The sequence below is a fragment of the Streptomyces sp. NPDC001922 genome, from assembly GCF_042891165.1.
In the GTDB taxonomy this organism is placed as follows: Bacteria; Actinomycetota; Actinomycetes; order Streptomycetales; family Streptomycetaceae; genus Streptomyces.
On sequence record NZ_JBIASV010000001.1, the window covers coordinates 189313 to 303633 of the forward strand.

The window sequence follows — 114321 nt, forward strand, 5'->3', positions numbered from 1 at the left end:
GGGGGCGGCCCCGCCCCCCCCCCACTAATTTCCTCCCCCCCCCGCCCCCCCCCCCCCCCCCGCCCCCCCCCCCCCCCCCCCCCCGCGCGCCCCCCCCCCCCCCGGGGGGGCCCCCGGGGCCCCCCACCGGTCTGTGCCCATGTCCGCGGATCGGCCTCCGCGGGGTGGCTCCTCGGGTCAGCGCAGGTGGCCGGTGTCGTTCAGCAGCCTCAACGACGCGTTGCCGTCCGCGTAGTAGGCGACCGCCGAGAGGGAGGCAGCCGACAGTTCCATCCGGAACAGGGACTCCGGCGGGGCCCCCAGGGCCAGCCGGACCAGGGTCTTCACCGGGGTGACATGGGTGACCAGCAGCACCGTGCGGCCCGCGTGGCGGGCCAGGATCTTGTCGCGGGCCAGTGCCGTCCGGCGGGCCACCTGGGCGAAGCTCTCGCCGCCCGGCGGGGCCGCCTTCGCCGACCCCAGCCAGGCGTCGAGTTCCTCGGGGTAGCGCTCGCGCACCTCGGCGAAGCTCAGCCCCTCCCAGGCGCCGAAGTCGGTCTCCCGCAGCCCTTCGTCGATCCGGACGTCCAGCCCGAGGCGGGCGGCGACCGTCTCGGCCGTCTCCCGGCAGCGGCGCAGCGGTGAACTGACGACGGCCTGGATCGTGCCGCGCGCGGCGAGCGCCGCGGCGACCTGTTCGGCCTGGCGGCGGCCCGCGGGCGAGAGCTCGGGGTCGGAGCCGCCGCTGCCGGAGAAGCGCTTCTCCGGGGTGAGCGCGGTCTCGCCGTGCCGGAGCAGGACGAAGGTGGTGGGGGTGCCGAGGTCGGCCGCGGCGGCGTAGCCGAGCGGGGCGGGCGCGGGCTCGGCGAGCGGCTCGTCCTTCTCCGGCACGGCCGCGGCGGCCGTCGCGGTCCGCTCCCCCGCGGCGGAGCGGGACGGGCTGTCCAGGGCGGCCGTCGACCGGGACGGCTGCCACTGCTCACCCCGCTTGCCCGCGTCCATCGCCTCGTTGGCGAGCCGGTCCGCGTGCTTGTTCTGCTCGCGCGGAATCCACTCGTACGTGACCCGGCCGGACGGCAACACGGTCTTCGCCTCGGCCGCCAGCGGACGCATGTCCGGGTGCTTGATCTTCCAGCGGCCCGACATCTGCTCGACCACGAGCTTGGAGTCCATCCGGACGCGGACGGCGGCCTCCGGGTCCAGGGCGTGGGCGGCCCGCAGACCCGCGATCAGGCCGCGGTACTCGGCGACGTTGTTCGTCGCGGTGCCGATGTACTCCGCGGCCTCGGCCAGCGGCTCGCCCGTCTCGGCGTCGAGGACGACCGCGCCGTAGCCCGCGGGCCCCGGATTGCCCCGGGACCCGCCGTCCGCCTCGACGATGAAGCGTCGACTCACGGGGCCTACAGCCCCGACTCGCCGGTACGGACCAGGATGCGGCGGCAGTTCTCGCACCGCACGACCTCGTCCGGGGCCGCGGCCCGCACCTCGTTGAGCTCGGTGATGTTGAGCTCCAGCCGGCAGCCCTCGCAGCGCCGCTGGTAGAGCCGGGCCGCGCCGACGCCGCCCTGCTGCCCTCGCAGCTTCTCGTAGAGCTTCATCAGGTCGGCCGGAACGGAGGCGGCCACGACCTCGCGCTCCTTGGTGATGGTCGCCACCTCGTCGTCGAGCTCCTGGAGGGCGGCGTCCCGGCGGCCGACCGCGTCGGCGACCTTGGCCTGCACGGACTCCACCCGCTCGGTGAGCTCACCGGCCCGCTCCTGCGCGGACTCGCGGCGCTCCATGACCTCCAGGACGACGTCCTCCAGGTCGCCCTGGCGCTTGGCGAGGGAGGCGATCTCGTGCTGGAGGCTCTCCAGGTCCTTCGGGGAGGACACCGCTCCGGAGTCCAGCCGCTGCTGGTCGCGGGCGGCGCGCTGGCGCACCTGGTCCACGTCCTGCTCGGCCTTGGTCTGCTCGCGGGCGGTGTCGCTCTCCTCGGTCCGGGCGGCGACCAGCAGGTCGCGCAGCTGCGCGAGGTCGGCGTTCTGGGTCTCGATCTCCGCATGCTCCGGCAGGCTGCGGCGCTTGTGCGCGAGCTGCGACAGGCGGACGTCGAGGGACTGGACGTCGAGCAGTCGGATCTGATCGGCGGGCGCGGCGTTCAGCGTGGGGCTCCTGAGGTGTGGGTGGGGACATCCGTACGGGCGCCCGTGGGGCCCGGCGGTGCGGTGTCGGTGGCGTTCCCCGCGCCGGGGGCGGGGGAACGGCGGGCCGCCGCGTGGGCGGTCCAGGGGTCGGTGACCGTGCGGGAGACGTGCGTGCGCAGGTTCCAGCCGTGCCGGTCGGAGATCTCGTCGAGCTGGGCGGCGGCCTGCTGGGCCCAGGGCCACTCGGTGGCCCAGTGCGCGGCGTCCAGCAGCGCCAGCGGGCTGCGCTCCTGGGCCTCGGACGCCGGGTGGTGGCGCAGGTCGGCGGTGAGGTAGACGTCCACGCCCGCCTGCCGCACGTCGTCGAAGAGGCTGTCGCCGGAACCGCCGCAGACGGCGACGGTCCGCACCGTGCGGGCCGGGTCGCCGGCGACCCGGATGCCCTGGGCGGTGGCCGGGAGCCGCTCGGCGACGCGGGCGGCGAAGGCCTCCAGGGTCAGCGGCTCGTCGAGCTCGCAGACCCGGCCCAGGCCCCGGCGGCCGGCCGGGTCCGTGGCGTCCGGGACGAGCGGTCCGGTGATCCGCAGGTCGAGGGCGCCGGCCAGGGCGTCCGAGACGCCCGGGTCCGCGCGGTCGGCGTTGGTGTGTGCCACGTGCAGCGCCACGTCGTTCTTGATGAGCGTGTGGACGACGCGGCCCTTGAAGGTGGACGCGGCGACCGTCGTCGTGCCCCGCAGATAGAGCGGGTGGTGGGTGACGAGCAGGTCGGCGCCGAGCTCGACGGCCTCGTCGGCGACCCGCTGCACGGGGTCGACGGCGAAGAGCACCCGCGAGACCCCGGCGTCGGGGGATCCGCAGACGGTGCCGACGGCGTCCCACTGCTCCGCCCGCTCGGGGGGCCAGAGAGTGTCGAGCGCGGCGATGACTTCAGACAGTGCGGGCACGGGTCAGAGGTTACCTCTCACCGGTGTCCTCGGGTGCTGCCGCTGCCCCACCGGGGACCCCGCCCGGACCGTGCCGGGGACCGGCCGGGACCGCTCCGGTCCGGCACCGGGCCCGGCCGGCCGCTCCGGCGGCCGGCCGCCCCGCCGCGGGCCCGCCACCCGGCGGAAGCGCCGGAGCCCGGCACGGAGCGGCACACGGGGTCGCGGACGGCGCTACGGCGGAGGAGCGGGCGAGCGGCAGCGGGGACATTCGCGCGGTGTCACCAGGGCCGCACCCGCCCGCCACCGGGAGCACAAACCGGCCCGAAAACTCAGCGGAATCGGGCAAGCGACACCCTTATGTGTGAAGCGGGGGAAGGCGCACTGTTCGCCCGCAGCGGCCGAAACTAGTTTCGGGCGCCGGAGGTGACCCCTGATGACGGTCTGTGCCCCAGCGCCGGAGACCACCGCGGACAGCGGCACCGTGCGACCGACGCCGCTGACGATCTCCGCGGAGGGCTCGTACGGGGCGCGGCTGGCGGGGGGAGCGGAGACCGGGAACTGGTTCCCCGAGCGCTGGACGCTCGGCGGACCGGAGCCGTACGTCGTCCCGCTGCCCGGCAACCAGCCCGAGGAGCCGGACAGCGAGCTGCTGCCGCTCGCCGACGGCCGGGTGCTGATCCGCCGCCGCGTCGCGGACCGGTACGCGTTCTCGCTGCTCTACCCCACCGGCCCCGGCACCGGTGAACTGTCGCTCGGCGGGGTCGTCTGCGAGCGGCTCACCCTGCTGCCGCCGGTGCCCGGCGGAACGGCCGCCTACGCACTCGCACACGGCGAGCGCTCGACCGCGCTGTGGCGGGTGTACGACGGGCGCCCCCGCGACGCGAGCAGCGGCCCCGTCCGGCCGGAACACGTCGTCGAACTGCGCGGCCGTTGCTCGGGCGGCGCCTGGCTGGACCGCACCGGCCGGCTGCTCGCACTCGATCAGCAGCCGCCCGACGGCCGGGTGAAGACGGTCGCCGTGGATCTGGGCCGGGGCGGCGCGATCAGCCCGCTGCTCCAGATCACCGAGGAGAGCAACGACCGTCTGCTGCTGGCCGATCCGGACAGCGGGCTGCTGCTCGTGCGGTCCGACGCGCCGGGCCACGAACGGCTCGGCTGGGGCGTGCTCGGCAGCAGCCGCCCGGTGCGCTTCCCCGAGGCGCTGCGGCTGCCGGACGCGGCGGTGACCCCGTTCGCCGTCCAGCCGGGCCAGATGCTGATGCCGGAGCACTGCGCGGTGGCGCTGCGGATCGACGGCGCCGGCGGCAGCCGGGTCGGGGTGTGGCGGCCGTCCGGCCGGGAGCTGCGGCAGCTCACGCCCCCGGAGGGCTGGCTGGCGGGCGCGGGCCTGTGGACGCCGGACGGCGAGCTGCGGCTGCCGTACGCCACGGCCGAGGTGCCCTGCGGGCTGGCCCGGATGACCGCGGGAACGCGGGCGGCGGGGCCGGGGCCGGACCGGGCACCGGGCGAGAGCCGGGCCGAGGGTACGGCCCGGACACCGCAGGCGGGCCACGGGCCGGCACAGGGACCTGCGTGCGGGCCGGTGCAGGGGCCGGTGACGGCGGAGGCGGCACCCACGGAGGGGGCGGCTCCGGCAGCGGCAGCGGCAGCGGCAGCGATCACCGTGGCGGAGGCCGTTGCCGCCGTGCAGGCCGTGGAGACCGTGGCATCCGTTGCCGCCGTGGAGGCCGTCGCCGCGGCGGAGGCGGTGGTTGCCGCTGCGGAGTCCGCGCCGGCGTCCGGAGCGGAGCCGGAGCCGCCGTCCCAGGCCGGATCCGTACCGCTGCCGCTTCCCGTCCCGGAGCCGCGACACGCCGAAGGGGAAATCCGTGATCCGCGGGTGTCCCACCCGGCCGGACCGGGGAATTCCGCGGAACCGGAGGGGGGTTTCGCGGCCGGAACCGGGAGCATGCCGGAGCCGGAGGCGGTTCCGGCAGCGGACCACTCGCCCCCGGAACCGGAGCTGCCGGTCGCGATCGGTGCGAGCATCGCCGGGCTGGACACACGCCCCTGGACCGAGGGGAGTCACCAGGTTGTGGAGGCGTGGGGAACGGGCAGTCCACCGGGGATGACCGACCCCCGGCAGGGTAAGGATTCAGCCAGTCACCCTCCGTCCCGTCCGGTGCCTCTCCAGCAGGCTCCCATGGCTCGAACCAGGTAGCTGCACGATCATCAGCCTGGTTAGAATTCTCCGGGGGCTACGTAGCTGAACGGACCGGGCACCGACGGTTACTCACCGATGTTGTGCGGTTGGCCGATTGACGACTGTCGTCGGCCATTTCGGGACGGCGTACTGCACGCTGCTGCGGCCCTCGCGCACAGCACGAAGCGATTCGACGGGGTGACGTCACCAATGTCCGAAGCACGAACCAACACGAGCGAGGCGCGCCCTCAGGGAGCTGCCGCCGAGGGCGCTTCCAGCCGTGGGAAGCACCGGGGCCCGGCGGCGACCGAGGACGCACAGACGCCGGTCCACGGCCGCCACCGGCGGCCCGCACAGGAGCAGAATTCCTGAGGCTGTCGTAACCGGGATTGCCGGGCAGTCCGGGCGCCGTCCGTCGGCCCGGGGCTGCCTTTCGGCTTTTCCGGACCCGGAACGGACCTGTCGGACCCCGTGCGGCCGGCCGCACGCCCCGGCGGGGGACACCGTGCGCCGGGGCGCGGCCGGCCGTCCGGGAGCCGCCACGGGTGCGCCGGTCCGCAGCGCCGCCCGCCCCGCGCCCTGGGGCTACCCCCGCTTGAGGCCGAGGACCTCCGCCGCGGCGAAGGTCTCGCCCGGCGGGCGCTCCGCGAAGTACGGCGTCAGCAGGTCGTCGAGCTCCGCATGGCTGAAGGTCTCCTTCGCGGAGTCGAACTGCGCGGCCACGCGAGGCCGTTCGACGACCGCGACTATTCCGCCGTGCACCACGAACACCTGCCCGTTGACCCGCGCGGCGGCCGGCGAGGCGAGATAGCCGACGAGCGGGGCGACGTGTTCCGGGGCGAGCACGTCCAGCGCGCCGTCCTCCGGAACTCCGAAGCCGGCGAAGACGTCCTCGGTCATCCGGGTGCGGGCGCGCGGGCAGATGGCGTTGGCGGTGACCCCGTACTTGGCGAGCGCGGCGGCCGTGGACGTGGTCAGCCCGACGATTCCGCCCTTGGCGGCGGCGTAGTTGGGCTGGCCGGCCGAGCCGGCGAGGAACGCCTCCGAGGAGGTGTTGACGATCCGGCCGTGCACCGGGCCGCCCGTCGCCTTGGACCGTTCCCGCCAGTGCTCGGCGGCGAAGCGCGTGGTGTTGAAGTGGCCCTTCAGATGGACCCGGATCACCGCGTCCCACTCGTCCTCGGTCATCGAGAAGACCATCCGGTCGCGGAGGATGCCCGCGTTGTTGACCAGGATGTCGAGCGAGCCGTAGAGGCCGACGGCGAGGTCGACCATGGCCCGCGCCTGCTCGAACACCGACACGTCGCCGAGGTGGGCCACGGCCTGGCCGCCCGCGGCCCGGATCTCCGCGGCGACCTCCTCGGCGGGGGTGGCCGACGCCGCGCCCGAACCGTCCCGCCCCGGCTGCCCGTAGTCGTTGACGACGACGCGGGCACCGAGCCTGGCCAGTTCGAGGGCTTCCGCGCGGCCGAGGCCGCGACCGGCACCCGTGACGATCGCGGCCTTTCCGTCGAGGGGCAGTCCCTGCGATGGCATACGTGTCCTCTCAGAAGTCGTCGGGCGGTGTTCCGGAGCGCTCGGACGGCCGTGCGGCGCGCGGCTCGGACGGATGCGCGGGCGCTCTCGTGCGGTGGCACTCGGACGGTCGTCCGGAAACGCGCGGAGGCGCACGGCCCGGGCCCCGGGGTCCGGCCCGGCGGGGCCGTCCGCAGACCGGACCCGCTCGATCCGGCCCGTCGTCAGATCTCGATGCAGGTGCGCAGGGCCTCACCCGTACGCATCTGGTCCAGTGCGTCGTTGATGTCGGCGAGCCGGACCCGGTGGGTGATGAGCCCCTGGAGGTCGATGCGGCCGGCCCGCCAGAGGGCGATGGCCCGCTCGTAGGACCGGAGCACGTCCCCGCCGCCGTACATCGACGGCAGGATCCGCTTCTCGTCGAAGAACAGCTCGAACATGTTGACCTGGAGGTGGTCGTCCATGGCCCCGGCGCCGACGACGCAGAGGGTGCCGCCGCGGCGGGTGGTCTCGTACGCCGTCCGGGCGGTGGCGGACTTCCCGACGACCTCGAAGACGTAGTCGAAGCCCTCGTCCCCGGTGATCCGGGCCTTGGCGTCGGCCAGTTCCTCGGGGGCGACGGCCTCGGTGGCGCCGAAGCGCAGGGCCGCCTCGCGCCGCGGGACGACGGGGTCGACCGCGACGATCTGCGCCGCGCCGGCCGCCCGTGCGCCCTGGATGGTGCTGATGCCCACCCCGCCGCAGCCGATGACGGCGACGGACGAACCGGCCTCCACGCGGGCGGTGTTGAGCGCGGCTCCGAGGCCGGTGGTGACGCCGCAGCCGATGAGCGCCGCGATGTCGTACGGCACGTCGTCCGGGATGGGGACCGCGCACCCGGCGCCGACCACGACCTCCTCGGCGAAGGTGCCCGTTCCGGCGAAGCCGAAGACGTCCTCGGGGCTGCCGCCGGCCCGCTTGAAGTTCGGGGTCCCGGCGTTGAGGAACCCGGTGAGACAGAGGTGCCCCTGGCCGCGCCGGCACGAGGGACAACTGCCGCAGGAGGGCAGCCAGCAGACGAGGACCCGGTCGCCCTGGCTCAGCCCGGTCACGCCGTCGCCGACGTCGATGACCTCGCCCGCGCCCTCGTGACCGGGGACGAAGGGGGCGGGCTGCGGCAGCACGCCGTTCATCGCGGAGACGTCCGAGTGGCACAGCCCGGTGGCCCGGATCCGGAGTCTCACCTTCCCGGGGCCGAAGCCGACCGCCTCGATCCCGTCGACGACTTCGAGCTTGTCCTGCCCGATCTCCTGCTGGACGGCTGCGCGCACGGTGGGCTCCCTTCACGGGCGGCGGAGGCGACGGCAAGGCCGCCTCCACCCGGTGCCGGACGAGTGATGGCCGGAGCGGATGAGCGTGGAACGGCGTGCGGGGTGGCGGGACTCCGTCAGGAGTGCTCCACCACGGTGTCCGCGAGGACCGGCGCGTCGTCCCGCTCGACGGCGGTCACCGTGGCCTGGATACGGCCCGTCTCCTGCCACATCCGGATGCGCAGGGTCTCCCCCGGGAACACGACGCCGGCGAAGCGCGTGGCGTAGGCGCGGACCCGGCTGACGTCGCCGCCGAGCGCGGTGTCCACCACGGCCTTGAGGGTCATGCCGTACGAGCAGAGGCCGTGCAGGATCGGCCGGTCGTAGCCGGCGAGCTTCGCGAACTCGGGGTCGGCGTGCAACGGGTTCCAGTCGCCGGAAAGCCGGTAGAGCAGCGCCTGGTCCTCGCGGATCGGGCGCTCGACGGTCCGGTCCGGCTCCCGGCCGGGGAGTTCGAGACGGCCGGAGGGGCCCCGTTCACCGCCGAAGCCGCCTTCGCCCCGGACGAAGATCTGGGTGTCGCTGGTCCACAGCGTTCCGTCGTCGTCGGCCGCGGCGGACCGCAGCACGATGACCGCCGCCTTCCCCTTGTCGTACACCGCGGCGATCCGGGAGGTCTGAACGGCCGTGCCGCGCACGGGGATCGGCCGGTGCAGTTCGATGCGCTGGCCACCGTGCAGGACGGAGGCGAGGTCGACGTCGATCCCGGGCGAGGACAGTCCCCCGGCGGCCGCCAGGGCCCCGCCCGCGACGGTGGCGAAGCTGGGCAGGACGTGCAGCCTGCTCTCCAGCGTGTAGCGGAGTTCGTCCGGGGCGGTGGCGGGGATCCCCGCGCCCACACCGAGGTGGTAGAGCTGGATGTCCTTGTGGTCCCAGGCGAGATCCGTCCGGCGGGGCTCGGCCGAGAGGGCCTGTCCGACGTCGATGGGCATCGGGTCTGCTCCTTCGCCACAGGTGGGTGTGGGGGACCCCGGCACGGCCGTCCGCACCGTCGGTCGCACCGGGGTCGTCCGAAGTCGGCCCGAACAGCGCGTCCGGCCCGGAGCAGGCCTAGAACGCGTTCTAGCCGATGGGCCCCATGTATAACGCAGCACCCGACACTTGGGAAGACCGCTGACACCGGGCCGGAAACGCTCGCACACACGACGGATGTCCGGGTGACACACGGGATCAACCCCGAGCGAAAGTCCGCACCACTCGGCCGCCCTGACACCGGCACCACAGAACGCCGTTCGGCACCGGAACCGGAGAGTCCGAAGACTCAGGCCGCCAACACGCCACCGGGGGAGAGCCGCCGATGTACGGGAGGGGGACGGGGCCGGAGGGGTGGGGGGTTCCGGAAGCTGCCGTGTATTTGTGGCCCGCCAGGGCCGTAAATATACGTTCCGGAACCCCCCACCCCGCAGGCCCCGGCCCCCGGCACCACACCGCACCCAGCGCCCCGAACCCGCACCCGGGCACGGCACCCGGCACCCCGAACGGCACCCCGTGCACAGAGCCGCACCCGGGACGGCACCGGCACCCGGCACCCGGCACCCGGCACCCGGCACCCGGCACCCGGCACCCGGCACCCGGCACCCACAACAGCCTCCCCCCGCCCCCCTCAGGTCCGCAGATAAGACGCCCCATTGACATCGAGAACCGTCCCCGAAGCCCACTGCGCCTGCGGCGAGGCGAGCCACAGCACCGCGTCCGCGACCTCGCCGGGCCGGGCGACCCGCCCGAACGGGCTCTGCACGCGGATCTCCTCGCCCTCCGGCCCGGTGAGCCGGTGGGCGACCCGCTCGGTCTCCACGAAGCCGGGCGCGACCGAGGCCACCGCGATGCCGTACGGGGCCAGGGCCACGGCCAGGGACTGGCCGAGCGCGTGCACCGCGGCCTTCGTCGCCCCGTACGCCGGATGATCGGGCTCGCCCCGGAACGCGCCGCGCGAGCCGATGTTGACGATCCGCCCGCCCGTCCGCTGGGCGATCATCCGCTGGGCGGCGAGATGGCTGGCGTTCGCCGTGCCCACCACGTTGACGGCCGTGTGCCGCTGCCACGCGGCGGACCACTCGGCGTAGAGCGTGGCGGCCGGCGGGTGCGGGGCCATGATGGCCGCGTTGTTCACCAGCACGTCGATGCCGCCCAGCGCCCGGGCCGCCGCGTCGACCAGTGCCTCGGTCTCCTCCGGGTCCGACAAGTCGCCGCCGACCAGGGCGTGTCCCGAGCCCGGCAGACCGGCGAGGGTCGCCTCGGCCTCCTCGCGGCTGGTCCCGTAGTGGACGGCGACCTGGTCCCCGTTGGCGGCGAACGCGTGGGCCACCGCGCGGCCGACGCCCCGGGCCGCCCCGGTGACCAGGACGCGCCGCCCGCGGCCCGGGAAGTCGGGGATCACCGGGGCGGGCTCCGGCTCGGGCACCGCCAGGTCCGGCTCCGGGAGGGGCGGGCCGGACACGGGCCGCGGGACGGCTTCCGACGCCGTTCCCGTCGGGGCCTGCGGTGCCGCCTCCGGTGCGCTTCCCGGCACGGATGGGGTCATGGTGCTTCCCTCCTGCGATCCTGCGATCCTGCGATCAGTTCGGGCCGGTTCAGCGTAGGAGCCCGGCGGCCCGCCCCGGGCTCGCGCAACGCCTACCCACCCGGCTCCCACCGCAGGCGATCGGGCAGCATGGGCGGTCACAGCCGTACGACCAGGAGGACCTCCATGAGCTCGGGCCCCAAGCCGGAGATACTCGCCGCGTTCGAGGCGGCCAAGGGCTTCATGCCGGTGGACGAGGGCCTGGCCCTGTACGAGGCGGCCACCGAGGCCGCCGTCCGCGGTCTCCCGCTGCTGGAGGTCGGCACCTACTGCGGCCGCTCGACCCTGCTGCTGGCCGACGCCGCGCGCGAGGGCGGCACGGTCGCCGTCACCGTCGACCACCACCGCGGCTCCGAGGAGCAGCAGCCCGGCTGGGAGTACCACGACACGGACGTGGTGGACCCGGAGGTCGGCCGGATGGACACCCTGCCCACGTTCCGGCGCACCCTGTTCCACGCCGGGCTGGAGGACCACGTCATCGCGGTGGTCGGCCGGTCCCCGCAGGTCGCAGCGCTCTGGGGGATGCCGCTCGGGCTGGTCTTCATCGACGGCGGCCACACCGACGAGCACGCCACGGCCGACTACGAGGGGTGGGCCCCGCACGTCGCCCCGGACGGCCTGCTGGTCATCCACGACGTGTTCGCGGACCCGGCCGACGGCGGTCAGGCGCCGTACCGGATCTACCGGCGGGCCCTGGAGTCCGGGGGCTTCAGCGAGGTCTCCCGGGCGGGTTCCCTGCATGTCCTGCGGCGCACCGGGACGGGTGTCTGAACGGTCCGCCGGGGGAGGCAGGCGTCCGAGCGGTCCACGGACGGAGACAGGCGGGCCGCCCCCAGCAGCCCCCTCTCACACAAAGCGGACCAAACGCAGAATTCCCGCCATAGCGAGCCACTCCAGACGAACCGAGCACCGCAAGGACCCGGCACCGCCCCGACCGAGGGCAGGTTCCACGCGGGCGGGAGGGGCGTCCGGAAGATGCCCTAGCATCACGGGAGTGTCCAACGGCAGCCCTCCCCCGCCCCCGCGCAGCCCCGGCGGCACCGCGCTCATCGTTCTGTCCGTATTCGTCCCGACCTGCTTCGCCGGCTGGCTGGGCTGGCAGGCGATCGGCGGGCCGGGCGACGGCCGGGCGAAGGAGGCCGTGTCCCGGCCGTCCGCGGCGGCCCGGGCCGACGGCCGCACACCGCAGGGCGGCGAGGAGAAGCCGTCGCGGCAGGCACCCTCGGCCGACGCCTCCCGGCCCGGCCCCGGCAAGAGCCACGGCGGGAAGGACACCGGCAGCGGTGACGGCGCGGGGCAGCGAGGCGACTCCCCCGCCCCCGACGGTCCCCTGGCGGGCAAGGTCGTGGTGATCGACCCCGGCCACAACCTCCACAACCGCGATCACACCGGCGAGATCGCCAAGTCGGTGGACATCGGCACGCACCGCAAGGAGTGCGACACCACCGGCGCCGCCACCAACTCCGGTTACAGCGAGGCGGCGTTCACGCTCGATGTCTCGCGGCGCATCCGGACCCTGCTCGCGGACCGCGGCGCGACGGTGAAGATGACCCAGGACAACGACCGGCCGTACGGCCCCTGCGTCGACGAGCGCGCACGGATCGGCAACAAGGCGGGGGCCGACGCCGTCATCTCGGTCCACGCCGACGGATCGGTGACCGGCAACCGCGGCTTCCATGTCATCCTCCCGGCGTCCGTCCGGGGCGGTGACGCCGACACCTCAAACATCGTCGAGCCCTCCCGCGACCTCGGCGAGCGGATCGCCGGCATGTTCGTCCGCGCGACCGGCAGCCGCCCGTCCAACTACATCGGCGGGGGTACGGGCCTGGACGTCCGGTCCGACCTCGGCGGGCTCAACCTGTCAACGGTGCCGAAGGTGTTCATCGAGTGCGGCAACATGCGCGACCCCGACGACGCGGCCGATCTGACGAGTTCGAAATGGCGGCAGAACGCGGCCCGGGGCATCGCAAACGGTATCGAGGATTTCCTGAAGAAGTAGGAATCATCGACTCAACAGGGAATTGGCGGGGAAGAGGGGAAATCACCGACGTGTGTGACGTGGCGGACACCCCGCGCAACTCCCCGCTACATTCATCCGTACGATGGGGCCCACCCCCGCGCCGCACGCCCACGCGTACCGGCGACAGCGACACCGACGAGACCGAATAAGGATTAACACGTGAACATCCGCTCCCTCACTCGAGGCGACGGCGTGGTGATCGGAGCAGCGGTGTTGCTGTTCATCGCCTCGTTCCTCGACTTCTACTCCTGCGACACCGAGTTCTGCAGCACGAACGCGTGGGACTCGGATCTGTTCCCGGTACTCCCCTCGCTCTACCTGGCCGGCATCATCGCCGCCGGCCTGATCGTCGGCGCCCGTTTCCTGCCCGCCGGGCGCAAGATCGCCGGCCTGGGGCTGGACCAGTGGGGCCTGGCGCTCGCGGTGTTCGCCGCCTGGACCGGGCTGTGGACGCTCATGGGCGGGCTGCCCGCGGACAACGGCGTCGGCCAGATCCTCGGAGTGATCGCCGCTGTCGCCCTCGCCGCGGGTGCCGTGCTCAACACCCGCATCCCGGCGCTCCAGGCCGCGCTGATGGGCGCGCCCCGGCCGCAGGCGCCCTCTCCGTACGGTGCGGCGCCGGCGCAGGGCTACGGCTACCCGGGCCAGCAGACCGCCCCGTCCCCGTACGGTGCGCAGGCCGGCCAGCCCACCGCACAGCAGTCCTACGGCGGTCAGCAGCAGGCGGCGCAGCCCGGCCCGGCGGCCGGTGCGCAGGGCGGCCAGGCCGCGGCCGGCGGCGAGTTCGCCCCGTTCTGGTTCGCGGTGCCGGTCACCCGCCCGCTCTACGCCGAGGACGGCTCGCCGACGCCGATCGCCGAACTGGCGCCCGGCACCTGGTACCTGGCGGTCGACCAGCGGGGAGCGGCGCTCATCGCGCAGACGCAGGACGGCCGGCGCGGCGTCCTGCAGGACACGACCGGCATCCAGCGCGGCTGAACCGGCCACGGCCCGACGCCCGCACGGCCCCTCGCCCCTTCCGGGCGGGGGGCCGTCGGCGTGTCCGGCCCCGGCGCCGGCCTCCGCCCCGCCACCCCGAAGCCTCGCCGCCCCCGAAGCCTCGCGGTCCCGCACCGGCCCGCGGCACGATGGGCGGTCCCCGTGCGGCCGCGGCCGGTTGGCGAGGGGCCGTTGCCTGTGCGTCGGGGCCCCCGTAGAGTCGGCACGTCGGCGACAATCTGACGTGACGTCAGTTCTCGCACCTCACAGGGGGCACACGGGGAGGGGTACGGCATGCGACTCGGCCTCGCGCTCGGCTACTGGGGACGCGGACCCGACCCCGGCCACGTCGAACTCGCCGTCCAGGCCGAGCGGCTCGGCTACGACTCGGTGTGGACCGCGGAGGCCTGGGGATCCGACGCCTTCACCGCTCTGACCTGGATCGCCGCCCACACCTCGCGCATCCGGCTGGGCACCGCCGTCGCGCAGATGTCCGCCCGCACCCCCACCGCCACCGCGATGCACGCGCTGACCCTGGACCATCTCTCGGGCGGGCGGATGATGCTGGGGCTGGGCCTGTCCGGCCCGCAGGTGGTCGAGGGCTGGTACGGGCGGCCGTTCCCGACGAGCCCGCTGACCGCGACCCGCGAGTACGTGGACGTCATACGCCAAGTGCTGCGCCGCGAGGGCCCGGTGGAGCTGGACGGCCGCTTCCACTCCCACCCCTACGGCGGCGCCGGCGCCACCGGCCTCGGCAAGCCGCTGAAGCCGATCACGCATCCGCTCCGCCCCGACCTGCCGGTGCTCCTCGGCGCCGAGGGCCCGAAGAACATCGCCCAGACCGCCCGGATCGCCGACGGCTGGCTGCCGCTGTACTGGTCGCCGCTGCGCACCGAGGTCTACGAGGCGTCGCTCGCGGACGCGCCCGAGGGCTTCATGGTGGCGCCGATGGTCCGCGCCCAGGTCTGCGACGACGTGGCCGAAGGGCTGCTGCCCGTCAAGGCGATGCTCGGCTTCTACATCGGCGGGATGGGGCACGCGGCCCGCAACTTCCACGCCGACCTGATGGCGCGGATGGGCTTCGAGGAGGAGGCGCGCCGCATCCAGCGGCTCTTCCTCGAAGGCCGCAGAGCGGAGGCGGTGGAGGCGGTGCCGGACGCGTTCGCGGACGAGATATCGCTGGTCGGGCCGCCGGAGCGGATCGCCGAGCGGCTCGAACTCTGGCGCAAGGGGCGGGTGACGGACCTGCTGGTCACCGCGCCCGACCCGATGACGCTCCAGGTGCTGGCCGAGCTGAACACCTGACCGTCGCCGCGGCGAGCCGGCACGGGCCGCCGGGCCGCGCGCCGGGCGGGCGGTGACCGACCGCGGGTGCCGGACGGGGTCCATGGTCTGCACCCCGGACCGGCGAAAGGTGCGGGGCCGGCCACGGCGGCACGGGGCACCCCGGCCCCGACGGACCACGCCCGTCAACTCGCGCCGCGGGTTTCCCCCGAAAGGAAGCGGCAACACGAGTTCCATGTCCAGACGCCACAGCTCAGGAAGCAACACCGCTGCCACGATCCTGGCCGCCATCGCGGACATCGCCGCCGTGATCCTCGGCCTGTGGATCGTCATGTACTGGCTCGACGCGAACCGGGCCAACGACCTGGTCGACTTCGTCCAGGGTGCCGCCCGCTGGCTCGCCGGCTGGTCCCACGACCTGTTCACCGTGGACCCCGACTGGCTGCGCGTGCTGCTGAACTACGGTCTTCCGGCCGTGGTGTACCTCTTCATCGGGCACGCGGTCGCCGGCCGGCTGCGCCGCGCCTGAACAGCCCGCCCGGAGCCGGACTCCGGCGCCGGCCCCGCCGGCTCGTCACCCGTCTCCCCCGGCGCGTTCCGTCCCCGGCCGGTCCGCTCCTCGTCCCCCGTGACCGGCCGAGCCCGTCAACCGTTGCCGACCGGCTCCGCCGTCACCCGCGTCGCCGCAAGGGGTCCTGGCCCGGTGCCCGCCCGGGTCGCGCGGGCACCGGGCCAGGACCCCTGAGCCGTGCTCAGCAGCAGTCCGGTTCGAGGCCGGACGGCAGCCGTTCGCCGCCGAAGACCGCCGTCGTCGCCTCGTCCCCGCCGAGCGCGGCGACGGCGAGCAGCAGCGACCCCGCGGTCCAGGAGGTGAGCTCCTCCGGCCACACCGCGTCGTCCTCGAAGACGTAGCCCGTCCAGTACATCCCGTTGTCGGACCGCAGGTGCTGGATCCACTGGAGGATCTGCACCGCGCGGTCCGACTCGCCCATCGCCCAGAGCGCGAGGGCGAGTTCGGAGCTCTCGCCGCCGGTGACCCAGGGCCGGTCGGAGACGCAGCGCACCCCGAGGCCGGGGACGACGAAGCGGTCCCACTCGGCCTCGATGCGCTCCTTGGCCTGCGGCCCGGTGACGGCGCCGCCGAGCACCGGGTAGTACCAGTCCATGGAGAACCGGTTCTTGTCGAGGAACCGCTCCGGGTGCCGGCGGATGGCGTGGCCGAGCCAGCCCGCCGCGAGCTCCCAGTCGGGCTGCGCGTCCCCGCGCTGCTCGGCGATGGCCAGGGCGCAGCGCAGCGCCTGGTGGATGGAGGCGGAGCCGGTCAGCAGGGCGTCCGCCACGGGCGTCCCGTCGTCCTCCCGCTTCCAGCCGATCTGTCCGCCGGGCTGCTGCAGCGCGAGGACGAACTCGACGGCGGCGTAGACGGTGGGCCACATCCGGTCGAGGAAGGTGTCGTCGCCGGTGGAGAGGTAGTGGTGCCAGACGCCGACGGCCACGTAGGCGACGAAGTTGGTCTCGCGCCCGCGGTCGGCGGGGTCGTCGGCGGCCACGCCGTCGGTGCGGTCGGGGTACGCCGCGTACCAGGAGCCGTCGGCGTTCTGGTGGTCGGCGAGCCAGCGGTAGGCGTCCGCGGCGCGGTCGTGTTCGCCGGCGGCGTCCAGCGCCATGGCGGCCTCGACGTGGTCCCACGGGTCGAGGTGGTGCCCGCGGAACCAGGGGATGGCGCCGTCGGCGCGCTGGACGGCGAGGATGCCCGCCACGGTCTGTGCGGCCTGTCCTGCGGTCAGCACTCCCGGCAGGACGAGGCGTTCGGTGCGGCCGGGGCTCGTCACGCCTGCGCCTCCGGTCCGTCGCCGAGGACGCCCTCGGGGGTGTGCGGCTTGGTCGCGTACGCCACGAAGCTCTTGCCGATCAGCGGGTTCAGGGCGCGCTCGGCGACCCGGGTGGCCAGCGGCTTCTTCATGATGTCCCAGACCAGCAGCTGGTGGTACGCCTTGACCGGCAGGGCCTTGTCGTTGTCCACGCCGAAGGCGCACTTGAGCCACCAGTAGGGCGAGTGCAGGCCGTGCGCGTGGTGGGTGCCGTACGGGCGGAGTCCGGCCTCGCGCATCTTCCGCAGCAGTTCGTCGGCGCGGTAGATGCGGATGTGCCCGCCCTCGACCTCGTGGTACGCGTCGGAGAGGGCCCAGCAGATCTTCTCCGGGCCGTAGCGCGGCACGGTCACGGCGATCCGGCCGCCCGGCTTGAGGACCCGGACCATTTCGGCGAGCACGCCCTTGTCATCGGGTATGTGCTCCATGACCTCGGAGATGATCACGACGTCGAAGCTGTCGTCGGGGAAGGGCAGCGCGAGCGCGTCGCCCTCCATCGCGGTGGCCTCCGCGCCCGCGGGGGCCTCCCCGGCCTCCTTCATGGCGGCGAACCAGGTGGCGACCTCGCGGATCTCCTCGGCGTTGCGGTCGAGGGCGACGACCTTCGCGCCCCGCCGGTAGCACTCGAAGGCGTGCCGCCCGGCACCGCAGCCCAGATCGAGCACGCGGTCGCCTGCGGCGAGCGGGAAGCGGGTGAAGTCGACGGTCAGCACAGGCGTCTGCTTTCGTCCGGCGGGTCGTTGCTGGGTGGGGACGTCGGGCCCCGGGGGTCGGGCTCAGACGGCGGGTGCGGTCCGGGCCTGTCGCGCGATGGCTTCGCGGTAGCGTTCGGCGGTGCCGCGCGCGGCCTGCTCCCAGGTGAAGCGGCTCAGGACGCGCTCGCGGCCCGCGGCGCCGAGTCTGCGCCGCAGCTCGTCGTCGTCCAGGACGCGGCCGAGGGCGACGGCCAGGGCTCCGGCGTCACCGGGCGGCACGGCCAGGCAGGTCTCGCCGTCGGGTCCGGCGACCTCGGGAATGGCGCCGCCGGTGGTGGCGACGAGCGCGGTGCCGGTGGCCATGGCCTCGGCGGCGGGCAGCGAGAAGCCTTCGTAGAGCGAGGGCACGCAGGCGACCTGGGCGCCGCGGACCAGATCCGCCAGCTCCTCGTCGGTGATGCCCTTGACGAACTCCACGGCGCCGGTGAGGCCGTACCGCTCGATGGCGGCGGCGACCGGTCCGTCCTCGGCGCGCTTGCCGACGACGACCAGATGGGCCCGGGGGTTCTCGGTACGGAGCTTGGCCAGCGCCTCGATCAGGTGGATCAGCCCCTTGAGGGGGACGTCGGCGCTGGAGGTGGTGACGATCCGGCCGGGTATCTCGGGCACGGCCGGGTCGGGCGAGAAGAGGGCGGTGTCCGCGCCGACATGCACCACGTGGATGCGGTCCTCGCGCACGCCGAGGTGGTCCACGATCTCCTGCCGCGAGGAGCCGGAGACGGTGAGGACGGACGGCAGGCGGCGGGCGACGCGCTTCTGCATCCGGGTGAAGCCGTACCAGCGGCGGACCGACAGCCGGCCCTTCCAGCCGGTGGCGGCGTCGAGGTCGAGCCGCCGGTCGACGGTGATCGGGTGGTGGATCGTGGTGACCAGCGGGGCGCCCAGCCGGCCGGCGTCGAGCAGTCCGTAGCCGAGGGTCTGGTTGTCGTGGATGACGTCGAAGGAGCCGCGGCGGGCCGCGAGGTGGCGGCGGGCGCGCAGGCTGAAGGTGAGCGGCTCCGGGAAGCCGCCGGTCCACATGGTCGCCACCTCGAGGGCGTCGATCCAGTCCCGGTACTCGCCGCGCCCGGGGGTGCGGAACGGGTCGGGCTGCCGGTAGAGGTCCAGGCTGGGCAGCTCGGTGAGGGTGACGCCATCGTCGACGACCGGGTACGGCTGGGCACCGATCACCTCGACGGTGTGCCCCAGCCGGGCCAGCTCGCGGGAGAGGTGGCGGACGTACACGCCCTGCCCCCCGCAGAACGGGTTCCCCTTGTACGTCAGCAGCGCGATCCGCAACGGGCGGTCGCCGTCGGCCGCGGACACCCCGCCAAGGGGGCGACGCGCGGCTGCCTGCACGGCCTCAGCGGTCACTCTCGGCCCCCTTCTGACTGCAGTTCTGCCGGAGCGTAACCGCTCGCGCTAATCTAGAACAAGTTACAGACTTGATCGTTCAAGGAGCATCGAATCTACCGGCAGGTAGCGGACCCGGAAGGGCTCGATCAGGTGATTCGCGCCACGGCGCGACCCCTGCCATGCTGTCCGGATCCTGCCGACGGGCCCCCGAGCCCCAGGCCAGAGGGGTCCCGGGCGGACCCGGGCCCTCCGCAGCCTTCGACGGAATCCACGGATGCCACGGAAACGGAATGGGACACATGACCACCGAACCCAAGCCGTCCTCCCCGCCCCTGACGGAGCGTCAGGAAGCTCGCCGCCGTCGGATTCTGCACGCGAGCGCCCAGCTGGCCGGCCGCGGCGGCTTCGAGGCCGTGCAGATGCGTGAGGTCGCGGAGCTCTCCAGCGTCGCCCTGGGCACGCTCTACCGCTACTTCCCCTCCAAGATCCATCTGCTGGTCGCGACCATGCAGGACCAGCTCCAGCAGCTCCAGGAGACGCTGCGGAAGCGTCCGCCGACCGAGGACGAGCCGGCGGCCCGGGTCGCCCAGACCCTGATGCGGGCGTTCCGCGCCATGCAGCGGGAACCGCACCTCGCGGAGGCCATGGTGCGGGCCCTGACCTTCGCCGACCGCTCGGTCAGCGCCGAGGTCGACACCGTCTCCCGGCTGACCACCGCGATCATTCTCGACGCCATGGGGCTGGAGGAAGCGCCCACCCCCGAGCAGTTGTCGGTGGTCCGCGTCATCGAGCACACCTGGCACTCGGCGCTGATCACCTGGCTGTCGGGGCGGGCCTCGATCGCCCAGGTCAAGGTGGACATCGAGACGGTGTGCGGGCTGATCGGTCCGGTGGGGCGGTAGTTCCGGGGCGGGGTGGTCGGGATCGGCCGGGGGGCGGGGCGGCGGGTCGCCGGGGCCGCGGTCGGCCGGGGTTCGCGCCGGTGCGGGGGTGTGGCGGTGCGGGGGTGTGGCTCGGCGGTGCCCGGGGGTGACGGTCTGGGTGTTCGGTGACCCGGGTGTCTGGTGACCCGGGTGTCCGGTGGTCCGGGTGCGGCGGCTCGGGTGCGAGGTGGCTTGCGGTCGTGGGGAGCCGTCGGTCCTCTTTCTGTCGGGCGTCGGGAGCAGCGGCGGCCCGGCCCGGAACCCGGCTCGCCCGGAGCGCAGCAGCTCACCCGTGGGGGCGTGCACTGCTCCGTCGCGCGCCGGGCGCACAGGGAAGCAGACGTGCGCCCCTGCGCCCCCTCATGGCCGGTTCTCGCCTCCAGGACGGGGCATCCGGATGTATGAAATTGCGACGACAGCGCGGGGAGCGCTGCGTCGACTAGGTGAAGGGGGAGATGTGATCCGTGTACTCCTGGTGCACGACACGAGCCTTCTGCGGTCCGCGCTCGTGGCTCTGCTGCGGAAGGAAGGCGATCTCGATGTCGCGTCCGCCCCGTGGGAGACCGCGCCGGGGATGGCGCGGTCTCTGCAGCCTCACGTCTGCATCGTGGATGTCGACTGCCCGGGTTCGCGCACCCTGAGCGCCGCCGCGGAGCTCGCCCGGCGCATGACCGGGACGGGCGCCGCCCTCCTGGTGCTGGCGACCGTGGCGAGACCCGGGCTGCTCCGGCGGGCCTTCGAGGCGCGCGCCCTGGGCTACGTCAACAAGGACGCCGGGCCGCAGCGATTACTGGAGGGCATACGGAAGGTCGCGGCGGGCGAGCGCTTCGTGGACGAGTCGCTCGCCTTCGGCTTTCTGCAGGCCGCCGAAATGCCGCTGACGCCGCGCGAGTTGAGTGTGCTGTCGCTGGCGGCGGAGGGCGCGACGGTCGCCGAGATAGCGCGCGGACTGCACCTGTCCAACGGCACGGTGCGCAACTACATGTCCGCCATCACGCGCAAGACCGGGGCGCGGAATCGGGTCGACGCGATACGGATATCCCGGGGGGAGGGGTGGGTGTAGCGGGGTGAGGCGCGGCTGGTTCGGCTGTGCGGTGCGGGGGCGCGATCTTGGGGGCGCACGCCCGCGTATGAGGCCGGGGCGGGTCGGGCTGGGGCGGGTTCACCCGGGTCGGGTTGAGCCCGGTCGGGGTCGGGGCCGGTCGGGGCCGGTCGACGGGGACTTCTCTCAGAGCTGCCGACGCATCTGAGGGGTTGCCGTTCGGGGGTTCCGGTGCCGTGCGGATGCCGGTGCGGGTGCCGGTGCGGGTGCCGGTGCCCGTGCGGGTGCCGGTGCCGTCCCGGTGCGGGTTCGGAGCGCTGGGTGCGGTGTGGTGCCGGGGGCCGGGGCCTGCGGGGGGGGGGGTTCCGGAACGTATATTTACGGCCCTGGCGGGCCACAAATACACGGCAGCTTCCGGAACCCCCCACCCCTCCGGCCCCGTCCCCCTCCCGTCCATCGGCGGCTCTCCCCCGGTGGCGCGTTGGCGGTCCGAGCGCTGTGCGCGATTCGGGAGTGGCGGCCCCTCCGGCCGTCCCGTCAGCGGATTTCCCCCGGTGGCGTGTTGGCGGTCCGAGCGCTGTGCGCGATTCGGGAGTGGCGGCCCCACCGGCCATCTCGTCAGCGGATTTCCCTCGGGAGGCGGGTTGGCGGTCCGAGCGCTGTGCGCGGTTCGGGAGTGGCGGCCCCACCGGCCATCTCGTCAGCGGATTTCCCCCGGTGGCGCGTTGGCGGTCCGAGCGCTGTGCGCGAGTTCGGGTGGCGCCTGTCCCCTCCCGTTCGCCTCTTTCTCGGGAGCGGGTTGGTGCGCTCTCCGTGGTTCACCGTGCCGGGGTGTCGGTGTGCCAGTGGCCCGTCAGGTCGCGGTAGAGGTCCGAGCGTTCCAGTAGTTCGTGGTGGGGGGCGCAGGTGGCTCGGGTGCCGTCGAGGATCAGGACCCGGTCCGCGCGGTGGGCCGAGCTGATGCGGTGGGCGATCACGATCAGGGTGCCGGGGCGGTCGGCGAAGGCCTGTTCGGCGCGGGCCTCGGCGGCCGGGTCCAGGTGGCAGGTCGCCTCGTCCAGCAGGACCAGGGGGGCCGGGGAGAGGTGGGCCCGGGCCAGGGCCACCAGTTGGCGTTCTCCCTGGGAGAGGGCGGCGGGGTCGACGAGGGCGTCCGGGCCGCCGAGCCGGTGCCAGAGGCCGTCCAGGCCGACGGCGTGGGCCGACGCTTCGAGTGCGTGGGGATCCGCGCCGTCCGGGCAGAGGTAGAGGAGGTTGTCCCGGAGGGTGCCGGTGAAGACGTAGGCCTGTTGCGGGATCAGGACCCGGAGGCGGGCCAGTTGGTGGTGACGCAGCGGTTTTCCCTGGATGTGGATGTCGCCCGCGTCGGGCTCCAGCAGGCCGGCGATCAGGGTGGTGAGGGTGGACTTGCCGATACCGCTGGGGCCGACGACCGCCAGGTGTTCGCCCGGCTCGATCACCAGGTCGAGGTCGCGGAGGACGGGCTGTGCCCCCGGGCCGTACGCGAAGGTGACGGAGCGGAGTTCGACCCGTGGGGGTGCGGGGTCGACGGCGGCCGGTGGCGCGGTGGGGGGTGCGGGGCGGGGCTTGGTGGCGGTGAGGTGGTCCAGGATGACCAGGAGGCGGGTGCCCGAAGCGCCCAGGGCGGTCATCAGGGTGTGCAGGGCGGGCAGCAGTGCCTGGGTCAGGTAGGTGAGGGCGCCGAGCAGCGCGCCCGCGGTGAGGCCCTTGTCGAGCAGCCAGGGGGTGGCGGCCAGCAGGAGGACCACGGGGAGCTGGCCGGCGACGGCGAGGGCCAGGGAGCGGGCGGCGGCCCAGCGGGCCAGGGCGTGGGCCGCCCGGGTCTGGGCCGCGATGAGGTGCTCCGCCTCGGCGGCCGTACGGTCCTGGGCGCCGCAGGCCACGATGTCCCGCAGGCCGGTCGACACCGCTCCGAAGCGTTCGGCCAGGGCCTCGTCGGCGCGCAGGAACTCGCGCTGGCGGGCGGCCATCGGGTGCAGGGTGGCGGCGAACAGCAGCAGTCCGAGGGCCAGCGGGGGCAGGACGACCAGCAGGAGCTGCGGGGCGAGCGAGGCGAGGCCGAGCAGGGCTCCGGCGGCGGTGAAGACGAAGGAGCGGGCGACCAGGACGAGTCCGGCGAAGCTGTCCCGCGCCGTCTCGGTCTGCTGGGTGAGGCGGGACACGGCGCCGCTTCCGGCGCGGGCCGCGGGTGCCGCGACGGCCTCGGCGAGGGAGTCGGAGACGATCCGCCGCACCAGCCCGTCGCGCAGGGGCTCGACGAGTCCGGCCAGGCCGCGGAAGACGCCCCGGGTGGCCAGGCCTCCGGCGAGGACGGCCGCCGCGGCGAGCGCGAGCCAGGCGAGGCCGGCTCCGGTGCGCCCGGCCAGGAAGCCGTCGTCCAGGGCCTTGGCGGCGCCGTAGCCGCCGAGGAAGGTGTGGGCGGACTCCAGGACCGACCAGCCGGCCAGCCGCAGGAGGACCTGCTTCCGCCGGCCGAGGAAGCGGCGGGCGCGGGGAGCGAGGCGGCGCAGCGGGCGCTCCCGGCGGTGGCGGGTCACCGGGGCTCCCCCGGTCCGGTGGCGAACACCGCGCGGTAGTCCGGGTGTTCCCATAGCACGGCGTGCGGACCGACCGCTCGTACCCGGCCGTCCTCCAGCCAGGCCACCAGGTCCGCACGGGCCGCCGAGGAGGCGCGGTGGGCGATCAAGAGGCGCGTGCCGGAGCGCACGTCCCGGGTGAGCGCCCCGCTCACCTCCCGTTCGGTGACGCTGTCGAGGCTGGAGGTGGCGTCGTCGAGGACCAGCAGCCGGCCGGCGTGCGCGAACGCCCGGGCCAGGCCGAGGCGTTGCAGTTCGCCCCCGGAGAGCGGCGCGTCGGCGAGGGCGGTGCGGTAGCCGTCCGGGAGGCGCCGGACGAAGGTGTCGGCGCTGGCGGCGCGGGCCGCGGCGACGACGTCCGGCTCGGGCGGCTCGTACGGGCCGAAGGCGATGGCCTCGCCCACCGTGCCGCCGAACAGCTCGGGCCGTTCGAAGGCGTAGCCGACCTCCCGGCGCAGCGCTCCCGGCTGGGCCTCGGTCAGCGGCACGCCGTCCAGCAGCACCTGGCCGCTGTCCGGGTCGGCCAGCCGGCCGGCGAGCGCGGCCAGGACGGACTTGCCCGCGCCGGAGCGGCCCACCACGGCCAGCGTCGTGCCGCCCGGGACGACCAGGTCGACGCCGCTCAGGACCGGTGTGCCGCCGCGGCTCGCGGTGACGGCCCGCAGTTCGAGGCGGCCGGGCCCGTCCGGGGGCAGGGGGCGGGTGCCGGCGGGCACCGGGGGCACCGCGAGGAGTTCGGTGGTGCGCCGGGCGGCGGCGCGGCTGCGGACCAGGGAGCTCAGCTGTCCGACGACGGCCCCGGCGCCGGCGGCGATCGCGGCGTAGCGGGAGGCGGCGAGCAGTTCGCCGACGGTCACGGCCCCGGCGGCGAGCCGGATCCCGCCCGCGGCGAGGACCGCGGTCTGGAGCAGCGGCACCAGGATGCCGCCCTGGACGACGGCCCGCCCGTACACCTGCCACATGCGCCGCCCCTGGACGCCGAGTTCGGGCAGCGGGGCGAGGACGCGGGCGCGTTCCCGGGCCTCGGTGCCGGCGGCGGCGACGGTGCGGGCGCCGCTCAGGGCCTCGACCAGGCGGGCGGCGATGTCGCCCTGGACGCGCTGGTAGCGCTCCACGCTGTCCGACGTGCCGCGGGTGAAGGCCCGCAGCATGAGGGCGAGGAGCGGGACGCCGGCGAGGAACACGGCGGCCAGCCAGAGGTCGAGGAAGGCCAGGGCGACCAGGCCGCCGACCGGGGTGAGCAGCGAGGCGAGGCCGGTGGCGGCGGTCGCGGGTGCGGTGGCGGCCTCGGTGGCGTTCCCGGTCAGCCGGGTCACCAGGTCGCCGGGGGTGAAGCGGGCCGCCCGGTACGGCCCGACGGACAGCAGGTGGGTCAGGCCGAGCCCGCGCAGCCAGGCGGCGCAGCGGGCGTTGGTGGTGCCGGTGAGCAGGGCGACCAGGGCGTCCGCCAGCACTTCCGCCGCGATGAGCGCGGCGCACAGCGCGAGCCACGCGCCGTGGCCCCGGCCGCCGTCGAGCACCAGGTCGAGGGTGTGTCCGAGGGCCGCGGGCAGGGCGATGGTGGCGGCGGCCGACACGGTGCTGAGGAGCGCGAGGGCCGCGGTGCGGCCGGCGGTGAGCCGGGCGGCGGTGAGCAGGAGTCCCGTGGATCCGGCCCGGTGTCCGTCGGCCGCGCGGTCGCCGGGCGGGGTTCCGGGGTGCGGTCCGGACGGGGCTTCGGGTGCGGTCGGCGGGGCGGCGGGGGACGTCGGTGCCATACGCGGTGGGTCCTCGGTCGTGTGGCCCGGGCCGGCGCCGGGCGGGTCCACGTCCCGAGCGGGTGCCGGGTGCCCGGCCCGTGGGAACAGCCGGGCGGTGACGCGCGGTTGTCCTGGCGCGTACCGCGCGGGACGATGAACGGTGCAGTCCTCATCTCTCCGTCCGCGCCGCCCGTACACCACTCTTCGTACCCGTACGGCTCGGCTGCTGCGGAGAGGCCCCGGACGGGAATCCCGCCCGGGGCCGATGCAACGATCTCTCCGCCACGCGGGGCACAGCCCGCCTCGCGTTGCGGACGAGGTCAGTTACAGGTGGTGACGCTCAGGCTGCTGTCACCGCAGAGGAGCAGGCTCGCGCGGCTGCCGTGCAGGGCGGCCTCGGCGGACTCGTCCTTCGGGGTCTCCAGGGACTGCAGGTCGAGAAGCGACATGGTCGTGTTCCTTTCATCATGGGGACGGTGTGCTTGCCACGGCTTCCCGGAGGGAAGCCGGCTCTGGGGCCGCGGGTGCGGCGGGTGTCGGCGCCGGGAGGAAGGGCAGCTGCACGGGCTTGTCGTGCAGCGCGCCGCCCAGCGCGAGGAGGCATCCGGCGGTGCCGGTGCTGAGGTCCATGGAGAGCCGCATCATCTGCTCGCCGGGGAAGGCGAGCCGGCCCCGGTAGGGGACGGCGCCCCAGGAGAGGGCGTCGATCTGGCGGCGCACGTCGGCGGCGTGGGTGCCGGGGCCGCCGGTCGTCGTCCGGCTCAGGTGGAGCACCATGCCGGCGGTTCCGCGGAACAGGCCGGGCTGGGCGTAGAACATCGCCTGGGCGGCCCGGACGATCTCGCGGCGCGCCCCCTCGAACTGCTCGTCGGGGCGGTGGGCGAGGTAGTCGTCGAGCACCATGCCGATGCCGACGCTGCCCGCGCCGAGGTAGGGCATCGTGCGCCAGCCCTCGTCGACCTGGAGGGCCCCGCCGGCGCCGCGCACGCAGCGGGCGAGGTCGCGGCGGAGGGCGCCGGCGGCGAGGTCCAGCAGCGCCGGGTCGCCGGTGCGCTCGTACAGCCGCAGGTGGAGCAGGGCCTGTCCGGTGGCGCCGTGCAGCAGTCCGGCGCGCGGCGGCCGGCCGGACGGTGTGCCGTCCGCGGCCCGTTCGGCTGCCTTCGCGACGAGCCGGGAGCAGTGCAGGGCCCGGTCGTGCAGGGTGCTGTCGCCCGTGGCGGTGCCCAGGGCGTCCAGGGCGAGGCCGATGCCGGCGAGTCCGCTGTGCAGGTCGGGGGCGATCCCGTCCCAGTTCTGGGAGCAGACGGTGTCGAGCAGGGCGAGGGCGCGCTCGGTGTAGCCGAGCCGGTCCAGGACCCAGGCGATGCCGGACAGTCCGTCGTAGAAGCCGAAGGGGGTCCCGGACGCCGGGTCCTTGGTGGCCTGGAGGAGCCACTCCTCGGCTTCCGGGCACTCCGGTGCGCCGGTCTCGGCGAGGGCGTGCAGCACGCCCGCGGTGCCGTAGGCGAAGCAGGCGCCGCCGCCGGGGGCCGCGAACTGGGCGATGTCGCCGGGGAAGAAACGGTCCTTCCGCTCCGGTGTTGCGGCGGCGAGGATCGCCTGCACCAGGGAGTCCCGGCTGCGCGGCCAGTCGCCTGGGTCCACCGGCAGATATCCGCCGCCCTGCCGGGTGCCCGACGGTGCCCGGCGGGAGGCCGGACGCGGATCGACGGGGACGTAGCCGCGGGTGATCTCGGCGACCGCCTCGTCGAGGAACTCCCGGGGCACCGGGAAGTGCTGGGCGGCGATCTCCGCAAGGTGCGCGGCCTTGTCCCGGTCGATGGCGAACAGGCTGGTCAGCGGCAGGAACAGGGCGATGCGAAGGCAGGCGAGCGCATAGCGGTCGACGTCGAAGCCCCTGCGGTCCGCCGGGGCGACGAAGCCCGGGTTGGCGACGACCTGGCGGCGGCCCTCGTCGATGTGCGCCGCGGCCTCGAAGTCCAGCAGCACGACGGAGGATTCGTCCTCGGCGACCATGATGTTGAACAGGTGCAGGTCGTTGAAGGCCACGCCGCGGGCGTGGATCGCCTCGACGGCCTCCTCGACGAGGCGGTGGATCCGCAGCGCCCAGTCGGTGTAGGCGGCGAGACGTTCCTGCCCGGGGTTCTCCTCGATCAGCGGGTGCCGCCGCGCGAAGAAGGTGTTGAGCGGCTTGCCCGCTATGTGCTCCAGGACGAGGAACCGGTGGTCGCCGAGGGTGAACCAGCCCCGCACCTCGGGGGTGCAGCCGAGTCCCGAGAGCCGCTCCAGCGCGGTCCTCTCGCGCTCCAGGCGGGTCACGGCGTCGGCACCGTCCGCGGCCAGACCGGCGTACGGCCGGGCCTCCTTGAGGACGACCTGCTCCCCGGTGCGGCTGTCGCGTCCGACGTAGACACCGCCGCCGTTCGAGAAGTGCAGGGCACGCTCGATGGTGTACGGGATGTCGGTGGTCGTGACCGCGGACCGGGCCGCCAGGTGCGGCTTCAGGAAGTCGGGCAGGGTCACCCAGTCCGGGACGTGGAAGGCCGGGTCCCGGCGGTCGGGCACCAGCCGGCCCTCGCCGTCCTCGACGGCGGGGCACAACTCGCCGTCGGGGCCGAAGCAGTGGCGTTCGGTGAAGCTGCCGTACCGGACGTGCACCGGCCCGGCGCCCCACCGCAGATCGCTGAGGATGTACGGGCCGGGCTCGCCGGCCAGCAGCGCGTCGAGCTCCTCGGCGACGGTGCGGCAGTGCTCCTCGTCGACCGGGTAGACGGTGATGAACTTGCCGCTGCTGCCGCGGTCCGCGTACTTGGCGTTGCGGTTGCGCAGCAGATAGCGGCTGGGCATGAACTTGAAGGCGATGCCCCGGGAGAAGCAGTGGTCGCGGACCCGGTCGAGAATGCTCTCGGCGTTGTCCAGGCAGGCGGAGATGTGAATCTTCCAGCCCTGGCCGGGCAGACGGGTGTCGAGGGGACGGAACGCGAGCCAGTCGCCGGAGCGGTGGCGCTGCCAGCCCTCGGGGGCCTCGCGCCGCGCCGCTGCGTAGAGGGCCTCTCCGTGCGACGTGCCGGCGGCGCCCGCCGCGTCGGCCGCGGTCGCGTGCAGCCGGTGCGGAGCGTCGTAGAACTGGCGGTCGGCGTCGCAGAAGACGGCGTAGCCCTTGCTCATCCCACTCCCTCTCGGCTGTCGGGGCCGGTTTCGACGGGATGAGATTTCCACGGGGCCGGGGGCCGGAGACAGTCACGGGTGTCATGAAGCAACCGTGAAGAATGCACGCTCCGTTACCGACTGGTAGCTCTGTGCTGCGACCCGGGGCGCAGGTCATCGGCGTCCCGGGCAGCCGCCCGGTGGAGCCGGGTGGGGGCGGTGGAGGCCGCGGGAGCGGTGAGAGACCCGGGAGTGGTGGGGGCTGCGGAACGGCAGCAACGGCCGGGGGACATGGGGGAATCGGACGGTCGGTCGGACGGGCACAGGGGCGGGGCGGACACGGACGGGCGGTGCGTCCTCCTCCCGGGCATGAGGACGGGCCCGGGAGGAGGACGGCCCGGGCCCGAGTTTCCCTCGCGGCGAGGCTCAAACATCGGATGGCGGATGCGGGGTGGCGAGAGTCTTCGACGGATCGCGGGTGGCGGGTGTCCGACGGACCGTCACGAGCGGGGCGCAGGAATCCTCAGGGCCGGGGATCCGGTTGCGACCCCGAGCCCTCGGCCGGGAAGCCGCGCCGGGCGCGCACCGCTCACTCCTCTGGCGGGAACACCGCCTCCCCCGTGCCGTCGAGGCTGATCAGGATGGCTTCGACCGGGCAGCCCTCGGCCGCCTCCAGCAGCGCCTCGGACGCCTCCGTGCGGGACTCGGCCGGGTGGGACTGGCGGGCGGAGTCCAGCCGGAAGCCGCCGGGTGCGGTGCCCGCGCAGAAGCCCGAGCCGATGCAGACGCTGCGGTCGACCTCGATGTGCCAGCGGTCGCCCATCAGTCGCCCTCCCAGCCGGCGGGGAGATGGATCATCTTGTGCTCCAGGTACTCGGCGAAGCCCTCGGGCCCGAACTCGCGCCCCAGCCCGCTGTTCTTGTAACCGCCGAACGGGCCGAGCATGTCCAGGCTGAAGGTGTTCACGGAGTAGGTGCCGGTGCGCACCTGCCGGGCGATGTCGATGCCGTGGGCGACGTCCGCGGTCCAGACACTGCCCGACAGCCCGTACTCCGAGTCGTTGGCGATCCGGACCGCCTCCGCCTCGTCCTCGTACGGGAGCAGGCAGATCACCGGGCCGAAGATCTCCTCGCGGGCGATCCGCATGGAGTTGGAGACGCCGCCGAAGAGCGTCGGCTCGACGTACCAGCCGCGGTCGGGGGCGGCCGGCCGGCCGCCGCCGGCGAGCACCTTGGCGCCCTCCTCCTGCCCGAGCCGGATGTAGTCCAGGGACCGCTGCTGCTGGCGGCGGGTGACCAGCGGGCCGACCTGGGTGGCCGGGTCGAGCGGGTCGCCGACGGCCAGGGCGCCGGCCGCGGCGGCGAAGCGTTCGGCGATCTCGTCGTAGTGGCTGCGCGGGGCGAGGATCCGGGTCTGGGCGACGCACGCCTGGCCGTTGTTCATCCAGGCGTTGGGGACGATGCCGGCGACGGCGGTGTCGAGGTCGGCGTCGGGGAGGATGACGGCCGCCGACTTGCCGCCGAGTTCCAGCGTGACCCGGGTCAGGTTGCGGGACGCGACCTCCATGACGCGCTTGCCGGCCGCCACGGAGCCGGTGAACGAGACCTTGTCGACGCCGGGGTGGCCGACCAGGTACTCGCTGACCTCGCGGTCGGCCGGGAGGATGCTGAGCACCCCCTCGGGCACCCCGGCCTCGGCGGCGATCCCGGCGAGCAGCCAGGCGTCGAGCGGGGTCTCGGGCGACGGCTTGAGGATCACCGAACAGCCGGTGAGCAGCGCGGGGGCGAGCTTCGCGGCGGCGACGAACTGCGGGACGTTCCACGGCACGACGGCCGCGACCACCCCGACCGGCTCCCGCCGGACGAGGATCGGCCCGAGCGCCCCCTGGCGGCGTTCCTCCTGCGCGGCGTCCCGGGCCACGGTGATCGCCGCGTCCCACACCATCATCGCGCCGAGGGCCTGGGCGAGGACGCTCCAGGCGTAGGGGGAGCCGTTCTGCGCGCTGATGGTCCGGGCGATCTCCTCGTGCCGGACGGCGATCGCGTCCTTGATCCGGGTGACCACCTCGATCCGTTCGGCGAGGGGGGTACGGGCCCAGGGCCCGTGGTCGAAGGCCTCGCGGGCGGCGGCGACGGCGCGGTCCACATCGGCGCGCGAGGCGTGCGGCACGCGCCCGATGACCTGCTCGGTGTGCGGCGAGACCACCTCGATCACGTCCGGGCCGAGCGGGTCCACCCACGCGCCTCCGATGAACAGCTGTCCGTGCTCGATGAGGTCGGTCATCGCCTCTGCCTCCCCGCCGTCCGGCCGGTCCCCCACTGCCCGGGACCGCTCGAGATCTTCTGACGCAGCATCAGAACTGATACCAGTTCTCGTTGAACTAAGCCAGCCATCGGCACGAGTGGACCCCCGCCGGCACCTTCCGCCGACGAGGGCCCCTCATGCCGCTGCGGATCCCTCCGGCCGCCTCGCCCCACCGGGCCGGCCGCGGCGGCGAACAACGGAGCAGCCGTCGTCCGGCCGCCGCGGCTCGGCGCCCGGAGCGGTGGGACGCGGCGGAAGGCCCGGACTCACCTCTCAGATGTCGTCGCCGGGCCGCTTGTTCACCTCGATGTCCTTCGGAATCGCCGGCAGCAGTCGCTGCTTCGACGTGACCTCGGGGATCGCCCGAGGGCTGGTGAAGGCCTGCCGGGGGGTCTTGTGGAAGGTGACGGCCGGGCCGCTCCGGCGCAGGTTGCCCCCCTTCGGGGCGAGGCCCTTGAGCGCCGGGAGCCGGTAGGACGTCGCCCCGCGCAGCGCCTGGTCCAGGAAGGAAGCAGTGAGCTGCGCGGCCTGGGCGCGGGCCGCAGCCGGCTCGGCCACCTTCGAGGCCGGGCACTCCCCGACATCCCCCTCCTCCGTGTCCGTCGGGGGGAGGTTGGTGTTGAGCATCCGGTGACCCGTACCCGCGAGGAGTACGTCCGCGGCGACCTTCGTCGAGCCCGACCTGGCCAGTTCCTTCATGTCCCTGAGGCCGGCGCTCGGGTCGACGTCCTCGTCGCACCCGCCGCGGACATTGAGGACGGGGACCTTGTGCTTCACCTTCCCGGCCTCCATCGCGGGCTCGAGGGCGACCACACCGAAGAGACCGGCGCGCCGGGCGGCCTTCTGCGACAGGACGTAGCCACCGCCCCGGCTGTGCCCGACCAGTCCCACGCGGGAGGTGTCGATCCGGCCCTTCACCCCCGGGATGTTCAGGCCGTGGTCGATGCCCTTGTTGAGATCGGAGAGCAGCCGCAGATGCGTGGTGAGCAGATCCGTGTAGCCCTTTTGCGTATCGGGCTCGCCGACCCACCAGTGCTCCGGGGAGACGACGTCGATGGACACGGCGGCGAAACCCTTGCGGGTCAGCGCCTCCACGACGTGCGACAGGCCGACGTCATGGCGCAGGTAGTCGGGACCGAGGTTGGGGTTGTGGGGGTCGCCGGGCTTGTGGCAGACCAAGGGCCATTGGTCCTTGACCGGCTTGCGGGGGTAGTAGGGCGGCCGGTCGGAGAACGCACAGTTGTGATGGTTGCCGTGCATGACGACGACAACCGGGTGCGGCCCCTTTCCCTTGGGCATGCCGAGAACGCCGTGCACCTGCGTCGGGTTCCCGGGCTTTCGGGTGATGTCGAGGAGGCCGGGGGCGAGCTCATAGCTGGTCAGACCGGCTCGACCGCTGGACTTGGCTTCGGTCGCGGTGTTCCCCGAAGCCTGGGAGGTGCCGTACACGATGGTCAGGGCAAGGGCGGCGGTCGAGGCGAGACCCACGGGCCAGAGTTTTCGTGTGTTCACGGTCGGGAGGATGCGGAATTGGGATGATGGGTTCCCCTTTCGGCGGGCGTGCGGCAACGTCGCACGACGACCGCCCCCTCGCCGGCCGGCGACGGTCCGGGAGAGTTCCCGCACCACAGTTCTGACGATGCATCAGTTCTCTTATAGTGGGCCACGCATGTGCCGCCTCCCGGCCTGCCCCGGCCCCCGGCGTCCACAGCGGAGGGGACGCCCTCCGGTTCCGGGCCGGGACAGGAACCGGCCCCCGGACCGGGAGCGAGGGGCGGGCCGTCCCGGCGCGCACGCCCCGGAGGGAGGGCTCCATGACGGAACCGGCCACCCCGGTGACCGACCACGGCGGCGGGGTGTGGAGCATCCCCGTCCCGATCCCGGACAACCCGCTGGGCCACACCCTGGTGCACCTCCTGGACACCGGCCGCGGACCGGTCCTGATCGACACCGGCTGGGACGACCCGGCCTCCTGGGACACCCTCGTCGCCGGTCTCGCGGCGTGCGGGACGTCGGTCACCGAGCTGCACGGTGTCCTCGTCACCCATCACCACCCCGACCACCACGGGCTCTCCGGGCGGGTGCGCGAGGCGTCGGGGGCCTGGATCGCGATGCACCCCGCGGACACCCGGGTCGTGCGCCGGGTCCGCGCCGCCCGGCCCGCGCTCTGGCTCGACCGTCTGATCGGGAAGCTCGAAGCCGCCGGGGCGCCGGAGGACCATCTCGGCCCGCTGCGCGCGGCCCGGGAGTCCGGCCGGGACCCGGCGCTGCCCGGCCTGCGGGCCGCCCTGCCCGACCGCGCCATCGTCCCCGGCGCACTGCTCGACCTGCCGGGCCGGCGGCTGCGGGCCGTCTGGACACCCGGGCACACCCCCGGCCATGTCTGCCTGCACCTGGAGGAGGACCATCCGGCCGCCGGGCGGACCGGCCACGGCCGGCTGTTCTCCGGCGACCATCTGCTGCCGACCATCAGTCCGCACATCGGCCTCTACGAGGACCCCGACGCCGTCACGGTCACCGACCCGCTCGGCGACTACCTCGACTCCCTGGAGCGGGTCGGCGCTCTCGCCCCGGCCGAGGTGCTGCCCGCCCACCAGTACGCCTTCCCGGACGCGGCGGCCCGGGTGCGGCAGCTCCTGGCGCACCACGAGGCGCGGCTGGCCGGGCTGCGGGATCTCCTCCGGGCCCGCGCGCTCACCCCGTGGCAGCTGGCCGAGGCCATGGAGTGGAACCGGCCCTGGGAGCAGATCGCCCCCGGGTCACGGAACATCGCCGTCTCGGAGGCGGAGGCCCATCTGCGGCGCCTGGTGACACTGGGGCGGGCGGAGCCGGTCCCGGGCAGCGAACCGGTGGCGTACCGGGCGGTGTGAGGGGAGTTCCCGGGCGGCGGATGGCTGAGCCGCGCGCGGGCGGGGGCGGCACGAGGCCGGGCGGTGCGGGCCGTGTGCCGCGGAGAGGTTGCGGGGGCCGGCGGGGTGCTCGGGCGGGTTCCGGGGCACCCGTGGCGGCCCGGGACCTCGGGCGCCCATGGGCCCCCTTGCTACGGGCCGGTAGAGTGTGCCAGTCGATACCGCATCCCTCAGGGGAAAGCCGGTGCAATTCCGGCACTGACCCGCAACCGTGAGGCGCCGCGACGGCGTCGAGTCGGAGTGCCCTGGCGGATGTGACCGGCTCCTGTCTCCGGACGGGCCGTCCCACGGCCGTGCCCGGGGACCGGCACCGTCGAGGAATACGGAGCCGGAGCCCGGTGCCCCGCCGCGTGCGCACGCTCCCGTCCGCACGGCCGCGCGGTGCGCAGCGGATCCGGCCGCGTCCGCTCACCGAAAGGCACCGCCCGATGCTGCATCACCCCGGGGAGATATCCCCGCGCCCCCGGCCGGGCGGTCCGTCCCGGCACAGCAGACTGCGTCGCGCCGCCGCGCTGACCGCCGTCTCCGCCACCTTGTGCGTGACCGCCGCTCCGGCCGCGTTCGCCGCCGGCTCACCGAAGCCCGCGGCCCCGGCGAAGCTCCCGGCCGGGCTGTACGGCACCAAGGACCCGAAGTTCGACGGCGTCTGGCGGCAGTCGGTGGCCCTGATCGCCCAGGACACGGTGAAGGTCACGCCGGCACCCGAGGCCGTGGACTGGCTCGCCGGCCAGCAGTGCGCTTCGGGCGGCTTCGCGGAGTTCCGCGCGGACGCGGACAAGGTGTGCGACAAGAAGACTCCGGTGGACAGCAACGCGACCGGACTCGCGGTGCAGGCGCTGGCCGCGCTCGGCGGGCACGGCGACGCCGTGAAGAAGGCCGTGAACTGGCTGAAGTCCCTGCAGAACAAGGACGGCGGCTGGGGCTACTACCCCGGTGACCCGAGCGACGCCAACTCCACCTCGCTGGTGATCGGCGCGCTCATCGCGGCGGGGGAGAACACGCAGGACGTGAAGCCCCGGAAGGGGAAGACGTCGGCGTACGAGGCGCTGGACGGCTTCCGGCTGGGCTGCGACGCCGAGAAGGGTGAGCGCGGAGCGTTCGCCTACCAGCCGGACAAGAAGGGCAAGCTCGCCCCCAACGCGGACGCGACCGCGGCCGGGGCGCTCGCCCTGGTCGGCCGGGGACTGCACCCGGGCCGGCCCATCAAGAGCGCCGCCCAGGACGCCGAGCCGCTCGACTGCGGATCCGCTGACGCGAAGGACGAGCCGGACACGGAGGCGAAGGCCGCCGCCTCCGCCGCGTACCTCGCCGCGACCATGAAGAAGACCGACGGACACCTGACGGCCGTCGCCCCGGGTGCCGACAAGCCCGCCCCGGACTACGCCAACACGGCGGACGCGGTCATCGCCCTGGCGGCGGGCGGCTACCTGGACGCCGCCCGCTCCCCGCTCACCTGGCTGGAGCAGCACGCCCGGACCTGGTCCAAGGGGAACCCGGCGGGCCTGGGCTCGCTGATCATCGCCGCCCACGCGACCGGTGCCGACCCGCGGGACTTCGGCGGGCAGGACCTGGTGCGGCAGCTGAACGCCACCGGGCCGAAGCCGGCGGCGCAGGCCCCGGAAGAGGGCGGCGACGCGCATGACACCGAGCAGGAGGGCGGTTCGGATGGCATGTCGACGGCCTGGACGGTCGGCGCGTTCCTGGTCGCGGGCATCGGGATCGGCTTCCTGATCAGCGGCCGGAAGAAGAAGGCCTAGACGATGGCGATGGGCGTGCGCGGTCCGGCGGACCGGGGCGAGGGCGGGACGGTGCCGGAGATCGAGGGCGAACACGGATCCGGGCTCGGGTCCGGGCTCGCGTCCGGACTCGGCTGTGAGCACCGGCCGGGATTCCGGTCTCTGTTCCGGACGGGGTTCCGGTCGTCGTTCCGGACGCGGTCCGGCCGTCCGGCCCCGGCCCGCGGCGTGACGGCTGTCGCGACCGTCGCGGCCGGGGCGGTGCTCGCCGTGCTCGGCGCCGCGCCCGCCCACGCCCAGGGCTACCGCTACTGGTCGTTCTGGGACCGGAAGGGCGAGAGCTGGGTGTACGCCACCCAGGGCCCGGCCACCGAACGCCCCACGGACGGCGAGGTGCGCGGCTTCCGCTTCGCCGTCAGCGCGGATTCCGGGGACGCCGAACAGCCCCGCGATTCCGCCCGTTTCAAAACCATCTGCGCCGATACCTCCGCCAAGGCGGGCAGCAAGCGCGTCGCGGTCGTGCTGGACTTCGGCACGGCCGCGGACGCGCCCGACGGCGAGCGCCCGCCGACGTCCCGTACGGAGTGCGCGAGCGTCCCGGAGGACGCGACGTCCGCGGAGGTGCTGGCGGCGGTGGCGAAGCCGCTCCGCTACGACTCCGGCGCGCTGCTCTGCGCCATTTCCGGCTATCCGAAGAAGGGCTGCGGCGACCAGGTCGCCGACGGCGGGGGCGGGGACGGCAAGGGCGACGGCCCGGCCGGGAAGTCCGCGTTCGCTGACTCCCCGTCCTCGTCGGAGGCGGACGGCGGTGACGACGGCCCGTCCGTCGGGCTGATCGCCGGTCTCGCCGCCGTACTGGCTCTCGGTGCCGCCGCCGGGTGGCAGGCCCGTCGTCGCCGCGGATGAGCAGCGAGCACGGCCGGGCGCCCGCGCGGGCCCCGGAGACGGACACCCGGACCGCCCCACCGGCAGAGCGGTCCCGGACCGGGTGGCGGGCCCGGACGACGCGGCTTCCCCGGGGCACGCGGGCGCCGGAGGCGACGCGCAGCAACGCCCTGCACGCCGGGGCGTGGTGGCTGTGGGCCCTCGGGCTCGCCACCGCCGCGTCCCGGACCACCAACCCACTGCTGCTCGGTCTGATCGTGGCCGTCGCGGGCTATGTCGTCGCCGTGCGCCGCACCGACGCGCCCTGGGCCCGCAGTTACCGCGCCTTCCTGCTGCTCGGCCTGTCGGTGGTGGTGATCCGGCTGGTCTTCTCGGTGATCCTCGGCTCACCGATCCCGGGCAGCACCACCCTGGTCACCCTGCCCGAAGTCCCGCTGCCCGACTGGGCTCAGGGGGTCCGGATCGGGGGCCGGGTCACGCTGGAGGCCCTGGTCTTCGCGTTCTACGACGGGGTGAAGCTGGCCGCGCTCCTCGCCTGCCTCGGCGCGGCGAACGCCCTCGCCAACCCCGCCCGGCTGCTCAAATCCCTCCCCGGAGCGCTGTACGAGGTGGGCGTCGCGGTGGTGGTCGCCATGACGTTCGCCCCCAACCTCGTCGCGGACGTGGTGCGGCTGCGGGCCGCCCGCCGGCTGCGTGGCCGCCCCGACAAGGGGATCAAGGCGGTGCTGCAGATCGGGCTTCCGGTGCTGGAGGGCGCACTGGAGCGCTCGGTGGCGCTGGCGGCCACCATGGACGCCCGCGGCTACGGGCGCACGGCACAGGTCCCGCCCGCCGTCCGGCACACCACGACCGCCCTCACGCTGGGCGGGCTGCTCGGTGTCTGCGCCGGTACGTACGGCCTGCTGGCCGCCGAGGGGGCCGGGTTCGGCCTGCCGTTGCTGCTGATGGGGGTCGCCTTGGCGCTCGCCGGGCTGCGGCTGGGCGGCCGCCGGTCGGTGCGCAGCCGCTACCGCCCGGATGTCTGGGGGGTGCGGGCGTGGCTGGTCTCCGGTTCCGGCGCCGCGGTCGCCGCCCTGATGATCGGTTGCGCGGCGCAGGATCCGGCGGCCCTGCACCCGTCGGTCGTGCCGCTGGCCGCGCCGTCGCTGCCGCTGTGGCCCGCGGCGGCCGTCCTGCTCGGCCTGCTCCCGGCGTTCGTGGCACCGGCGCCGCCGCTCCCCGGGTCGTCCGGCCGGCCGGGAGTCCGTCCGTCCGCAGCCGCTTCCGGCGGCACACCGGGCGTCTCCCCCGAGCGTCCGCGGCGCACTTCCAGCCTCTCCCGCCCCTCCCGTCCCTCCAGCTCTCCCGAGGAGGAGAAGCCGTGATCCGGTTCGAGCAGGTGTCCGTCGCCTACGACGGGGCGCCCGGATTCGCCCTCCGCGAGGTGGACTTCACCGTGCCGGAGGGCGAGCTCTGCCTGCTCGTCGGGCCCTCCGGTGTCGGTAAGTCGACACTGCTGGGTGCGGTGAGCGGGCTCGTGCCGCACTTCACCGGGGGAACGCTGCACGGCAGGGTCACCGTCGCCGGACGGGACACCCGGACGCACCGGCCGCGCGAACTCGCCGATGTCGTCGGCACCGTGGGCCAGGATCCGGTGGCGCACTTCGTCACCGACACCGTCGAGGACGAGCTCGCCTACGGCATGGAGTCCCTCGGGCTCGCCCCCGAGGTGATGCGCCGCCGCGTCGAGGAGACCCTCGACCTGCTGGGCCTGGCCGACCTGCGCGACCGGCCCCTGGCGAGCCTGTCCGGCGGCCAGCAGCAGCGGGTGGCCATCGGTTCGGTGCTCACCCCGCATCCGCGCGTCCTGATCCTGGACGAGCCGACGTCCGCACTGGACCCGGGCGCCGCGGAGGAGGTGCTCGCCGTCCTGCAGCGGCTCGTGCACGACCTCGGCACCACCGTCCTCATGGCCGAACACCGGCTGGAGCGCGTCATCCAGTACGCGGACCAGGTCGTCCTGCTGCCCGGACCCGGTGAGCCGGTCGTCACCGGCGCGCCCGCGGACGTCATGGCCGTCTCCCCCGTCCACCCGCCGGTCGTCTCCCTCGGCCGGCTCGCGGGCTGGTCCCCGCTGCCGCTCTCGGTCCGGGACGCGCGCCGCGCCGCCCGGCCGCTGCGGGAGCGGCTGGCCCCGCTCACCCCGGACACCCTCACCGGCCCGGAGCCCGCGGAGCCGGTCGTCGGCACCGCGGGACTGTCGGTGCGGCGCGGGCGGACGGAAGCCCTGCGGCAGGTCTCGCTGTCCGTCCGGCCGGGCGAGACCGTCGCGTTGATGGGCCGCAACGGCGCGGGCAAGTCGACGCTGCTGGGCACGCTGGTCGGACTGCACGAGCCGGACGGCGGCTCGGCGACGGTCGGCGGCCTGACCCCGCACCGGACGAGCCCACAGGAGCTGATCCGCCGGGTCGGGCTCGTCCCGCAGGAGCCGCGCGACCTCCTCTACGCCGACACCGTCGCGGCGGAGTGCGCGGCGGCCGACGAGGACGCGGGGGCCGCGCACGGCACCTGCCGCGCCCTGGTCGCCGGCCTTCTGCCGGGCGTCCCCGACGACACCCACCCGCGCGACCTGTCGGAGGGCCAGCGGCTGGCCCTCGCGCTGTCCATCGTGCTGACGGCCCGCCCGCGGCTGGTGCTGCTGGACGAGCCGACCCGCGGACTCGACTACGCGGCCAAGGCGCGGCTGGTGGAGATCCTGCGGGGGCTGGCCGCGGACGGGCACGCGATCGTCATGGCCACGCACGACGTGGAGCTGGCGGCCGAACTCGCCCACCGGGTGGTGATCCTGGCGGACGGCGAGGTGGTCGCGGACGGCCCGACCCCGGAGGTCGTGGTCTCCTCCCCGGCCTTCGCACCGCAGGTCGCGAAGATCCTCACGCCGCAGCGCTGGCTCACGGTGTCCCAGGTGCGGGAGGCGCTGGGGGCGGGGGTCGGCCGGTGAACCCGCCTCGCTCCGCAGCCGACCGCTCCGCTGCCGTCCGACCGCCCCGGGCCGTCCGGCTCGGGGCCCGCTCGGTGGCCGCCCTCGTCCTGGTCTCGACGATCGGGGTGGCCGCGTTCGGCTGGCCGCTGCTCGCCGACCCCTCGTCCAGCCTCGCCCACTCCACCGACGCACCCTGGCTGTTCGCCGCCCTGCTCCCCCTCCTCGTGGCGGTGGTCGTGGCGACCATCGCCGACTCCGGCCTGGGGGCGAAAGCCGTCGCGATGCTCGGCGTCCTGGCGGCGGCGGGGGCGGCGCTGCGCCCGCTCGGCGCGGGCACGGCCGGCCTGGAACCCATGTTCTTCCTGATGGTGCTGGCCGGGCGGGTGCTCGGGCCGGGCTTCGGGTTCGTGCTCGGCTCGGTGACCATGTTCGCGTCGGCGCTGCTCACCGGTGGTGTGGGCCCGTGGATGCCCTTCCAGATGCTCGCGATGGGCTGGGTGTCGATGGGCGCCGGGCTGCTCCCGGGGCCGGACCGGCTGCGCGGCCGGGCCGAACGGCTCCTGCTCGCGGCGTACGGGGCGGTCTCCTCCGTGCTCTACGGCACGGTGATGAACCTCCAGGGCTGGCCGTACCTCGGCGGTCTGGCCACCGGCGTCTCCTTCGACCCCGGTGACCCGGTGCACGAGAACCTCGTCCGCTTCCTCGCCTACTGCATGGCGACCTCGCTGGGCTGGGACCTGCCGCGCGCCGTGCTGACGACCGTCCTGATCCTGACCATCGGCGGCACGGTCCTCAGGGCGCTGCGCCGGGCCAGCCGCCGGGCGGCGTTCGAGGCACCGGTGACGTTCGGCCGGGAGCCTGCCGCACCACCCGCCGGCCCGGCGGCGGAGCGGACCTGACGACGCAGTACTGAAGAGTGAAGATGCAGTACTGGAGAGTGCGGTGGACGCATGACTTCGACGTCGAACCGGTCACGTTGTACAACGAGATAGGCGACGACGGGTACGAGGTCCGCAAGGTCCAGGAGTACCGGGACGGACGCCTGCTGAAGGCGGACGCCTCGCATGAATGCGCTGACATCGGACTCGGCGAGATCCCGGTCGGCCCGATCGAGGACGTGCGAGCGCAGCCCGAGTTCTCCGCGGACGTCATCGACCGGGCCGCTTTCGAAGAGGCGTGGAGGCGAGCCCGGTACGGCAACGGGCGCTGAACCGGTCCCGGCTGCTACGGGCCGGGGCCGGCCCGGGCGTGCGGGCGAGTGGGCCTACAGCCGCTGGATGATCGTCCCCGTCGCCAGCGCACCCCCCGCACACATCGTGATCAGCGCGAATTCCCCGTCCCGCCGTTCCAGTTCGTGCAGAGCGGTCGTGATCAACCGGGCGCCGGTCGCGCCGACGGGGTGGCCGAGTGCGATGGCGCCGCCGTTCACATTGACCTTCTCCAGGTCCTGTTCGAAGACCTGCGCCCAGGAGAGCACCACGGACGCGAAGGCCTCGTTGATCTCGACCAGGTCGATGTCCCGGAGCGACATCCCGGCCTTGCCGAGGACCGCGCGGGTCGCGTCGATGGGCCCGTCGAGGTGGAAGTGCGGGTCGGTGCCGACGAGCGCCTGGGCGACGATCCGCGCCCGGGCCTTGAGCTTCAGCGCCCGCGCCATGCGTTTGGAGGCCCACATCACGGCCGCCGCGCCGTCGGAGATCTGGGAGGAGTTGCCCGCGGTGTGCACGGCCGTCGGCATGACGGGCTTCAGTCCGGCCAGGGCGTCCATGCTGGTGTCGCGGAGCCCTTCGTCCCGGTCGACGAGCCGCCACATGCCCTGCCCGGCCGCCTGCTCCTCCTCGGTGGTCGGGACCTGCACGGCGTACGTCTCCCGCTTGAAGCGTTCCTCGGCCCAGGCCCGCGCCGCCCGCTCCTGCGACAGCAGGCCGAGGGAGTCGACGCGCTCCCGGGTGAGGCCGCGGTTGCGGGCGATCCGCTCCGCCGCCTCGAACTGGTTGGGCAGGTCCACATTCCACTCGTCCGGGAACGGCTTGCCCGGCCCGTGCTTCGATCCGCTGCCGAGCGGCACCCGGGACATGGCCTCGACGCCGCAGCCGATGCCGACGTCGATGACCCCGGTGGCGATCATGTTGGCGACCATGTGGTTGGCCTGTTGCGAGGAGCCGCACTGGCAGTCCACGGTGGTCGCCGCCGTCTCGTACGGCAGGCCGCAGGCGAGCCAGGCGTTGCGCGCCGGGTTCATGGACTGCTCACCGGCGTGGGTGACCGTGCCGCCGACGATCTGTTCGACGCAGTCGGGCTGGATTCCGGTCCGGGCGAGCAGTTCGCGGTAGGTCTCCCCCAGCAGGTAGGCGGGGTGCAGATTGGCGAGCGCGCCGCCGCGCTTGCCGATGGGAGTGCGTACGGCTTCGACGATGACGGGTTCAGCGGCCATGACTCGTCCTCTCCTCGTCCGCGGGGCGTCCCGGCGCCCGCGGCAGAACTAGTACGCGTTCTAGTTCTCTTCGAAGTCTGCTGACTATTACCTTCGGTACGCAAGGGGCGTGCATGCGCCTCATCCACAACCGATACCGCCTCGAGCCTTGCCACTTGAAGAACCCGTTACTACCTTGCCGAGAGATTCTGATGGACCGTCAGATGGAGTCGCCGATGTCCTGCCCAGCGCTGCCCGAAGGGTTCGACTTCACCGATCCCGACGTCTACCAGCAGCGGGTCCCGCTCCCGGAACTCGCCGAGCTGCGCCGGACCGCCCCGGTGTGGTGGAACCCCCAGCCGCACAACGTCGCGGGCTTCCAGGACGACGGCTACTGGGTGGTGACCCGGCACACGGACGTCAAGGCGGTCTCGACCGACCCCGAGACCTTCTCCTCGAACACCAACACCGCCATCATCCGGTTCAACGAGTCCATCAGCCGCGACCAGATCGACGTCCAGAAGCTGATCATGCTCAACATGGACCCGCCGGAGCACACCCGCCTGCGGCAGATCGTCCAGCGCGGCTTCACCCCCCGGGCGATCCGCGCCCTGCGGGAGGCCCTGACCTCCCGCGCGAGCAGGATCGTCTCCGGCGCGGCGGGGAAGCCGTCGGGCAACTTCGTCACCGACATCGCCTCCGAACTGCCGCTCCAGGCCATCGCCGAACTCATCGGCGTCCCGCAGGAGGACCGTCTCAAGCTCTTCGACTGGTCCAACAAGATGGCCGCCTACGACGACCCGGAACTGGCCGTCACCGAGGAGGTCGGCGTCGAGTCGGCGATGGAGCTGATCTCGTACTCCATGAACATGGCCGCCGCCCGCAAACAGTGCCCGGCCCACGACATCGTGACGAAACTGGTGGCCGCCTCGGACGAGGGCAGCCTGACCTCCGACGAATTCGGCTTCTTCGTCCTGGTCCTCACCGTGGCCGGCAACGAGACCACCCGGAACGCCATCACCCACGGCATGCACGCGTTCCTCACCCACCCCGAAGAGTGGGAACGCTTCAAGGCCGAACGCCCCGCAACGACGGCCGACGAAATCGTCCGCTGGGCCACCCCGATCGTCTCCTTCCAGCGCACCGCCACCCGGGACACGGAACTGGGCGGGGCGCACATCAAGGAGGGCGACCGGGTCGGCATGTTCTACTCCTCGGCCAACAACGACCCGGAGGCCTTCGACCGCCCGGAGACGTTCGACATCACCCGCGACCCGAACCCCCACCTCGGCTTCGGCGGCGGAGGCCCCCACTTCTGCCTGGGCGCGAGCCTCGCCCGCATGGAAATCGACCTCATCTTCAACGCCATCGCCGACACGGTCCCGGACATCCGACTGGAGGGGGAACCGCGGCGGCTGCGGTCGGCTTGGATCAATGGGGTGAAGGAGATGCGGGTGAGCTATGGGTGAGGGGATGCGGCCGGCCTGCCGCCCGAGACGAATGCAGGCACGGGCAGGGGCGCGAGCACGGACACAGACACGGGCTCAGGCACAGACATAGGAACAGGCAGGACGCTGATCGCACAGACACGTCGCCCTTTCCCTGCCGCCCGGCCCAAGGAGTCAGGCAGACGTCAGTCGAGGGAAAGGGAAACCTGCCGCCTCTGGACGTTGATGGACGCGACCTTCACCGCAACACCGTCCCCAACCTCCAGAGCGTGCCCCTCTCCGCCCACTTCGGAGAGCGGCAGAAGGCCCGTGACACCCGACTCCAACTCCACGAAGACGCCGATGGGCGCCAGCTTGACCACGCTGCCGGAAAGGCTGCACCCCAGCATCGTGCGCGCGAAGTCAAGGAAAGGATCCGGATCCAGATCCTTCAACGACGCCGCAACGCGCCCACGCTCGGCATCAACATCCAGCACGACAACCGTGACTTCCTGCCCCGGCTGCACCACCTGGGAAGGGTGGTCGAAGTGCACCCAAGACAGATTCGGCGAGCTCACCAGCGCCTGAACGCCTCCAAGGTTCACAAATGCACCAAAATCCGTCACGGAACCAACTAGACCCTTACACACCTGCCCCGAATCCAGCTCACTGACAGCAAGAGGACGAACTCCATCACCAAACCGCTCAGGCATGAGAGCCTCCGAATTTTTTCCACACTGAACCCAACAAGGAGAAATCAGCTAGTCGCGCCACGCATACCCCTGATAATAGTTGACCCAGTTCACCTCTTGAATCTGCTCATTAAAACGAGGGATCTCCTCCCTAGGGATTAGCCATTGGAATTCCCCCGGCCTGTTATCATGAGTACGCATATACTTCTCCTTCGGGAACTCGTCCAGAAAGCCCGGCTTCATGACATACTCATGATATCCGTTTTCGTGAGTCCCCTGAATAGCATACCTCTGCGGCACCTCTTCAGTGTGACCCAAGTAGGCCGTCCCTGCCCCTCCTTCGATAGTATCTGGATGGTTTGCAGGGTCCAAACCGCTCGACTCAGAAGCTCTATTCCCCTTACCCGGCGCCCTGTAAAGCTTCTCTACACATCCGTCAGGCGCCAGCCCCAGTGGGTCGACCCACGAATGAGGATTGTGAACATACGACACTGCGTTCGGCGCTGGCGCCAGCCCCAGGGGATCCAGAGATAGGTATCGCCCCACCTCCGGGTCGTAATGGCGAAAGCAGTTGTAATGATGCCCCGTTTCGGGATCGAAGTACTGTCCCGGAAAGCGCAACGGCGTATAGGCCGTGCTGCTACTCGCCCAAGTCGTAGTCCCCCACAGCGTCCTACGGGTGCGCCAAGCGATCTCGCCCGTCTCGTCGATGAGTTCGCTGGGTGTCCCGACGAGGTCGGTGACGATGGCGAAGAAGCGGCGGTCGATTTCGTGCTGCGGCGCGTCCGCCGCGGTGATGCGTTCCGTCTGGGCGACGGGGTGGAGGCCGTTGTGGTCCCAGGTGAGGGTGACCGGGTTCGGGAGGTCACGCGCCCGCGTCGTCTGCTCCGTGAGGGTCGTGCCGTCCCACGTGAAGTCGACCCGCTCCGCGACACCGCCCTCCGCGTCCAGCCGCTGCTTGGCGATGCGTCGGCCGAGCGGGTCGTACAGGTAGGTCCAGCACGTGCCGTCCGGGGTGACCACGCCCGTCAGGCGGTCCTCGGCGTCCCAGGTGTAGCGCCAGGTGTCCGGCTTACGGGAGAGACGGGTCTTCTGGCGCAGAGTCGTGCGGCCCAGTGCGTCGTGCTCGTAGCGGACGTTGCCCGCGCGGGTGATGCGGGTGCCGGTGTAGGTGCGGGTGCCCTGGGCCTCCGACTCGGCGTGGTCGGCCGGCCAGTGGGCTTCGGTCTGGTTGCCCGAGTCGTCGTAGGCGTACCGCTCGCTCCAGCCCCGAGCCTGGACCGCCGTGACGCGGCCGGCCGGGTCGAGGTCGAAGCGCTGCGGGCCCGTCAGCTGGTCCTCGATGCCGACGAGGTTGCTGTCGGGGCGGTAGGTGTAGGCGCGGGACTGGAGCATGCCCGTCGAAGGGGCGGTCACCGTCTGGACGGCGAGGCGCCCGGCGGGGTCCCAGGCCTGGGTGAGGGTGAGGTCCTGGCCGAAGCGACGGGCGGTTTCGCGGCCCGCCGCGTCGTGTTCCATCGCGAAGGTCTGGCCGGAGGTGGTCAGTGCGGTGCAGTTGCCTGCCGCGTCGTACGTCCAGGTGCTGACCGCGCCGGTCGGGGTCACGCGCTGCGTGCGCCGCCCGAGAGCGTCGTAGGCGGAGGACAGGGCGCGGCCGTTGCAGACCTCCGCGGTGATGCGGCCCTGCACGTCCCGCTGGTAGGTGACCGTCGCGTCCGCGCCCGCGGCCTCCAGCAGCCTGCCTGCCGCGTCGTACGCGTAGGTCGTCACCTGGCCGTCGGCGTCCTTGCGGACGACCCGGCCCAGTACGTCGTGCTCGTACCGGATGACCTGGCCCAACGCATCGGTGCGGGAGACGAGCCGCCCCGCCGCGTCGTACTCGTAGCTGATCGTGCGGCCGTCGAAGTCGGTCTCCGAGGTGAGCCGGCCCGCCGGGTCGTAGTGGTAGCTCCAGCGCAGACCGGCCGGGTTGCGGACACCGACCAGCCGCACTTCGGTGTCGTACTCGAACGCGTAGCGCACACCGTCCGGCCCCGTCTGGGCCGCGAGTTGGTCGAAGTAGGTGTGCTCGAAGGTGGTGACCCCGCCGATCGCGTCGACGTGCCGGGTTCCGTTGCCCTCGCCGTCGTACTCCCAGGACTGCTCGGCGCCGAGAGGGTCGGTACGGGCGGCGAGCTTGCCCTCCGTGGTCCACGCCGTCCGGCTGACGTTGCCCACCGCGTCGGTGAACGCGACGGGTCGGCCGAAGGAGTCGCGTTCGTACCTGCTCACCGCGCTGAGCGGATCGGTGAAGGCCAGCGGGAGGCCCGCGCTGTCGGAGGCGACGGTGGTGGTGTGGCCGAGCGGGTCCGTCGCCGACGTCAGGTGCCCCGCGCCGTTCCAGCCGTACCGCGTCGTGGCTCCGGCCGGGTCCGTGACCGCCGTGCGGTTGCCGCGGGCGTCGAACTCCTGCCGCCAGCTGCTGCCGTCGGGGGCGGTCAGGACGACGGGCAGACCCAGCTCGTTGTATGCGGCTTCGGTCTCGCTGCCGTCCGGCCGGACGACGGACACCACGCGTCCGTCGGCGTCGTAGCCGTAGCGCGTCGTGTGCCCGAGTGGGTCGGTGATGGCGGTCAGCCGGTGCTCGGTGTCCCATTCCTGGGTCGTCACATGGCCGAGCGGGTCGGTGTGGCGGACGAGGCGGTGGGCCTCGTTGTGTTCGTACCGGTTGGCGTGTCCGAGGGAGTTGGTGACGGTGGTGGTACGGGTCTCGTCGTCGTAGGCGAGCGTGCCGTTGAGGAACCCGCCGCTGCCCTCGGTGCGGACGACCCGGCCGCGCTCGTCGTAGGTGTAGGCGTACGAGGTGTCGTTGCGGTCGGTCCAGGAGGTGATCCGGCCCGCGTCGTCGTAGGTGAAGCGGAGCGGGAGCCCGGAGGAGTTGATGACGTCGGTGAGGTGGCCGTTGTCGTCGTAGCCGTAGGAGATCACCGGGGTGCCGGCGGCCTCCGGGTTCCTGGGGTCGAGAAGGCGCAGGCCGGTGATGCGGGGCAGGGTGGGGTGGTGGTCCAGGGCGACGCGGTAGCCGCCGCTGTGGGAGACCTCCTCCGGCCTGCCGTCCTGGGAGTACTGGACGGTGATGCGCTGCCCGTTGCGGTCCACGATGTGCTGGAGCGGCAGGTCGACGGCCTCGCCGTCGTCCGTGGCGTACGGGGTGTGGAAGACGTACGCGAGCCCGGTGTCGGGGTCGGTGACGCGCAGGGCGCCGTCCACCTCGTCGTCCCAGGTCAGGGGGATCCGGGGGCCGGTCTCCGGGTGTACCGGCTCTTGGGCGTCGGCCGCGGGATGGGGGTAGACCAGGCGGGCGCCGTCGGGGGCCGTGTAGGTGATGCCCTCGTCGTCGGCCTGGAGGCGCTGGTCGAGGGTGGAGGACCACGAGGATCCGAACCAGCCGCCCCACCGGTAGGACGACATGTGCGTCCGCTCCAGCACGAGCGGCAGCGCGCCCGGGAGTTGGAGGTCGGTCTGCTGGAGGAGCATGTCGCCGGTGGCGACATCGATCGGATCGAGCTCGCACTTCTTGAAGCGGGCGCGGATCGAGGCGGGCAGCTTCTCCCACTCGCTCGGTCGGAGCTTGAGCCGGGACAGTCCGGTGCCGTCGAGCTTGAGTGTCTTGCTGAGCTTGGCGAGTTCGCTGGGCTTGAGGGCCTTGAGCCCCTTGCCGAGGGCCTTGCCCAGGACTCCGAGACCGGCGCCGACGATGGCGCCTTCGGCCAGGAGCTTGGTGAGTTTGGCGGGATCCTTGAACGCGCCGGGATCGTCCAGGGCGGTGATGAAGGCGGTGAACTTCATGCCCTCGCCGGCCATCTTGGACGCGGCGGCGATGGTCTTGATCTCCTTCATCGCCTTCATCGCGCGTTCCAGACCGCGGAGGGTCTCCATCACGGTGCGGACCACGGCGGCCATCGCGGTGCCGGACTCCTCGATCCGCCCGACCAGCGCGACGATCTTCAGCGCACGTTCACCGGCCGCGAGGTTGGACGCCACCTCGGACAGGCCCGCCGTCAGCACCGACAACGCCAGGCCCGCGACCTCGAACTCGATGATCTCCATGACCAGCACGCCGATCTCGGAGAGCAGTTCATGGGCCTTGTCGGCGAACTCGTCCAGCGCGTGGGCGCCCTTGCGCAGCGCGTGCGACATGCTCTGCGCCTGGGTGCGCGCCTTGCGGGCCCGGCGGTGGAACGCCTTGGCGGTCTTGCCCTCCCAGACCACGTCCTTCAGGGCCAGTTCGGCGTCCTTGCGGGCGTCGTCCAGCCCGTCGGCCAGGTGCCGCCACTTCTTCGCTATCTCCCGGATCCCGTCGGGGTCGACAGCGGGATCGCTGATGCCGAGGAACTCCAGCTTGCTCGCCAGATCGTCCCCGAAGGCGTGGTTGACCTTGTTGATGTAGTGCAGCGGATTGAGGTCGACCACGGCGCTCAGCCCTTGCCGTCGCGGGCAGCCGCGGCTATGAGCCCGTCGAGGAGGTCGAAGGCGTGCGACACATCACGCATCACCTTGGCCTCCGCGTGCCACTCCTCCTCCAGCGCATGTGTCAGCTTCGCCAGCTTGTGCATCCCGTCCCGGATGTCGTCCGTGGCGCTCATCAGCGAACCCAACGCGCCGAACGCCGACAGATCGTGAGAGGCCTCGCGGAAGCTGTGCAACGGCTTCGCGGTGTGATGCGTGACCCGCCGCAACGCCGATGAAGCCTTGTCGAGTGACTCCGCTTCCTTTTTCAGATCCGACACGTGTCGGCACGCCCCCGCCGCTATAGGTGTAATAGCCAAACGTTCACACTCTAGTGTCGGCGGTTTTACGGGAGGCAAAGCCGGCAGAAAGAGCGAACAAAGATCACCTTCGCACAGCCGCCACATCGGACGGTGAGCCCCGCCCCAAGTGGTTCACCAGTCAACTTCGGTGAGCAGCACCGTCGTTGGACATAAGGTCGTCATGACCGACGGCCGGAGGAAGGATCGGGGCGGCGGTGACAGGTACTCCGACCGTCAGAGCCGGGACGACGGTCCGGACGGTTCGGCAGCCGTGCCGGGTCGCGCCAAGAGGTACGTCCCAACGCCTTCACCTCGCCCGGTTTCACTGGCCAAGTCACCTCATTCCAGACACGCATGCGTCTGTCATGGATCTAGCGCTCGAAGGAAGGCAGGCGGTGGTCCCATCGTTCACGTCTGCGGGGATCCTTCCGAAGAGACGCCCCCAGAATTCATCCGACCTCGGCGAGGATGACCATGCCTTCACGAAGCCTCTTCACCCCGGGTCCCGAGAGACGGACCCTTGCCGCGTGCGGAGGGTCGACTACATCGACGCGCACTCCCTCATACCGATCGATCCAGTCCAGGGAGAGCGATTCGCTGTCAGCAGTCCCCTGGCTTTCGAGGGCGAACACCGAGCCGGCGTGCACAACGCCACCCACGCATCGCACGATACAAATGGCCCAAGCCTCGCCCGCCTTGTCGACGGAGTGGATGCAAAGCGCTCCCCTGTCGGCCACGTTTGGGCTCCCCCTTCTCAACTTGTGCAGCAGCCTTTCGGAGCCGCTGACCATCCTCAGGCGGGCTCCCGCCCTTCGCCTTCCCAGAAGGGTGCGCCCACGCGAAGTCGGATCTGCTGATCGCGATCGACCAGCCGCACTACAGCACCTTCCACGGTTTCGCCGACTCCAGGGAGCGGAATCTTTTCGCCCTCTCCGGCCCCTGATGGACTGTAGGACGCCAGGTCGATGAACCCGTTCACCTCGGGCGCGTGCTCAAGTTCCAGAAATACCCCGAAGTTGAATTGCACCTTGACCACACCTCGGGCAGTGGAGCCCAGAGGATATCTTTCCTTGGCGTGCTGCCAAGCGTCCGTGTGTGTCACGTACTCCAAATCCTTGGATAGTCGTTCCCCCCCCCACCCGACACCGGGGCCCGCCCCACGCCAGTTCGGTATCGGTATCCCTCCTTGCCACAGGCGACGGGCCGGCGCGAACTACCCGACGCGCCACTCCCACGGCCATCACTGAACGTCCCGGAACGCCTTGGGCCTGCCCCAGGAGCCCGTCATGAAGTACAGCCACCAGATGGGGTTGATGAGGTTGAGCCAGTTGCCTCGGTTGTCCAGATGCCGCTGCCAGTAGGCATCTTGGTCCCGCACGGAGCCTATGAGGTGCGGCTCGCAGTAGCCAAAGGTGGGGACGAGATCACGGACCGTGGGCGGGCGCCACGTCCGTAGGACATAGAGCATCCAAGCCCCGTGGGACGCGGACAGCCCGGAGGGGCGCACATCACGTCGGGCTCCGTTGCAGCAGATCGTCACGCCCCTCAGGTCGAGTTCTTCCCGCATGGACCGCAGTGCCTCGAAGACGTTGCCCCCGCTCGCAGCGGCCTCGACACCCCTCGGCGATTCCAGGCACAGAGACCATGGCCCGTTCCCTTCGACCGTCATCGTCCACTCGGCCTCCCGGCCGTCGAAACGGACCTGAACGGTTATCCCCTCATGCATATTGTTCGCCTCGCTCCCCGATACCTGGCCCTTGTTACTGCTGCCCGCCCCACGCAACCACTCCGCTGGGTTCAGGGCTGTTCGATCGATACTCTGTCGCCGGACCGTGCTGCGGCGCACAACTACCAGGAGGACGAGGCCAGGAACGCCCGGTGCTCAGCAAGCCGGGCAGTGGCGGCGTGGAAGCTCATGGTCTCGTCGCCGGCAGCGAGCATCACATGAAGAAGGCCCGTGTGATCGCGCGAGAGGGTCACATGGGGTTCCCGGGCCCCGGAGAATCCGCACCAGTTCTCGATGCCAAGTCGGGTCACCTGGGCGAAGCGGAACAGGAACTGGCTGGCGTTGAAGCCCTTCCGGACCCACTGCGCCGGGGGCCTGTCCGGCAGGCGGGCCAGTTCGAACCCGAGCGTCACCCCCGTGTTCCGCTCATCGATGTGCACGTAGATGAGCCGGAAGTCGCTCACTTTCAGGGTCCGCCCGAAGAGATCACTGAAGGCTCCGGATTCATCGATGAGGTCCATCCACTGTGCGCTACACATAGAAGTTCCTCTCCGTTGTCTCCGGGAGAGTCGAACCGTATCTCCGCCTGCCCAAGGGGCTTGCGTAGCAGTACGTTTCGCTGCCGGTGGTTGCATCACGGTCATACGCATACGCGCTCACCCATGCCACAAGGAGGGAGTCGCTACCGGTGAAGTCGAGATCGATGTCCTCACCTGTTACGTGCACATGGAGGCGGCGCAACGGGCGCGGCCGCAGGGCGATCGAAGCCACGGCGGGTGGGTGCCACGATCTCATCGACAGTTGGTCGACCGCCAGGAACTTCACCTGGCACTGGACTCGATCGCAGTGATGCTCCACCCATTCCTCGTCCGGCCTGTCCGCGAAGCCGGGAAGGTCGAGACGGAGTGTCACCGTCGGCCCGATCCGGCTGAGGTTCACCGACCTCACGGGAACCGATTCCAGCGGAGGAACGGAGGAGTAGAAGCGATCCAACAACTCCGGGTTTCTCACATACCCGATCCAGGACGAGGTCATGGCCGGGCCTCCGCACGGTCCACCAGCCCCAGCAAATCCCGGGAAAGGTCCTCCCGGGACCGGGCAGGGGATGTGTCCGCTGTCCAACCACTCACGGTCGCTCCCCCTCATTCATGTGACGCAGCTAGGCATGGTAGTGATCTTCGTCAGGCTCCGGGCCACCAGGCAACGCCTCGGAAAGCCCGCCTCGGAAAGCCCGCCTCGGAGCACCCGCCTCAGCGCAGCGGCCACCGCTTCCCTACGCCCGCCCTGGAGCCCCAGCAGCCTCCGGTCCCCGGCGTCCACGGACCTCGAGGAGGCTCCATGAAGCAGTGGTGACAGAATCGACGAGTGATGACGAAACATGGTGATTCCTCGGGATCCGGCGCCACCGTACCGACCGCCCCCTGGCCAGGAGCGGAATCCCTCCCCGCAGACCTGCTCGCCGCGAAGGCGCTGGTCTACGGCCCGTGCGGCTTCGTCTGCTCGTCGCCGGCCGCCGAACCGGAGGGGGCCGAGTACGCGGCACACACCTTCACCGTCGACGGGTCATCCGCCGTTTTCCGGGTCGCCAAAACAACGCCCACCAAGGTCGGGCAATTCGTCACCGTGTGGAAGCGGTCCGCGGAAGGCCCCATCCGGCCGTTCGACGTCCGGGACGGTGTCGACCTCGTCATCATCAGCAGTCGGAGCGAGGGCCGTTTCGGGCAGTTCGTTTTCCCGAGGGACGTGCTCTGTGAGCGGGACATCGTGTCGCGCGACGGTGCCGGCGGGAAGCGAGGCTTTCGGGTCTACCCGCCCTGGGTGACGACCACCAGCCGCCAGGCGGACCGCACGCAGACCTGGCAGGTGAAGCACTTCCTGGACATTCCTGAGGACGGTGGCCCGCTCGATTCCGCACGTGCCCGGGCCCTGTACCACCCGTAAACAGCCCCCTCCCGCTGTTCCAAGGCCCGCGCGTTCCTGTGCCCTGCCTCTCATGAAGCGCCGGTTTCTTCACTCGCCCTTCCTCTGAACTTGCTCAAACAACGGAACCACTTCCCCTACCACCCCCTCTCGGTCCATGAAGTCGCCTGCGTTCGCCTGAGTCGGCGACAGATCGAGGGGGATGAATGCCGTGGAAGGCCGCACACAGAGCACTGTGATGAGAAGTGGATCCCTGCCCGCCGCACCGCATGTTCCGGTGTCGGCCCACAGTGGACCGGCCCTCGGCACGTCGGTCCTCGCGAGCCCCGGGACAGCCGTCGAAGCGCGTCCGCGGTACGCCCTTGCCGCCCTATGGGTCGCCTGCGCACTGTCGGCCACGCTGACCGCCGGATGCGCGGCGAGCTCCGGGGCCGTCGGGCAGCGCTCGCGGGACGAGCCGACCCGGGTCTCCCCCTCCCCCACCACGTCCGAACGGGAACTCGCGAAGCGAGCCCGGGCGGCCGTGGGCTCAGGACGGGAAAGCGTGCGCAAGTCCGTTGCGTCCGGTCACGGATCGCTCAGAGGCGGCCTCCACACACAGATCCCGCAGTTGAAACGGAGGCACTACACACTTGCGGTTTCCTGCGCCGGGACGGGAGAGGCCACCTTCACCGTGAAGAACGACGACCGAGAGGAAATGCAGCGATTCGACTGCGACGGCTCCGCTGTCCAGCAGAGCAGCGAGAAGGCCTCCAGCCTGTTCGAGATCGACATTGCCGGGCGTCCGGGATCGTCCGGAATGGTCGCCTGGACACTGGTGCGCGATGACACTCCCGACCTGAACTCCCCCTGACGAGAGGTGCGCCCCGCCGGTCAGGCGGTTTGGCTGGTGCGTGTGTTGCCGGCGCGCGTCGACGTGACCGCCACTGTCGTGTAGCGCATCGTGAAGCTGCCGCCCATCGCGTCGATGGCCGTGCCGACCACTTCCAGCACCTGCGTCAGCTTCTCCGGCGGGAGCCGGGTGAAGGCGCCCTGCGTGGGCATCTGGTCCAGCCACGCATCTCGGGTGTAGGTCCGGTCCCAGTCGAATCGCCACTGCTCCGGTTCGCCGAACGCATCTGCTGCCCGTATGCCGTCGACCGCTTTGACGAACAGCGGCTGGTACCCGTCGGAGGCTTGTTGGGTCATCGCTTGGGCCAGGAACGGCACGTCCGGCGCTGCCTGTCGGCAGGCTGCGACGAATGCTTCCGAGACCTCGGGGGGCATGTGAAAAGCGTTCCAGAACGCCGCCAGCCGGCCGCCGGGCCTCAGGATCCTCGCGGCCTTGGCCGCTCCTGCCACGGGGTCCAGCCAGTGCCAGGCCTGACCGGCGACGACCGCGTCGAATTCCCGGCCGGCCGGGTCCCAGGCTTCGAAGGTCGCCGTATCGACCTCGGTCCCGAGACGGCGCGCCACGTCGGCCATCCGCTCGTCGGGCTCGACGCCGAGCACCCGGCAGCCGGCTGCCTGGAACTGGCGGCCCGCGATGCCGGTGCCGCAGCCGACGTCGAGGAGGTCCGGCCCAGGGCTGCCGGCAATGATCCGCTGCACCAAGGCGTCGGGATAGCGGGGGCGGGCGCGGTCGTACCGTTGGGCGTCCGTGCCGAAGGACTCGGCCGCCTGCCGGAATTGATGGGGCTCGTACGCTGGATCACCCGGTCGCGCCGGGGGCGTAGTGGGCATGCGCCCACTATGGTGGGCGCATGCCCACTCGTCAATGAGGTCCGGTCCGAAGGGTCCGGTACCGAAGACAGGGAGGATGCTCGGGATGCCGACAGGAGTGGCGCTGCGCGATGCGCGGGAGCAGCTGTTCGATGCCGCCGAGCGAGTCCTGCTCCGGGACGGGCCGAACGCCCTGACCAGCCGCGCGGTGACCACGGAGGCCGGGTGCGCCAAGGGCGTTCTGCACCGGCACTTCGCCGACTTCGACGCCTTTCTCGCCGAACTCGTACGGGACCGCATCCGCCGGATCGACCACCAGTCCGCCGCTCTGCGCGAGTCCGCCGGGACCGGCACTGTGGTGCAGAGCCTTACCGACGCGCTGACGACCGTGTTCGGGTCGGTGGCGCTGGCGATCATCGGCCTGATCACCTCACGGGACGAACTGCGCGCCCGACTGCGTCAGACCGATACGCCGCGCCAGACCGGTACGCCGCGTCAGACCGGTGCGGTCGGCGTCCCCGTCCTGACGGAAGCCACGGCCATGATCGCGACCTATCTCGCCGCCGAGCGCGATGCGGGCCGCGTCGCGGCGGATGCCGACGTCGACACGCTGGCGCTCACGCTGATCGGGAGCGGCCACCTGCTGTTCGCGGGCCGGGAGGGCACCCCGCCGGAGGCCGACGCCGTCCGCAGGGTGGTTGGTTCGGTCATCGTCGGCGCGGCGGTGGATGACGCGCGGTGAGGCGTGTGCCGTACGAGGTGGGCCGACTGCTGCCCATCGGGAAGGGATTGCTCCGGTAGGAGTATCCCGTCAGGTCGTGGTGCCCGGTCACTGCCTCTCTCTGATGTATCGGTGTCCGGTCGTATCGCGTACCGCGGCTATCGGCCCTTCCCGCACAGGGCCGCGTCCACCGCTCCCTGGAGGTGGTGCAGCCGTTCGCCCTCGGCCGCCCAGGTGGTGGTGTAGACGGTTACGGTGCCGCGGCCGGCTGTCGCCCGGCCGCCGCCCACGGAGTCGCCGGGCAGGTCGCCGCCGTGGCCCCAGTAGACGCCGCCGCAGCTGAGCGGGATCGAGGCGATGCCGTAGCCGTAGCGGCTGCCCGCCGGGTAGACGTCACGGCCGCCGACGTCGGTGGTGTCCCGGGTCATCAGGCGCACCGCCCAGCCGGGCAGGATCCGGCCGCCGAGCAGTCCGTCCCAGAAGGCGTTGAGGTCCCCGGGCGTGGAGACGAGGCCGCCCGACGCGCCGAACTCGTACCCGGGGAGCTCGGTCACGTCCACCCGGCCGCCCTCCGGGTGCGCCGGGTGGACGCCGTAGTTACGGGCGTGGGGTCCGCGCAGGGACAGCTCGCCGGGCGCGGGCCAGTAGGTGTCATCCAGGTGCAGGGGGCGCAGAACCGTGCGCTCGATGTACGTGCGGAAGCCGACTCCCGAGACCTTGTCGATCACCATGCCGAGCACCAGGTAGTTGGTGTTGGAATAGCCCCAGTCGGTGCCGGGCTCGAAGACGGGCTTCTCCTTGAGCGCGAGCCCCAGATAGTCCTCGGGCGTGCCGGGGCGGCTCCAGTCGACCAGGGCGGAGTACTCCGGCAGCCCGCTGGTCTGCTTGAGCAACTGCCGTACGGTGATGGGGCGTCCGGTGAGCTGCGGAACGTAGCGGCTCGCGCGGTCGTCGAGGCGTATCCGCCCGTCCGCCACCAGACGCATCACGGCTGCCGCGGTGAAGGCCTTGGTGTTGCTGGCCAGCCGGAACCGGCCCTGCGCGCCGACCATCGGACGGCCCGACTCCAAGTCCGCGACGCCGGCAGAGCGGGTCACCTTGCCGTCGTACGCGAGAGCGCCCGGCACCCCGTCCCGGTCGACGAGGAGATCCAACTGCCGCTGCACCGGATCACGATGGCCGGCCGCCGCCACCGGGGCGCACGCCCCGATGATCGTCGCGGCGAGCAGGACTGCGGCAGCGAGACGCTGGCGATGCATGGTTCCCCCTGGACATGACTGACTTGCGCGGGCCGATCGGCCACTTCTCCGATGATCCTGCCAGCTCCCCGGCGCCACATCGGTAGGGCAGACCCCCGAATCGGGGGTGCAGCCCACCTCAGTAGGGCGTTCACCGGCCACGAAAGTCATACCTCTTGGCCAGGGCGCCACGCAGAAGACCGTGTCGCGACGGAGGTTGCGCAGCACGGAGATCACGCGCCACTTCGCGGCACGGCCGGACGGCACCTCCGCAATCCTGTCCCACCGCCTCCCCTGAAAGAGCTGCGCCGGCCCGGCATTGCCATCCCGACAACGGGGGAAGCCATGTCGCTCCTGGTAGCGATCCCGCCCCGTGCGGCCGGTGCGACGGTGGGGATTCCCGACGCAGGGACCAGGAATCCAGAAAGGCCTATGAGCTCATGCCCGCACACCGGCCGAATCCAGTCAGCCACCGATCCGACCCCGTCAGCCACGTTCCCGTCAGCCGTAAAGGAGTGACGGCCTTCCTCATTATTTCGTTCGCCGGCACCTGGCTGTGGTTACTGTTCGCGCGGACAGCTCTCGGTCTGTCCCCGCTGAACCCCCTTCTCCAGCTCCCCGGCTTCTGCATGCCCGGCATCGCCGCGGTGGCCGTCCGTCGCTGGATCACCAAGGAGGGGTTTGCCGACGCCGGGCTCGGACTCCGTTTCAAGGCTGCTCGGCGCTACTACGCCGTCGCGCTCCTCGGTCCGCCGCTGCTCGCGGCGGCCACCCTCGCACTCGCGGCGGTGTTGGGTCTGTGGCACCCGGACCTGTCAGGCCCGGGTGGAATCCCCGGAGTCAAGGAATTGGCAACGGTGCTCGGGCTCATGGCAGTGGCTCTGGTCCTCACGCCTGTCTATGCGGGCGAGGAATTCGGCTGGACCAGCTATCTCAGGCCGCGTCTCTTCGGGGGGCGCACCGCGCCGTCCATCGTGGTGACGGGCTTGATCTGGGCGGTGTGGCACTTTCCACTCGCCTTCATCGGCTACGTCGAATTCTCGAATGTGCTGATCGGCCTGGTGGTGTGGACCCTGGTCTTCCAGCTCCAGGAGATCATCCTTATGTGGCTGTACGTGCGCAGCGGCAGCGTCTGGGTCGCGAGCCTGGCTCACGCCGGGAACAACATGGTTCTCTTCCTGGTGCTCGGTTCCGTTCTCGACGACAGGGCCGGCCTGGGCTCGATCACCCCCATGCTGCTGTCCCTCGTCCCCATGGCCGCCATCTGCCTGTGGATCGCCGGAGGCCGGAAGCTGAACGGCGAGCACAAGACCCCGGAGCCGGCCCGCACCCGGGGAGAATCGGGAAGGCGGCATGCGGAACTGGGTCCTGAGTGACCATGTCTCCGCGGAGTGCCTGAGCTCTTGGACGGAAGACTTCCTCGCCTGCCATGGCTCCGGCACAACCGCCTGCCTCTTCACGGGTCCGGACATCGCACCGTCCGACTGCCATCGCCTCGAGGCCGCGTGACTCGGCACACATTCGTTGGTAGGCGGACAGGCGCCCGGGGGCCCGGACTTAGGATCCACTGCAATCGGCGAGCGCGGGCGATGGGACGGCCCCGGGCTCCGGACCAGCCGTTCCCGGCTCAGGGGACGGCGTGATCCGGCACCTCGGGACACGGCCTCGAAGCTCGGGGAGACGCGGTCTCGAAGACCCGGGGCCATACGGTGCCCGACACCGGGCGCCGCCGATCCCGGCGGGCTCGGGGCGGCGGATGCGAGGAGGGCGGCGTGCGGTACGAGGACGGTCCGGGTGTGGACGGCGAGGTGTACATCGAAGCCGTACCGGCGCGGGTCTGGGATCTGGTGACGGACATCGGGCTGCCGGCCCGTCTGAGCCCCGAGTTGCAGCGTACGGAATGGGCGGACGGTGCGACCGGACCCGCCCTGGGGGCGCGCTTCACCGGGTACAACCGGCACCCGGGGCTCGGCGAGTGGCGCACGGTGTCCCACGTGGTGGCGCTCCAGGACCAGCGGGCGTTCGCGTGGGTGGTCGTCGACCCGGACGGCCGGTTCGGCGAGCCGTCGGCCGACCCGTCGCACCCGCTGGCCACCTGGCGGTTCGACATCGAGCCCGAGGGCGCGGGCACCCGGCTGCGGCAGTCCGCCCGGATCGGCCCCGCCCGCTCCGGGGTCAGCCTCGCGATCGACCGGATGCCGGAGCGCGAGACGGAGATCGTGGCCATGCGGCTCGACGAGCTGCGCACCAACATCGACGCCACCCTGCGGGGCATCAAGGCTCTCGCGGAGGCGAACCGCTGAGGTCCCCCTCCGCCACGATCTCCCCCGATGCCGGGCCCCGTCCGCCACGATCTCCCCCGATGCCGGCCCCCGTCCTCCCCGCATCCCGCCCGACGGCTGGCCTCGCCGGTCTCCGGCATCCGAGCCCCGGTCCCGGCGAGCCCGTCCCCGTTACGCCGTGCCCTGCCGGAGGCCCGCCGAGGCCATGCCGAGCCACGTGTGCGGGTTGCCCTCCCAGCACCAGCCGAGCTTCGGAGCCTTCTGGCTGATCCAGATCGCCGGGACCCGGCGGTCGCCGCACCGCGAACCGCCCAGCGAGAAGCACTTGTTCTTGACCAGCACCTGCGGGAAGTGCGTGATGAGCGCGATGCCCTCCTCGATGGTCAGCAGGGTGCGCCCCCGCGCGGCGATGGCGTTCATGGCGTCGTTGGGGACGACACCGCAGAACTCCTCACCGCGTTGGACGTCGAGGAGGAGATAGGCCCTCCGGTCGGGCAGTTCGGTCTCCTCGGTGGCGACGAACCGTTCGACGGAGCCGGGCTCGAAGGAGCGGTCGACGAACCCCGGCAGGCGCCCCTTGTGCAGGACGGTGCGGGGCATCGTCTCCTCGATCGGCGCCACGTCACGCGTGACGACCAGCAGGAACGGCACCCGGCCCGCGTCGGGGTCGTACGCACCGTCCCGCACGGCCTCCGCGCGGGCACGCTGCGGGGCCACGAGGGCGGCGAACTCCTCCTCGCCGAGACCGGCCATGTCCGGGTATCCGAGGTCCGTCAGGGTGCGGACCTGGCGGTCGAATTCGGTTCCGGCGTCGAAGGCTTCCTGGGTCAACTGGGTCCTCTCGTCGCGTTCAGGCCCGGTCCCGACGGGCGACGGGCCGGGTGGAGTTACTGGAAGGGCCGAGCTCAAGGGGGCCGTGGGTCCGACCCGAGACTGCGACGCCCGGCGCTCCGGACGCGACGATCCCCCGTGACGCCGCCACTGCCGACGAACGGAAGCGGACGGCACCTCGGCAGCCTTTCCGAAATTTACAACGAGAGTAAAATTACATGCGAGGCAAGCAAGGTGTCAACATAAAAGTACTACCGGGGTAAGATTTTTCCATGGGTATGGAGTCGAGCACCACGACGGAGAGCGCGAGCACGGCCGCGACGGGCCTGCGCGAGACCAAGAAGCGCGAGACGCGGCAACTGATCTCCGACCGGGCAACCGAGCTCTTCCTGGCGCAGGGCTTCGAGCGGACCACCATCGCCGAGATCGCCGACGCCGCGCGCGTCGCCAAGAAGACCGTGACGAACTACTTCCCGCGCAAGGAGGACCTCGCCCTGGACCACCAGGACGAGTTCGTCGCCGGCCTGGCCCGCGCCGTCGCCTCACGGGAACCGGGCGAATCCGCCTTCTCCGCGCTGCGCCACGCGTTCCTGTCCGCCGTCGCCACGCAGAATCCCGTCGCGGGCTTCGCCGGGCCGGAGTTCACGCGGATGATCGCCGAGAGTCCGGCGCTGTCGACCTGCCTGCGTGGCCTGCACGACCAGCGCGAGGACGCCCTGGCCATCGCCCTCGCCGAGGCCACCGACACCTCCCCCGATGACATCGCCCCACGTACCGCCGCGTCGCTGCTGGGCGGGGTGCACCGGGTGCTGTTCCGCCGCATCCAGGACCTCACCCTGGCGGGCCGCCCCGGCCAGGAGATCGCCACCGTCCTCGAAGCGGAGGCCACCGAGGCATTCGACCTGCTGGAACCGGCGCTCGCGGACTACGCCGTGGCGTGAGGGGGCGTAATGGGTGGGCGTGGGGTGCGGTTACCCCACACCATCACAGCCGCTCAGACGGACAGCAGGCCCGGACCGCTCTCACCACGGAACTCACCCCGCGCGGCGGCGGACACGAAGGCCGCGAAGGCGTCGGGAGTGAAGGTCAGGGCCGGGCCGTTCGGGTCCTTGGAGTCGCGGACGGCAACAGTGCAGGGGGCAGGGAAGATCTCCACGCACTGACCACCGGTGTCGCCGCTGTAGCTGGACTTGCGCCACTGTGCACCGCCCACCGGTGCACACTCGATGCACTCGCCACCGTCGTCGCCGCTGTAGCTGGACTTACGCCACCGCGCGCCGCTCAGTTCAAGGGTGCTCCCCATAGCGTTCCTCCATCACCCGGGCGATCAGATCCGCTGAGTCCTCAACAGACAGAGCGGCTGCCTGCAAATGATCGTAACGGAGCGAACGCCCTTTAACCTCTGCCGGATTAGCCGTCATCTCACCGGTCCCATAGCCCTCGCTGTACACGATCTCCGGGTCATCATCGAAGCGGAAGAGAGTGAACGAGCCCTTCAACCCGGCATGCGCCCCACCCTCGAAGGGCAGCACCTGGATCTGAACCCACTCCCGGTCCTTGAAGTCCAACAAGTGATCCAGTTGGTTCCGCATGGCGTCCCGACCGCCGATGACCTGGTGCAGTACCGCCTCACTCAGGACCACCCAGACCAACGGCGGACTCTCCCGCTCCAGGATTCGCTGCCGCTCCAGCCGGGCCGCGACGCGTTCGTCCAACCGGTCCTGCTGGAGCACTCCGAGGACGGCCCGGGCGTAGTCCTCCGTCTGGAGCAGTCCGTGAACTAACTGCGCCTGGAAGCTGTAAATGTGGCTGGCTTTCGCCTCCATCTCCGCGTACGGCTGGAACCAGGACGGCAGTTGGCTGCGCAGCACCAGCTTGAGCAGCCGCATCAGCGCGCCGTCCGTCCCCAGTGCGGCGTCGACCCGCTGGGTGAAGGCGCGGGTGGGCAGTTTGCGGGCGGTTTCGATCTGGCCGATCAGGGAGCCGGTGCAGTAGATGATCTCGCCGAGCTGCTGTTGGTTGAGGCCCGCCGCCTCGCGGAGGCGGCGCAACTCGGCGCCGTAGTAGTCGAGTGGGGACGCGCTCGGGTCCAGGTCACGGATGTTCACCATGGGTTCCCCCCTTACTCAACCCGCCGTTGTGGCGCGTTGCGTTCGATCCGTAGCCGAGAGTAGTCGCAGGCACTGACGATGGCGCTGTGAATGTGCCAATTGACCTCGTTCCGGCCATCGTTCATCCGGCCCGTCAGTACCGGATGGCGTTCCAGGTCGGTGCGCACTCCGCTCGGCATCTGCGGCGGATCGTCCGTACGTATCTCCAGCTCTGGGAGATGGAGGAGCTGACCTGTGCCGCCGAGCTGGCGGTGACCGAACTGATCGCCAATGTCGTCCGTCATGTGCCCGACCGGCGCTGTTCCGTGCTCGTGCTGCGTCTGCCGAAGGGGCTGCGGGTCGAGGTGGCGGACAGTTCCCCGACCGTGCCCACCATCCGTGCGGCGGAACCGTTCGAGGAGCGCGGGCGCGGGCTCGCGATAGTGGCGGCGGTCGTGGACGACTGGGGCGTGGACGTGTCCGCCGGAGGCGGGAAGACGGTCTGGTTCGAGTGCGCGGCCGTTTCCTCCGAAGGTGGCGCGGGTCCGTCAGGAAGGGACGCGAGCGACGGGTCCGCAGGCGGCACCCGGTGCCGTCGCGACGCGCCGATGTGACCTGTCCGGACCAGCGCTGACGCTTCGAGTGGCGGGGCGGTCCGCTTCATCGGATGCTGAACAGTGCGGCGATCCGGCGGGGCGGCGGAGGCCGGCTACCGGCCGGTCTCCGCCGCCCCGCGTCGCTCTGCATCGCGCCCCCACACTCATGGCCCCGCGTCGTTCCGCGTTGCCCCGCACTCGTTGCTCTGCGTTGCCCTGCGCTGCCCCGCACCCGCTACCCCGTCGCTCGTCCGCGCCCGCGGCCCGCCCTGTCCCCTCGGCCGACCCTGTCCGCTCGGCCCGCCCCGTCCGCTCGGCCCGCCCTGTCCGCACGCCGCCGTCGTTCTCCGCCAGGTCATCACCAGGTCATCCACCGGCCGCGTGTTCGGGCACCGTCTCCGGCGGAATCTCGTGCGGGTGCGCCTCCCCCTCCCCTGGCGAGTGCGCCTTCCCCGCCACGTGGGGCTTCCCCGCCACGTGGGGCTTCCCCTCCATGTGTGGCTTCCCCACCGGCCCCGCCACGTGCGGCTTCCCCTCCGGCCCGGTGTCCACCTGCGGGGACGCAGTCCCGCCCCGCGGATCCCGCGTCCGCCCCATCAGCACGTACTGGAGCGCGAAACCCAGCGTGACCACCAGGGCCCCGCCGACCGCGTCCAGCAGGTAGTGGTTGGCGGTGCCCACGATCACCAGCGTGGTGATGACCGGATAGACGAACCCCACCGGCTTCAGCCACCAGCGCGGGACGAGCACCCAGATGACGACCGCGCACCACAGCGACCAGCCGATGTGCAGGGAGGGCATCGCCGCGTACTGGTTGGAGATGGCCGTGAGCACGCCGAAGCGGGGGCTGTCGAAGTCCTGCGGGCCGTTCAGGGTGTCGATGTACCCGAGGCCCGGCATCAGCCTCGGCGGGGCGAGCGGGTACAGCCAGAAGCCGAGCAGCGCGAGGAGCGTGGTGACGCCGAGGGCGGTGCGGGTCCAGCGGTACATCGCGGGGCGGCGCACGTACAGGAGGCCGAGCAGGGTCAGCGGGACCAGGAAGTGGAGGTTGGTGTAGGCGAGGTTCATGACGGTCCGCAGCCACGGCACACCGGCGACCGCGTGATTGAACCCGCGCTCCATGTCGATGCCCAGGGCCCGCTCCCAGCCCATGATCTGGCGACCGTGCCGTTCCGCCACGGCTCGGCCCCCGGCGGCCGAGCCCCGGACGTGCGAATAGGCCCAGTAGAAGAGCCGGATCAGGAGGAGTTCGAGGAAGATGTTCGGGCGGCTGAGGGGGCGGCGCATGCGGCGCAGCAGCGGGAGCGCGCCGAAGCGGCCGGGCGCCGGTTCCCCGTACGTGGTCGGGACGGGCCGGGCCCAGTGCGGGTCGGCGCGCGACAGGAACGGCACGACGCAGGCCGCGGCGACCGCCAGCAGCAGCGGGGCGTTCTCGCCGATGAGGCGGATGCCCTTGCTGGTGGGGACGATGGCGGCACTGCTCAGGGTCATCACCATGACGACCGCGACCGGCCACACCGGCCGGTCGGCCTTCCGCCTGCCGACGCGGCCGGCCACGGCGAGCAGGATCCAGAGCTGCTGGTGCAGCCAGGCGGTGGGGGCGACGGCCACGGTGACGCAGCCGGTGAGCGCGATGGCGAGGAGCAGCTGGCCGTCCCGGGCGTACCGCGCGGCCCGGCGCAGCCCGAGGACGGCGACGACGACGGCCAGCGCGCCGTAGAGCGCCAGTTCCGCCGGTCCGCTGAGGCCGAGCCGCAGCAGGACGCCGTGCAGGGACTGGTTGTGCAGGCTGTCCGCGGGTTCGCCGAGCCCGGCGCCCGCGATGTGGTGGAGCCAGTAGGTGGCGGAGTCGCGCGGCGTGACCGTCCAGGTCAGGGCGGAGATTCCGGCGAACGTCCCTGCGGCGGCGGAGGCCGCGCGCCGCCGTCCCGTCAGCCACAGCAGCGGCGCGAACAGCAGCACGGTCGGCTGGAGGGCCGCGGCCAGGCCGATGAGGATCCCCGCCCGGCGGTCCGGCAGCCGCGGCAGGAAGCCGAGCATCACCAGCAGGACCGGGAGGATGCTGGTCTGGCCGAGGGTGAAGGTGTTGCGGACCGGGAGCGACACCACCATCAGGCTGATGGCGACGGGCGCGGCGAACAGCGCGGTGCGGCGGGCCACCGGGAGCGGCAGGGCGCGTGCGGCGACGAAGCCTAGGGCCACGACGAGCAGCAGGGTGCCGAAGGTCCAGAAAACGCCCAGCCCCTGTTCGGCCGCGCGGGTGACCGGCCGGAGGATGAGCCCGGCGAACGGTGTCCCGGCGAACGTCCCCTTCTCGTACAGCGGTCCGGGCATCCGGAGGACGCCGTGGTCGCCGGTCCAGGTCTCCAGGTCGGTGAGCCGTTGTCCGGGCGGCAGGCGCAGGACGGCGGCCGTCTGGCGCGCGGCGAGCAGGCCGGCCAGGAGCCAGAGGCCGCCGAGGATCAGGGCGCTGCGGGACCGCGGCACCTGGGCTGCCGCTGTCAGTCCGCGTCTCGGTACCGTCGCCACGCCCTGCGCTCCCGTATCAACCCGTCGTTGGGAGCAGGTCGATCGGATCGCCGAGGACCCCTGCCGCAGACGAAGGACACCAGTTCGCCATCTGAAAGCCGCCGCATCGGAAAGCCGCCGTGGGCCACTCGCTCGAACAGTAGAGGCGGGTGGCGAAGATCCGCATGTCGGCGCCGGGGGCCGTGGTCTTCGCTCGCGGCGCCGGGGGCCCCGGTTTTCGCTCGCGTCGCCGCCCGTGCCGTCGCCGCCCTCGGTCGCGCCCCCGCCGGGGCACTACGGCAGGATGGACGCATGAGCATCGTGAAGATCAATGTCCTGACCGTGCCCGACGAGCAGCGCGAGGTGCTGGAGAAGCGCTTCTCCGCGCGGGCGGGGTCGGTGGAGAGCTCGGACGGCTTCGAGTGGTTCGAGCTGCTGCGGCCGGTCGAGGGGACCGACACCTACCTGGTGTACACGCGGTGGCGTGACGAGGCCGCGTTCCAGGCGTGGATGGAGGGCCCGATGAAGGCCGCGCACCAGGGCGGCGGCGAGGGCGCGCCGAAGCAGAAGCCGGCGGCGTCCGGTTCCACGCTGTGGTCGTTCGAGGTGGTGCAGCAGGCCGCCCCGAAGCAGGGCTGACCGCACCCGCCGGGCCATCGGGGACCGCACCCGCAGGGGAACCGAGGCCCGCGGTGCGGCGGGCGGCGGGTACGTCGCCCGCCGCCCTCAGGGGGCCGACGGACGCAGGCGTGGGGGCGGTGGACACGGCTGCACCGGGTCGCACCCTGCGGAGCCACATACGACCAGTGGACGGGCGGCGGCGGGGGCCCGCAACTCGGCCCTGCCGGGTTGCGGGCTGCTGACATTCGGGGTGCCGGATGTCGCGTGACAGGACGCGGCGGGCCGGTTCCGGAGGCCCAGATCTCCTTCGGAACCGGCCCGCCGCGTCGTGCGGAGCCGAGCTGTCCCTGCGGTCGGGACGTCGTATCCGCGGTCGGACCGTGCGTGGGGCCCGTCGGCGCCCGGCCGTGGCTGCGTCCGGCCGGCCCGGCGCCTCAGACCTTCAGCAGCCGCTGCATCACATCGCGGTAGTCGCGGAGGGCGGTGCGGAGTTGCTCCGTTCCCGCTCCGTCGCCGTCGGCCGCGCCCTCCTGCCAGGCGGTGCGCAGCAGGCGCCGGCGTTCGGCCAGGCAGGCGGCGATCCGGGCCGACGCCTCCTCGAAGAGGGCGTCCGCCTCCTCGACGGACCGCCACGGCCCGTCGACGAAACCGATGACCGCGTTCTGGAGGCGGAGGGCGAGCTGGTCGCTCTCGGCCCGCGGCAGTACGGGTTTCACTCCGGGGCCGCCCACTCCGGTTCCGCGGACTCCGCGGCGGTCGCGGACGGCCTGCTCGGCGGGTGCCGCGCCGCCGGTTGCGGCGCCCGGGTGACCGGCGGGAGCCGCGTCGCTCGCCGGGCCGGGCTGGTGCGGCACGCCGGAGATACGGGCCGCGCGGGCCGCTCGCCTGGCCTCCACGGCCTCCGCTGCCCGGGGCGCGGAGCCGACCGCCCGGGGCGCGGCGGAGGCTCCGGCTCCGGCGGCTCCCCCGGCCACCACCAGCCCCTGCTCCACGGGCGCATCAACCGCACGAGCCGTCCTGCGTTCGTCGGGACGTTCCATCACGCACCGCCCTTCGTAGCGCCGGGGCCACGCCCGCTCATGGCCCACGGCAGGTGCAGGCGCCCGGTGTTCGGCTTGCTGCCCACGGCCCGGTCGCCATCCACGCTCCGGTCGCGAGCCGCGGCCCGGGCGCGAACCACACCGCGCCCCCGCGTCGTGAAGCGTCCGGACGTACGGTTCCGGCCGCGGTGGTCCCGGGGGTGGGACGTGACCAGCTGTTCGAAGAGTGCACGGGCGCCCACCAGGGCCTCGCGCAGTTCCTCGGTCTCCGTCGGCCGGCCCCCGGTCGCCGTTGCCGGGCCCGCAGGCTCCGTCGTGCGGCCCGCGGTCTCCGTCCGGCCGTCGGTCACGTGCCGGGCCGCCGCGTGGATGCGGCGGTATCCGCCGACCTGTTCGGCGTGGTGCACCGACAGGGCGTCGACCTGCTCGTCGTAGGCGTCCGCCGGGAAGCCGCGGTCCCGGATCAGCCGGCCGAGCAGTCGGTCGGCCTCGGTCACCGCCGCGGCGGGCGAGTCGACGAACTGCTCCTGGATGCCCGCCCATCGGGCCACGTACTGCTCCCGGTCCGCTTCGGCCAACGGCTGTACGCGAAGGTCGCCGTGGCGCCGCAGCCGCTCGCTGAGCTCCTTGTGCGCCGCCTTGGTGTCTCCGTCATGCCGGGCGACGGCCCGGTCGTACTCGGGACCGAACCGGCGCCGCAGGCCGCTGCCGCTGCTCTGCAGCACCGGCTTGGCGAGCAGCAGTGCCACGATGACGGCAGCCGCCACGGCCAGGATGATGATTGCGCCAGTGGACATGTCGTGCCTTTCGCAGAGGTCCTCTCGTGCGAGGCTTTCATCACCGCGTGTTACCCGGCGCCCTGGCGGCAAACGCCCGCTTCCGGCAAGGCCGTCGGCCGCACCCCGGGCCGGCACCCCATCAGCCCAGGTCCACGCCTTTCCCTAGGTCGATGCGGGTGTCGGCAGCCGACGATCCCGCCCGGCAGCCCCGCGGTGAGGCGAACTGAGAGTGATCAACAGGTGTTTCGAGCGCGATGTGCCGGTGGTTCCGGGGCCGGGGGCCACCGGGTCCGGTGAGGCGTGGGAGCCGGTGAGGCGTGGGAGCCGAGGAGGGCGGTGGCACGCCGGGGCGCCGCCGCGCTTCGGCTGCCAGTGCGCTTCGGCTGCCGGTGCGGACTCCGGCCCCGTGCGCAGCACCTACGTCCGGTACTCGGGGCCAGGTTCCGGCTCCTGCACGACCCGTTCACCGAAGCGCCAGGAGCCGCGGTTCCAGAAGGTCTCGACGCGCAGCCCCTCCTCGTGGGCGATCCGGGTCACGTGCTCCGGGGTCAGGCCGGGGTAGTCGCGTGGGGACAGGCGGATGTAGCCACGGCGGTCGACGTTCCGGGCCCGCAGCGCATCCCGCAGCCGCTGCTCCTGATCGCGAGGGGGTGCACCGTCCCGCGCCCGCGGACGGGGCGTCGCCCGGCCGTGGCCCCGGTGCGCACGGTAGGCGGTCCGTCCGACGGCGGCGAGACAGGCCGCAGCCACGCCGCCCACGCCGAGCAGGTCACTCGTGGGGTCGGCCCCATCGGGGGTGCGCGGGGACAACTTCCCGGTGGGGTCCTCGATCACGGTGACGGTCCGTCCCACCGTGAACCGGTCGGTGTCGCTGACGAGTTCCGGCCCCGGGACGGGCAGCCCGTTCCGTTCGGTCAACTCGTAGTACCAGGTCCGGTCGCCACGGGAGCCGGTGTCGAGCCGCTCCGCCATGACGACGGCCCGTACGGTCCGCCCGCGCTCCCGGAGCACCAGATCCTCCCAGGCCGCCGAGCCGATCCAACAGCCCAGGGCGGACAGCAGCAGCACGCACAGCGCCGCCGAACAGCCGGCCTCCGCTCCTGCGAGCCGGGCGAGGAGGGCGAAGAGACCCACCGCGTAGAGCAACCACAGCAGCGCGGTGAGAAGGGCACCGAGGCCGTCGGATCGGGCGGCCATCGCGTTCGTACCGACGATCATGGCCGGGATGCCCACGAGCACCTGGCAGGATGCGGCAGCGGTGAGGCCCAACAGGCGGCCGGTGCTTCGTTGTCCGGCCCGCCGGCCCGCGGCGGGTGCGGTGCTGTCACTCATCGTTCTCCGGTCTTCCCCTCGGTCACCCGTCCGTTCCCTCTCGGGCCCCCTGCGCGGCGGCTGCCCCGGTGCGGTACCCGTCGTCGGACGCGACACCGGGCCGGACGACGGCGGGTACACCGGACCCGCCATCGGGCCGGGGGTCCTGGGACCCGGCATCGGGCCGGTCCTCCGGGCGGTCGACGGGCTCATCGGCCGAGACGGTGCACAGCAGTTCGGCCATCACCTGGAGATAGTTGTCCCACTGGTCGACGTCCTCGGTGGACAAGGCGAAGACCAGGGTGTGACTGCCGGTGTGGAGCGGTACCGCGAGCTGCACCTGGCGCAGTGTCGTCACCCCGTCCTCTCCGCCCTCTCCGTCCCCGGCGCCGAACAGCGCCGCCGGTATGGGTATGTCGTGCTCCACGGCACAGAGCGCGGCGGGCCCGTACGGGAGGATCACCCCACCGACCTCCGCATCCGGGTTCTCGGCGAACCATTGGTCGGCGATGCTCTGTGCCATGCCGAGGGGTTCCGACGAACCGAGGTGTTTGATGAACACCGCCAGCATTCCCTGGGACAGGCCGCCGTCGTCCCGTCGGCGGAGGCAGTGGGAGAGATGGACCGCCCCGGCGCCGAGCATCGACGCGACCGCGTATTCACCGGACAGGACGAGGCTGAGCCGCTGTTCCGGTGCGGCGTCGGGGAACAGGGCCTCGACGGCCTCGGCCATGCGCACGACGCGCTCCTCCGCGGTCCCTTCCAGAGACACCGGGAAGAACCCCGGAGGGAGTACGAACCACACGTCGGGCTCGTCGGCGGACAGGGTGAGGGGGACCGTCGGCGCGCTCCCGGGTCCGGCTGTCATCGTGTCTCCCATACACCGAGGCCGATCGCACTGCCCAGGCCCGCGATCCCGCCGAATCTGCCGCCGCCGCTGCCGGCCGCGACATTGCCGATCGCGGTGCCCCAGTTCGCGGCGTTGGCGGCGCCGTCGCTGGGCCGGGCCGCGGCGTACGCCGTCGGCGCGGTCCAGGCCAGTTGTCCGGTGGCCTGCACTCCGTCGGCGATGCGCTGGGCGTTGACCGCCGAGGCGCCCAGGCGGGTGGCTGCGGCCTCAACGGGCCTGCTGATCAGGGGAAGCGCCGGGTTGGCCGCCCTGGCGGCAAAGTTCGCTCCGCGCGCCCCTGCGGAGATGCCCACCTTCAGGCCGGCGGCCGCACCGGGGACTCCGCGAGCCGCACGGACCCCGGCGCCCACTCCCTTGGCGGCGGCGCCGAATCCGGGAATGGCGCCCAGTGCGTCTCCTCCGAGGGTGAGGTAGTTGCCGATCTTGTCCTTCGACGGTGGCCACAGCCCCTCGGAGCCGTACTTGGCCCCGTGTGCCACGAGGGCGACGGCGCTCAGGGCGAAGGCCACGGGCGCCAGCGCCGGGAAGAAGATCGCCGCTACGCCGATCACGGAGGCGGCGACGGTGATCCAGTCGGCGTTCTCCTTGATGGCCTCGCCGATTTCGGAAAGGGCCCCACCGATTTTGTCGCCCAGCTTGTCCCAGAAGCCGGGCTCATCAGGGGCGATGTCACCGGCGTGCTGCAGACGCCGGGCGATGTCGGCACCCTGTGATTCGAATGCACTGTGCAGCCGGCGGGCCTCGGCCCGCAATTCCTCGACGTGGTCCTTGCCGTTGTCATCGTCGGCCCCGCCACTGCTTCCCCCGGCCTTCCCGCGCTGCCCGGGATTGTCGCGGTCGGAGGCGTCTGCGCTCTTCTTCGCGGCGTGGGCCCGCTCTTCCAGATGGCGGGCGCGGGCCTGGTAGCGCGCCAGGTGATCGGCCCAGTCGTCGAGCGCTCCGCGCGCCTCTGCGAAGGAGGTCAGCGCCTTTTCCACTTTGGGGCGGAAGTCGTCGGAGAGAATCTCGCGGAAGGCGTCGGCCGTCTTGCCGCGCCAGGTTCCCTTGTCGGCTCCTCGCAGGACGCGCACCACTTCGCCGAGCGCGTCCGTGGTCCTCTTGAGCGTGGCGACCACCGAGGTCACGGCGTGGTGGTCACCGGGGCAGGGCACGAATCCCAGGGTCGGGAAGTCGTCGACGGTGGGAGCGGTCACTTCTTCCTCGCCGCCTTGCTGAGCTGCCGGGCGAGTTCCCGGTCGAATCCGGAGAACTTCTTCTCGATCCGGTCCAGCGCCTTGACGGCCTTACCCGAGAACTTCTTCAACTGCTTGATGCCGTAGTTCCATTCGTCTCCGAACTCACCCATGCGCTTCTCCAGTTCGGAGGCGCCCATGGCTCGCGTATCGACCACGTCCATGGCATGGGCCGGCTTCGTGAGTAACTCGTCCACATGGGCAAGATTGTTGCGGACGCGCTGCAGCATCGCATTATCTATGTACAGGTCGGTCATATCCCCGTTATGGCTTTCCAGTCGGCTTCGCATGCCCCTCACCGAACTCGTCCGTCCGGTTCCGAGGCCTTGTCACGGCCTATGACGTGTTCCGGAATTTCCTCCCGGCGGCACGTCCCGACGAGCATAGCTGCATACTGCACTCAGCAGCGTTAAAGGTGCGCAAGGATTCCCTTACGGGGCAGTCGCAACAGGCGGGCGAGCCCGCCCGGCACGGCCGGGCTCCGGCCACGTTCAGTAGTGATCCGGCCGGTACGGGCCCGTGGTGCGCCGGATGTCGGGCTGGTGCGGGCGTTCCCCGTCCGAGCCGCACATCTCGGCGTTCAACTCCTTGACCAGTTCGACGAGATCGGTGGGCCGGTCCGGGCCCCACCAGTCGCCGAGCAGTTCGGCGAGGGACTCCTCCCGCGCCCGGGACAGCGCGTCCGCGACCTGCCGGCCGTCATGGGTCAGCACCAGCGGCAGCCCGGCCCGCACGGCGAGGCTCCGTTCCTCCAACTCCCGGGCGGCACCGGAGATGATGCCGAGCGGCACGGTGCTGTGCTCGGCCAGCAGGGCGGGTTCGGCACCGCCGTAACGGCTGATGCGCAGCAGCAGCCAGCTCGACGCCGGTTCGAGGTCGTAGCCCGCGCGCCGGGTGATCTCGACGTAGGCGTCGCGCCGTCCCTCGCGGCTGCCGAGCACCGACAGCGCCCGGCACACCTCGTCGCGCGAGGACCGTTGGACGGGGTTGCTGGCCAGCGTCTCGCTGATGTCGGGCGAGGTGACCGAGCCGCGCAGCGGGTCCTCCCTGAGGAACCAGGCGACGATGAAGGCGACGGTCACCACCGGGGCCGCGTAGAGGAAGACGTCGGTGATCGAGGTCGAGTACGCGTGGATGACGTCCGGCTGGAGGGAGGCGGGGAGCCGGGCGATGGTCCGCGGGTCCGACTCCAGGGTGCCGAGTCCGATGCCGGGCGGCAGCTGTTTCCCGGCCAGTTCCTCCGCGATCCGGTCGCCGAGCTGCGAGGTGAAGATCGTGCCGAAGATGGCGACGCCGAACGAGCCGCCGATGGAGCGGAAGAACGTCGCGCCGGAGGTGGCGGCGCCCAGGTCCTCGTAGCGGACGCTGTTCTGCACGACCAGCACCAGCACCTGCATGACCAGGCCCAGCCCGAAGCCGAACACCGCGAAGTAGACGCTCGTCTCCCAGGTGCTGCTGTTCTCCTCGAGCTGGTGGAGGAGGAGCAGACCGACGGCGGTGACGGCGGTGCCGGCGATCGGGAAGACCTTCCACCGGCCGGTGCGGGCGACGATCTGACCGGAGCCGGTCGAGGCGACCAGCAGCCCGCCCACCATCGGCAGCAGGTGGACGCCGGACAGGGTCGGCGAGACGCCCTGCACGACCTGGAGGAACGTCGGCAGATAGGTCATCGCTCCGAACATCGCGAAGCCGATGACGAAGGAGATCACCGAGCAGAGCGCGAAGGTGCGGATGCGGAACAGGCCGAGCGGCAGGACGGGTTCGACGGCCCGCCGCTCGACGGCCACGAACGCCGTCAGCAGCAGCACCGCGAGGACGCCGAGCAGCACGATCTGCCAGGAGGACCAGGCCCAGGTGGTGCCGCCGAGTGAGGCCATGAGGACCAGACAGGTGGCGGCCGAGGCGATGAGGAAGGTGCCCAGGTAGTCGATGGTGTGCCGGGTCGGCCGGGCCGGGATGTGCAGCACGGCGGCGATGACGAGGAGGGCGACGATGCCGATGGGCAGGTTGATGTAGAACACCCAGCGCCAGCTGAGGTTGTCGACGAAGACCCCGCCGAGCAGCGGGCCGAGCACGCTGGACGCACCGAAGACCGCGCCGAACAGCCCCTGGTAGCGCCCGCGGTCCCGGGGCGGCACGATGTCGCCGACGATCGCCATGGACAGCACGATGAGCCCGCCGCCGCCGAGCCCCTGGACCGCGCGGAACGCGATGAGTTCGGGCATGTTCTGCGCGACGCCGCAGAGCGCGGAGCCGATGAGGAAGAGGACGATCGCGGCCTGGAAGAGCTTCTTGCGGCCGTACTGGTCGCCGAGCTTGCCCCAGAGCGGGGTCGCCGCGGTGGAGGCGAGCAGATAGGCGGTGACCACCCAGGAGAGGTGGTTCAGGCCGCCGAGCTCGCTGACGATCGTGGGCAGCGCGGTGGAGACGATCGTCTGGTCGAGAGCGGCCAGCAGCATCCCGAGGAGCAGCGCGCCGATCGCGACGAGCACGGTGCGCCGCGACTGTCCCGCTCCGGGCACCACGGCGACGGCTCCCGCACCTGTGCCGGAGCCGGAGCCGATGGGTGGGCTTGCGTCCGGAGCCATGGACGCCTCCTCGCCTGGACCGTCCGCCGCGGCACGGGTCCGCCGCAGCACGTATCCATCCTGAGCGGTCCGCCGGGGGACGGCCTGCTGAGACGGCACTGCGGCGGCTGGAGATCGGACGTGGCGGCGGCGCCGCAGGGCGGGGACGCGCGGGTGCGGACGCGCAGGGCAGGAGGCGCGCGGACGGAGCCGGGGACGGTACGGAGCGGGTGGCGCGGAATGACGGCGGACGGGTGGAACCGCGTGACGGAACGTGACGGGCGGGCCGACTCGGCGGGGCGCCCGGCGAGGGCCGGCGGAAATTGATGGCGACCGGGACTGGCGTCGCGCCGCCATCGTTTGTATCGTGAAGGAACAAAGTGGTTCCGCCCGCATTTCCCTGACCGGCGGGCGGAACCACTTGGTATCCCCTGGCGCCCCCTTGCGCGCCGGCGCCGTCCGCTCCGCGGCACGTCCACCAGCGACCACGGACCGGCCCGTTCGACCCTCCGCTCGGCCCTTCGCCCCACCTCCGACGCGCTTCCGAAGCCGGCCGGCCCGACCGCCCGCCACCCTTCGTCCGCCCGACGCGCCCTCGGTCCGTGCCGCCCCGCCGTTCCGCCCCTGTCCCTCCTGCCTTCCTGGAGCCTGCCGATGACGGCCACCATGTCCCTCACCGCCCGCGCCCTGCTGCTCGACATGGACGGCACCCTCGTCGAGTCCGACGCCTCGGTGGAGCGCGCCTGGCGGCGCTGGGCCGGGGAACAGGGCCTGGATCCGGAGCACGTACTCCGCGACATGCACGGCCGGCAGGCACACGCCACCATGGCGCTGCTGCTGCCCGGCCGGCCCGAGGAGCTGAACCGGGCGGACGACCGGCGGATGCTGGAGTGGCAGACCACCGACACCGACGGGGTCATGGCGATTCCCGGCGCCGCCGCCCTCCTGACGGGGCTCGCCGGCCGGCCGCACGCGCTGGTCACCTCCGCCGACGAGCACCTCACCCGGGCCCGGATGGGCGCGGCCGGGCTCCCCCTTCCGGAGGTGCGGGTCACCGCCGAGCGGGTCGGGCGCAGCAAGCCGGACCCGGAGGGCTATCTGAAGGCCGCGGCCGAGCTGGGCTTCGCGCCGGAGGACTGCGTCGTCTTCGAGGACTCGGCCGTCGGCATCGCGGCGGGCCGGGCGGCGGGGATGCGGGTCGTGGGCGTCGGACCGCGGGCGGCGGCGAGCGGCCCGACGGTTGCGGTGCCCACGCTGGAGCAGGTGCGGGCCGAGGCCGCCGCGGACGGCGGCCTCGTCCTCACGGTCAGCCACTGACGGAGGCCGGGCGGGGCGGGCGAGCCCGGGGATGCCGGGCACATCCGCCCCTCCACGCCCCGGGCCACCGCGACGTCGCACCCCCGGGCCACCGCAACCCCGCACCCCGGGGCCACCGCTACGCCGCGACCGCCTCGTAGAGGCTGAACCCGGCCAGCGCCAGCATCACCACGGCCGCCACCCTGGTGATCAGCCGCAGGGGGACGTACTTCATCAGGGTGCGCCCGCCCAGGATGCCGATCGCGGCCACCGTCCACAGCGCGAGCACCGCGCCCAGGCCCACGGAGACGGGGTCGTCGTAGCGGGCGGCCAGGTTGGCGGTCATGATCTGGGTGAGGTCGCCGAACTCGGCGACCAGGATGAGCATGAACCCGGCACCCGAGACCTTCCAGAAGCTCTGGTCGGCGGGCTCGCGCAGATCCTCCTCGTCCTCCTCCTGCCGCTTGAAGAGCAGCACCAGCGCACCCGCCAGGAAGAGCAGCCCGACCACCGCCTGGACCAGCCGGTGCGGCAGCAGGGTCAGGACGCTGCCCGCCGCGATGGCGAGCGTCACGTGCACGGCGAAGGCGGCCGCCACCCCCGCGAAGACGTACGAGGCGCGGTAGCGGGTGCCGAGCACCAGGCCCGCGAGGGCGGTCTTGTCGGGCAGCTCGGCGAGGAAGACGACGCCGAAGGCCACTGCGGCGATGCTGAAGCTGATCACTGCGGTTGATTCCTCAATCGGTCGGGGCTGCCGTACCGAGAGACCTGCATGGATCAGGGGTCGCTTCGGCACGGCAGCGTCCATGTGGATCCATGCAGGCATGGAAGGACACTGCTGGCCGAAGGTCTCGCTGGCGCGGTACGCGGACGTACCGGCCTCCGGGCGCCGGCTCAGCCGTTCACCCTGCGCGCGAGGCGCCCCACCGGAAGCGGTGGGCGGGTGGCGGGCCGGGCAGTATGTCGACGGTCCGGCGAAGAGCTACTCCCCTTCTGCTCGCCCCAGGGTACGGGACGCCGCCGGCCCTCCGGCACGGCGGTGCAGCCGGCCCCGGGCGACCAGCTCCAGGACGAGCGCGACCGCCACGGCCTGCACCACCAGCAGCGCGACCAGGACGAAGAGCTGCACCGCGCCGGCGTCCACCGGGGACGCCCCGCCCAGCAGCATCCCCACGAAGGCCCCGGGCAGGGTGACCAGACCCACGGTCCGGGTCTGGTCGAGCCCGGGGAGCAGGGCGTCGGACGCGACGGGCCGGGCGACCTCCAGCCGGGCCTCGCGCTCCAGCAGACCGAGGGCCAGCCCGGCCTCGACCTCGCCGTGCCGGGAGCGGAGCTCGTCCAGGCAGCGGCGGCCGGCCAGCACGGTGGCGGTGAGCGCGCCGCCGATCAGGATCCCGGTGATCGGGATCAGCGCGATGCCCTTGAGCGGGACGAGGCCGGTCAGCAGCAGCACGGCGACGACGGGCAGCACCCCGGCGGCGATCGGCACGGCCGCCCACCACCACGTGCGGTTGGTGGTGATCCGGCGGCCCGCGGTGCGGACGGCCACGGCGAACATCAGGGCGATGAACCCCAGCAGCAGCGGAACCGCGCGCACCACCCAGCCGATGACGTACGACACGGCGGCGAGCTGCACGGCTGCGCGGAGGCCGGCGGTGCCGATGGCGCGGGCGTAGCCGCGGCCGTCGTGGTCGGCGAGGCGGGCGACGGCGGCGACCCCCACGGCGGCCACGAGCAGCGCGCCGAGCACGATCCCGAGGGTGGGGTTCACCGGCAGCAGGGGCTCGGCGGCGAACGACTCGGCGGGCAGGGGCGACGGCCCCACCGTCGGGCCGGGGGCAGGCGGCCGGGTCACCAGCGGCCCGGCCGTGAACAGTTCACCGGCAGCATGCACGCGGCAACCCTACGGTCGGCCGCGCCGCGGCGGAACGGACCGGAGGCGCGGCGCGCCCGGCCCCCGGCTTCACAACCGGAGGCCGGTCCGCCACCTCGGCCCCACCCTTCCCACGGGCCAACTTCCCCGCCGGTTCGCCGGGTGGCGATGTGTCAGGTGTGACGAGCAACCTCTTGATATGGCGTGCACATGTCGCCAGTCTGTTACGTGGTGCCCACCCCACGGAAACCCGGCACCGCGACGATGACCGGACTCGTGCGGTCATCACCCCCCACAACCCAGGGAGTTCCCATGTCCCGTACTTCCACCTCCGCTTCCGGCCGACGTGGCGTCTACGCGCGTCGAATAGGGATCGTCACCGGGGTGGCGGCCCTGGCCGGAACGGTTTTCCTGAACGGCCCGTCCGCCCAGGCCGAGCCGCCGGCCCCGCCGAACGCCGAGACCGCCCGCACCCAGCTCGAGAAGCTGAAGGTGCAGCCGGAGGGCTCGCAGGACGGCTACAGCCGGGAGAAGTTCCCGCACTGGAGCGACCAGAAGGGCGAGTGCAACACCCGTGAGGTCGTGCTCAAGCGCGACGGCAAGGACGTCAAGCAGGACGCCTACTGCTCCGCGAAGAGCGGCACCTGGACCTCCCCCTACGACGGCGCCACCTGGCACGACCCGCAGGACGTGGACATCGACCACGTCATCCCGCTGTCCGAGGCGTGGAAGTCGGGCGCCCGGGACTGGACCACGGACCGGCGCGAGGACCTCGCCAACGACCTCACCCACTCGCAGCTCATCGCCGTCACCGACAACGTCAACCAGGGCAAGGGCGACCAGGACCCGGCGAAGTGGCTGCCCTCGAAGAAGAGCTACCACTGCACGTACGCCCGGATGTGGGTGTCCGTGAAGCACACCTACGGCATGACGGTCGACTCGGCCGAGAAGAAGGCCCTCAGCGGCATCCTCAAGGGCTGCTGACCCGGCCGCCCCAGGGTCCCGGAACGGCCCCGCCGCGCCACGGCGCGTCCCGGCCGGCCGGGGCCCGGTGGCGGTGCGCGGGGAACCCACCGGGGGAACTCCCGAAGAACCTCCGGAGGGAAACTACCCGCTTCCCTCCGTCGTTCCGTACCGTACGGGGCGACGGAGGGAGGGCGGACGCCGATGGCGGGACTGCTCCTGGGACCGCTCCTGCGGTACGTGGACGAGCACAGCGCGACCGTCTGGATCGAGACGAGTCGCCCGTGTGACGCCGAGGTCGTCTGCGACGGCGGCTCGGGCGGCGGCGCGGCACGCACCTGGCAGGTCGCCGGCCACCACTACGCCCTGATCACGGTGATCGGACTCGATCCGGGCACCAGCACCCCGTACCGCGTGCGGCTGGACGGGCAGGAGGTCTGGCCGCCGCCGGAGGACACCCGTCCGCCCAGCACGATCACCACACTCCCGGCGGGAGCGGACAGCCCGCTGCGGATCACGTTCGGCTCCTGCCGCTGGGCCGCTCCCCCGCACGGCGGAGCCGCCGCCCGCGCCGCGGGCCGGGCCGTGCGCCACGATCCGGTGGGGCCCGACGCGCTCGACCTGCTGGCCACCCGGATCGCCGACGCGCCGGACGGCGAACGGCCGGACGTCCTGCTGCTCCTGGGCGACCAGGTCTACGCGGACGAGACCTCGCCGGCGATGCGCCAGTGGATCGCCACCCGCCGCGACCTGAAGGAGCCGCCCGGCAGCCAGGTCGCGGACTTCGAGGAGTACACCCGCCTCTACTACGAGTCCTGGCTCGACCCGTCGGTGCGCTGGCTGCTGTCCACCGTGCCCAGCTGCATGATCTTCGACGACCACGACGTGATCGACGACTGGAACACCAGCGCGGCCTGGCGGGAGAAGATGCACGCCGCCCCGTGGTGGCAGGAGCGGATCCTCGCCGGGTTCATGTCGTACTGGGTCTACCAGCACCTCGGGAACCTCTCCCCCACCGCACTCGCCGCCGACCCGCTGTTCACCCAGGTCCGGACGGCGGCGGACGGCACCGACCTGGTCCGCGAGTTCGCCGCCCGCGCCGACGCCGACCCCGCGCACACCCGCTGGAGCTACCGGCGCGACTTCGGCCGGACCCGGCTGCTGATGGTCGACACCCGGGCCGGCCGCGTACTGGAGGAGCCGCGACGGGCGATGGCCGACCCGGGCGAATGGGCGTGGGTTCGCGACCAGGTGACGGCCGGCGGGCCGGGCGCCTACGACCATCTGCTGATCGGCACCTCGCTGCCGTGGCTGCTGCCGCCGGCCATCCACGACGCGGAGCGGTGGAACGCCGCGCTGTGCGCCGGGGAGCGGGGGCGGCGCTGGGCCCGGATCGCCGAGAGCCTGCGGCAGGCGGGCGACCTCGAGCACTGGGCGGCCTTCCCGTCGTCCTTCGACGCGTTCACCGAACTGGTCGCCGAGGCGGGCAGCGGACGGAGCGCCCCGGCGACGGTCTGCGTCCTCTCGGGCGATGTGCACCACGCGTATGTCGCCGAGCCGCGCTGGCCGGGGGGTGCGGAGAGACCGGGGGAGCCCGGGGGCGCCCAGCGGCCCGGGGAGGCCGAACAGGCCGGTGGCGTCCAACCGACCGATACTCAACGGCCCGGCGGTGCCCGACAGGCCGGGGATGCTCAGCAGACCGGTGGCGCCCCACGGCCCGGGGGCGCTCAACAGGCCGGTGGGTTCGTGCCGCAGGCCCGGATCCTGCAGCTGACCTGTTCACCGGCGCACAACAGCGTCCCGGCCTCCATGAAGTTGGGATTCCGGTTCGGCTGGAGCCGGGCCGGCCGGTGGGTGGGCCGGGCGCTGGCCCGGCACGCGCGGGCGGCCGAACCGGCGATCGGCTGGGACCGGACCGGCGGGCCGTGGTTCGGCAACCAGCTGATGACACTGACGATCCGCGGGCGGACGTCGAACCTCCGCCTGGAGCAGGCCCGGCAGGAGCGTGACGGCCGGACCTGGCTGGAGCGGGCGGCCGAGAGCGAGGTCAGCGGGCCGGGGGCCGCTCGGCGACCCTGACCGTTCCGCCCGTTCGGCCGTTCACGGACGGGAGAGCGGCCGACCGTCCCCTCGGCCGCTTCCCCGTCCGTTCCTTCGACCGCTTCCCCCGACCGCTCCCTCGGCCGTCCGCTTGCCCGTTCTCATCCCCCTGTGGTCCGCAATGGCGGACGATCGCCCGTGATCCTCCACGATCACCCGTGATCCGAAGTGATCCATCCCACACCGAAGAGAGATCCTCCGATCAGGGCTTCGAAGTCCGGTGGGGCGGGCGGCATGATGGCCTCTTCGCTTGAGCCCCAGTTGCCTCGGGAGAGTCCGTCTTGGCCGGAGAGCACCACGCCATAGCCCTCGTCGGCGCCGGCCCCCGCGGTACGAGCGTGCTGGAACGCATCTGCGCCTCGGTCCCGGAGTTGCTGCCCGGCGGGCGGCTGACCGTTCACGTGGTGGACCCGGCTCCGCCCGGCGCGGGGCAGGTCTGGCGCACCGACCAGCCCGGCGAACTGCTGATGAACACGGTGGCCTCGCAGGTGACGCTGTTCACCGACCCCAGCGTGGAGTGCGACGGCCCGATCCGTACCGGCCCGAGCCTCTACGAGTGGGCCGCGTCGCTCGACGCCCGCTGTCCCGACCCCGCCCTGCTCGCCGAGGCGCGGGCCCTCGGCCCCGACGACTACCCGAGCCGCGCCTTCTACGGCCACTACCTGAGCTGGGTGTTCCACCGCATCGTCGGCGCGGCACCCGCGTCGGTGGACGTGCGGATCCACACCTCGCGCGCGGTGCGCCTGGAGGAGCGGGCCGGCGGCGAACAGCGCCTCACCCTGGAGAACGGCCACGAACTGGCCGGACTGGCGGCGGTGGTGCTGGCCCAGGGCCATGTGCCGGTCGTCCCGGGCGAGGCGGAGGAGCGTTTCTCCTCGTACGCGGCGGAACAGGGCCTGGGGTACCACCCGCCCGCCAACCCGGCCGATCTCGACCTCCGCCGGATCGCCCCGGGCGAGGCCGTGCTGCTGCGCGGCCTGGGTCTCAACTTCTTCGACCATGTCGCGCTGCTGACCACCGGCCGCGGCGGCGCGTTCCGCACCACGGCGGACGGCACGCTCCGGTATCACCCCTCGGGGCGGGAGCCGCGGCTGTACGCGGGGTCGCGCCGCGGCATCCCGTACCACGCGCGCGGCGACAACGCGAAGGGCGCGTGCGGGCGGCACGAGCCGCTGCTGCTGACTCCGGCCGTGATCGCGGCGTTCCGGGCCCGGGCGGACCGGGGCGACCACCCGGACTTCCTCACCGAGGTGTGGCCGCTGGTCGCCAAGGAGGTCGAGACCGTCCACTACGAGGCGCTGCTGACGGCCCGCGCGGCCGCGGCGCCGGTGACCGCGCCGCTGTTCCGGGAGCGCTTTCTGGCCACGGGGCACGGCAGCGCGGAAGAGGCCTCCGTCCTGGACGCGTTCGGGATCGCCGAGGACGAGCGCTGGTCGTGGCCGGACGTGGCCCGCCCGCACGACGGCCGCAGGTTCACCGATCGCGGCGACTTCCGGCAGTGGCTCCTCACCCACCTGCGGCAGGACGCCGAGCACGCGCGGCTCGGCAATGTCGCCGGCCCGGTCAAGGCCGCGCTCGACGTGCTGCGGGACCTGCGCAACGAGCTCCGGCTGGTCGTGGACCACGCCGGGCTCTCCGGCACCTCCCGCCGCGACCACCTCGACCGCTGGTACACGCCGCTGAACGCCTTCCTGTCGATCGGACCGCCGCGCCGCCGGATCGAGGAGCTGGTGGCGCTCGTCGAAGCAGGGGTCCTGGACGTGCTCGGGCCCCGGCTGGAGGTCCGGCCCGGTGCCCCGGGCGGCGGCGCGGGCTTCACCGCGTCCTCGCCGGAGGTGCCCGGCTCCGAGGTGACCGTGACCACCCTGATCGAGGCCCGGCTGCCGGCCACCGATCTGCGCCGGACCTGCGATCCGCTGCTGGCCCAGCTGCTCAAGACGGGCGCCTGCCGGACGCATGTGGCCGACGGGTACGAGACGGGCGGGCTGGACGTCACCCGGCTCCCGTACCGGCTGGTGGACGCGGAGGGGCGGCCCCATCCGCGCCGGTTCGCGGTGGGCGTGCCGACCGAGGGGGTGCACTGGGTCACCGCGGCGGGCGCCCGGCCGGGAGTCAACTCGGTCACACTCGCCGACACCGACGCGGTGGGCCGGGCCGCCCTGCGGGCCGTGCGACCGGGCGCTCCGGCCTTCGGGACAACGCGCAAGAAACCGGATCCCCGGCCGAATATTGAACTTGCAAGTATTGATTAGGGCTACCTAACGTGGGCGCTCATCGGTTCCGTCCCCACCGAAGGAGTCCCTCGTCATGTCTTCAGCCAGCCCGCTCAGAGCCCGCCTCGACGGCGCGCAGCCGTACGCCCTCGGCCTGTTCCGCTTCGTGATCGGCCTGCTCTTCGCCTGCCACGGTGCCGCCTCGCTGTTCGGCGTGCTCGGCGGCGCGATGGGCGGTGGCACCGTCCCGACCGGCACCTGGCCCGGCTGGTACGCCGCCGTGATCCAGCTCGTGGGCGGCGCCCTGGTCGCCGTCGGCCTCGGCACCCGGACCGCCGCGCTGATCTCGTCCGGCTCGATGGCCTACGCCTACTTCGTCGTTCACCAGAGCGCGGGCCTGTTCCCGATCCAGAACGACGGCGAGCCCTCCGCGATGTACGCCTGGGCCTTCCTGCTGCTCATATTCACCGGCCCCGGCGCGTGGGCGCTGGACGGGCTGTTCGGCGGACGCGGACGGACGGCGGCGCCGGCCGCTGCCCCGGCCGAGCAGCCGAGCACCGTCTGACGACGCCGACGCAGCAGCGTCGTCCGCGGGCCGGGGTTCTCCCCGGCCCGCGGCCGCATTTCGGCGTCCGCCCATTCCGGTTATGCACCCGGCGTCCCGAACGCGGGCATCCGGGTGAGAGTGCTCCGACATCGCCCGTCCCCCGGCAGATCTCTCCCCAAGGCCCAGGCGTACGCTGTATGGCTATGAAGGCCGCCCCTGCCGCTCCCCTGCGACGTCGCGGCGGGGGACCGGACAGGGAGAGACGTTGCTCGCGAATCTGGGGTCGCTGGCCCTCACTCCGTGGATCTACGTGATCGTCGGGATGTCGGTTCTGCTGGACGTCTTCCTTCCGGTGCTGCCCAGCGGTGTGCTGGTGATCGCCGCCGCCACCGCCGCGGCCGGCACCCGGACCGCGGCGGGCGCCGTCTCCGCGACGGACGCCGCGAACGCCGACGTTCCCGACATCCTCGCGCTGCTCCTCTGCGCCGCCACCGCCTCCTGCCTCGGCGATCTGGTCGCCTACCGCCTCGCCTGGCGCGGCGGCGACCGGCTCGACCGCGCCATCGCCCGGTCCCGGCGGCTGACCGCCGCTCAGGCCCGGCTGGGCAACGCCCTGATCCGGGGCGGCGGCCTCCTCGTCCTCGTCGCCCGCTTCGCACCGGCCGGACGGTCGGTGGTCAGCCTCGGCGCCGGCGCCATGCACCGCAAGGCCGCCGAGTTCCTGCCGTGGTCGGCGCTGGCCGGGCTCGCCTGGGCCGGCTACAGCGTCAGCCTCGGCTACTTCGGCGGCCAGTGGCTGGGCGCGACCTGGCTGGGCGCGGCCGTCTCGGCGCTCGCCCTGTTCGCCGCCGGCGCGGGGGCGGCGTACGCGCTCCGGCGGCCGAAGGCCGGACGGCCCGCGCCCCCTGCTCCGGGGGCATCGCCGGCCGCCCAGCAGTGAGCGGCCGGGGTGCCGTACCCCACGGTGGAGCACGCCGAGTACAGCGCCCCGGCGCGCCCGCGCAACGGCACGGCCCCGGTATCTCCGCGTCTCCGTCGGCGGCGAGGCCCCCATGACCCCGCCGCACGTGCCACCCGGCGCACCGGCCCCTCGACCCATCCGGCACGCCGGGCCGTCGTCGGACGGGCCGTCGTCAGGCGCGTCGTCTGGGACGCCGTGTCGGACGGGCCCCCGTCACACCCGGCAGGCCAGGCCCTCGTCCTCGCCGTCCACCGAGGCGAGCGCGGACACGACCTCCGGCGGCAGCTCGGCGGCACCGAGGAATCCCGCGGTGAGCTGTGCCGTGATGGAGTGCCAGTCCGTGGCCCGCTTCAGCATGGCGTGGTCGCTGCCCGGAACCACCAGGCGGCAGACCTCGGCGCCCGCCGCGCGGGCTCGTAAAGCGAAGCTGAGCGAGCCGCGGGGATCGGTGATCCGGTCACGGTCGGAGTGGATGAGCACCACGCTCTTCCCGGCCAGGTGCTCGACCGGCTCGTCCAGCGGGCACCAGGGAGCGAGCGCGATCACCGCGCGCACCCGCGGATGGCCCCCGATGCTCAGCGCGGCGCGGGCGCCCAGGGAGTGCCCCACGAGGACGAGCGGCAGCGGTCCGACGGCCCCCGTCAGCTCCTCGACCGCGGACTCCGCGTCGCGGGCGGCGTCGGCCCGCAGGCCGTTCCACCCCCGGTGCCGGTAGCGGACCTCGCCGATCGCGACGCCGTAACCGGCCGTGGCGCGCTGCACGGCGCGGCAGATGGGGCGCATCCGCAGCGCCGGCAGGTTCCACGGGCACGGGCGGTCGAGCGCGTCCGCCTGCCCTCCGTGCAACAGCAGCACACCGGCCCCCGGCTCGGCGGGCATTCTGCGCATCACCAGCGGGCGGTGCCCCACACACTCTCCGAAGCCGCGATCCTGATGGTCGTTGTCCACGCCGCGCTTCCCTTCCCCAGTGATCCTTGATGCCTCCGGGCCCCGCGGGCCCGACGCGCATCTCCCCCGCCCCTTATTCGTTGCCGGGGCGGGTGCGGATGGGTCCGCGTTTCGGAAAGGGGGAGTTCTCGTTCCGGGGCGCGGGAACTCCGCACCCGGATGGGGATCCGGTGCCGGGCGGATCATCGCCGGGATGGGATTCCGGGCCGTCCCCGCCGGGCCCGGACGCTCTTGCCGGTGGACCGGGTCCCGGTGACCTTGTCTGCCCGGTCGGTGGGTCAGGCGCCCTTCCCGGTGGCCCGTGCGCGCTTGCAGGCACGCTTCCCGGTGGTCCGCGTACCCGTCCCCGTGAGCCCGGCCCGCCGCCCGGCCCCGTTCCCGTTCCGGTCGGCCGGCGGGCGGGAGAGCAGCGCGGCCACGGACAGGGCGCCCCAACCCACCGATACGGCCACCGCCTTGGCCCGGGTGGCCCGGCCCGGCAGCGTCGCGCCCAGCAGTACGGCGTCGCCGAGGTCCGAGGCGATCCGCAGCACCGTGGCCGCCCGGAGCGCGGCCCCTTCGGGGGCGACGGTCATGACGAGCCCGTTGGCGGCATCGCGCCAGGCCAGCGGGCGCAGCGAGACCGCGGTCTCCAAAGCCGTCCGGCCCGCGTCGTCCACCAGGCCCGATGGGCGGGCGAGCCACTCGGGGCGGGTCGCCACCGCGACGCCGTAGGCGGCTGTGACGGCTCCGATGAGCCGCAGGTATCCCACTCGCACGTCTCTGCCTCCGCACTGTCCATGGGCCGGCGGCCCGGTGAGCGGCACCGTTCCCAGGTCGCCGGAGGGGCCCGGTGCCCCGGGCGCCCCGCAGCCGGGCGGCCCCGGAAGCCGAGCATGCCCAGGCCCCGGAGCCCGGAACCGAACGAGCCCCGCACCCGAACGAACCCCGAACCCGAACGAGCCGCGCATCGGCAACAGGCCCGGCCGGGGCACCTCGTGGACTCCCGTCCGGACGGTCCCGCCCGTCTCCCGTCAGGGCACCTCGCGCAGGTAGGTGGCGCCGCAGGTGTGGCAGAAGGGTTCCCTGGTCGTGCCCCAGGATTCCTCCGGCCGGATGGCGGCCCGTGGATCGAGTTCGCGTCCGCAGAGGGCGGTCGTGCCGGAGTTCCGGACCATGTGCCACATCTTCACCGCTCCCAGGCCGCTCCCGGCCTCGGCCTCCCGCTGCTTCCTCCGCCGCTTCGCCCGGTGCCGCGCCGGCGTGCCGCTCCCGGCGTCCCCGCGAGAGCCGCCGCTCCCGTCCGCGGTCCCGGCCCTGTTCCCGTCCGCGGTTCCGGCCCCGCTCCCGTCCACCGTCGCCGCCCCGCTTCCGGCTCCGGCTCCGGCCTGGGATGCGTATTCCGCGCGCAGTTCGTGCAGCGCATGCATCGGACCACCTCCCTGTCAGGCCGAGGCGCGCTTCTTCGCAGCCGTCTTCTTGGCCGCGGTCTTCTTCGCGGCCGTCCCGCCGGCCGTACTCGCGGCGGCCGTCCGCCGCCCGCCGGACGCGGCGGTGCTCTTCGCCGTGGACTTCGCCGTGGACTTCGCGGTCGGCTTCGCCGCGGTCTTCCCGGCGCTCTTCGCTCCGGAGCTCCGGGCCGTCGACGTGCTCTTCTTCCCGCCGCCCGATTTCGGGGAGCCGGCCCCCGCGCCCGAGGAGGACGCCCGGGACGCCGAAGCCTTGGCCGACGCCCCTCGAGAGGAGGAAGCCTTGGCGGATGCCGACTTCGCAGCGGACGTCCTCGTTGCCGACGTCCTCGTTGCGGACGACTTCACGGCGGAGGATTTCGTAGCGGAGGATTTCGTGGCGGACGCCTTCGCCGGTGAGGTCTTCGCGGCGGGCGGCTTCGTGGCGGACGCCTTCGCAGAGGACGTCCCGGCGCTCTTCCGCGCCCCGGCCCCGGACGCCGTGCTCTTCCGCCCCCCGGCGCCGCTGCCCGTCCCGCCACCCCCGGTCGCGGCCCGCCCACCCGTACCGCTCTTCTTCGCGCCCCGGGCCGGGCGCAACTCCTTGACCTCGGCCTCCTCCGCGCCCCGCTCCCCCCGGGCCACCCGCACGCTCTTCTCCAGCGCGGACATCAGGTCGATGACCCGGCCGCCCTCCGGCCGCTCCCCCGTCCCCTCGGGCTCGGTGCCCTCCAGCTTCGCCGCGACCAGGGCCTCGACGGCCTCCCGGTACTCGTCGTGCAGCTCCTCGAACTCCAGCTCACCGAGGGTGTCCATCAGGGTGTCCGCGAGATCGAGCTCGGCCTCCCGCACGGTCACCTTCGTATCGGGCACCATGCCCTCCGGCGGCCGGATCTCGTCGGGCCACAGCAGGGTGTGGATGGCCAGCGCGTCATCGATCACCCGGAGCATGCCGAGGGTCTCGCGCCCGCGGAGCGCGAACTTGGCCACGGCCACCTTCCGGGTGCTGGTCAGCGCCTCCCGCAGCAGGACGTAGGGCTTGGCCGCGGCCGGCCCGTCCGCCCCGAGGTAGTACGAGCGTTCCAACTGGAGCGGGTCGATGCTCTCCGCGGGCACGAAGGCCAGGATCTCGATGGTCCTGGCGGTCGGCAGCGGCAGCGCGGCGAGGTCCTCGTCGGTGAGCGGCACGGCGGTGCCGTCCGGGGCCTCGTACGCCTTGACGATCTCCTCGTTGGGCACTTCCTCGTCGTCCAGCTCGCACACCTTGCGGTAGCGGATGCGGCCGTTGTCGGCGAGGTGCACCTGCCGGAACGAGACCGAGTGGCTCTCCGTGGCACCGAACACCTTGATCGGGATGTTGACCAGGCCGAACGAAATGGACCCTTTCCAGATCGATCGCATCATCCGTCCTTTTCATGGGATTCTCATGGTATGTCGCAGATGACCGAGGTGGAGGGGCGGCGCCTGGCGCTGAGCAACCTGGACAAGGTGCTCTATCCGACCGGGTTCACCAAGGGCGAGCTGCTGCACTACTACGCCACCACCGCCGACGCCGTGCTGCCGCACCTCCGCGACCGGCCGCTGTCGTTCCTGCGCTATCCGGACGGCGCCGAGGGTGAGCACTTCTTCGCCAAGAATCTGCCGCCCGGCACCCCCGACTGGGTGAGGACCGCCGTCGTCCCGCGCTCGGGAGCCGGGGAGACCGGCCGGCATGTGCTGGTCCAGGACATGCCGACGCTGATGTGGGCGGCGAACCTGGTCACCGAGTTCCACACCCCCCAGTGGACGGCGGACGACCCCGGCACCGCCGACCGGCTCGTCTTCGACCTCGACCCCGGCGGGCCCGCGACGATCGTCGAGTGCTGCGCCGTCGCCCAGTGGCTGCGGGAGCGGCTCGGCGAGGACGGCTTCGAGGTCTTCGCGAAGACCAGCGGCTCCAAGGGGCTGCACATCCTCGCTCCACTGGAACCGGTCGCCGCCGAGCGGGTCACCTCGTATGCGAAGGGGATCGCCGTCGAGGCCGAGCGGGCGATGCCGGGCCTGGTGGTGCACCGGATGGCGCGGAACCTGCGGCCCGGCAAGATCTTCGTCGACTGGAGCCAGAACACCGCAGCGAAGACCACCGCCGCCCCCTACACCCTGCGCGCCCGCCCCTCCCCCACCGTCTCCACGCCCGTCACCTGGGACGAGATCGACGCCTGCGCGGAGCCCGGCGCACTCTCCTTCGAGGCGGACGACATCGCTCCGCGGCTGGCGGACCACGGCGATCTCCTGGACCCGCTGCTCGACCCCGGGCGGGGACGCCCGCTGCCGGCCACGGCGGAGTGACCGCATGCCAGAGAGCCCGCCCGCGGTGGTGCTGCGTCCGCCGGTCGAGGTCATGCGCCCCCGGAACGCGGACGAGATCCCCCGGCAGGGCAGCACGGCCGGGGGCTTCCAGTACTCCCTCAAGCTGGACGGCTTCCGGGCCCTGGCCTTCGTCCTGGAGGACGGCCGCGTCTTCCTGCAGTCGCGCTCCCGGCGGGACCTCTCACCCGAGTTCCCGGAGATCGCCGCCTTCCTGGGCGAGCACCTGCCGCCCGGCACCGTGCTGGACGGCGAGTTGTGCGCCTATCGCGAGGGGCGGCTGAGCTTCACCGATCTGCTCCGCTCCCGCCGGGACCGCGAGCAGGCGGGCATCCCGGTCTCCTACATCGCCTTCGACCTCCTCGCCGCCCCCGGCCGGGACGTCCGGGCCCTGCCGCTGAGCGAACGCTGGGACCTCCTCGGAACGGCACTGGCGGACGTCGGCCCGCCCGTCCAGCGGGTCCTGGCGACACTCGACGAGGAGACCGCCCGCCTCTGGTTCCGCGATCTGCGGGACGCGGGCGTCGAAGGCATCGTGGCCAAGGCGCTGAACTCCACCTACCGGCCCGGAGGCACCTGGTCCTGGCGCAAGATCCGGCACTCCGAGACGCGGGACGGCGTCCTGCTCGGCGTCTTCGGCCCGCCGAACCGTCCCCACGCCCTCCTTGTGCAGGTCTCCGACGAACAGACCCCGCAGACCACGCCCCGGCTGACCACCGCCCAGGCGCGCGAGGTCGGCGAGCTTCTCCGGGGCCGGCTGGGCGACCTGACGGACCATCCGGACCACGGGCCCGTACGGATGCTCACCACCCCGCTCCCGGTCGAACTGCGCCAGGCGGCCGGACGCCACGAGACCGCGCGCTTCGTGCGCGTACGGGCGGACTGACGACGGAGGGGCGCGCGACGCGACCGCAAAAGGGGCTGCCCCCCGCCGCCCGCGACGGCGACACTGGCAGGCGTGCTGATCATGGACGCCGCACTGGAGACCTACGACGCCCGGGGCTTCGCCCTGTGGCCCGTCGCCGAACCGCACCCGGCCCCCTGGCTGCCCCTCTCCGGCGCCATGTCACCGGCCGAGGTGGGCACCGCCCTGGCGGTCCTGACCACCTACAACCGGGGAGAGCGCCGTTCCGACGGCGCACCCCGGAACGCCGTGGAGCAGGTCCGCCGGCTGACCGACGCCGAGTGCGTCATCGCCCCCGGCGGCATCCGGGTCCGGGACACCGGAACCGGAATCACCGCACGGCCCGGCTGCTGTTTCGGCCTGGAGAACTGGCGGGACTGGCTCGACCTGGCGGACGGCGGGGAGCCCTGGCTCGGGCACGACCCGACGCCCGTCGTGGAGCACATCGGGGAGACCGCCCGGCTCCGGAACGACGGCGACCGGCGGGACTCGCCCCCGATCGACATCCCCCGGGCCCGCCTTCCGGACCTGCTGGGCTCCGCGCACCACGGACTCGTCGGCTTCCTGGCGTCCGTCGGGCAGTGGGCGGACCGGCACGTCCCGTCCCTCACCGACGACCTGGTCGCGAAGCTCGACGAAGGCCTGGCCATCACCGCCCCGCTGCGGGGCCCCGGAGTGATGCCGTAGGAACGAGGCGCCCCGGCCCGCGCAGGGTCCCAGCAGGTACGGCCTCGGCGGGCACGGCTGGGCAGGACGGCCTCAGCCGGCCGGCGGTGCGCCCGTCAGGCTGTCGACGACCGCGTCGGCGAAGGCCCGCGCCGACGGGCTGAGTGCCTCCCACTGACGCACCGCCCAGCCGACGGCGAGCGGCGGCAGGGCCGGTATGGGGACCAGGCGCAGCCCGCCGTGGCCCGAACCGTCGCGGACCCACCCGGGCAGCGCCGGCACCACCGCATGGCCCAGGCTCAGTTCGGCCAGCAGGAGGGCGGTGTCCCAGTCCGCGACGCTCGTCGTCGCCTCCCACCGGCTGCCCAGCCCCGTCAGGTGCTCCTCGAGGCGCAGCCGCGACACCGAGTTCTCCGGAAGCCCGATGGGCCGGATCGAGGCGAGCTCCTCCGCGTCGATCTCCGACCGGCCGGCGAGCGGGTCGTCGGTCCGCACGGCCAGCACCCAGGGCAGCTCGACGACGGGGCGCTGCTCCATACCGTGCGCCGTGCCGGTAGCCGACGCGGCCCCGATGGTGATCCACGCCAGGTCGACCTCACCGCTGTCGAGTGCGGCGAAGCAGTGGCGGCCGGCGCTCTCCGTGTGGAACTCAAGGCTCACCCGGGGGAAGCGGCTCCGGAAGGAGACCACGGCGTCGGCCATGAAGTGCCGTACCGAGGTCGCCCCGGTGGTGACCCGGACCGTTCCGCCGCCGCCCTGCTGCAGGTCGGCCAGGCTGCGGAGGGCGAGGTCGATGCCGCCGATGCCGTGGGAGGCGGCCCGGTGGAGGATCCGCCCGGCATGGGTGGGCGTCACACCGCGCGGCTGCCGTTCGAGGAGGCACAGGCCCAGTTCGCGTTCGAGCCGCTTGACGTGCTGGCTCACCGCCGACTGACTGCACGACAGGTCGCGGGCGACAGCGCTGAGACTGCCGGATTCGCAGGCGGCAACGAAGACACGGAGATCATCGAGAGTCACCAACCCAAGCTAAACCTTGGGGATATGGAAGAAAACCCGTTGATTGACTTGGATACGGCCGACGCGGCACGCTGTTTCTGGATCCAGGCGGCAACCTGTCCGGCGCGACGCGCGACGCGCGGGACAGGTGCCGACCGTCGGACCCGAACGCGCCCCACGGTGGTTCGGCATGGGCCGCCGGTGTGATGAAAGCCGTGGGGCTTTTGACCGGCCGGGCATCGCGAGAGGGATGAGGTGCCGGCCGACGCACCGTCACCGGCGTTCCGGCCTCGACACCCTGGTGCGGTTGATCCCCATGCTCCGTGTTCCGCTGATGCGCCGCCTGTTGGACCGTGCTCCGCCGGCAGCAGCTTCCCCGACCACCTTCTTCCTGCCCGCCGCGCTCCTGACCACCTCCGTCCTGACCGCGGCGCTCCTGGCCGCGGCACTCCTGCCCGCCGTGCTGCTGCCGCCTCCGGCCGCGGCCTCCAGCCGGCCGGAGAGCGGCTCGCCCGTGCCTCTCCCCGCGCGCATGGCCCGCACCGGAGGCGGCACTGATCACCGCGGTCGCTCCGGGCCCGGCGTCCACCACGGGCACGGTGACCTGGTGGCAGAAGCGGGCGGGAAACTGGATCCGGGCGGGGTCCGCCGCCGCCCGCTTCGGAGCGAACGGCCTGGTCGACGGGGGCGGACGGATCCAGGGCACCTCCACCACCCCCGCCGGGCTGTACGGGCTGCCCTTCGCCTTCGGGACCGCCGCGGCGCCGGCGGGCACCTCGTTCCGGTACCGCCGGGTCACCGAACGGTCCTGGTGGTGCCAGGACAACCGCTCCACCTCCTACAACCGGTGGGTCGAGCCGCTGCCCCGGGACTGCGCCGCCGCCGAGGCCGAGCAACTGGCCGCGTACCGCACCCAGTACGCGCGGGCCCTGGTCATCGGTTTCAACTACCGGCGCCCGGTCCGGGGGCGGGGCGCGGGCATCTTCCTGCACGTCAACGGGCGTGGGGCAACGGCGGGTTGTGTGTCCGTGTCCGCACCGGCGATGCGCGCGATCCTGACCTGGGCGGATCCGGCGGCCAGGCCGCACATCGCCATCGGCACCCGCTCGGGCACCACGGCGATCACCCGCTACTGAGGCGGTCTCCCGCTCCCGACGCGACGGGCGGGGCCCGCCCGGCAGCTCCGGAAGTCCCAGCGACCCCTGCGCCCCCGGCGACCCACCCGGCCCGGGCAGCCCAGCCGGCCGGCCGGTCCGGCACCCCGACACCACGGCAGCCCACCAGCCCCGGCGTCCCCGGCAGCCGAGGCAGCCGGGCCGGTCCGGCTCCCCGGGCGAGGCGGCGCCGGTATCGGCTTAGGCTGATATGTGGTGCTTGCTCCTGTTCGACCACGGAGGGCGGTCGGAGTGACAGCTGACGCCGAAGCGACCGACACCGGAGCCACCCGGCCCGGGCCGCCGGACACCGGCGCCCGGCCCGGAAGCCCGGGCGCCGACACAGCCGGCCCCAGGCCCCCGGACACCGGAACCACCCGGCCGAACCCCCCGGACACCGAGGCACCGGAAACCAAGGCCCCGGACACCGGCTCCACCGGCTCCCGGCCGGTCGGCACCGGCCGCACGGCCGAGGTGCCCGAGGCCCGTGGCGGCCTCGGCGGGGCGGGCCCGTCCCGCTATCTCCCGATCGCCGAGCACGGCCTGATCGGCGACCTCCGGAGCGCGGCCCTGGTGGGCACGGACGGCACCATCGACTGGTACTGCTGCGGGCGCTTCGACGCCCCCAGCGTCTTCGCCTCGATCCTCGACGCCGACCGGGGCGGGTGCTTCGAGCTCGCCGCCGACGTGCCGTCCCGCACGAAGCAGTTCTACTTCCCCGACACCAACGTCCTGATCACCCGCTTCTTCGCGGAGGACGGGGTCGGCGAGATCCAGGACTTCATGCCGATCGTGGACGACTCCCGCGAGGCGGACCGGCACCGGCTGATCCGGCGCGTGGTCTGCGTCCGCGGCGCGCTGCCGTTCCGCGCCCGGGTGGCGCCCCGGATCGACTACGCGCGGCAGGAGCACACCGTGAGCGTCGAGCAGGGGCAGGCCCTGTTCTCGGCGCCGTCCCTGACCCTCGCGCTCACCACCAGCGTGCCGATCGAGACGGACGGCCGCGACGTGTGGTCCCTGTTCAAGCTGCGCGAAGGCGAGTCGGCCGTGTTCGCCCTGGACCGGGTCGGCGGCGAGGTGCTGCCGCGGTCCTGTCCGCTCGGCGAGGCGGAGGAGCTGTTCGACGCCACGGTCCGGTACTGGCGCCGCTGGCTGTCGAAGTCCCGCTACCGGGGACGCTGGCGCGAGATGGTGCACCGTTCCGCGCTCACCCTGAAGCTGCTGACCTACGCCCCCACCGGCGCGATCGTGGCCGCCCCGACGACCAGCCTGCCGGAGCAGATCGGCGGCGAGCGGAACTGGGACTACCGCTACGTCTGGATCCGGGACGCCGCGTTCTGCATCTACGCGCTGCTCCGGCTCGGCTTCACCGACGAGGCCAAGTCCTTCATGCAGTTCCTGTCCCAGCGCATCCGGGTGGGGGAGAACTCCTCCGGCCCGCTGCAGATCATGTACGGCATCGACGGCCGCAGCGAGCTCCCCGAGGAGCTGCTGCCCGAGCTGTCGGGCTACCTGGACTCCGCCCCGGTCCGGGTCGGCAACGCCGCCGTGGACCAGCTCCAGCTCGACATCTACGGCGCCCTCATCGACTCCCTCTACCTCTACGACAAGTGGGGGGAGCCGATCTCCAGCGAGCACTGGGACACCGTCTGCACCCTGATCGAGTGGGTGTGCGACCACTGGGACCAGCCCGACGAGGGCGTCTGGGAGACCCGCGGCGGCCGCCAGCGGTTCCTGTACTCGCAGCTCATGTGCTGGGTGGCGATCGAACGGGGCATGCGGATGGCCGCCCACCGGGGCCTGCCCGCCGATGTGATGCGCTGGGGCCGGGAACGGGACGCGATCTACCGACGGATCATGCGCCACGGCTGGTCGGACGAGCGGCGCGCCTTCGTCCAGCACGAGGGCGACACCGTCCTCGACGCCTCCGTGCTGATGATGCCGCTGACCAAGTTCATCTCCCCGACCGACCCGAAGTGGCTGTCGACGCTGGACGCGCTGGGCGAGGACCTGGTCTCCGACTCCCTGGTCTACCGCTACGACCCGCAGGCGAGCCCGGACGGGCTGCGGGGCGAGGAGGGGACGTTCTCCATCTGCTCGTTCTGGTACGTGGAGGCGCTCGCCCGGGCGGGCCGCGGGGACGACGCCCGGCTGGCGTTCGAGAAGATGCTGACGTACGGCAATCACCTCGGCCTGTTCGCCGAGGAGATCGGCCGCACGGGCGAACAGCAGGGCAACTTCCCGCAGGCGTTCACCCATCTCGCCCTGATCAGCGCCGCGTTCAACCTCGACAAGACACTGGGCTGACGGCCGCCCCGGCCCAGCCCGACCCCGGTCCACCACCGGCCGCCGCCGGCCAGGCGCCACCCCGTTCCGCGGACCAGGCGTCACCCCGGCCGAACCCCGGACCGGGCATCCGGACGCACCTGCACCCGTTCCTTATGCCCGTTCCCCCATCGGCCCCTCCACCCGTTCCACCCGTTCCACCAGCCGGGCCTTCGCCGGCGGCCACTCGTCGGCGAGCATCGAGTAGTAGACACTGTCCCGCCAGGTGCCGTCCGGCTGCTTCCGGTGGCGGCGCAGCACCCCCTCGTGCCGGGCGCCGAGCCGGGCGATGGCCTGTTGCGAGCGGACGTTGCGGTGGTGGGTCTTCCACTGCACGCGCCCCATCCCCAGTTCCTCGAAGGCATGGGTGAGCAGCAGCAGCTTGGCCTCGGGGTTGACGGCGGTGCCCCAGTGCGCGCGCCCGTACCAGGTGGAGCCGATCTCCAGCCGTTCGTGGTCCGCGCTCAGGTCCAGGTAGGCGGTCTGCCCGACCGCCAGGCCGGTTTCGCGCAGCACGACCGCGAACGGAACGGCCAGGCCCGCCTCCTGTTCGGCGAGCTGCTGCTCGACCAGCCCGTGCAGGGCCTCCTCGGTGCCGGGCGTCCGGACGGACTGCCAGCGCCAGACCTCGTCGTCGGCGCCTCCGGCCTGGAACAGGTCCGGTACGTGGCCGGTGGTCAGCGGCTCGAGGCGGATGGTGCGGCCATGGAGGACTACGGGCACAGGGAGCGCAGAAGTCATGATCACACGGTAGCCCCGCTCTGCACTAGAGACAATGCCTTATTGCACTAATACATAACACCTCTCGACGGCCCGCCGAACGCACCCCTTCCTTGAACAGCGGATGAGCACCCGTTCCTTGAACAGCGGATGAGCACCCGGCAGCGCCCCCATGACCTCCACGAACCACCTCACCCCCGCCTCCGTCGCCGACCGCTCCCAGGCGTTCCGCGTTCCGGCGCCGTTCAGGATTCAGCCATTCCGGTTGCTCACGATCCCGGAGAGAAAAGTCGACTCAGCGACGTATCGATCTTGCTGATCCCTGACGCGGCACCGGAAGGACCCCATGGCCGGAACCGATTCGGCACCCAACGCCCGCACCGCCTCCCCCATCCTGAACCGCCGGCACTTCCTGCTCACCTCCGGCGCCGCCGTCGCAGCCATCGGGCCGCTCGCGCCCCTGCTCCCCGCTCCCCTCAGCAGCCCGCCCCCGCCCGCCGCGCGGCCGGCGGCCGGCACCCCGGCCGCCGCGCCGCCCGTCCGGCGCGCCGCGCCGTACGGGGTGACCACCCTGGAGACGACGGCGCAGCTCCCCGGCGGGGCGGGCGGCGGCTACCGGCAGCTGACCTCCGGCCCCGGCCGGCCCCTGGTCGTACGGGGCGAGCTCGCCGCCCCCGGAGCGGGCCGGAAGGAACGGCGCACCGCCCTGGCGTGCTTCGTGCAGTTCACCGACCTGCATGTGGTGGACGTGCAGAGCCCCCTGCGGACCGAGTTCCTGCGCGCGGGGAACGCCGGCTCCTGGCGGCCGCAGGAGGCGCTGTCCGTGGCCGGCGCGGTCTCCCTGGTGGAGCAGGTGAACGCGCTGGACGAGGGCCCGCACACCGGGCTGCCCCCGGCGTTCGTCATGACCACCGGCGACAACGTGGACAACAACTCCTCGATCGAGCTGGAGTGGTTCCTCACCGCCATGAACGGCGGCCGGATCACCCCCAACACCGGCGACCCGCGCTCCTACGAGGGCGTGCAGAACTCCGGCCTGCCCCTGTACTGGCACCCCGACGACCGCCTCCGCGACCAGGACAAGAAGCTCGGCCTGCCGCACCTCCCGGGTTTCCTGGACGCTGCGGTGCGCCCGGTCACCAGCCCGGGGCTGCGCATCCCGTGGTACTCCACGGTCGGCAACCACGACGATCTGCCGGGCGGCTGCTGGGCCCCCGGCGACCCCGCGCTGACCGACGTCGCCACCGGCGCCCGGAAGCTGTACCGCGTCCCCGACGCCGACCTGGCCGCCCTCGCGACCGCGGTCTCCACCGGCGACGACCCCAAGGCCGGGGTGCTCAAGAAGATCCTGGCCGACCACGCGCCCCGGGCCCGGACGGTCACCGCCGACCCCCGCCGCAGGCCCTTCACCCCGCACGAGTACCTGGCCGCGCACCTGGCGCCGCGGCACACCGGCCCCGGCCCGGCCGGCCACGGCTACACCGTCGCCAACCTCGACGGCGACCGCATGTACTACGCGTTCCCGGTCGCCGAGGGCGTCCTCGGCATCAGCCTCGACACCACGTACCGCAGCGGCCACTACGAGGGCTCACTGGACACCGGACAACTGCGGTGGCTGGAGCGGACGCTGACCGCCCACAGCTCCCGCCACTACGACGCCGACGGCCGGACCGTCCGCAACCCTGCGGCCGACGACGCCCGCATCCTCGTCTTCAGCCACCACAACAGCCCCACCATGCTGCGGCGGCCCGACGCGGCCCGGTCCGAGGAGCGGCGGCACGACGGCGCGGAACTGATCGCGCTGCTCAGCCGGTTCCCGAACGTGGTGGCCTGGATCAACGGCCACAGCCACCTCAACCGGATCACCCCGCACGCCCACCGCACCGCCCACCGGTCGTTCTGGGAGATCAACACCGCGTCCCACATCGACTATCCACACCACGCCCGCGTCCTGGAGCTGGTCGACAACCACGACGGAACGCTCTCCCTGCTGACCACCCTCATCGAGTCCGCCGCCCCGCACCGGACGGACCCCGGCGACCTGTCGGCGGTCGGACTGGCCTCCCTGTACCGGGAGCTGTCGTACAACGCCCCCGGCGTCAGGGAGGGCCTGGCGGGCACCCCGGCGGACGGCAACACGGAACTGCTCGTCCGCTGCGCGTAGGGCGCGCCCGCAGCACGGCACGCAGGCCCCAGTCACGGGAGCCCCCGCGGAACGGCCCCACGGCATACGGCATACGGCATACGGCATACGGCATACGGCATACGGCATACGGCACAACGAAACGCCACGGGAAACGATCGGGGCCGGGCCGTGCGAACCACCCGGCCCCAGGACGTCCTCGGGGTGCCCCGAGCGTCAGAACACCACGTCGGCGAGGCGCTCGACCTGGTCCGGATCCGAGGACCAGCAGTAGAGCATCACTTCGTCGGCGCCGATGCCGGTGAACCCGGTGACCGCCTCCCGTATCCGCTCCGGCGTCGTGAGCAGGCCTCTCACCACCTCGTCGGCGCGCCCGGTGAAGGCGTAGTAGCCGCGAAGGTTCCGGCGCGCCTCGGCGACCACCGGGTCCGGGCCGAGGACGGCGTTGACCTGGGCGACCAGGCGCGGCCGTCCCGGGCGCGACCACCGCTGCCAGGCCGCTTCCGCGTCGCGGAAGAGGCGGTCCATGAGCTGCGGGGGCAGGGAGGCACCGAGAAAGCCGTCGCCCCAGCGGCCGACCCGCTCGATGGCCGCGGGGGCGAAGCCGCCGAAGAGCACTTCGGGGCCGCCGGACGTCGCGGGCCCGGGGCCGATCGGCCCGACGCCCTCCCCGTACGGCTCACCGGCCCAGACGCGGCGCAGGGCGGCCATCTGCCCGTCCAGCCGGCGTCCGCGGCGGCGGGGGTCGATCCCGGCGGCCCGGCAGTCGTCCTCGCGTCCGCCGACCCCGATACCCAGGGTGAAGCGGCCGCCGGACAGGCGGTCGAGGGTGGCGGTCTGCTTGGCGAGCACGGCGGTGTTGTGCTGCGGGGCGAGCAGGACCTCGGTCTGCACCCGGATCCGGCGGGTGGCTCCGGCGAGGGCCGCGAGGGTGACGAGTGGTTCGGGGTTGTCGTGGACCAGCCGGTCGAGCAGACCGAGCGTCCGGAAGGGGCTGTCGTCCGCGCGCCGGGCCCAGTCGGGCAGCAGTTCGGGGGCGTCGATCGGAAGGCCGAGGCCTATGTGCATGGCAGAAATCTCCTGGTGGAAGGGCAGGCTGAAGCGATGCCGCCCCTCCGTGGCCGCGCACGAGCCGTGCGAGCCTGCTCCCGTTCTGCGGCGTCCTTCTGAGAGCGCGATCTCCAGAGTGCGGCCACCGTAGCCCGCGCCCCGGCCCGTCGGCACCGCATTTTCGGCCCTGCTGTTCCGGCACCACCGGGACCCCGGCCCCGGTACCTCCGGCTCCGCCCGCCGCCGGCGGCAGCGGCCCGACACCATGGGCAGGCGAGGGGGAAACGCAACCGGTGGCGGCGATTGCCGCCTTCCGGACGCGGTCGTACGCTCAATACATGCACATGCAACGCGTCCTGGAAGCCCCGTGACCGGCCGCGCGGGCAAGTACCGCAACATCTTCCTGGTGTGGCTGGTCTGGCCCCTCATCACCCTCGGGATCTACCACCTGGTCTGGTACTACAAGGTGAACCGCGAGTCGCGTGATCTCGACCGCCGGATCGAGGTCGATCCCGTGGTCTCGGTGCTCGCGGTGACCCTCGGCGCCGTGCTGGTCGTGCCGCCGTTCGTCTCGGTCTACAAGACCGGCGCCCGCATCGCCCGAATGCAGCAAGCCGCCGGAATGCCGCCCACCTGCAGCCCGCTGATCGGGCTCCTCCTCAGCTTCTTGTTCGGCCTGCATGCGCTCTACTACCAGTACGAGCTGAACCAGATCTGGGAGCGCTACGGCTATCCGGCGGAGGGCCAGGAAGTACCGCTGGCGGGCTGACGACCGGTCCACGGCCGCCGGCTCCGGACCGCCCGGACCCACGGGCCCGGCACCCGGAGCTGCACCACCGTTGGGCCGGGCGGCGTCCCGCCCGAGCCGTGCCGCACCGCGCCGCACCGCGCCGGACCGATGTCGTACGCCTGGCCGAAAAGGCCGGTGTCCGCCGCCTCCCGGCGGAACACTGGCGGCATGAACACCGAGCTGAGGCAGGCAGCGCCAGGGGACTACGACCGCATCGTCACCGTCATGGACGAGTGGTGGGGACGGCCCATCCGCTCCGGCCTCCCCCGGCTCTTCCTCGACCACTTCTTCCGCACCAGCCTCGTCGCCGAGGACGGCGGCCGGCCCGGGGCGCTCGCCGGATTCCTGGTGGGTTTCCTGTCGGACGCCGACCGCGAGACCGCGTACATCCACTTCGTCGGCGTCGCCCCCGGCCACCGGGGCGGCGGGCTGGCCCGCCGGCTCTACGCCCGGTTCTTCGAACTCGCCCGCGCCGACGGCCGGTCCGTGGTCCGGTCGGTCACCTCGCCACGGAACACCGCGTCGATCGCCTTCCACACCGCGCTGGGCTTCACCGTCACCGGCCCGTTCACCGACTACGACGGCCCGTCGGAGGACCGCATGTGCTTCCGCCGCGGCCTCGACGCCTTCCCGTCCGGCCCGGCGGAGGCAGCGCACGGAACCGCTGCGGCCGACGGCGCCCCGGCGCGGCGCGGGCAGCACGGAGACTGACGGAGGCGCAGAACCCGGAGGAGCGCAGGGGCTGACGGAGGAACCGAGACCGGAGGGGCGCAGAGGCCGACGGAGGAACCGAGGCCGGAGGGGGCGCAGCGGCCGACGGAGGAACCGAGGCCGGAGGGGGAACCGACGCTCAGCAGCCGTGGTAGCCCGCGGTCGGCATCGACAGCCTGCGGTGCACCCGGGCCTTCATCTCCGCCGTGTACGCGGGCTCGGGCAGACCGGTCGTCTCCACCCGGATACCGCGCCGCTTGCACTCCGCCTCGAACGCTCCGACGTCCCGCAGCGCCCTCTCCAGCACGCGCCGGTTCGGAGCGAGGAATATGTCGACCAGCCCGTCGTCCGCGTCCTTCCACCAGCCCCAGCTCGTCCCCGTCGAGTCGTGGGTGGTGTGCTGCACATGGACGGTGTGCCCGTGCCGGGCGGCCCACTCCTCGCACAGCCGCTGCTGGGTCCGGGCGTCGGCGAGGAACGGATCCGAGTCCAGCGCCTCGTCGAGCGGCGTCTGACAGGTGATGGTCGATACGCGCACGGCTGTCCCCCTCGCTAGCGGTGGGAGTCGACAGTACCCGCAGCGTGGGAGCGCGCGGGAGGCGTGCCGCCAGGGCTCGCATAGCCGCAGCCGTAGCAGACCATCCAGCCGTCCTGATTCTTCGTCAGGACACCGCCGCACCGGGGACAGGCGTCCATCCGGGCCGCCGCGACGGCACCGGCGCGGAGCCGCCTGCCCACTGCTGCTGTCACGAGGTCTCCCCCGGTGGTGGAACGTAGAGTGCCCCGAGCGTACCGGCGCCCGGACGCCCGCCCGGCCCGCCGCACCCGGAGGCGAGGGCACGGACGTCCCGGACTTCCGGACCGCTGTCCGTACCGGGCCGTGCGGGGCACGGGGATGGCGGCGCCGGACACGGAACAGCGCCGCCTCCACCCCGGTTCGGACGGGGTGGAGGCGGCGCTGCTGTTCAGCGGAGCTCAGCGGAGCGGGTGTCAGCAGTCGGTGTGACCGCCGTCGCCACGGCCCCAGCGGCACTGGTCGACCCGGTTGCCACCGTCGGTGCGCAGGGTCAGGCTGCCGCGGTTGTTGTCGTACAGGTGACGGTTGGAGTCCTGGTAACGGTGCCAGCGGTGGTCACGGCCGTGGCCGGTGTGCACCGTGACCTCCTGGCCGCGGCGCAGCCGCAGCCGGTCGAAGGTGTAGGTGTGGCCGTCCCGGTCGCTCACCGTGTAGTTGCGGAGCTGGACCGCGTGCCATCCGTTGTTGACGACGGTGAAGAACTCGCTGTTGAGCGAGCGGTCGTTACGACGGTCCGGGCCGGGAGCGTCGTACTGGACCTGCCCGATCTCCAGCCCGCGGTGACGGCGGTCGTCCTGATGGGCAGAGGCCGGCATCGCGGCGGCAGTCAGCATCGCCCCGGTGATCAGGGCCGTTGCGGTGAGGGTACGAGCGGTGCGGGACATGTTGATCCCCTGCTTTCCGTGTGCAGGCATGGCCAAAGAAGGCCCATGACCAGGTGGTTCATCCCGACCGGATGGCCGGGCCAGACCAGATTGGGGCCGCCGAGGGGCTGGTAGAGCACTAAACCATTGCGTGTTACACAACACGGACATTCACGCAACAACAGTGCGCTAAGGCGCACGACCCCGGCGCGCGGCACACCTCAATGCCGTGGCCCCTACACCCACCCATATGGGACAAGCCCCCCGAGGCTTCGACACCGCCTCTTCCCCGTCATCGGCACACCCCCCGGGCGACCTGAGGACCCCGCGGCACGTAACAGGCGACCATCACCCGAACGGCGTAGCGCCGACGCGGCGCCGAGCCGCGTCGGGGCATCCGAAGCACTCATCCACCCCTCGGGAGCCTCCACCAAGGGCGGGGACACCCACCCGTTCGGAGTACGGAGACGGCCGGGAGAACGACGAGCCCACCGAGGAGTACGGAAGAACCGGCCGCTCGTGCTCAGTCGAGAGGGGTGCGTGGCGCCGGCGGCGGCGCCTGAGGGGCGGACCGGTCGGGGCCCACGCGACACCGCCCGACTCGGGGCAGGGAAGGGTCACGTTCACGCTTCCAAAACAGGCCAACCCCGTGCACAGCAAAGCCTGTTCGCCGCCCGCCCAGGAGTACCGTTCTGAATGTCTAGGTCAGAACGGAGTTCAGCATGCCCTACGGCACCGACGAACCCACCGGTGGAATCGGGCGGCGGATCGCGGAACTGCGAGCCGTCCGCGGCTACTCACTACGACAGCTCGGCCAGCGCTCCCACGTCTCCGCCTCCATGCTCTCCATGATCGAGAAAGGGGACCGGAGCGCCGGCGAGGAGATCGTGGCCTCCGTCGCCCGCGCTCTCGACGTGGGCGTCTCCCATCTGCGGGGCCAGCCCTATCGCGAGCAGATGCAGCAGGACCGTATAGACCGCATGATGGAGCCGCTCGGCAGCGCGCTCGACAACTGGGACCTCGCCCCGGATCCGGCCGCGCCCCCGCCACGTCCGGTGGACGAATTGCGCGCCGCCATCATGCACACCGTCACGATGCGCGCCGCCGCCGACCTCGGCGGCCTGGCGGAGACCCTGCCACCGCTGATCGCCGAGATCACCCACGCCATTCACCTCCACGACCGGACCGGCCGGACCCGCGAGGAGCTGCACAACCTCCAGGCCGAGGCCGCGCGCGGCGTGTGGCGGGTGGCGTACCGGGTCGGCGAGATGCATCTCGCGCGGCTCGCCCTCTCCCGGATGGCCCAGGTCGCCCTGGAGTCCGGCGACCCACGGCAGGTGGCGGTCGAACGATGGATGCGCGCCCAGACCAGCGTCGAGAGCGGCCGGCCGGGGGTCGACATCGGGCTTCGCCTGGTGAACCAGGCGCTGCGGGACCTCGATGACGACGGGGCTCCGCAGACCCGTGCCGTCCTCGGCGCGCTCCACCTCAAGGGGTCGATCCTGTCCTCCCGGCGGGGCGACAAAGAGGCTTCTGACACCTGGCTGGACGAAGCGCGCGGACTGGCCCGGGGCACCGGAGAAACCAGCTTCTACGAGCTGGCCTTCGGCCCGACCAATGTCCGGTTGCATGCGGTGGCGGCAGCCGCCGACCAGGACAAACACGGCCTGGCGCTGAAGCATGCGGCCAAGGTGACCATCCCGGAGGACTACCCGCCGGGCAGGGCCGGACACTTCTACATCGACTTGGCCCGGGCCCAGGTGTGGACCGCCCGGCATGACGAGGCATTCGCCTCACTGGTGAAGGCCCGGGAGGTGGCCCCGCAGATGACACGGCATCACCCGCAGGTGCACGAGACGGCGGCAGCACTGCGCCGGGCACAGGCACGCGTCCCGGACCCACTGCGGGACTTCTCCCTGTGGTGCGGCGTGTAGCGCTCCACTGACGGCCGGTCAAGGACCCTGGTGTTCACAGCCTGTGAACACCAGGGCCTTCCCCTGTCGGCAGTATGTGACTGCAAGCACACAGTCCGTACATGGAGCCGACCATGACGTCCTCTCAGGGTCGGCCGCCGGGCGCGGCGGCCGACCCCTCCCCCATCGACCGGGCCACCGTCCAGGCCGCGATCGACCGGGCCTTACTCACCGGCACCGGCCGCCTCGACCCAGACGAACTCACTCGCCTCGAAGCCACCCTCCGCGAGCACATCACCGCCCTTCTGCCCGCGGCAGACGCCGCCACCGACCGGCTCTGGCGCGGCAGTCTGGCGTGGTACACCCGCCGCGCACGCATCGACGGCATCCGGCACCAGGCCGGACAGGGCCTCGGTGACGGCCCGCTCTCCGCGCACATCCAGGTCACCACCCTGGCCCGCGACTGCCAGTGGCTCCTGGCCGAACACCAGGAGCGCACATGAGCGCCGAAGATCCGATCCCTACCGGCCAGTGGTGCACCTGGTGCACCGGGCGGACCGATCAACCCACCCTCATCGCCGTCATCGAGACCGGCAGCGGGCCCGGCGCGATCCAGTACGCCTGCCCTGACTGCATGCGCATCTACCGGCTGCGTCCGTTCGATCCGGCCATGAACGGCTGCCCCGTCTATGAACGGCGCCGCACCTGAGAGGTGCACCCGAGACCGGGCTGCCGGCGGCGTTCCCCCTCCGTCGGCAGCCCCTTGAGACCCGCTCCGGCCGATTCCTTGGCCGGACCCCGGCCGGAACGGGCGGCCCACCAGGGCCAGGCAGTGCACGACCGGTGCCCGGAGGGACCGGGCGCCGATACAGCACAGGGGGTCACCATGCGGTACCTGCCCGATGCGATCTGCAGCCCTCACCGGCTGCGGCCGGAGCGTGTCCGTCCCCGCAGGTAGGCTCCCGGACCATGATCGAGAGTCGCCTGAGCACCCTGTTGGAAGCCGGATTCACCGACCGGCTGGACGAGCGGGACAAGACGCTGCTGGCGCGCCGCGCCCTGCTCAAGGCGGTGGACGAGAAGCCGCCGTTCTATCTGCCCACCAGTTGGTGGTACGTGGTGCCCGGCAAGAGCTACGAGGGTCTGTTCGCGGCGCTCGGTCTCCACGATCCGGTCCCGGTCACCTTCTCCGAGGGGCTCGACGTGTCCGACCTGCCGTTCCGGTCGGACGCCGTCCCCGTCTTCGTCACTCCTGAAATCGACGGCTGGCGCCTGATATACGGCAACCTCGACAGCGCTGTGGGCTGGGACTGGGACGACATGATGGGCGCCGTGGAGCGCTTGAGCGCCCACTGCGGCGAGGCCCAGATGTTCTTCGAGGACATCGCGGGCGGAGCGGATGTCTGGGTGGTCGCCGAAGCGGGCCGGATCCGGCGCCGGTACGCACGTGAGAGCAGCCCCGAGTGGGTGGGCGATCCCTTGCCGTGGGAGACCCGGGCCGTCGACGACGAGGACTTCGACCCGGAATTCGACGAGGCCGAACCCAACGCGGGGACGACTTACGCGATGACGGCGTGCGAGTACTTGTCCGTGCACCCGACCCCGGTCGACGAGGACGCCGAGATCCGCGGCCACGGCTGGCTGGCCCTGAGCGCCCCGGGTGTGGGACACGAGGGGCTGGAGGATCTCGCCCGCTAGTGTCCTGAGTCGTTAGTTCGTGTGCATTATGCGGTGAGGGTGTCGAGGGTGTCGTCGGCGGGTTTCGTCCAGCTCGTCCACCGCCAGGACCAGGGCATTCTCGGGCGGGGCGAGGTAGATGCCCACCACGTCGCGGACCGTGGTCACGAACTGCGGACCGGTTGACAGCTTCCAGGTCTCCACGATGTGCGATGCCCGCCGGATCCGCGAGACTGCCGACTGCGACATCCCCGCCGTCCGGGCCATCGAACGCGTCGACCAGTGCGAATCACCCGTCGGTGGCGCCTGATCCAGCGTCCTGACGACCAGGGCTTCGACCTGCCCGTCCGTGATCCTTCGCCGGGCACCCGAACGCGGGCGGTCCACCAGGCCCTCCAGCCGGTCCGCGGTGAACCGGGACCGCCACTTGCGTACGGTCTCTCGCGAGATCCTGCGCGGCCTGCGCGTTCGGTAGGCCCTGCGCGCACGCCGGCACGATCCTCGACCGCAGCACCAGGGCCTGATGTGCCGTCTGCTTGCACAACCAGCCCCGCAGCAGCCTGCGTTCGTGATCGGACAACTCCAGCGACAGCGGCTTCGGACCAGCCATCACCCCGCCCTGCAACCGCCCGTGAACTTCCGACTCAGGACGCTGGGTTCCGCCCTGTTGGCCAGTGGCCCGGCCCTGGAAGAGCTTCTAATGCGCGTGATCGTGCGTTAGCCTGTGGGTGGTCATTCGACCACCCTTCCACCATGCCCGAGCAGGGAACGCGCGGGGCGTCCGCCCAAGCGCCGGGCGCCCCGCCCCCGCGTGCGTCCGCGGCCTTCGATGCTGCCGCCGTGTCGCGGAACTGCTGACCGCCAGAGCACCGACGTTGAAAGAGAACACGTGATCAGGAATCGAATTGCCACCGCGGCGGCCGTCGCCGCACTCGCCGTCGCCTCGATCGGGCTGACCGCGTCGGCCAACGCCGCGCCCGTCAAGGCCAGTGCCAAGTGCTCCCTCGACACACTCAAGGCCAAGGAGACTCTCCGGATCCGCAAGTCGCGAAAGACTTCCAGCCCCGCTGTCGCACTCTTCCCCAGGGGAAAGACGGGCTGCTTCTTGGGCGGCATGGAGGGCCAGAAGTACAAGCGCTGCGGGAAGACCTATGACATGTGGACCGAGGTCACATATCGAGGCAATCACGGTTGGGTCCCGGAGACCTGCATCTCCTGGTGACAGGGCACCTCTCTTCAGCGGCACGACTAGAGCGTGCCTCTTTGATGGGTTGGTCAGTTGATCGGATGTGTCCCGTCCGATGAGTGATCACTGATGCCATGTGGGACCGGATCGAGCCGCTGATGCCGGCCGATCCGGTCCGTGGGCGGCAGTGGGGTGACCACCGCCGCACCCTTGAGGCCATCGCGTGGAAGCACCGGACCTGCTAACCGTCCTGGCCGCGGCGGATGCCAACGACGAGGTCGGCTGGACCGTGTCGGTGGACTCCACCGTCTGCCGGGCTCACCAGCACGCCGCCGGCGCCCGGGAAAAGGGGCACTCGGCCGCTCTGAACCCGTCGGCCGCGCGCATCTCCGCCGCCGCGGTATCCGAAAGTTGCAGCCAGGGTAGATGGTCGGTTGCTGATGGAGGCCGGTCCAGGAAGCGCGCGGGTATGCCAGAAGCCAGTCCTGGACATCGTGACCATTCAGCAACGGCTCGGGCCAGGAGTTGGTGAGCCGAGAGGAAGGCAACGTGACTGCTGTGACTCGTTTGGTCACTCACGTCGATCTGGATGAAGGCGCCACGGGCGCTCGGCACGTGTCGGTGACGGCACGGCTTGAGGTGGTACTTGCGGATGGCCGCAGCCTGGTGTTGCTCAATGACCGCGGGTGGGGTTGGAGCTCATCGGCTCCAACGGACACCCAGCTGCGGATCTCGGCCGAGGACATCGAGAACGACGCCCGGATGGTGGTCGGACCGGACGAGCCGAACGACGGCGAAACGCATGAGCAGATGGCGGCCGGCCACTGGAGTTCCCTGGCCGACATCCTCAAGCAGCAGGGCGTGGATGTGGAAGCGCAGGAGCTGGAGCGGCTTTCGCATGATGTTGTGCTCACCGAACGTCTGCAAGCACGGATTCAAGACGCTTGAGTATCGGCGCTGCACTCCCTCGTCGGAGAGTAATCAGGAGTCGTTGCCTCATGTTGACGGCGTGATCGGTCGCGCGAGCAGTCGGGACAGGCGCTCGGCTGGGGTTTCCCAGCCGAACATGAAACGTCTGCACACACGTCGTGCAGGACACCGGCGTGAGGCGGTGAGCCACCTCGACCGGATGCTGAAGCGTCGTCCCGGCTCCGGCTGACCGCTGCCGTTGCTGTCAGACGTGGATGTCAGAAGACCCCCGGCCATGATCGGCCGGGGGTCTTCTGGCTGGTGGGCACAACAGGATTTGAACCTGTGACATCTGCTTTGTAAGAGCAGCGCTCTACCGCTGAGCTATGCGCCCTGGGATGAGCTGACAGACTACATGGCCCCCGGGCCGGAGCTCCAAACCGTTGCCGGGCAGGGCCGGGCACCCCTGGCCCTCACTCCCAGCCTCCGGCGGCCCGGCAGCTCGGCCTCCCGGCCGGGAAGCGCGGCGCCCGCCCCGACCCGGACGGAGCCCGCTCCCCTCCTGCCCCGCCCGCCCTGCATGCCCCGCATGCCCCGGACCCACGGTCGGCCCCCGGGAGAGCCCCCGGACCTCGGGTTATCCCCACCCCGCCCCCGGTGGGCCGCCGGATGCCGCCGCACATGTCCGACTCCATACAGTCAAGGAGCGTTTTTCGTTTCTCGTCCTTCGCTACCACCCTTCGTCCTCGCCGCCGACACCTCTTCGTCCTCGTCGCTACCAGCTTCCCGGGAGATCACCGTGGCTCTCCGCCACCGTCCGCCCCACCTCCACACCGCCGACGCCCGTACGCACACCGACGCCCGCACGCCCGCCCGCGCCGGGATCCGTACGCCCCGTGGCCGCGCCGGCCGGTCGGTTGTCGCGCTCGGTGGGGCGCTGCTGCTCGCCGTGGCCGCCACCGGCTGCGGCAGTGCGGATGCCGCGGAGGACAACGCGCCCGAGCGGCGCGACTTCGCCTTCCGGGGGCACGCCCTGACCGTCGTCGCGGAGAACACGGACGTCGAGCTGGTGCCCGCCGATGTGGAGAAGATCGAGGTCACCCGGTGGTTCAAGGGCTGGACCGCGGTCGGCGGGGACGTGGAGCGCTACTGGCGGATGCAGGGTGGCGAGCTGCGGATCGGCGTCGACTGCGACGGGCTGATCAGCACCTGCGACGCCCGGCATGTGATCAAGGTGCCCCGTGCGGCGGTGGTGACCGTCAAGGGGGACAACGGGGATCTCACGGCGAAGGACTTCGGCACCCCGCTGACGCTGGCGTCGGACAACGGCACTGTACGGGTGACGGGCAGCCGTGGGCGGCTCGACCTCAGCAGCGACAACGGCGGCGTCTCGGCCACCGGCATCGGGGCCCGGCGGGTCTCGGCGCGGTCCGACAACGGAGACGTGCGGCTCGCCTTCACCCGGGTGCCCGACCGGGTCGAGACCGGTACCGACAACGGCGGGACCGATGTCGAGCTGCCGCGCGCCCGGTACCGGGTCACGGCCGGCACCGACAACGGCGACACCGACGTCTCGGTGCCGCGGAGCGACCGGAGCGGGCACACCGTCACCGCCCGCAGCGACAACGGCGACATCACGGTGCGTACGGGGAACTGACCAGGCCCGTGTGTTCGTCCCTGCCGGGTGGGAGAATGACACCGGGCAGGGGCGGAAGAGCACGGGAGAGGGATGTGACGGCGACACCACAGCAGCCGCACACGCAACGAGCACGCGACCGTCGCACCCCCGAGCCGCCGGACCGAGCAGGTGTCCTCCGGGACGTGCTCACCCTCGTCACCGTTCCGCTGGCGCTGCTGGCCGTCACCGCGTCCGCGGCGTTCGCGGGCGGCGGCACCCGCCGCTGGTGGGGCCGCGGCGAGAACCAGCGGGCCGACGCGCAGACCGCCAAGGACGCCGCTGCCGCCTCCTTCTACGAGCTCGACACCGCCCAGCGCGACCTGCGGATCTCCATCGAGACGATCTCCGCCGTGGACGACTCCCCCGCCGCGCGGCGGGCCGTCGAGGAGTTCCGGACCCTGGGCCGGCGCATCGACGACGTCAGCGGTGCCTACATCGGTGCCGTGGACGCGCACGACCTGGACCGCGACGACCTGGAGCCGGCCGCCGCCGCACGCGCCCGGGACGACCTGACCCGGGCCAGGAACGAGCTGGAGCTGGTCAAGGTCGACCTCGACCGGTTCGCCCACGGGCTCGGGCCGCTGCTGGAGAAGGCCGAGACGCAACTCGCGCGGCTGGCACCCGCGGTCGAACGGGCCCGGCAGGCACTGCTCGCCGCCACCCGCGCCCTCGACGAGGTGCGCGCCTCCGGACTGCGGGCCGACGATCTCGCGGCCCGGCTCGCCGCGCTCTCCCCCGAGCTGACCAAGCTCAACCAGGGGGCGGGGCAGCACGGTGTCCAGGAGACGATCCGCCGCGCGGACGAGGTGCTGCGGGGTGCGGAGGCCGTGCGCAGCGAGGCCGAGCGGCTGCCCGAGAAGGCCGCCGAGATCGACCGCCGGCTGGTGTCGCTGCGCACCCGGGCCCAGGCGCTGACCACCCGGTCCGAAGGGGTCGAGCCGGCGCTCAGCGAGCTGCGCCGCCGGTACAGCGCCGCCTGCTGGCAGGACCTCCAGCCCGTGCCGGAGCAGGCGGCGCGGTCCGTCGCCCAGGCCGAGGAGAAGCTCAAGGAGGCGCAGGCCGCCCGCGACGACCAGCGCTGGCCGGACGCGACGTCGCTGCTCAGCACGGTCCGGGCGCTGCTGAACACCACGGACGACGCGGTGTCGGCCGCCGGTGACCGGCTGCGGCGGCTGGACGAGGTGTCCACCGACCCCTCGCGGGAGGTGGAGCGGACGCGGTTCGCGATCCGGGACGCGCAGCGGCTCGCGATGGCGGGGCGCAGCACGCCGGACCCCCGGCACGCGCGTCCCCTGGACGACGCGGTGGCCCGGCTGGACCGGGCCGTGGCGGGCCTGGAGGGCCGGCACCCGGACTACTGGCACTTCCTGACGGAGACCGAGGGCGTCCGGCGGACCGTGGCGCGGGTGGTGGCCGGGATCCGCGAGGACCTGGGACACGGGAGCGCTTCCTAGGCATCTCCGCCTCCTCTGCGGCCCGGCTTCGTCCCCCGCGGCCAGGCTTTCGTACCCCGCAGCGCCCGGCAGCGGGCGGTCCCTGCCGCGCTGGTCCCTGCCGGTCCCTGTCACCGCTGGTCCGTGTCCCCGCCGGTCCCGCTCGGTGGCGGGGTGCGCGGGAGCAACGGATCCTGGGAGTGGGCGCGGCCCGGTACGCGCCCGTGCTCGCGACCGGGAAGGAGGCGGTTCCATGGCCGCCGACCCCACCGCACGGAGCGACCCCACGGCAGGCAGCGGTGAGAACGCACGGAGCGACCGGTCCGCGCGCCGCCGGAGGATCCGCCTCGACGAGCACCTGCCCGTGGACCACCGTCTGAGCAAGGTCTACCGGGTGGGCGCCGGGGTCATGGGGCTGGTGCTGCTGGCGTTCGGCATCGTGGGACTCACCGGCAACATCGGGGTGTTCGACACCGGCGGTGACACGGTGGCCGGGCTGAACACCAACGGTGCGCTGAGCGTGCTGTCGGTCGTCGTGGGCGTGCTGCTCTTCGTCGGCATGGTGATCGGCGGGAACTTCGCCTCGACCCTGAACATCGTGATCAGCGTGGGGTTCCTGCTCAGCGGGTTCGTCAATCTCGCGCTGCTGGAGACCGACGTCAACTTCCTGGCGTTCCGCATCCAGAACGTCCTGTTCAGCTTTGTGGTCGGCATCGCCCTGATGATCTTCGGGATGTGGGGGCGGGTGAGTCTGACGCTGCCGCACGACAACCCGTACTGGCGGTCCCGGCACCCCGAACAGGCCGAGCGGGAGCAGGCGGCGCTGCGCGCCAAGGCGACCCGGCTGAGCATCCAGGCCCGGCAGCGCGACTGACGGCGGACGGCGAACGGCGGACGGCGGACGGCGAACAACGGAAGACGGACGACGGCGGACGGACGACGAACGACGGACGACGGACGACGGCGGACGGAACGGGGAAGTCCGGAACGGGACGGCCGGTGTGCGGACGCACGAGCCGGGACCGGGACGGGTCCCGGGCGCCGGTTCCGGCCGCCCCGGCCGAGCGTTCCGGCCAACTGCGCCGGAGGGCCGTCGAGGGCCACCGCTCCCCGACCGGGGCGGATACTCTGGGGCCATGCCTCGCTACGAGTACAGCTGCCGCTCCTGCGGGACCACCTTCGAGCTCAACCGCCCGATGGCCGAGTCCGACGCGCCCGCCACCTGCCCGGACGGCCACCAGGACACGGTGAAGCTGCTGTCCACCGTCGCCGTGGGCGGCACCGCCTCGGCCCCGGCCGCGCCCTCCGGTGGCGGCGGGGGCGGCTGCTGCGGTGGCGGCTGCTGCGGCTGACCGGACGCCACCGCTGCCCTCCGCGGCGGCCGTCACCACTGTCCGGGGCGGCCCGGGCAGTCGGCGTGCCCGTGACCGCCACGGATGCCCGGGCCCCTCGCCGCCTCCCGGACCGGCCGGTAGCTCCGGCCGGCCGGCGCGCGGTTCGTCGCGTCAGCGCTTGCGGGACAGCGTCAGGCCGTCAGCGATGGTGACCAGCACCGACTCCATGCGGTCGTCCGCGAGCACATGGTCGTTGAACGCCCGGATCGAGGCCGCGGCGCCGGTGGCGGCCGGGTCGGGGACCTGGCCGTGGAAGAGCACGTTGTCCACGACCAGCAGGCCGCCCTGCCGCATCCTGGGCACCAGTTCCTCCCAGTACGGGATGTAGTTCTCCTTGTCGGCGTCCAGGAACGCCATGTCGATGTGCGGCTCCTCGGGCATGCCGCGCAGGGTGTCGAGGGCGGGCGCGATCCGCAGGTCGACGCGGTCGGCCACCCCGGCCTTCGCCCAGGCCGCGCGGCCGTACGCGGTCCACTCCTCCGAGACGTCACAGGCGATCACCCGGCCGCCGGGCGGCAGCGCCTCGGCCATGGACAGGGTCGACAGGCCCGTGAAGGTGCCGATCTCCACGATGTGCCGGGCGCCGGTGAGCCGTACCAGAAAGGCCAGCAACGGGCCCTGTTCCTCGGCCACCTGGAGGCCGGCGACGTCGGCGAGGGCGGTGTGCGTGGTCTCGACGAGCTCCCGCTGCACCGGGTCGAGCGGCGGGTTGTGCGCGAGCACGTAGTCGTAGAGCTCCTGGGTCAGCGGGTTCGATTTCGACTCAGCCATGCCGTCATCCTGGCTCACCCGGAGACGGCGTGCAGCCTCTTCGGGAGACGGCCCGCACGGCCGCCGGTGACGACGAACGGCGTGCGACGTCACCGACGGACCAGCGCGCCCCGTCGACGGACATGCGCCGCCCCACCGCCGGACGGCGTCCGGCCTCACCCGGTGACGGCCCGCAGCATCTCCCGCAGGATCTCCTCCCCGGCGGCCACCCCGCGCAGCCCGAGTGCGGTGACCTGGGGAGCGGTCCAGCCGGTGTCGGCCAGTTCGCCGTGGCCGGGACGCCAGCCCCGGTCGCCGGCGAGCAGCAGGTCCGCGTCGAGGAGCGAGTCCCCGGCCGTGAGGACCTCGCCGGCACCCGTGCGGCGCACGACCTCGGCGAGCGCGGCGCTCTTGGTGAGCGGCTTCGGCACGGCGTAGACCTTGCGGCCCTGCAGCGAGACGGTCCAGCCCTGTTCCTCGGCCCAGTCGGCGAGGTCCTTGACCCAGCGGTCGGGGAGCAGCGCCCGGTCGACGACGAGATAGGCGAAGAGGTCCTCGGCGACCCGCTCCTTGAGCAGCCAGGACGGATCGGCGGAGCGCACCAGGTGCTCGCGGACGGCGGCGAGCGGGGCGCAGCCGGAGTCCAGGGTGCCGCGGACGTGGGCCTGCCAGTCGAGGTCGGACACGCCGTCCACCAGGAGGTGTCCGCCGTTGGCGCAGATCGCGTACCGGGCGGCGGGGCCGGGCAGGCGGATGCGGCCGTACTGCTCCCGGGTGCGGGTGGTGGTGGGCACGAAGACCGCGGCGCGGGCCAGTTCGGCGAGGAGGCCGGCCGCCGTCTCCGTCACGTAGGAGAGCGGCTGATGCTGGTAGACCTCGACGCAGAGCAGCCGGGGGGCCCGGTCGTCGGGCATGTCGAGCCCGAGGGCGGCGGCGGAGTAGATCAGGGTGCGGTCGAGGTCGCTGGCGACCAGGACGGGGGCGGTGGGAGCCGGGGTCATGACGCGTTCACCGCCCGGCCGTCGGTGCCGGTCGCCCCGCGGGTGTAGCGGGGGTGGATCAGGCCGACGCAGGTGTAGGGCAGGCCGTCGACCTCCTCGACCGGTACGTCGCGCTGCTCGGCGAGGAGCCGTACGTGGTCCAGGTCGGCGCCCGCGCCGCGGCGCGCGAGGATCCGCCAGGGGACGCGGCGCAGCAGGACGCGGGTGGTCTCGCCGACGCCGGGTTTGACGAGGTTCACGTCGTGGATGCCGTACTGCTCGCTGATCCGCTCCACGGCGGCCCAGCCCTCCCAGGTGGGGGTGCGGTCGGCGGCCATGAGCTCCTTGGCGTCGCGGGCGGCGTCGTCCGTGACCTCGTCGAAGCGGGCGGCGACGGTGTCGAGGAAGAGGCCGGAGACATCGGATCCGGCCAGTTCGCGGTAGAACTTCGCGCCGTGGAAGTCGTCCGGCCCGACGAGGTCGGCGCGCAGAACGGTCCGCGAGACCAGGCCGGAGACCGTGGAGTTGAGGCAGGCGGAGGGGATGAGGAAGTCCTCGCGGGTGCCGTAGGTGCGGACGCAGCGGCCCGGGTCGGCGAGCACCGCGACCTCCGGGTCGAATCCGGGGAAGGGCGCGACGGCGGCGGCCAGTTCGCGGGTGATGGCGCCCTTGCCGGTCCAGCCGTCGACGAAGACGACGTCGGCCGGGTCGTGGTGGGCCGCCAGCCAGCGCAGCGCCGTGGTGTCGATGCCCCGGCCGCGCACGATGGAGATGGCGTAGTGCGGGAGGTCGAGGCCGTGGGCGTGCCGGGCCCAGCGGCGCATGAGGACGCCGACGGGGGTTCCGGCGCGCGCCAGCGACACCAGGACCGGGCCGCCGCCCCGGCGGTCCGCGCCGCCGCGTTCGGCGAGGACGGTCTCGGTGACGGTGCCGACCGCGCGGGCGATCCGGGCGGCGGAGGTGTCCAGCGCGGAGCGGAAGAGGTCCTGGTAGGCGGCGTTGGGCTGGTACTCGACGGGCAGCGACTCCGCGTAGTGGGCGCCGCCGCGCTGGATGGCCTCCTCCCGCTCCTCGGTGGGCGCCTCCAGTGCGGCTTCGGAGAAGTCCTGGAGCAGCCAGCCGACGTCGTCGGGGGCGTAGGACGAGAAGGCGGGTCCGCGCAGCGGTTCCGGGAGGGCCCCGGTGCGGCCGGCGCCGGGTGACGTCGGTGCCGCCGCCGGGATGTCGTCCTGGTGTCGGCCATCGTCCCGCCGCTCGCCGCCGGGCGCGGTGCGGCTGCGCGCCGGGGCGGGGACGTACGAGGGCACCACGGCGAGCAGCACCCGGTCGGTGTGCGGGGCCAGATGCGCCAGCAGGCCGCCGGGGGCGTGGAGTTCGGGGGTGTCGCCGACGGAGTCGACCACGGTGACGACCGCGTCGAAGCGGCGGCCGGGGTCGCTGCCGGGGGCGACGTTGTAGGCGTAGCGGTGCCCGGGGCCGTCCGCCGGGGCGTCGTGGTCGCCGAAGACGAGCCGGGTGCGGATCGCGTATCCGGGGTCGTCGACGGCGAGGACCGGGGAGCGCGTCGTGGTGGAGTAGCGGACCTCCGCGTCCACCGCCCGGTCCAGGGCCTGCGCCAGCCGCAGCGGCGCGTACATCAGCTCCTCGAAGCCGAGGACGAGCACCCGCCGGGCCCCCGCGGGCAGGGCCGCGGCGATCCGGGCGGCCATGTCCGGGAGGGCCCGGTCGAGCGCGTCCCGGTGGGCGGGGGTGAAGCCGTGCCGCCCGCCGTCCGGGAGGCCCGCGGGCCAGCCCAGGTCGACGCGGACCGCCGCGTGCGCGTCCGCGGGCGCGGGCGGCGGTGTCTCGTACTCCTCGACGAGCCGGCGGCCCCGGTCCAGGACGTCCTCGGGCAGCCGGACACCACCCGCGGCCAGGGCGACCAGGTCCACCCGGGCGCCGAGCCCCGCGGCGAAGGCGTCGAGCCGCTCCCGGTCCTCGGCCGACCGCATGTCGACGAGGGCGACCACCACGTAGTGGTCACGCGGGTGGCGGGCGTGCAGCGAGCGAATGGTGTTGCGGACGGTGTTGCCGGTGGAGAACTCGTCGTCGACCAGGACCAGCGGGCCGTCCCCGGTCAGCAGCTCCGGGTCCTCGGGCAGCAGCAGGTGGTCGGTGGCGTGGCTGTGGGCCTCCTGGAACTCGGCGGCCGGCCCGACCCCGGCCACCGGTCGGCGGGTGGAGTGCAGACAGGGCGCGGTGCCCAGCCCGTCGGCCACCGAGTGGCCGAGGCCGGTGGCGGTCTCCGCGTAGCCCAGGACGACGGCCCG

The 114321-nt window shown here is 72.6% G+C and carries 100 protein-coding genes, 1 tRNA gene, 3 pseudogenes and 1 riboswitch (1 of these 105 only partly in view); of the genes and pseudogenes, 50 read left to right on the top strand and 54 right to left on the bottom strand.

All coding sequences use genetic code 11. The features are described from left to right. Positions 1-177 precede the first annotated feature (177 nt). Genes ACFYYR_RS00795 through ACFYYR_RS00805 form a run of 3 tightly spaced genes read right to left on the bottom strand, consistent with a single transcriptional unit; the run spans position 178 to position 3049 of the window. Entirely contained in the window at positions 178-1374 is a 1197-nt protein-coding gene (locus ACFYYR_RS00795) for a bifunctional RNase H/acid phosphatase (RefSeq protein WP_388845233.1), read from the bottom strand. Between the two features lie 5 nt (positions 1375-1379). Continuing rightward, the gene (locus ACFYYR_RS00800) at positions 1380-2123 is read right to left on the bottom strand and encodes a zinc ribbon domain-containing protein (protein WP_388846399.1); all 744 of its coding nucleotides are present in this window, start codon (positions 2121-2123) and stop codon (positions 1380-1382) included. Continuing rightward, entirely contained in the window at positions 2120-3049 is a 930-nt protein-coding gene (locus ACFYYR_RS00805) for a Nif3-like dinuclear metal center hexameric protein (protein ID WP_388845236.1), read from the bottom strand. The genes ACFYYR_RS00800 and ACFYYR_RS00805 overlap by 4 nt, the downstream gene beginning before the upstream one ends. A gap of 415 nt (positions 3050-3464) precedes the next feature. Between ACFYYR_RS00805 and ACFYYR_RS00810 the strand changes: the two genes are divergently transcribed. Continuing rightward, a complete protein-coding gene (locus ACFYYR_RS00810) occupies positions 3465-5231 on the top strand; it encodes a hypothetical protein (RefSeq protein WP_388845239.1) in 1767 nt (588 codons plus the stop codon). 567 nt (positions 5232-5798) lie between these two features. On the opposite strand, the gene ACFYYR_RS00815 is transcribed toward ACFYYR_RS00810, so the two are convergent. The 4 genes from ACFYYR_RS00815 to ACFYYR_RS00830 all read right to left on the bottom strand — a co-directional run bounded on the left by ACFYYR_RS00815 (position 5799) and on the right by ACFYYR_RS00830 (position 10598). Then, the gene (locus ACFYYR_RS00815) at positions 5799-6749 is read right to left on the bottom strand and encodes a 3-oxoacyl-ACP reductase (RefSeq protein WP_388845241.1); all 951 of its coding nucleotides are present in this window, start codon (positions 6747-6749) and stop codon (positions 5799-5801) included. A gap of 203 nt (positions 6750-6952) precedes the next feature. Further along, positions 6953-8038: an alcohol dehydrogenase catalytic domain-containing protein gene (locus tag ACFYYR_RS00820; RefSeq protein ID WP_388845244.1), complete on the bottom strand. Its 1086-nt coding sequence runs from the start codon at positions 8036-8038 to the stop codon at positions 6953-6955. A 116-nt stretch (positions 8039-8154) separates the two neighbouring features. Beyond that, positions 8155-9009, bottom strand: coding sequence for a MaoC/PaaZ C-terminal domain-containing protein (locus ACFYYR_RS00825; RefSeq protein ID WP_388845246.1), 855 nt, complete (start codon positions 9007-9009; stop codon positions 8155-8157). 671 nt (positions 9010-9680) lie between these two features. Continuing rightward, a complete protein-coding gene (locus ACFYYR_RS00830; protein ID WP_388845249.1) occupies positions 9681-10598 on the bottom strand; it encodes an SDR family NAD(P)-dependent oxidoreductase in 918 nt (305 codons plus the stop codon). A 165-nt stretch (positions 10599-10763) separates the two neighbouring features. Between ACFYYR_RS00830 and ACFYYR_RS00835 the strand changes: the two genes are divergently transcribed. The 5 genes from ACFYYR_RS00835 to ACFYYR_RS00855 all read left to right on the top strand — a co-directional run bounded on the left by ACFYYR_RS00835 (position 10764) and on the right by ACFYYR_RS00855 (position 15448). Next, the gene (locus ACFYYR_RS00835) at positions 10764-11408 is read left to right on the top strand and encodes a class I SAM-dependent methyltransferase (RefSeq protein WP_388845252.1); all 645 of its coding nucleotides are present in this window, start codon (positions 10764-10766) and stop codon (positions 11406-11408) included. 223 nt (positions 11409-11631) lie between these two features. Next, the gene (locus tag ACFYYR_RS00840) at positions 11632-12636 is read left to right on the top strand and encodes an N-acetylmuramoyl-L-alanine amidase (RefSeq protein WP_388845254.1); all 1005 of its coding nucleotides are present in this window, start codon (positions 11632-11634) and stop codon (positions 12634-12636) included. Positions 12637-12816: 180 nt separating this feature from the next. Then, the gene (locus ACFYYR_RS00845; RefSeq protein ID WP_388845257.1) at positions 12817-13635 is read left to right on the top strand and encodes a hypothetical protein; all 819 of its coding nucleotides are present in this window, start codon (positions 12817-12819) and stop codon (positions 13633-13635) included. A gap of 294 nt (positions 13636-13929) precedes the next feature. Then, positions 13930-14940, top strand: coding sequence for an LLM class F420-dependent oxidoreductase (locus tag ACFYYR_RS00850; protein ID WP_388845260.1), 1011 nt, complete (start codon positions 13930-13932; stop codon positions 14938-14940). 214 nt (positions 14941-15154) lie between these two features. Next, entirely contained in the window at positions 15155-15448 is a 294-nt protein-coding gene (locus tag ACFYYR_RS00855) for a hypothetical protein (protein ID WP_388845263.1), read from the top strand. A 223-nt stretch (positions 15449-15671) separates the two neighbouring features. Here ACFYYR_RS00855 and ACFYYR_RS00860 read toward each other — a convergent pair whose 3' ends face one another. The 3 genes from ACFYYR_RS00860 to ACFYYR_RS00870 all read right to left on the bottom strand — a co-directional run bounded on the left by ACFYYR_RS00860 (position 15672) and on the right by ACFYYR_RS00870 (position 18898). Next, on the bottom strand, positions 15672-16751 hold the full coding sequence (locus ACFYYR_RS00860) for a prenyltransferase/squalene oxidase repeat-containing protein (RefSeq protein ID WP_388845266.1): 1080 nt from the start codon (positions 16749-16751) through the stop codon (positions 15672-15674). Continuing rightward, the gene (locus ACFYYR_RS00865) at positions 16748-17503 is read right to left on the bottom strand and encodes a methyltransferase domain-containing protein (protein WP_388845269.1); all 756 of its coding nucleotides are present in this window, start codon (positions 17501-17503) and stop codon (positions 16748-16750) included. The genes ACFYYR_RS00860 and ACFYYR_RS00865 overlap by 4 nt, the downstream gene beginning before the upstream one ends. Positions 17504-17566: 63 nt before the next feature. Beyond that, positions 17567-18898: a glycosyltransferase family 4 protein gene (locus ACFYYR_RS00870; RefSeq protein WP_388845272.1), complete on the bottom strand. Its 1332-nt coding sequence runs from the start codon at positions 18896-18898 to the stop codon at positions 17567-17569. A 281-nt stretch (positions 18899-19179) separates the two neighbouring features. Here ACFYYR_RS00870 and ACFYYR_RS00875 point away from each other — a divergent pair, with 281 nt between their 5' ends. Next, positions 19180-19782, top strand: a complete 603-nt coding sequence (locus ACFYYR_RS00875; protein ID WP_388845274.1) for a TetR family transcriptional regulator — start codon at positions 19180-19182, stop codon at positions 19780-19782. A gap of 478 nt (positions 19783-20260) precedes the next feature. Beyond that, on the top strand, positions 20261-20866 hold the full coding sequence (locus ACFYYR_RS00880) for a LuxR C-terminal-related transcriptional regulator (protein ID WP_388845276.1): 606 nt from the start codon (positions 20261-20263) through the stop codon (positions 20864-20866). Positions 20867-21663: 797 nt separating this feature from the next. On the opposite strand, the gene ACFYYR_RS00885 is transcribed toward ACFYYR_RS00880, so the two are convergent. The 7 genes from ACFYYR_RS00885 to ACFYYR_RS00915 form a co-directional block, all read right to left on the bottom strand. Beyond that, positions 21664-23457 (bottom strand): ATP-binding cassette domain-containing protein, encoded by a 1794-nt coding sequence (locus ACFYYR_RS00885; RefSeq protein WP_388845279.1) that lies wholly within the window; start codon positions 23455-23457, stop codon positions 21664-21666. Next, positions 23400-25199 carry an ABC transporter ATP-binding protein gene (locus ACFYYR_RS00890; protein ID WP_388845282.1) on the bottom strand — a complete coding sequence of 600 codons (1800 nt, stop codon included), beginning with the start codon at positions 25197-25199 and terminating at the stop codon, positions 23400-23402. The genes ACFYYR_RS00885 and ACFYYR_RS00890 overlap by 58 nt, the downstream gene beginning before the upstream one ends. Before the next feature lie 302 nt (positions 25200-25501). Next, complete coding sequence (locus ACFYYR_RS00895) at positions 25502-25630, bottom strand: SapB/AmfS family lanthipeptide (protein ID WP_388845285.1); 129 nt, start codon at positions 25628-25630, stop codon at positions 25502-25504. Between the two features lie 16 nt (positions 25631-25646). Continuing rightward, a complete protein-coding gene (gene lanKC, locus ACFYYR_RS00900) occupies positions 25647-28349 on the bottom strand; it encodes a class III lanthionine synthetase LanKC (RefSeq protein WP_388845289.1) in 2703 nt (900 codons plus the stop codon). A 568-nt stretch (positions 28350-28917) separates the two neighbouring features. Further along, positions 28918-29151 carry a ferredoxin gene (locus tag ACFYYR_RS00905; protein ID WP_388845292.1) on the bottom strand — a complete coding sequence of 78 codons (234 nt, stop codon included), beginning with the start codon at positions 29149-29151 and terminating at the stop codon, positions 28918-28920. Continuing rightward, positions 29151-30611 carry an aldehyde dehydrogenase gene (locus ACFYYR_RS00910; protein WP_388845295.1) on the bottom strand — a complete coding sequence of 487 codons (1461 nt, stop codon included), beginning with the start codon at positions 30609-30611 and terminating at the stop codon, positions 29151-29153. Before ACFYYR_RS00910 ends, ACFYYR_RS00905 begins: the two co-directional genes overlap by 1 nt. A gap of 294 nt (positions 30612-30905) precedes the next feature. Next, the gene (locus tag ACFYYR_RS00915) at positions 30906-32144 is read right to left on the bottom strand and encodes a dienelactone hydrolase family protein (RefSeq protein ID WP_388845297.1); all 1239 of its coding nucleotides are present in this window, start codon (positions 32142-32144) and stop codon (positions 30906-30908) included. A 302-nt stretch (positions 32145-32446) separates the two neighbouring features. Between ACFYYR_RS00915 and ACFYYR_RS00920 the strand changes: the two genes are divergently transcribed. The 7 genes from ACFYYR_RS00920 (at position 32447) to ACFYYR_RS00950 (ending at position 40334) form a co-directional block, all read left to right on the top strand. After that, positions 32447-33502: an MBL fold metallo-hydrolase gene (locus ACFYYR_RS00920; RefSeq protein ID WP_388845300.1), complete on the top strand. Its 1056-nt coding sequence runs from the start codon at positions 32447-32449 to the stop codon at positions 33500-33502. A gap of 211 nt (positions 33503-33713) precedes the next feature. Then, a riboswitch (cobalamin riboswitch) is annotated at positions 33714-33787 on the top strand. A gap of 182 nt (positions 33788-33969) precedes the next feature. After that, the gene (locus tag ACFYYR_RS00925) at positions 33970-35298 is read left to right on the top strand and encodes a prenyltransferase/squalene oxidase repeat-containing protein (RefSeq protein ID WP_388845303.1); all 1329 of its coding nucleotides are present in this window, start codon (positions 33970-33972) and stop codon (positions 35296-35298) included. 207 nt (positions 35299-35505) lie between these two features. Next, positions 35506-36183, top strand: a complete 678-nt coding sequence (locus ACFYYR_RS00930; protein WP_388846401.1) for an SCO2322 family protein — start codon at positions 35506-35508, stop codon at positions 36181-36183. Continuing rightward, positions 36180-37526, top strand: a complete 1347-nt coding sequence (locus ACFYYR_RS00935; RefSeq protein WP_388845305.1) for a CbiQ family ECF transporter T component — start codon at positions 36180-36182, stop codon at positions 37524-37526. Before ACFYYR_RS00930 ends, ACFYYR_RS00935 begins: the two co-directional genes overlap by 4 nt. Next, positions 37523-39142, top strand: coding sequence for an ABC transporter ATP-binding protein (locus ACFYYR_RS00940; RefSeq protein WP_388845308.1), 1620 nt, complete (start codon positions 37523-37525; stop codon positions 39140-39142). Before ACFYYR_RS00935 ends, ACFYYR_RS00940 begins: the two co-directional genes overlap by 4 nt. Further along, positions 39139-40023, top strand: a complete 885-nt coding sequence (locus ACFYYR_RS00945) for an ECF transporter S component (RefSeq protein WP_388845310.1) — start codon at positions 39139-39141, stop codon at positions 40021-40023. The genes ACFYYR_RS00940 and ACFYYR_RS00945 overlap by 4 nt, the downstream gene beginning before the upstream one ends. A gap of 23 nt (positions 40024-40046) precedes the next feature. After that, a complete protein-coding gene (locus ACFYYR_RS00950) occupies positions 40047-40334 on the top strand; it encodes a DUF6881 domain-containing protein (RefSeq protein ID WP_388845313.1) in 288 nt (95 codons plus the stop codon). 54 nt (positions 40335-40388) lie between these two features. Here the strand turns inward: ACFYYR_RS00950 and ACFYYR_RS00955 are convergent, their stop codons facing one another. Then, positions 40389-41558, bottom strand: a complete 1170-nt coding sequence (locus ACFYYR_RS00955; protein WP_388845316.1) for a steroid 3-ketoacyl-CoA thiolase — start codon at positions 41556-41558, stop codon at positions 40389-40391. 215 nt (positions 41559-41773) lie between these two features. On the opposite strand from ACFYYR_RS00955, the gene ACFYYR_RS00960 reads away from it, so the two are divergent. Then, positions 41774-43006 (top strand): cytochrome P450, encoded by a 1233-nt coding sequence (locus ACFYYR_RS00960; protein WP_388845318.1) that lies wholly within the window; start codon positions 41774-41776, stop codon positions 43004-43006. A gap of 164 nt (positions 43007-43170) precedes the next feature. Here ACFYYR_RS00960 and ACFYYR_RS00965 read toward each other — a convergent pair whose 3' ends face one another. From ACFYYR_RS00965 to ACFYYR_RS00995, 7 genes are all read right to left on the bottom strand, one after another. After that, on the bottom strand, positions 43171-43677 hold the full coding sequence (locus tag ACFYYR_RS00965) for a S1 RNA-binding domain-containing protein (protein WP_388845321.1): 507 nt from the start codon (positions 43675-43677) through the stop codon (positions 43171-43173). Between the two features lie 48 nt (positions 43678-43725). Further along, a complete protein-coding gene (locus ACFYYR_RS00970) occupies positions 43726-48108 on the bottom strand; it encodes a DUF6531 domain-containing protein (protein ID WP_388845324.1) in 4383 nt (1460 codons plus the stop codon). A gap of 5 nt (positions 48109-48113) precedes the next feature. Next, positions 48114-48425 (bottom strand): hypothetical protein, encoded by a 312-nt coding sequence (locus ACFYYR_RS00975; RefSeq protein ID WP_388845326.1) that lies wholly within the window; start codon positions 48423-48425, stop codon positions 48114-48116. An 814-nt stretch (positions 48426-49239) separates the two neighbouring features. After that, positions 49240-49548 carry a hypothetical protein gene (locus ACFYYR_RS00980; protein ID WP_388845329.1) on the bottom strand — a complete coding sequence of 103 codons (309 nt, stop codon included), beginning with the start codon at positions 49546-49548 and terminating at the stop codon, positions 49240-49242. Positions 49549-49686: 138 nt separating this feature from the next. Then, a complete protein-coding gene (locus ACFYYR_RS00985) occupies positions 49687-50172 on the bottom strand; it encodes a hypothetical protein (RefSeq protein WP_388845332.1) in 486 nt (161 codons plus the stop codon). Between the two features lie 122 nt (positions 50173-50294). Further along, positions 50295-50711, bottom strand: coding sequence for an Imm50 family immunity protein (locus ACFYYR_RS00990; protein ID WP_388845334.1), 417 nt, complete (start codon positions 50709-50711; stop codon positions 50295-50297). Beyond that, positions 50704-51207 (bottom strand): Imm50 family immunity protein, encoded by a 504-nt coding sequence (locus ACFYYR_RS00995; protein WP_388845337.1) that lies wholly within the window; start codon positions 51205-51207, stop codon positions 50704-50706. The genes ACFYYR_RS00990 and ACFYYR_RS00995 overlap by 8 nt, the downstream gene beginning before the upstream one ends. A 333-nt stretch (positions 51208-51540) precedes the next feature. On the opposite strand from ACFYYR_RS00995, the gene ACFYYR_RS01000 reads away from it, so the two are divergent. Next, the gene (locus tag ACFYYR_RS01000; protein WP_388845339.1) at positions 51541-52113 is read left to right on the top strand and encodes a MepB family protein; all 573 of its coding nucleotides are present in this window, start codon (positions 51541-51543) and stop codon (positions 52111-52113) included. Between the two features lie 652 nt (positions 52114-52765). Further along, positions 52766-52945 (top strand): hypothetical protein, encoded by a 180-nt coding sequence (locus tag ACFYYR_RS01005; protein ID WP_388845342.1) that lies wholly within the window; start codon positions 52766-52768, stop codon positions 52943-52945. Positions 52946-52965: 20 nt separating this feature from the next. Here ACFYYR_RS01005 and ACFYYR_RS01010 read toward each other — a convergent pair whose 3' ends face one another. Then, positions 52966-53814 (bottom strand): class I SAM-dependent methyltransferase, encoded by an 849-nt coding sequence (locus tag ACFYYR_RS01010; RefSeq protein WP_388845345.1) that lies wholly within the window; start codon positions 53812-53814, stop codon positions 52966-52968. Between the two features lie 85 nt (positions 53815-53899). Between ACFYYR_RS01010 and ACFYYR_RS01015 the strand changes: the two genes are divergently transcribed. Then, entirely contained in the window at positions 53900-54535 is a 636-nt protein-coding gene (locus ACFYYR_RS01015) for a TetR/AcrR family transcriptional regulator (protein WP_388845348.1), read from the top strand. A gap of 137 nt (positions 54536-54672) precedes the next feature. Here the strand turns inward: ACFYYR_RS01015 and ACFYYR_RS01020 are convergent, their stop codons facing one another. Continuing rightward, positions 54673-55773: a serine hydrolase domain-containing protein gene (locus ACFYYR_RS01020; RefSeq protein ID WP_388845350.1), complete on the bottom strand. Its 1101-nt coding sequence runs from the start codon at positions 55771-55773 to the stop codon at positions 54673-54675. Positions 55774-56267: 494 nt separating this feature from the next. Here ACFYYR_RS01020 and ACFYYR_RS01025 point away from each other — a divergent pair, with 494 nt between their 5' ends. Further along, positions 56268-57128: a CPBP family intramembrane glutamic endopeptidase gene (locus ACFYYR_RS01025; RefSeq protein WP_388845353.1), complete on the top strand. Its 861-nt coding sequence runs from the start codon at positions 56268-56270 to the stop codon at positions 57126-57128. Positions 57129-57524: 396 nt separating this feature from the next. Next, on the top strand, positions 57525-58055 hold the full coding sequence (locus ACFYYR_RS01030; RefSeq protein ID WP_388845356.1) for an SRPBCC family protein: 531 nt from the start codon (positions 57525-57527) through the stop codon (positions 58053-58055). Positions 58056-58205: 150 nt separating this feature from the next. Here ACFYYR_RS01030 and ACFYYR_RS01035 read toward each other — a convergent pair whose 3' ends face one another. Continuing rightward, positions 58206-58865 carry a DUF5701 family protein gene (locus ACFYYR_RS01035; protein ID WP_388845359.1) on the bottom strand — a complete coding sequence of 220 codons (660 nt, stop codon included), beginning with the start codon at positions 58863-58865 and terminating at the stop codon, positions 58206-58208. Positions 58866-59137: 272 nt separating this feature from the next. Between ACFYYR_RS01035 and ACFYYR_RS01040 the strand changes: the two genes are divergently transcribed. Next, the gene (locus ACFYYR_RS01040) at positions 59138-59806 is read left to right on the top strand and encodes a TetR/AcrR family transcriptional regulator (RefSeq protein WP_388845362.1); all 669 of its coding nucleotides are present in this window, start codon (positions 59138-59140) and stop codon (positions 59804-59806) included. A 53-nt stretch (positions 59807-59859) separates the two neighbouring features. Here ACFYYR_RS01040 and ACFYYR_RS01045 read toward each other — a convergent pair whose 3' ends face one another. Then, positions 59860-60168 (bottom strand): DUF397 domain-containing protein, encoded by a 309-nt coding sequence (locus ACFYYR_RS01045; RefSeq protein ID WP_388845365.1) that lies wholly within the window; start codon positions 60166-60168, stop codon positions 59860-59862. Further along, a complete protein-coding gene (locus ACFYYR_RS01050; RefSeq protein WP_388845367.1) occupies positions 60152-60976 on the bottom strand; it encodes a helix-turn-helix domain-containing protein in 825 nt (274 codons plus the stop codon). The genes ACFYYR_RS01045 and ACFYYR_RS01050 overlap by 17 nt, the downstream gene beginning before the upstream one ends. Before the next feature lie 86 nt (positions 60977-61062). On the opposite strand from ACFYYR_RS01050, the gene ACFYYR_RS01055 reads away from it, so the two are divergent. Further along, a complete protein-coding gene (locus ACFYYR_RS01055; RefSeq protein WP_388845369.1) occupies positions 61063-61569 on the top strand; it encodes an ATP-binding protein in 507 nt (168 codons plus the stop codon). A 348-nt stretch (positions 61570-61917) separates the two neighbouring features. Here ACFYYR_RS01055 and ACFYYR_RS01060 read toward each other — a convergent pair whose 3' ends face one another. Further along, a complete protein-coding gene (locus ACFYYR_RS01060) occupies positions 61918-64080 on the bottom strand; it encodes a bifunctional glycosyltransferase 87/phosphatase PAP2 family protein (protein WP_388845372.1) in 2163 nt (720 codons plus the stop codon). Positions 64081-64371: 291 nt separating this feature from the next. On the opposite strand from ACFYYR_RS01060, the gene ACFYYR_RS01065 reads away from it, so the two are divergent. Continuing rightward, complete coding sequence (locus tag ACFYYR_RS01065) at positions 64372-64698, top strand: antibiotic biosynthesis monooxygenase family protein (RefSeq protein ID WP_388845375.1); 327 nt, start codon at positions 64372-64374, stop codon at positions 64696-64698. 416 nt (positions 64699-65114) lie between these two features. Here ACFYYR_RS01065 and ACFYYR_RS01070 read toward each other — a convergent pair whose 3' ends face one another. From ACFYYR_RS01070 to ACFYYR_RS01100, 7 genes are all read right to left on the bottom strand, one after another. Further along, positions 65115-65720, bottom strand: coding sequence for a hypothetical protein (locus ACFYYR_RS01070; RefSeq protein WP_388845377.1), 606 nt, complete (start codon positions 65718-65720; stop codon positions 65115-65117). Beyond that, entirely contained in the window at positions 65720-66517 is a 798-nt protein-coding gene (locus tag ACFYYR_RS01075; protein ID WP_388845380.1) for a hypothetical protein, read from the bottom strand. Before ACFYYR_RS01075 ends, ACFYYR_RS01070 begins: the two co-directional genes overlap by 1 nt. A 399-nt stretch (positions 66518-66916) precedes the next feature. Next, positions 66917-67831 carry a hypothetical protein gene (locus ACFYYR_RS01080; protein WP_388845383.1) on the bottom strand — a complete coding sequence of 305 codons (915 nt, stop codon included), beginning with the start codon at positions 67829-67831 and terminating at the stop codon, positions 66917-66919. Positions 67832-67853: 22 nt separating this feature from the next. Then, a complete protein-coding gene (locus ACFYYR_RS01085; protein WP_388845386.1) occupies positions 67854-68678 on the bottom strand; it encodes a hypothetical protein in 825 nt (274 codons plus the stop codon). Beyond that, the gene (locus ACFYYR_RS01090) at positions 68675-69913 is read right to left on the bottom strand and encodes a putative T7SS-secreted protein (RefSeq protein ID WP_388845389.1); all 1239 of its coding nucleotides are present in this window, start codon (positions 69911-69913) and stop codon (positions 68675-68677) included. Before ACFYYR_RS01090 ends, ACFYYR_RS01085 begins: the two co-directional genes overlap by 4 nt. Continuing rightward, the gene (locus tag ACFYYR_RS01095) at positions 69910-70149 is read right to left on the bottom strand and encodes a hypothetical protein (RefSeq protein WP_388845392.1); all 240 of its coding nucleotides are present in this window, start codon (positions 70147-70149) and stop codon (positions 69910-69912) included. The genes ACFYYR_RS01090 and ACFYYR_RS01095 overlap by 4 nt, the downstream gene beginning before the upstream one ends. A gap of 294 nt (positions 70150-70443) precedes the next feature. Continuing rightward, positions 70444-72540 (bottom strand): DHA2 family efflux MFS transporter permease subunit, encoded by a 2097-nt coding sequence (locus ACFYYR_RS01100; protein ID WP_388845395.1) that lies wholly within the window; start codon positions 72538-72540, stop codon positions 70444-70446. A 633-nt stretch (positions 72541-73173) separates the two neighbouring features. On the opposite strand from ACFYYR_RS01100, the gene ACFYYR_RS01105 reads away from it, so the two are divergent. Beyond that, positions 73174-73836: an HAD-IA family hydrolase gene (locus tag ACFYYR_RS01105; RefSeq protein ID WP_388845398.1), complete on the top strand. Its 663-nt coding sequence runs from the start codon at positions 73174-73176 to the stop codon at positions 73834-73836. Between the two features lie 118 nt (positions 73837-73954). Here the strand turns inward: ACFYYR_RS01105 and ACFYYR_RS01110 are convergent, their stop codons facing one another. Together ACFYYR_RS01110 and ACFYYR_RS01115 are read right to left on the bottom strand one after the other, a co-directional pair. Beyond that, a complete protein-coding gene (locus ACFYYR_RS01110) occupies positions 73955-74539 on the bottom strand; it encodes a TMEM165/GDT1 family protein (protein WP_388845401.1) in 585 nt (194 codons plus the stop codon). Positions 74540-74797: 258 nt separating this feature from the next. Next, positions 74798-75595 carry an ABC transporter permease gene (locus tag ACFYYR_RS01115; RefSeq protein WP_388846403.1) on the bottom strand — a complete coding sequence of 266 codons (798 nt, stop codon included), beginning with the start codon at positions 75593-75595 and terminating at the stop codon, positions 74798-74800. Positions 75596-76000: 405 nt separating this feature from the next. Here ACFYYR_RS01115 and ACFYYR_RS01120 point away from each other — a divergent pair, with 405 nt between their 5' ends. The 5 genes from ACFYYR_RS01120 (at position 76001) to ACFYYR_RS01140 (ending at position 82451) form a co-directional block, all read left to right on the top strand. Then, complete coding sequence (locus tag ACFYYR_RS01120) at positions 76001-76672, top strand: HNH endonuclease family protein (RefSeq protein WP_388845403.1); 672 nt, start codon at positions 76001-76003, stop codon at positions 76670-76672. Positions 76673-76855: 183 nt separating this feature from the next. After that, the gene (locus tag ACFYYR_RS01125) at positions 76856-78730 is read left to right on the top strand and encodes an alkaline phosphatase D family protein (RefSeq protein WP_388845406.1); all 1875 of its coding nucleotides are present in this window, start codon (positions 76856-76858) and stop codon (positions 78728-78730) included. Positions 78731-79032: 302 nt separating this feature from the next. Further along, on the top strand, positions 79033-81003 hold the full coding sequence (locus ACFYYR_RS01130; protein WP_388845409.1) for an FAD/NAD(P)-binding protein: 1971 nt from the start codon (positions 79033-79035) through the stop codon (positions 81001-81003). A gap of 55 nt (positions 81004-81058) precedes the next feature. Next, a complete protein-coding gene (locus tag ACFYYR_RS01135; protein WP_388845412.1) occupies positions 81059-81529 on the top strand; it encodes a DoxX family protein in 471 nt (156 codons plus the stop codon). A 247-nt stretch (positions 81530-81776) separates the two neighbouring features. Further along, entirely contained in the window at positions 81777-82451 is a 675-nt protein-coding gene (locus ACFYYR_RS01140; RefSeq protein ID WP_388845415.1) for a DedA family protein, read from the top strand. A 234-nt stretch (positions 82452-82685) separates the two neighbouring features. On the opposite strand, the gene ACFYYR_RS01145 is transcribed toward ACFYYR_RS01140, so the two are convergent. The 4 genes from ACFYYR_RS01145 to ACFYYR_RS01160 form a co-directional block, all read right to left on the bottom strand. Further along, positions 82686-83420, bottom strand: a complete 735-nt coding sequence (locus tag ACFYYR_RS01145; protein ID WP_388845418.1) for an alpha/beta hydrolase — start codon at positions 83418-83420, stop codon at positions 82686-82688. Between the two features lie 278 nt (positions 83421-83698). Further along, positions 83699-84178 carry a hypothetical protein gene (locus ACFYYR_RS01150; RefSeq protein WP_388845421.1) on the bottom strand — a complete coding sequence of 160 codons (480 nt, stop codon included), beginning with the start codon at positions 84176-84178 and terminating at the stop codon, positions 83699-83701. A gap of 255 nt (positions 84179-84433) precedes the next feature. Further along, positions 84434-84829 carry a hypothetical protein gene (locus ACFYYR_RS01155; protein ID WP_388845423.1) on the bottom strand — a complete coding sequence of 132 codons (396 nt, stop codon included), beginning with the start codon at positions 84827-84829 and terminating at the stop codon, positions 84434-84436. A 15-nt stretch (positions 84830-84844) separates the two neighbouring features. Continuing rightward, on the bottom strand, positions 84845-86251 hold the full coding sequence (locus ACFYYR_RS01160) for a Ku protein (RefSeq protein ID WP_388845426.1): 1407 nt from the start codon (positions 86249-86251) through the stop codon (positions 84845-84847). A gap of 27 nt (positions 86252-86278) precedes the next feature. On the opposite strand from ACFYYR_RS01160, the gene ligD reads away from it, so the two are divergent. The 3 genes from ligD (at position 86279) to ACFYYR_RS01175 (ending at position 88784) form a co-directional block, all read left to right on the top strand. Continuing rightward, the gene (gene ligD / locus ACFYYR_RS01165) at positions 86279-87175 is read left to right on the top strand and encodes a non-homologous end-joining DNA ligase (protein WP_388845429.1); all 897 of its coding nucleotides are present in this window, start codon (positions 86279-86281) and stop codon (positions 87173-87175) included. A gap of 4 nt (positions 87176-87179) precedes the next feature. Then, the gene (locus ACFYYR_RS01170; protein WP_388845432.1) at positions 87180-88079 is read left to right on the top strand and encodes a DNA ligase; all 900 of its coding nucleotides are present in this window, start codon (positions 87180-87182) and stop codon (positions 88077-88079) included. An 81-nt stretch (positions 88080-88160) separates the two neighbouring features. Then, positions 88161-88784 carry a hypothetical protein gene (locus ACFYYR_RS01175; RefSeq protein ID WP_388846405.1) on the top strand — a complete coding sequence of 208 codons (624 nt, stop codon included), beginning with the start codon at positions 88161-88163 and terminating at the stop codon, positions 88782-88784. Between the two features lie 72 nt (positions 88785-88856). Here ACFYYR_RS01175 and ACFYYR_RS01180 read toward each other — a convergent pair whose 3' ends face one another. After that, positions 88857-89780: a LysR family transcriptional regulator gene (locus ACFYYR_RS01180; RefSeq protein ID WP_388845435.1), complete on the bottom strand. Its 924-nt coding sequence runs from the start codon at positions 89778-89780 to the stop codon at positions 88857-88859. 313 nt (positions 89781-90093) lie between these two features. Between ACFYYR_RS01180 and ACFYYR_RS01185 the strand changes: the two are divergent. Together ACFYYR_RS01185 and ACFYYR_RS01190 are read left to right on the top strand one after the other, a co-directional pair. Further along, a pseudogene (locus tag ACFYYR_RS01185) lies at positions 90094-90895 on the top strand (L,D-transpeptidase family protein). A 492-nt stretch (positions 90896-91387) separates the two neighbouring features. Continuing rightward, a complete protein-coding gene (locus tag ACFYYR_RS01190) occupies positions 91388-93220 on the top strand; it encodes a glycoside hydrolase family 15 protein (RefSeq protein ID WP_388846407.1) in 1833 nt (610 codons plus the stop codon). A gap of 132 nt (positions 93221-93352) precedes the next feature. Here ACFYYR_RS01190 and ACFYYR_RS01195 read toward each other — a convergent pair whose 3' ends face one another. After that, positions 93353-93979, bottom strand: a complete 627-nt coding sequence (locus tag ACFYYR_RS01195; protein ID WP_388845438.1) for a GNAT family N-acetyltransferase — start codon at positions 93977-93979, stop codon at positions 93353-93355. 325 nt (positions 93980-94304) lie between these two features. Between ACFYYR_RS01195 and ACFYYR_RS01200 the strand changes: the two genes are divergently transcribed. Continuing rightward, on the top strand, positions 94305-96122 hold the full coding sequence (locus ACFYYR_RS01200; protein ID WP_388845441.1) for a TIGR03767 family metallophosphoesterase: 1818 nt from the start codon (positions 94305-94307) through the stop codon (positions 96120-96122). Positions 96123-96317: 195 nt separating this feature from the next. On the opposite strand, the gene ACFYYR_RS01205 is transcribed toward ACFYYR_RS01200, so the two are convergent. Then, on the bottom strand, positions 96318-97169 hold the full coding sequence (locus ACFYYR_RS01205) for an LLM class flavin-dependent oxidoreductase (protein WP_388845444.1): 852 nt from the start codon (positions 97167-97169) through the stop codon (positions 96318-96320). A 349-nt stretch (positions 97170-97518) separates the two neighbouring features. Here ACFYYR_RS01205 and ACFYYR_RS01210 point away from each other — a divergent pair, with 349 nt between their 5' ends. Together ACFYYR_RS01210 and ACFYYR_RS01215 are read left to right on the top strand one after the other, a co-directional pair. After that, positions 97519-97920, top strand: a complete 402-nt coding sequence (locus ACFYYR_RS01210; RefSeq protein ID WP_388845447.1) for a DUF4234 domain-containing protein — start codon at positions 97519-97521, stop codon at positions 97918-97920. 189 nt (positions 97921-98109) lie between these two features. Beyond that, a complete protein-coding gene (locus ACFYYR_RS01215; protein ID WP_388845450.1) occupies positions 98110-98652 on the top strand; it encodes a GNAT family N-acetyltransferase in 543 nt (180 codons plus the stop codon). A gap of 139 nt (positions 98653-98791) precedes the next feature. Here ACFYYR_RS01215 and ACFYYR_RS01220 read toward each other — a convergent pair whose 3' ends face one another. Both ACFYYR_RS01220 and ACFYYR_RS01225 read right to left on the bottom strand, forming a co-directional pair. Then, complete coding sequence (locus tag ACFYYR_RS01220) at positions 98792-99190, bottom strand: hypothetical protein (RefSeq protein ID WP_388845453.1); 399 nt, start codon at positions 99188-99190, stop codon at positions 98792-98794. A gap of 452 nt (positions 99191-99642) precedes the next feature. Then, positions 99643-100143 (bottom strand): lamin tail domain-containing protein, encoded by a 501-nt coding sequence (locus ACFYYR_RS01225; protein ID WP_388845455.1) that lies wholly within the window; start codon positions 100141-100143, stop codon positions 99643-99645. Between the two features lie 671 nt (positions 100144-100814). Here ACFYYR_RS01225 and ACFYYR_RS01230 point away from each other — a divergent pair. The 4 genes from ACFYYR_RS01230 (at position 100815) to ACFYYR_RS01245 (ending at position 103703) form a co-directional block, all read left to right on the top strand. Beyond that, positions 100815-102026 carry a helix-turn-helix domain-containing protein gene (locus tag ACFYYR_RS01230; RefSeq protein WP_388845458.1) on the top strand — a complete coding sequence of 404 codons (1212 nt, stop codon included), beginning with the start codon at positions 100815-100817 and terminating at the stop codon, positions 102024-102026. Positions 102027-102139: 113 nt separating this feature from the next. After that, a complete protein-coding gene (locus ACFYYR_RS01235; protein ID WP_388845461.1) occupies positions 102140-102508 on the top strand; it encodes a DUF6415 family natural product biosynthesis protein in 369 nt (122 codons plus the stop codon). Continuing rightward, positions 102505-102714 (top strand): hypothetical protein, encoded by a 210-nt coding sequence (locus ACFYYR_RS01240; RefSeq protein WP_388845464.1) that lies wholly within the window; start codon positions 102505-102507, stop codon positions 102712-102714. Before ACFYYR_RS01235 ends, ACFYYR_RS01240 begins: the two co-directional genes overlap by 4 nt. Before the next feature lie 260 nt (positions 102715-102974). After that, a complete protein-coding gene (locus ACFYYR_RS01245) occupies positions 102975-103703 on the top strand; it encodes a hypothetical protein (protein WP_388845467.1) in 729 nt (242 codons plus the stop codon). Positions 103704-103715: 12 nt separating this feature from the next. Here ACFYYR_RS01245 and ACFYYR_RS01250 read toward each other — a convergent pair whose 3' ends face one another. Next, entirely contained in the window at positions 103716-104288 is a 573-nt protein-coding gene (locus ACFYYR_RS01250; RefSeq protein WP_388846409.1) for a helix-turn-helix domain-containing protein, read from the bottom strand. A gap of 283 nt (positions 104289-104571) precedes the next feature. Here ACFYYR_RS01250 and ACFYYR_RS01255 point away from each other — a divergent pair, with 283 nt between their 5' ends. The 4 genes and pseudogenes from ACFYYR_RS01255 (at position 104572) to ACFYYR_RS01270 (ending at position 105816) form a co-directional block, all read left to right on the top strand. Further along, positions 104572-104904 (top strand): hypothetical protein, encoded by a 333-nt coding sequence (locus tag ACFYYR_RS01255; protein WP_388845470.1) that lies wholly within the window; start codon positions 104572-104574, stop codon positions 104902-104904. A gap of 98 nt (positions 104905-105002) precedes the next feature. Further along, positions 105003-105110: pseudogene (locus ACFYYR_RS01260) on the top strand (transposase); the annotation flags it as partial. A gap of 2 nt (positions 105111-105112) precedes the next feature. Then, a pseudogene (locus tag ACFYYR_RS01265) lies at positions 105113-105270 on the top strand (IS5/IS1182 family transposase); the annotation flags it as partial. 147 nt (positions 105271-105417) lie between these two features. Further along, positions 105418-105816: a hypothetical protein gene (locus ACFYYR_RS01270; RefSeq protein ID WP_388845473.1), complete on the top strand. Its 399-nt coding sequence runs from the start codon at positions 105418-105420 to the stop codon at positions 105814-105816. Positions 105817-106096: 280 nt separating this feature from the next. Here the strand turns inward: ACFYYR_RS01270 and ACFYYR_RS01275 are convergent. Further along, positions 106097-106171 (bottom strand) — tRNA-Val (locus ACFYYR_RS01275). A gap of 405 nt (positions 106172-106576) precedes the next feature. On the opposite strand from ACFYYR_RS01275, the gene ACFYYR_RS01280 reads away from it, so the two are divergent. The 4 genes from ACFYYR_RS01280 to ACFYYR_RS01295 all read left to right on the top strand — a co-directional run bounded on the left by ACFYYR_RS01280 (position 106577) and on the right by ACFYYR_RS01295 (position 110240). Continuing rightward, positions 106577-107434, top strand: coding sequence for a DUF4097 family beta strand repeat-containing protein (locus ACFYYR_RS01280; RefSeq protein ID WP_388845475.1), 858 nt, complete (start codon positions 106577-106579; stop codon positions 107432-107434). 74 nt (positions 107435-107508) lie between these two features. After that, positions 107509-108909 carry a hypothetical protein gene (locus tag ACFYYR_RS01285; RefSeq protein ID WP_388845478.1) on the top strand — a complete coding sequence of 467 codons (1401 nt, stop codon included), beginning with the start codon at positions 107509-107511 and terminating at the stop codon, positions 108907-108909. A 232-nt stretch (positions 108910-109141) separates the two neighbouring features. Continuing rightward, a complete protein-coding gene (locus tag ACFYYR_RS01290) occupies positions 109142-109762 on the top strand; it encodes a DUF4383 domain-containing protein (protein ID WP_388845480.1) in 621 nt (206 codons plus the stop codon). A gap of 262 nt (positions 109763-110024) precedes the next feature. Next, complete coding sequence (locus ACFYYR_RS01295) at positions 110025-110240, top strand: zinc ribbon domain-containing protein (RefSeq protein WP_388845483.1); 216 nt, start codon at positions 110025-110027, stop codon at positions 110238-110240. 153 nt (positions 110241-110393) lie between these two features. On the opposite strand, the gene ACFYYR_RS01300 is transcribed toward ACFYYR_RS01295, so the two are convergent. The 3 genes from ACFYYR_RS01300 to ACFYYR_RS01310 form a co-directional block, all read right to left on the bottom strand. Then, positions 110394-111053 carry an O-methyltransferase gene (locus ACFYYR_RS01300; RefSeq protein ID WP_388845486.1) on the bottom strand — a complete coding sequence of 220 codons (660 nt, stop codon included), beginning with the start codon at positions 111051-111053 and terminating at the stop codon, positions 110394-110396. Between the two features lie 155 nt (positions 111054-111208). Further along, positions 111209-112033, bottom strand: coding sequence for an HAD family hydrolase (locus tag ACFYYR_RS01305; RefSeq protein ID WP_388845489.1), 825 nt, complete (start codon positions 112031-112033; stop codon positions 111209-111211). Next, a protein-coding gene (locus ACFYYR_RS01310; RefSeq protein ID WP_388846411.1) for a phosphoribosyltransferase crosses the window boundary here: on the bottom strand, positions 112030-114321 show its 3' portion. Its footprint extends 231 nt past the window's final position; 2292 of the gene's 2523 nt are visible here — the last part of the coding sequence; its start codon lies off the right edge, out of view; its stop codon occupies positions 112030-112032. Before ACFYYR_RS01310 ends, ACFYYR_RS01305 begins: the two co-directional genes overlap by 4 nt.

Coding starts and splice junctions, on each gene's coding strand:
- ACFYYR_RS01075 (WP_388845380.1), bottom strand. CDS start 66,517: ATGTCCACTGGCGCAATCATCATCCTGGCCGTGGCGGCTGCCGTCATC.
- ACFYYR_RS00890 (WP_388845282.1), bottom strand. CDS start 25,199: ATGGCACCGACGTCCCCCGCCGCCCCGCCGACCGCACCCGAAGCCCCG.
- ACFYYR_RS01205 (WP_388845444.1), bottom strand. CDS start 97,169: ATGCACATAGGCCTCGGCCTTCCGATCGACGCCCCCGAACTGCTGCCC.
- ACFYYR_RS01065 (WP_388845375.1), top strand. CDS start 64,372: ATGAGCATCGTGAAGATCAATGTCCTGACCGTGCCCGACGAGCAGCGC.
- lanKC (WP_388845289.1), bottom strand. CDS start 28,349: ATGAGCAAGGGCTACGCCGTCTTCTGCGACGCCGACCGCCAGTTCTAC.
- ACFYYR_RS00960 (WP_388845318.1), top strand. CDS start 41,774: ATGTCCTGCCCAGCGCTGCCCGAAGGGTTCGACTTCACCGATCCCGAC.
- ACFYYR_RS00990 (WP_388845334.1), bottom strand. CDS start 50,711: ATGTGTAGCGCACAGTGGATGGACCTCATCGATGAATCCGGAGCCTTC.
- ACFYYR_RS01230 (WP_388845458.1), top strand. CDS start 100,815: ATGCCCTACGGCACCGACGAACCCACCGGTGGAATCGGGCGGCGGATC.
- ACFYYR_RS00950 (WP_388845313.1), top strand. CDS start 40,047: ATGCAGTACTGGAGAGTGCGGTGGACGCATGACTTCGACGTCGAACCG.
- ACFYYR_RS01200 (WP_388845441.1), top strand. CDS start 94,305: ATGGCCGGAACCGATTCGGCACCCAACGCCCGCACCGCCTCCCCCATC.
- ACFYYR_RS01105 (WP_388845398.1), top strand. CDS start 73,174: ATGACGGCCACCATGTCCCTCACCGCCCGCGCCCTGCTGCTCGACATG.
- ACFYYR_RS01245 (WP_388845467.1), top strand. CDS start 102,975: ATGATCGAGAGTCGCCTGAGCACCCTGTTGGAAGCCGGATTCACCGAC.
- ACFYYR_RS01125 (WP_388845406.1), top strand. CDS start 76,856: ATGGCGGGACTGCTCCTGGGACCGCTCCTGCGGTACGTGGACGAGCAC.
- ACFYYR_RS01085 (WP_388845386.1), bottom strand. CDS start 68,678: ATGACAGCCGGACCCGGGAGCGCGCCGACGGTCCCCCTCACCCTGTCC.
- ACFYYR_RS00810 (WP_388845239.1), top strand. CDS start 3,465: ATGACGGTCTGTGCCCCAGCGCCGGAGACCACCGCGGACAGCGGCACC.
- ACFYYR_RS00985 (WP_388845332.1), bottom strand. CDS start 50,172: ATGCATGAGGGGATAACCGTTCAGGTCCGTTTCGACGGCCGGGAGGCC.
- ACFYYR_RS00995 (WP_388845337.1), bottom strand. CDS start 51,207: ATGACCTCGTCCTGGATCGGGTATGTGAGAAACCCGGAGTTGTTGGAT.
- ACFYYR_RS01045 (WP_388845365.1), bottom strand. CDS start 60,168: ATGGGGAGCACCCTTGAACTGAGCGGCGCGCGGTGGCGTAAGTCCAGC.
- ACFYYR_RS00875 (WP_388845274.1), top strand. CDS start 19,180: ATGACCACCGAACCCAAGCCGTCCTCCCCGCCCCTGACGGAGCGTCAG.
- ACFYYR_RS01160 (WP_388845426.1), bottom strand. CDS start 86,251: ATGATGCGATCGATCTGGAAAGGGTCCATTTCGTTCGGCCTGGTCAAC.
- ACFYYR_RS01015 (WP_388845348.1), top strand. CDS start 53,900: ATGCCGACAGGAGTGGCGCTGCGCGATGCGCGGGAGCAGCTGTTCGAT.
- ACFYYR_RS01175 (WP_388846405.1), top strand. CDS start 88,161: ATGGACGCCGCACTGGAGACCTACGACGCCCGGGGCTTCGCCCTGTGG.
- ACFYYR_RS01300 (WP_388845486.1), bottom strand. CDS start 111,053: ATGGCTGAGTCGAAATCGAACCCGCTGACCCAGGAGCTCTACGACTAC.
- ACFYYR_RS00850 (WP_388845260.1), top strand. CDS start 13,930: ATGCGACTCGGCCTCGCGCTCGGCTACTGGGGACGCGGACCCGACCCC.
- ACFYYR_RS01155 (WP_388845423.1), bottom strand. CDS start 84,829: ATGCATGCGCTGCACGAACTGCGCGCGGAATACGCATCCCAGGCCGGA.
- ACFYYR_RS01225 (WP_388845455.1), bottom strand. CDS start 100,143: ATGCCTGCACACGGAAAGCAGGGGATCAACATGTCCCGCACCGCTCGT.
- ACFYYR_RS01040 (WP_388845362.1), top strand. CDS start 59,138: ATGGGTATGGAGTCGAGCACCACGACGGAGAGCGCGAGCACGGCCGCG.
- ACFYYR_RS00910 (WP_388845295.1), bottom strand. CDS start 30,611: ATGACCGACCTCATCGAGCACGGACAGCTGTTCATCGGAGGCGCGTGG.
- ACFYYR_RS00825 (WP_388845246.1), bottom strand. CDS start 9,009: ATGCCCATCGACGTCGGACAGGCCCTCTCGGCCGAGCCCCGCCGGACG.
- ACFYYR_RS01305 (WP_388845489.1), bottom strand. CDS start 112,033: ATGACCCCGGCTCCCACCGCCCCCGTCCTGGTCGCCAGCGACCTCGAC.
- ACFYYR_RS01000 (WP_388845339.1), top strand. CDS start 51,541: ATGACGAAACATGGTGATTCCTCGGGATCCGGCGCCACCGTACCGACC.
- ACFYYR_RS00815 (WP_388845241.1), bottom strand. CDS start 6,749: ATGCCATCGCAGGGACTGCCCCTCGACGGAAAGGCCGCGATCGTCACG.
- ACFYYR_RS01215 (WP_388845450.1), top strand. CDS start 98,110: ATGAACACCGAGCTGAGGCAGGCAGCGCCAGGGGACTACGACCGCATC.
- ACFYYR_RS01050 (WP_388845367.1), bottom strand. CDS start 60,976: ATGGTGAACATCCGTGACCTGGACCCGAGCGCGTCCCCACTCGACTAC.
- ACFYYR_RS01170 (WP_388845432.1), top strand. CDS start 87,180: ATGCCAGAGAGCCCGCCCGCGGTGGTGCTGCGTCCGCCGGTCGAGGTC.
- ACFYYR_RS01195 (WP_388845438.1), bottom strand. CDS start 93,979: ATGACTTCTGCGCTCCCTGTGCCCGTAGTCCTCCATGGCCGCACCATC.
- ACFYYR_RS01295 (WP_388845483.1), top strand. CDS start 110,025: ATGCCTCGCTACGAGTACAGCTGCCGCTCCTGCGGGACCACCTTCGAG.
- ACFYYR_RS01020 (WP_388845350.1), bottom strand. CDS start 55,773: ATGCATCGCCAGCGTCTCGCTGCCGCAGTCCTGCTCGCCGCGACGATC.
- ACFYYR_RS00965 (WP_388845321.1), bottom strand. CDS start 43,677: ATGCCTGAGCGGTTTGGTGATGGAGTTCGTCCTCTTGCTGTCAGTGAG.
- ACFYYR_RS01120 (WP_388845403.1), top strand. CDS start 76,001: ATGTCCCGTACTTCCACCTCCGCTTCCGGCCGACGTGGCGTCTACGCG.
- ACFYYR_RS00830 (WP_388845249.1), bottom strand. CDS start 10,598: ATGACCCCATCCGTGCCGGGAAGCGCACCGGAGGCGGCACCGCAGGCC.
- ACFYYR_RS01010 (WP_388845345.1), bottom strand. CDS start 53,814: ATGCCCACTACGCCCCCGGCGCGACCGGGTGATCCAGCGTACGAGCCC.
- ACFYYR_RS01240 (WP_388845464.1), top strand. CDS start 102,505: ATGAGCGCCGAAGATCCGATCCCTACCGGCCAGTGGTGCACCTGGTGC.
- ACFYYR_RS01290 (WP_388845480.1), top strand. CDS start 109,142: ATGGCCGCCGACCCCACCGCACGGAGCGACCCCACGGCAGGCAGCGGT.
- ACFYYR_RS01080 (WP_388845383.1), bottom strand. CDS start 67,831: ATGAGTGACAGCACCGCACCCGCCGCGGGCCGGCGGGCCGGACAACGA.
- ACFYYR_RS01135 (WP_388845412.1), top strand. CDS start 81,059: ATGTCTTCAGCCAGCCCGCTCAGAGCCCGCCTCGACGGCGCGCAGCCG.
- ACFYYR_RS00905 (WP_388845292.1), bottom strand. CDS start 29,151: ATGGGCGACCGCTGGCACATCGAGGTCGACCGCAGCGTCTGCATCGGC.
- ACFYYR_RS01070 (WP_388845377.1), bottom strand. CDS start 65,720: ATGGAACGTCCCGACGAACGCAGGACGGCTCGTGCGGTTGATGCGCCC.
- ACFYYR_RS00895 (WP_388845285.1), bottom strand. CDS start 25,630: ATGTCGCTTCTCGACCTGCAGTCCCTGGAGACCCCGAAGGACGAGTCC.
- ACFYYR_RS00935 (WP_388845305.1), top strand. CDS start 36,180: ATGAGCAGCGAGCACGGCCGGGCGCCCGCGCGGGCCCCGGAGACGGAC.
- ligD (WP_388845429.1), top strand. CDS start 86,279: ATGTCGCAGATGACCGAGGTGGAGGGGCGGCGCCTGGCGCTGAGCAAC.
- ACFYYR_RS01235 (WP_388845461.1), top strand. CDS start 102,140: ATGACGTCCTCTCAGGGTCGGCCGCCGGGCGCGGCGGCCGACCCCTCC.
- ACFYYR_RS00885 (WP_388845279.1), bottom strand. CDS start 23,457: ATGGGAACACCCGGACTACCGCGCGGTGTTCGCCACCGGACCGGGGGA.
- ACFYYR_RS00925 (WP_388845303.1), top strand. CDS start 33,970: ATGCTGCATCACCCCGGGGAGATATCCCCGCGCCCCCGGCCGGGCGGT.
- ACFYYR_RS00955 (WP_388845316.1), bottom strand. CDS start 41,558: ATGGCCGCTGAACCCGTCATCGTCGAAGCCGTACGCACTCCCATCGGC.
- ACFYYR_RS00835 (WP_388845252.1), top strand. CDS start 10,764: ATGAGCTCGGGCCCCAAGCCGGAGATACTCGCCGCGTTCGAGGCGGCC.
- ACFYYR_RS00920 (WP_388845300.1), top strand. CDS start 32,447: ATGACGGAACCGGCCACCCCGGTGACCGACCACGGCGGCGGGGTGTGG.
- ACFYYR_RS00855 (WP_388845263.1), top strand. CDS start 15,155: ATGTCCAGACGCCACAGCTCAGGAAGCAACACCGCTGCCACGATCCTG.
- ACFYYR_RS01100 (WP_388845395.1), bottom strand. CDS start 72,540: ATGGCTCCGGACGCAAGCCCACCCATCGGCTCCGGCTCCGGCACAGGT.